The organism is Actinoplanes sp. M2I2 (assembly GCF_023544445.1).
Taxonomy (GTDB): Bacteria; Actinomycetota; Actinomycetes; order Mycobacteriales; family Micromonosporaceae; genus Actinoplanes.
Window position 1 is genome coordinate 1 of record NZ_JALPVJ010000021.1, and the last position, 114,511, is coordinate 114,511.

General features: G+C 71.9%; 101 protein-coding genes and 1 rRNA gene (1 of these 102 cut by a window edge). 42 read left to right on the top strand and 60 right to left on the bottom strand.

Going from position 1 to position 114,511, the window contains the following annotated elements:
* Positions 1–59: ribosomal RNA gene (locus HJC40_RS34735) — 16S ribosomal RNA — on the bottom strand; the annotation flags it as partial.
* 491 nt (positions 60–550) lie between these two features.
* Positions 551–1,807: a tyrosine--tRNA ligase gene (gene tyrS / locus HJC40_RS34740; RefSeq protein WP_250007662.1), complete on the bottom strand. Its 1,257-nt coding sequence runs from the start codon at positions 1,805–1,807 to the stop codon at positions 551–553.
* A gap of 122 nt (positions 1,808–1,929) precedes the next feature.
* Between tyrS and HJC40_RS34745 the strand changes: the two genes are divergently transcribed.
* Complete coding sequence (locus tag HJC40_RS34745; protein WP_250007663.1) at positions 1,930–2,679, top strand: polyphosphate kinase 2 family protein; 750 nt, start codon at positions 1,930–1,932, stop codon at positions 2,677–2,679.
* A 3-nt stretch (positions 2,680–2,682) separates the two neighbouring features.
* On the opposite strand, the gene HJC40_RS34750 is transcribed toward HJC40_RS34745, so the two are convergent.
* The 4 genes from HJC40_RS34750 to HJC40_RS34765 all read right to left on the bottom strand — a co-directional run bounded on the left by HJC40_RS34750 (position 2,683) and on the right by HJC40_RS34765 (position 5,362).
* Entirely contained in the window at positions 2,683–3,336 is a 654-nt protein-coding gene (locus HJC40_RS34750) for a nucleoside monophosphate kinase (RefSeq protein WP_250007664.1), read from the bottom strand.
* Position 3,337: 1 nt separating this feature from the next.
* Complete coding sequence (locus HJC40_RS34755) at positions 3,338–3,937, bottom strand: hypothetical protein (protein ID WP_250007666.1); 600 nt, start codon at positions 3,935–3,937, stop codon at positions 3,338–3,340.
* Positions 3,938–3,989: 52 nt separating this feature from the next.
* Positions 3,990–4,508 carry a type II toxin-antitoxin system PemK/MazF family toxin gene (locus tag HJC40_RS34760; RefSeq protein ID WP_250007667.1) on the bottom strand — a complete coding sequence of 173 codons (519 nt, stop codon included), beginning with the start codon at positions 4,506–4,508 and terminating at the stop codon, positions 3,990–3,992.
* Positions 4,509–4,576: 68 nt separating this feature from the next.
* Positions 4,577–5,362: a CAP domain-containing protein gene (locus HJC40_RS34765; RefSeq protein ID WP_250007808.1), complete on the bottom strand. Its 786-nt coding sequence runs from the start codon at positions 5,360–5,362 to the stop codon at positions 4,577–4,579.
* A gap of 205 nt (positions 5,363–5,567) precedes the next feature.
* Between HJC40_RS34765 and HJC40_RS34770 the strand changes: the two genes are divergently transcribed.
* The 3 genes from HJC40_RS34770 to HJC40_RS34780 are packed head-to-tail and all read left to right on the top strand — an operon-like array spanning position 5,568 to position 7,546.
* A complete protein-coding gene (locus HJC40_RS34770) occupies positions 5,568–6,182 on the top strand; it encodes a DNA-3-methyladenine glycosylase (protein WP_250007668.1) in 615 nt (204 codons plus the stop codon).
* A 20-nt stretch (positions 6,183–6,202) separates the two neighbouring features.
* Complete coding sequence (locus HJC40_RS34775) at positions 6,203–6,949, top strand: dihydrofolate reductase family protein (RefSeq protein WP_250007669.1); 747 nt, start codon at positions 6,203–6,205, stop codon at positions 6,947–6,949.
* A gap of 42 nt (positions 6,950–6,991) precedes the next feature.
* Positions 6,992–7,546 carry a hypothetical protein gene (locus HJC40_RS34780; RefSeq protein WP_250007670.1) on the top strand — a complete coding sequence of 185 codons (555 nt, stop codon included), beginning with the start codon at positions 6,992–6,994 and terminating at the stop codon, positions 7,544–7,546.
* A gap of 104 nt (positions 7,547–7,650) precedes the next feature.
* Here HJC40_RS34780 and HJC40_RS34785 read toward each other — a convergent pair whose 3' ends face one another.
* The gene (locus tag HJC40_RS34785) at positions 7,651–7,953 is read right to left on the bottom strand and encodes a helix-turn-helix domain-containing protein (RefSeq protein WP_250007672.1); all 303 of its coding nucleotides are present in this window, start codon (positions 7,951–7,953) and stop codon (positions 7,651–7,653) included.
* Between the two features lie 65 nt (positions 7,954–8,018).
* Here HJC40_RS34785 and map point away from each other — a divergent pair, with 65 nt between their 5' ends.
* The gene (gene map / locus HJC40_RS34790) at positions 8,019–8,804 is read left to right on the top strand and encodes a type I methionyl aminopeptidase (RefSeq protein ID WP_250007673.1); all 786 of its coding nucleotides are present in this window, start codon (positions 8,019–8,021) and stop codon (positions 8,802–8,804) included.
* Positions 8,805–8,813: 9 nt separating this feature from the next.
* Here the strand turns inward: map and HJC40_RS34795 are convergent, their stop codons facing one another.
* Genes HJC40_RS34795 through HJC40_RS34815 form a run of 5 tightly spaced genes read right to left on the bottom strand, consistent with a single transcriptional unit; the run spans position 8,814 to position 12,515 of the window.
* Entirely contained in the window at positions 8,814–9,566 is a 753-nt protein-coding gene (locus HJC40_RS34795; protein WP_250007674.1) for a hypothetical protein, read from the bottom strand.
* Between the two features lie 10 nt (positions 9,567–9,576).
* Complete coding sequence (locus tag HJC40_RS46375) at positions 9,577–10,374, bottom strand: aminoglycoside adenylyltransferase domain-containing protein (protein WP_250007675.1); 798 nt, start codon at positions 10,372–10,374, stop codon at positions 9,577–9,579.
* A 21-nt stretch (positions 10,375–10,395) separates the two neighbouring features.
* Positions 10,396–11,178 carry a hypothetical protein gene (locus HJC40_RS34805; RefSeq protein WP_250007676.1) on the bottom strand — a complete coding sequence of 261 codons (783 nt, stop codon included), beginning with the start codon at positions 11,176–11,178 and terminating at the stop codon, positions 10,396–10,398.
* Positions 11,175–11,753, bottom strand: coding sequence for an RNA polymerase sigma factor (locus HJC40_RS34810; protein WP_250007677.1), 579 nt, complete (start codon positions 11,751–11,753; stop codon positions 11,175–11,177). Before HJC40_RS34810 ends, HJC40_RS34805 begins: the two co-directional genes overlap by 4 nt.
* Before the next feature lie 48 nt (positions 11,754–11,801).
* A complete protein-coding gene (locus HJC40_RS34815) occupies positions 11,802–12,515 on the bottom strand; it encodes an NAD(P)H-dependent oxidoreductase (RefSeq protein WP_308200982.1) in 714 nt (237 codons plus the stop codon).
* On the opposite strand from HJC40_RS34815, the gene HJC40_RS34820 reads away from it, so the two are divergent.
* Positions 12,514–13,368: a helix-turn-helix domain-containing protein gene (locus HJC40_RS34820; protein WP_250007679.1), complete on the top strand. Its 855-nt coding sequence runs from the start codon at positions 12,514–12,516 to the stop codon at positions 13,366–13,368. The two genes, HJC40_RS34815 and HJC40_RS34820, sit on opposite strands and share 2 nt — an antisense overlap.
* 27 nt (positions 13,369–13,395) lie before the next feature.
* Here the strand turns inward: HJC40_RS34820 and HJC40_RS34825 are convergent, their stop codons facing one another.
* Complete coding sequence (locus tag HJC40_RS34825) at positions 13,396–14,010, bottom strand: GyrI-like domain-containing protein (protein WP_250007680.1); 615 nt, start codon at positions 14,008–14,010, stop codon at positions 13,396–13,398.
* A 255-nt stretch (positions 14,011–14,265) separates the two neighbouring features.
* On the opposite strand from HJC40_RS34825, the gene HJC40_RS34830 reads away from it, so the two are divergent.
* Positions 14,266–15,543 carry a helix-turn-helix domain-containing protein gene (locus HJC40_RS34830; protein ID WP_250007681.1) on the top strand — a complete coding sequence of 426 codons (1,278 nt, stop codon included), beginning with the start codon at positions 14,266–14,268 and terminating at the stop codon, positions 15,541–15,543.
* A 146-nt stretch (positions 15,544–15,689) separates the two neighbouring features.
* Here HJC40_RS34830 and HJC40_RS34835 read toward each other — a convergent pair whose 3' ends face one another.
* Positions 15,690–15,875 carry a hypothetical protein gene (locus tag HJC40_RS34835; protein WP_250007683.1) on the bottom strand — a complete coding sequence of 62 codons (186 nt, stop codon included), beginning with the start codon at positions 15,873–15,875 and terminating at the stop codon, positions 15,690–15,692.
* 290 nt (positions 15,876–16,165) lie between these two features.
* Here HJC40_RS34835 and HJC40_RS34840 point away from each other — a divergent pair, with 290 nt between their 5' ends.
* The 7 genes from HJC40_RS34840 to HJC40_RS34870 all read left to right on the top strand — a co-directional run bounded on the left by HJC40_RS34840 (position 16,166) and on the right by HJC40_RS34870 (position 24,540).
* The gene (locus HJC40_RS34840; RefSeq protein WP_250007684.1) at positions 16,166–16,357 is read left to right on the top strand and encodes a hypothetical protein; all 192 of its coding nucleotides are present in this window, start codon (positions 16,166–16,168) and stop codon (positions 16,355–16,357) included.
* An 86-nt stretch (positions 16,358–16,443) separates the two neighbouring features.
* On the top strand, positions 16,444–19,377 hold the full coding sequence (lanM, locus tag HJC40_RS34845; protein ID WP_250007685.1) for a type 2 lanthipeptide synthetase LanM: 2,934 nt from the start codon (positions 16,444–16,446) through the stop codon (positions 19,375–19,377).
* A complete protein-coding gene (locus HJC40_RS34850; protein ID WP_250007686.1) occupies positions 19,374–21,476 on the top strand; it encodes a peptidase domain-containing ABC transporter in 2,103 nt (700 codons plus the stop codon). Before lanM ends, HJC40_RS34850 begins: the two co-directional genes overlap by 4 nt.
* A gap of 154 nt (positions 21,477–21,630) precedes the next feature.
* Positions 21,631–21,909: a LysR family transcriptional regulator gene (locus HJC40_RS34855; RefSeq protein WP_250007687.1), complete on the top strand. Its 279-nt coding sequence runs from the start codon at positions 21,631–21,633 to the stop codon at positions 21,907–21,909.
* 86 nt (positions 21,910–21,995) lie between these two features.
* Positions 21,996–22,814 (top strand): BTAD domain-containing putative transcriptional regulator, encoded by an 819-nt coding sequence (locus HJC40_RS34860; RefSeq protein WP_250007689.1) that lies wholly within the window; start codon positions 21,996–21,998, stop codon positions 22,812–22,814.
* A gap of 35 nt (positions 22,815–22,849) precedes the next feature.
* A complete protein-coding gene (locus tag HJC40_RS34865; RefSeq protein ID WP_250007690.1) occupies positions 22,850–23,770 on the top strand; it encodes an ABC transporter ATP-binding protein in 921 nt (306 codons plus the stop codon).
* A 2-nt stretch (positions 23,771–23,772) separates the two neighbouring features.
* On the top strand, positions 23,773–24,540 hold the full coding sequence (locus tag HJC40_RS34870; RefSeq protein WP_250007691.1) for an ABC transporter permease subunit: 768 nt from the start codon (positions 23,773–23,775) through the stop codon (positions 24,538–24,540).
* Positions 24,541–24,610: 70 nt separating this feature from the next.
* On the opposite strand, the gene HJC40_RS34875 is transcribed toward HJC40_RS34870, so the two are convergent.
* The 10 genes from HJC40_RS34875 to HJC40_RS34920 all read right to left on the bottom strand — a co-directional run bounded on the left by HJC40_RS34875 (position 24,611) and on the right by HJC40_RS34920 (position 37,352).
* On the bottom strand, positions 24,611–25,498 hold the full coding sequence (locus HJC40_RS34875; RefSeq protein WP_250007693.1) for an LLM class flavin-dependent oxidoreductase: 888 nt from the start codon (positions 25,496–25,498) through the stop codon (positions 24,611–24,613).
* Entirely contained in the window at positions 25,498–25,656 is a 159-nt protein-coding gene (locus tag HJC40_RS34880; RefSeq protein ID WP_250007694.1) for a hypothetical protein, read from the bottom strand. Before HJC40_RS34880 ends, HJC40_RS34875 begins: the two co-directional genes overlap by 1 nt.
* A 59-nt stretch (positions 25,657–25,715) precedes the next feature.
* A complete protein-coding gene (locus HJC40_RS34885; protein ID WP_250007695.1) occupies positions 25,716–28,448 on the bottom strand; it encodes a DUF4135 domain-containing protein in 2,733 nt (910 codons plus the stop codon).
* Positions 28,445–30,586, bottom strand: coding sequence for a peptidase domain-containing ABC transporter (locus HJC40_RS34890; protein ID WP_250007696.1), 2,142 nt, complete (start codon positions 30,584–30,586; stop codon positions 28,445–28,447). The genes HJC40_RS34885 and HJC40_RS34890 overlap by 4 nt, the downstream gene beginning before the upstream one ends.
* A 1-nt stretch (position 30,587) precedes the next feature.
* Positions 30,588–33,551 (bottom strand): type 2 lanthipeptide synthetase LanM family protein, encoded by a 2,964-nt coding sequence (locus HJC40_RS34895; protein WP_250007697.1) that lies wholly within the window; start codon positions 33,549–33,551, stop codon positions 30,588–30,590.
* Positions 33,552–33,721: 170 nt separating this feature from the next.
* On the bottom strand, positions 33,722–33,889 hold the full coding sequence (locus HJC40_RS34900) for a class II lanthipeptide, LchA2/BrtA2 family (protein ID WP_250007698.1): 168 nt from the start codon (positions 33,887–33,889) through the stop codon (positions 33,722–33,724).
* A gap of 35 nt (positions 33,890–33,924) precedes the next feature.
* Complete coding sequence (locus HJC40_RS34905; RefSeq protein ID WP_250007699.1) at positions 33,925–34,089, bottom strand: plantaricin C family lantibiotic; 165 nt, start codon at positions 34,087–34,089, stop codon at positions 33,925–33,927.
* Positions 34,090–34,291: 202 nt separating this feature from the next.
* Positions 34,292–35,272 (bottom strand): permease prefix domain 1-containing protein, encoded by a 981-nt coding sequence (locus HJC40_RS34910; protein ID WP_250007700.1) that lies wholly within the window; start codon positions 35,270–35,272, stop codon positions 34,292–34,294.
* Positions 35,269–35,628 (bottom strand): PadR family transcriptional regulator, encoded by a 360-nt coding sequence (locus tag HJC40_RS34915; protein WP_250007701.1) that lies wholly within the window; start codon positions 35,626–35,628, stop codon positions 35,269–35,271. Before HJC40_RS34915 ends, HJC40_RS34910 begins: the two co-directional genes overlap by 4 nt.
* A gap of 266 nt (positions 35,629–35,894) precedes the next feature.
* On the bottom strand, positions 35,895–37,352 hold the full coding sequence (locus HJC40_RS34920) for an MDR family MFS transporter (RefSeq protein WP_250007702.1): 1,458 nt from the start codon (positions 37,350–37,352) through the stop codon (positions 35,895–35,897).
* 132 nt (positions 37,353–37,484) lie between these two features.
* On the opposite strand from HJC40_RS34920, the gene HJC40_RS34925 reads away from it, so the two are divergent.
* Entirely contained in the window at positions 37,485–39,497 is a 2,013-nt protein-coding gene (locus tag HJC40_RS34925) for an ATP-binding protein (RefSeq protein WP_250007703.1), read from the top strand.
* A 36-nt stretch (positions 39,498–39,533) separates the two neighbouring features.
* On the opposite strand, the gene HJC40_RS34930 is transcribed toward HJC40_RS34925, so the two are convergent.
* The 6 genes from HJC40_RS34930 to HJC40_RS34955 form a co-directional block, all read right to left on the bottom strand.
* Positions 39,534–41,036 carry an MFS transporter gene (locus HJC40_RS34930; protein ID WP_250007704.1) on the bottom strand — a complete coding sequence of 501 codons (1,503 nt, stop codon included), beginning with the start codon at positions 41,034–41,036 and terminating at the stop codon, positions 39,534–39,536.
* A gap of 73 nt (positions 41,037–41,109) precedes the next feature.
* Positions 41,110–41,712, bottom strand: coding sequence for a TetR/AcrR family transcriptional regulator (locus tag HJC40_RS34935; RefSeq protein WP_250007705.1), 603 nt, complete (start codon positions 41,710–41,712; stop codon positions 41,110–41,112).
* 263 nt (positions 41,713–41,975) lie between these two features.
* Positions 41,976–43,568 carry an alkaline phosphatase gene (locus HJC40_RS34940; RefSeq protein ID WP_250007810.1) on the bottom strand — a complete coding sequence of 531 codons (1,593 nt, stop codon included), beginning with the start codon at positions 43,566–43,568 and terminating at the stop codon, positions 41,976–41,978.
* Between the two features lie 91 nt (positions 43,569–43,659).
* A complete protein-coding gene (locus HJC40_RS34945; protein ID WP_250007706.1) occupies positions 43,660–44,073 on the bottom strand; it encodes a CBS domain-containing protein in 414 nt (137 codons plus the stop codon).
* 48 nt (positions 44,074–44,121) lie between these two features.
* A complete protein-coding gene (locus HJC40_RS34950; protein ID WP_250007707.1) occupies positions 44,122–44,955 on the bottom strand; it encodes an NAD(P)H-hydrate dehydratase in 834 nt (277 codons plus the stop codon).
* On the bottom strand, positions 44,939–45,655 hold the full coding sequence (locus tag HJC40_RS34955) for a histidine phosphatase family protein (protein ID WP_250007708.1): 717 nt from the start codon (positions 45,653–45,655) through the stop codon (positions 44,939–44,941). Before HJC40_RS34955 ends, HJC40_RS34950 begins: the two co-directional genes overlap by 17 nt.
* Before the next feature lie 122 nt (positions 45,656–45,777).
* On the opposite strand from HJC40_RS34955, the gene HJC40_RS34960 reads away from it, so the two are divergent.
* Positions 45,778–48,171, top strand: coding sequence for an EAL domain-containing protein (locus HJC40_RS34960; protein WP_250007710.1), 2,394 nt, complete (start codon positions 45,778–45,780; stop codon positions 48,169–48,171).
* Here HJC40_RS34960 and pulA read toward each other — a convergent pair.
* The 5 genes from pulA to HJC40_RS34985 are packed head-to-tail and all read right to left on the bottom strand — an operon-like array spanning position 48,165 to position 59,036.
* A complete protein-coding gene (gene pulA, locus HJC40_RS34965; protein WP_250007711.1) occupies positions 48,165–53,561 on the bottom strand; it encodes a pullulanase-type alpha-1,6-glucosidase in 5,397 nt (1,798 codons plus the stop codon). The two genes, HJC40_RS34960 and pulA, sit on opposite strands and share 7 nt — an antisense overlap.
* A gap of 11 nt (positions 53,562–53,572) precedes the next feature.
* Positions 53,573–55,357 (bottom strand): glycoside hydrolase family 13 protein, encoded by a 1,785-nt coding sequence (locus HJC40_RS34970; RefSeq protein WP_250007712.1) that lies wholly within the window; start codon positions 55,355–55,357, stop codon positions 53,573–53,575.
* Positions 55,354–56,199, bottom strand: coding sequence for a sugar ABC transporter permease (locus tag HJC40_RS34975; protein WP_250007713.1), 846 nt, complete (start codon positions 56,197–56,199; stop codon positions 55,354–55,356). The genes HJC40_RS34970 and HJC40_RS34975 overlap by 4 nt, the downstream gene beginning before the upstream one ends.
* Positions 56,196–57,794: an ABC transporter permease subunit gene (locus tag HJC40_RS34980; protein WP_250007714.1), complete on the bottom strand. Its 1,599-nt coding sequence runs from the start codon at positions 57,792–57,794 to the stop codon at positions 56,196–56,198. The genes HJC40_RS34975 and HJC40_RS34980 overlap by 4 nt, the downstream gene beginning before the upstream one ends.
* Positions 57,795–59,036 (bottom strand): maltose ABC transporter substrate-binding protein, encoded by a 1,242-nt coding sequence (locus HJC40_RS34985; RefSeq protein WP_250007715.1) that lies wholly within the window; start codon positions 59,034–59,036, stop codon positions 57,795–57,797. It lies immediately after the preceding gene.
* Positions 59,037–59,264: 228 nt separating this feature from the next.
* Between HJC40_RS34985 and HJC40_RS34990 the strand changes: the two genes are divergently transcribed.
* Positions 59,265–60,314 (top strand): LacI family DNA-binding transcriptional regulator, encoded by a 1,050-nt coding sequence (locus tag HJC40_RS34990; RefSeq protein ID WP_250007717.1) that lies wholly within the window; start codon positions 59,265–59,267, stop codon positions 60,312–60,314.
* Between the two features lie 498 nt (positions 60,315–60,812).
* Here the strand turns inward: HJC40_RS34990 and HJC40_RS34995 are convergent, their stop codons facing one another.
* Positions 60,813–61,787 carry an NADP-dependent oxidoreductase gene (locus HJC40_RS34995; protein WP_250007718.1) on the bottom strand — a complete coding sequence of 325 codons (975 nt, stop codon included), beginning with the start codon at positions 61,785–61,787 and terminating at the stop codon, positions 60,813–60,815.
* 86 nt (positions 61,788–61,873) lie between these two features.
* Between HJC40_RS34995 and HJC40_RS35000 the strand changes: the two genes are divergently transcribed.
* A complete protein-coding gene (locus HJC40_RS35000) occupies positions 61,874–62,473 on the top strand; it encodes a TetR/AcrR family transcriptional regulator (RefSeq protein WP_250007719.1) in 600 nt (199 codons plus the stop codon).
* A gap of 136 nt (positions 62,474–62,609) precedes the next feature.
* On the opposite strand, the gene HJC40_RS35005 is transcribed toward HJC40_RS35000, so the two are convergent.
* The 3 genes from HJC40_RS35005 to HJC40_RS35015 form a co-directional block, all read right to left on the bottom strand.
* Complete coding sequence (locus HJC40_RS35005; RefSeq protein WP_250007720.1) at positions 62,610–63,872, bottom strand: Nramp family divalent metal transporter; 1,263 nt, start codon at positions 63,870–63,872, stop codon at positions 62,610–62,612.
* 107 nt (positions 63,873–63,979) lie between these two features.
* Entirely contained in the window at positions 63,980–64,927 is a 948-nt protein-coding gene (locus tag HJC40_RS35010; RefSeq protein ID WP_250007721.1) for a ferritin-like domain-containing protein, read from the bottom strand.
* Between the two features lie 299 nt (positions 64,928–65,226).
* Complete coding sequence (locus HJC40_RS35015; RefSeq protein WP_250007722.1) at positions 65,227–66,237, bottom strand: GNAT family N-acetyltransferase; 1,011 nt, start codon at positions 66,235–66,237, stop codon at positions 65,227–65,229.
* A 181-nt stretch (positions 66,238–66,418) separates the two neighbouring features.
* On the opposite strand from HJC40_RS35015, the gene HJC40_RS35020 reads away from it, so the two are divergent.
* The 10 genes from HJC40_RS35020 to HJC40_RS35065 are packed head-to-tail and all read left to right on the top strand — an operon-like array spanning position 66,419 to position 77,996.
* The gene (locus HJC40_RS35020; protein WP_250007723.1) at positions 66,419–67,189 is read left to right on the top strand and encodes a polysaccharide deacetylase family protein; all 771 of its coding nucleotides are present in this window, start codon (positions 66,419–66,421) and stop codon (positions 67,187–67,189) included.
* On the top strand, positions 67,182–68,324 hold the full coding sequence (locus tag HJC40_RS35025; RefSeq protein WP_250007724.1) for an aminotransferase class I/II-fold pyridoxal phosphate-dependent enzyme: 1,143 nt from the start codon (positions 67,182–67,184) through the stop codon (positions 68,322–68,324). The genes HJC40_RS35020 and HJC40_RS35025 overlap by 8 nt, the downstream gene beginning before the upstream one ends.
* A gap of 7 nt (positions 68,325–68,331) precedes the next feature.
* Positions 68,332–69,546 carry a glycosyltransferase family 4 protein gene (locus HJC40_RS35030; protein ID WP_250007726.1) on the top strand — a complete coding sequence of 405 codons (1,215 nt, stop codon included), beginning with the start codon at positions 68,332–68,334 and terminating at the stop codon, positions 69,544–69,546.
* A 17-nt stretch (positions 69,547–69,563) separates the two neighbouring features.
* Positions 69,564–71,126 (top strand): polysaccharide biosynthesis tyrosine autokinase, encoded by a 1,563-nt coding sequence (locus tag HJC40_RS35035; protein ID WP_250007727.1) that lies wholly within the window; start codon positions 69,564–69,566, stop codon positions 71,124–71,126.
* On the top strand, positions 71,119–72,405 hold the full coding sequence (locus HJC40_RS35040; RefSeq protein WP_250007728.1) for a lipopolysaccharide biosynthesis protein: 1,287 nt from the start codon (positions 71,119–71,121) through the stop codon (positions 72,403–72,405). The genes HJC40_RS35035 and HJC40_RS35040 overlap by 8 nt, the downstream gene beginning before the upstream one ends.
* Positions 72,402–73,607, top strand: a complete 1,206-nt coding sequence (locus HJC40_RS35045) for an O-antigen ligase (RefSeq protein WP_250007729.1) — start codon at positions 72,402–72,404, stop codon at positions 73,605–73,607. The genes HJC40_RS35040 and HJC40_RS35045 overlap by 4 nt, the downstream gene beginning before the upstream one ends.
* Entirely contained in the window at positions 73,604–74,728 is a 1,125-nt protein-coding gene (locus tag HJC40_RS35050) for a hypothetical protein (protein WP_250007730.1), read from the top strand. The genes HJC40_RS35045 and HJC40_RS35050 overlap by 4 nt, the downstream gene beginning before the upstream one ends.
* A 10-nt stretch (positions 74,729–74,738) precedes the next feature.
* The gene (locus HJC40_RS35055; protein ID WP_250007731.1) at positions 74,739–75,752 is read left to right on the top strand and encodes a GNAT family N-acetyltransferase; all 1,014 of its coding nucleotides are present in this window, start codon (positions 74,739–74,741) and stop codon (positions 75,750–75,752) included.
* Between the two features lie 10 nt (positions 75,753–75,762).
* The gene (locus HJC40_RS35060; protein WP_250007732.1) at positions 75,763–76,989 is read left to right on the top strand and encodes an FAD-dependent monooxygenase; all 1,227 of its coding nucleotides are present in this window, start codon (positions 75,763–75,765) and stop codon (positions 76,987–76,989) included.
* A gap of 2 nt (positions 76,990–76,991) precedes the next feature.
* A complete protein-coding gene (locus HJC40_RS35065) occupies positions 76,992–77,996 on the top strand; it encodes a GNAT family N-acetyltransferase (protein WP_250007733.1) in 1,005 nt (334 codons plus the stop codon).
* Positions 77,997–78,139: 143 nt separating this feature from the next.
* Here the strand turns inward: HJC40_RS35065 and HJC40_RS35070 are convergent, their stop codons facing one another.
* Genes HJC40_RS35070 through HJC40_RS35090 form a run of 5 tightly spaced genes read right to left on the bottom strand, consistent with a single transcriptional unit; the run spans position 78,140 to position 83,688 of the window.
* Positions 78,140–78,712: a GNAT family N-acetyltransferase gene (locus HJC40_RS35070; protein WP_250007734.1), complete on the bottom strand. Its 573-nt coding sequence runs from the start codon at positions 78,710–78,712 to the stop codon at positions 78,140–78,142.
* A gap of 32 nt (positions 78,713–78,744) precedes the next feature.
* Positions 78,745–79,797 (bottom strand): hypothetical protein, encoded by a 1,053-nt coding sequence (locus tag HJC40_RS35075; protein ID WP_250007735.1) that lies wholly within the window; start codon positions 79,795–79,797, stop codon positions 78,745–78,747.
* Positions 79,787–80,506 carry a sugar transferase gene (locus tag HJC40_RS35080; RefSeq protein WP_250007812.1) on the bottom strand — a complete coding sequence of 240 codons (720 nt, stop codon included), beginning with the start codon at positions 80,504–80,506 and terminating at the stop codon, positions 79,787–79,789. Before HJC40_RS35080 ends, HJC40_RS35075 begins: the two co-directional genes overlap by 11 nt.
* Positions 80,506–81,762 (bottom strand): nucleotide sugar dehydrogenase, encoded by a 1,257-nt coding sequence (locus HJC40_RS35085; protein ID WP_250007736.1) that lies wholly within the window; start codon positions 81,760–81,762, stop codon positions 80,506–80,508. Before HJC40_RS35085 ends, HJC40_RS35080 begins: the two co-directional genes overlap by 1 nt.
* Before the next feature lie 9 nt (positions 81,763–81,771).
* Positions 81,772–83,688 (bottom strand): nucleoside-diphosphate sugar epimerase/dehydratase, encoded by a 1,917-nt coding sequence (locus HJC40_RS35090; RefSeq protein WP_250007737.1) that lies wholly within the window; start codon positions 83,686–83,688, stop codon positions 81,772–81,774.
* 340 nt (positions 83,689–84,028) lie between these two features.
* Between HJC40_RS35090 and HJC40_RS35095 the strand changes: the two genes are divergently transcribed.
* Complete coding sequence (locus tag HJC40_RS35095) at positions 84,029–85,108, top strand: glycosyltransferase (protein ID WP_250007738.1); 1,080 nt, start codon at positions 84,029–84,031, stop codon at positions 85,106–85,108.
* On the opposite strand, the gene HJC40_RS35100 is transcribed toward HJC40_RS35095, so the two are convergent.
* Positions 85,081–85,644: a VanZ family protein gene (locus tag HJC40_RS35100; protein WP_250007739.1), complete on the bottom strand. Its 564-nt coding sequence runs from the start codon at positions 85,642–85,644 to the stop codon at positions 85,081–85,083. The genes HJC40_RS35095 and HJC40_RS35100 overlap by 28 nt on opposite strands.
* 19 nt (positions 85,645–85,663) lie before the next feature.
* Positions 85,664–86,269 carry a response regulator transcription factor gene (locus HJC40_RS35105; RefSeq protein ID WP_250007740.1) on the bottom strand — a complete coding sequence of 202 codons (606 nt, stop codon included), beginning with the start codon at positions 86,267–86,269 and terminating at the stop codon, positions 85,664–85,666.
* 380 nt (positions 86,270–86,649) lie between these two features.
* Here HJC40_RS35105 and HJC40_RS35110 point away from each other — a divergent pair, with 380 nt between their 5' ends.
* The 7 genes from HJC40_RS35110 to HJC40_RS46380 all read left to right on the top strand — a co-directional run bounded on the left by HJC40_RS35110 (position 86,650) and on the right by HJC40_RS46380 (position 93,588).
* Entirely contained in the window at positions 86,650–87,159 is a 510-nt protein-coding gene (locus HJC40_RS35110) for a SigE family RNA polymerase sigma factor (protein ID WP_250007741.1), read from the top strand.
* On the top strand, positions 87,156–88,547 hold the full coding sequence (locus HJC40_RS35115; protein ID WP_250007742.1) for a hypothetical protein: 1,392 nt from the start codon (positions 87,156–87,158) through the stop codon (positions 88,545–88,547). Before HJC40_RS35110 ends, HJC40_RS35115 begins: the two co-directional genes overlap by 4 nt.
* A 172-nt stretch (positions 88,548–88,719) precedes the next feature.
* Positions 88,720–89,418, top strand: a complete 699-nt coding sequence (locus HJC40_RS35120) for a hypothetical protein (RefSeq protein ID WP_250007744.1) — start codon at positions 88,720–88,722, stop codon at positions 89,416–89,418.
* A 42-nt stretch (positions 89,419–89,460) separates the two neighbouring features.
* Positions 89,461–90,423 carry a nucleoside hydrolase gene (locus HJC40_RS35125; RefSeq protein ID WP_250007745.1) on the top strand — a complete coding sequence of 321 codons (963 nt, stop codon included), beginning with the start codon at positions 89,461–89,463 and terminating at the stop codon, positions 90,421–90,423.
* 69 nt (positions 90,424–90,492) lie between these two features.
* Positions 90,493–91,779 (top strand): sugar ABC transporter substrate-binding protein, encoded by a 1,287-nt coding sequence (locus HJC40_RS35130; RefSeq protein WP_250007746.1) that lies wholly within the window; start codon positions 90,493–90,495, stop codon positions 91,777–91,779.
* A 6-nt stretch (positions 91,780–91,785) separates the two neighbouring features.
* Positions 91,786–92,688, top strand: coding sequence for a carbohydrate ABC transporter permease (locus tag HJC40_RS35135; protein WP_250007747.1), 903 nt, complete (start codon positions 91,786–91,788; stop codon positions 92,686–92,688).
* Complete coding sequence (locus tag HJC40_RS46380) at positions 92,689–93,588, top strand: carbohydrate ABC transporter permease (protein ID WP_250007748.1); 900 nt, start codon at positions 92,689–92,691, stop codon at positions 93,586–93,588.
* A gap of 669 nt (positions 93,589–94,257) precedes the next feature.
* On the opposite strand, the gene HJC40_RS35145 is transcribed toward HJC40_RS46380, so the two are convergent.
* A complete protein-coding gene (locus HJC40_RS35145; protein ID WP_308200983.1) occupies positions 94,258–95,184 on the bottom strand; it encodes an inositol monophosphatase in 927 nt (308 codons plus the stop codon).
* 30 nt (positions 95,185–95,214) lie between these two features.
* Here HJC40_RS35145 and HJC40_RS35150 point away from each other — a divergent pair, with 30 nt between their 5' ends.
* The gene (locus tag HJC40_RS35150) at positions 95,215–95,739 is read left to right on the top strand and encodes a hypothetical protein (RefSeq protein ID WP_250007751.1); all 525 of its coding nucleotides are present in this window, start codon (positions 95,215–95,217) and stop codon (positions 95,737–95,739) included.
* Positions 95,740–95,761: 22 nt separating this feature from the next.
* On the opposite strand, the gene HJC40_RS35155 is transcribed toward HJC40_RS35150, so the two are convergent.
* From HJC40_RS35155 to HJC40_RS35165, 3 genes are all read right to left on the bottom strand, one after another.
* Positions 95,762–97,135 (bottom strand): hypothetical protein, encoded by a 1,374-nt coding sequence (locus HJC40_RS35155; protein WP_250007752.1) that lies wholly within the window; start codon positions 97,133–97,135, stop codon positions 95,762–95,764.
* 27 nt (positions 97,136–97,162) lie between these two features.
* On the bottom strand, positions 97,163–98,632 hold the full coding sequence (locus HJC40_RS35160) for a mannitol dehydrogenase family protein (RefSeq protein ID WP_250007753.1): 1,470 nt from the start codon (positions 98,630–98,632) through the stop codon (positions 97,163–97,165).
* 204 nt (positions 98,633–98,836) lie between these two features.
* On the bottom strand, positions 98,837–99,991 hold the full coding sequence (locus HJC40_RS35165) for a sigma-70 family RNA polymerase sigma factor (protein WP_250007754.1): 1,155 nt from the start codon (positions 99,989–99,991) through the stop codon (positions 98,837–98,839).
* A 178-nt stretch (positions 99,992–100,169) separates the two neighbouring features.
* Between HJC40_RS35165 and HJC40_RS35170 the strand changes: the two genes are divergently transcribed.
* Positions 100,170–100,763: a GAF domain-containing protein gene (locus tag HJC40_RS35170; protein ID WP_250007755.1), complete on the top strand. Its 594-nt coding sequence runs from the start codon at positions 100,170–100,172 to the stop codon at positions 100,761–100,763.
* Positions 100,764–100,773: 10 nt separating this feature from the next.
* Positions 100,774–101,487, top strand: coding sequence for a GAF and ANTAR domain-containing protein (locus HJC40_RS35175; RefSeq protein ID WP_250007756.1), 714 nt, complete (start codon positions 100,774–100,776; stop codon positions 101,485–101,487).
* Between the two features lie 12 nt (positions 101,488–101,499).
* On the opposite strand, the gene HJC40_RS35180 is transcribed toward HJC40_RS35175, so the two are convergent.
* The 9 genes from HJC40_RS35180 to argC are packed head-to-tail and all read right to left on the bottom strand — an operon-like array spanning position 101,500 to position 110,651.
* Positions 101,500–102,246, bottom strand: coding sequence for an HAD family phosphatase (locus tag HJC40_RS35180; RefSeq protein WP_250007757.1), 747 nt, complete (start codon positions 102,244–102,246; stop codon positions 101,500–101,502).
* Positions 102,247–102,286: 40 nt separating this feature from the next.
* Positions 102,287–103,708: an argininosuccinate lyase gene (gene argH / locus HJC40_RS35185; protein ID WP_250007758.1), complete on the bottom strand. Its 1,422-nt coding sequence runs from the start codon at positions 103,706–103,708 to the stop codon at positions 102,287–102,289.
* A gap of 33 nt (positions 103,709–103,741) precedes the next feature.
* Positions 103,742–104,944 (bottom strand): argininosuccinate synthase, encoded by a 1,203-nt coding sequence (locus tag HJC40_RS35190; RefSeq protein ID WP_250007759.1) that lies wholly within the window; start codon positions 104,942–104,944, stop codon positions 103,742–103,744.
* Between the two features lie 12 nt (positions 104,945–104,956).
* A complete protein-coding gene (locus HJC40_RS35195; protein ID WP_250007760.1) occupies positions 104,957–105,466 on the bottom strand; it encodes an arginine repressor in 510 nt (169 codons plus the stop codon).
* Positions 105,463–106,467, bottom strand: a complete 1,005-nt coding sequence (argF, locus tag HJC40_RS35200) for an ornithine carbamoyltransferase (protein ID WP_250007761.1) — start codon at positions 106,465–106,467, stop codon at positions 105,463–105,465. Before argF ends, HJC40_RS35195 begins: the two co-directional genes overlap by 4 nt.
* Positions 106,464–107,618: an acetylornithine transaminase gene (locus HJC40_RS35205; RefSeq protein ID WP_250007762.1), complete on the bottom strand. Its 1,155-nt coding sequence runs from the start codon at positions 107,616–107,618 to the stop codon at positions 106,464–106,466. Before HJC40_RS35205 ends, argF begins: the two co-directional genes overlap by 4 nt.
* Positions 107,615–108,484 carry an acetylglutamate kinase gene (gene argB, locus HJC40_RS35210; protein ID WP_250007763.1) on the bottom strand — a complete coding sequence of 290 codons (870 nt, stop codon included), beginning with the start codon at positions 108,482–108,484 and terminating at the stop codon, positions 107,615–107,617. Before argB ends, HJC40_RS35205 begins: the two co-directional genes overlap by 4 nt.
* The gene (argJ, locus tag HJC40_RS35215; RefSeq protein ID WP_250007764.1) at positions 108,481–109,653 is read right to left on the bottom strand and encodes a bifunctional glutamate N-acetyltransferase/amino-acid acetyltransferase ArgJ; all 1,173 of its coding nucleotides are present in this window, start codon (positions 109,651–109,653) and stop codon (positions 108,481–108,483) included. The genes argB and argJ overlap by 4 nt, the downstream gene beginning before the upstream one ends.
* A complete protein-coding gene (argC, locus tag HJC40_RS35220) occupies positions 109,650–110,651 on the bottom strand; it encodes an N-acetyl-gamma-glutamyl-phosphate reductase (RefSeq protein ID WP_250007765.1) in 1,002 nt (333 codons plus the stop codon). Before argC ends, argJ begins: the two co-directional genes overlap by 4 nt.
* 136 nt (positions 110,652–110,787) lie before the next feature.
* Between argC and HJC40_RS35225 the strand changes: the two genes are divergently transcribed.
* From HJC40_RS35225 to HJC40_RS35235, 3 genes are all read left to right on the top strand, one after another.
* Positions 110,788–111,483, top strand: coding sequence for a Crp/Fnr family transcriptional regulator (locus tag HJC40_RS35225; protein WP_250007766.1), 696 nt, complete (start codon positions 110,788–110,790; stop codon positions 111,481–111,483).
* A gap of 33 nt (positions 111,484–111,516) precedes the next feature.
* Positions 111,517–111,750, top strand: a complete 234-nt coding sequence (locus tag HJC40_RS35230) for a hypothetical protein (protein WP_250007767.1) — start codon at positions 111,517–111,519, stop codon at positions 111,748–111,750.
* Positions 111,751–111,864: 114 nt separating this feature from the next.
* Positions 111,865–114,117 carry a glycoside hydrolase family 3 N-terminal domain-containing protein gene (locus HJC40_RS35235; RefSeq protein WP_250007768.1) on the top strand — a complete coding sequence of 751 codons (2,253 nt, stop codon included), beginning with the start codon at positions 111,865–111,867 and terminating at the stop codon, positions 114,115–114,117.
* Here the strand turns inward: HJC40_RS35235 and HJC40_RS35240 are convergent.
* Positions 114,107–114,511, bottom strand: partial view of a GNAT family N-acetyltransferase gene (locus HJC40_RS35240; RefSeq protein WP_250007769.1) — the 3' portion only. Its footprint extends 312 nt past the window's final position; only the last 405 of its 717 coding nucleotides appear in the window; its start codon lies beyond the right edge, outside the window — the gene reads right to left on this strand; its stop codon occupies positions 114,107–114,109. The genes HJC40_RS35235 and HJC40_RS35240 overlap by 11 nt on opposite strands.

The following is a 114,511-nucleotide window of genomic DNA, read 5'->3' on the forward strand; positions in this document are numbered from 1 at the left end:
TGCATGTGTTAAGCACGCCGCCAGCGTTCGTCCTGAGCCAGGATCAAACTCTCCAACAAAATCTTTGGAAAAGCGTCCCGGCAACAAAATAATGTTGCCAAAGGAATCTCCCACCTAACCTGCACCAACCCTCCCGAAGGAGAAGAAAGTGACAAGCCGGCCGGGGTTCAAACTAATTGGCACTGGCTTATCAAGCACCCTGTTGAGTTCTCAAAGAACAACCACACCCGGCTAACCGCTCCGGGGCACTCGTTTTACTTTACTCTCGCTTTACCGCTTCGTCAAACCCCGGAAATCTCCGAGAAATGCGATCCGGATCAACTCGAGCCCGCAGAAATCTACACCAGCTATTGCTGAAGTATTTCACTTGGGGTTCCTCCAGGACGGCCGCGCCGGGCCCCTGCCGGGTCCCGCTCGCTCGCCCGTCTCCCTGGCGGCTCGGTAAACATTACAGGGCCGGGCCATGGACGCCAAATCGGCCCCCTGCGAACCAGGTCACAGGAGGCCGAGGGGTCGGAAGCCTCAGGTCGCGACTGCGCCACCCGAGGGGCTACTGGGCGTAGTCCACGCCGGCGAAGGTCCGCTTTCCGCGGCGGAGGACCAGGAACCGGCCGTGCAGGAGGGTGTCGGGGGTGGGCGCGGCTTCGCCGTCGGTGATGCGGACGTTGTTCACGTAGGCGCCCCCCTCGGTGATGGTGCGCCTTGCCTCGTTGGCGCTCGCCACCAGACCCGACTCCTTGAGCAGGGTGCTGTAGTTGGGCATCTCCCCCCGTACGGAGAGAAGCCCGGCCTCGCCCAGGGCCGCGCGCAGCGTCTCGGGCGAGAGCTCGTCGAGCGAGCCCCGGCCGAAGAGGGCCTGGCTGGCCATGATGGCCTGCTGGGCCTCGCTCTCGCCGTGCACCAGGGCGGTGATCTCCTCGGCCAGGGCGCGCTGGGCCAGCCGGGCCTGGGGGCGGTCGGCGGTCGCCTTCTCCAGTTCTTCGAGCTCCTCGCGGCTCTTGAAGCTGAAGAACCGCAGGTAGTTGTTGACGTCGCGGTCGTCCGCGTTGATCCAGAACTGGTAGAACGCGTACGGCGAGGTCATCTCGGGGTCGAGCCAGACCGCGCCGCCCTCGCTCTTGCCGAACTTGGTGCCGTCGGCCTTGAGCACCAGCGGGGTGGTGAAGGCGTGCACGGGGCCGGCCCCCCGGCGACGCACGAAGTCGACGCCGGCGGTGATGTTGCCCCACTGGTCGGAGCCCCCGAACTGCAGCGCGCAGCCGTGCCGCTCGTGCAGCTGGTAGAAGTCGTTGGCCTGGAGCAACTGGTAGCTGAACTCGGTGAAGCTGATGCCGCTCTCGAGGCGGTTGCGTACCACGTCGCGGGCCAGCATCTTGTTGACCGGGAAGTGCTTGCCGACGTCGCGCAGGAACTCGATGACCGAGGTCGGGCCGGTCCAGTCGAGGTTGTTGACCAGGGTGGCCGCGTTGTCGCCGTCGTAGGTGACGAACGGGGCCAGCTGGGCCCGGATGCGTTCCACCCAGCCCTGGACGACCTCGGGCGCGTTGAGGCTGCGCTCGCTGGACTCGCGCGGGTCGCCGATCTGGCCGGTGGCGCCGCCGACGAGCAGCAGGGGGCGGTGCCCGGCGCGCTGGAGCCGGCCGGCGGTGATGACCTGCATGAGATGACCGACGTGCAGCGACGCGGCGGTGGGGTCGAAGCCCACATAGAACGTGATCGGGTCGCCGGTGAGCGCTGCGGCCAGCGCGGCCGGGTCGGTCGAGTCCTGGATCAGTCCACGCCATGTCAGGTCGTCTACGAGAGTCACCCGCCGATTGTCCCGCACCCCCCGGCTGGGACGACACCGGGTTTGGGCGCCATACCCGCCGCCACCCCCGGCGCCGCGCACCCGGAGCTGCGGAACGAGGGCGACGGGACCATGCTGTACGGATGAGTCGCCTGGGTAGCGGTGAACCGCCGATCGACATCTCGAAGAAGAAGGCCATGGCCCGGCTCGAGGAGGCCCAGCAACGCCTGTTGCGGTTGCGGCTGATCCTCGGGGGCCAGATCGGTGAGAAGACGATCGGCCCGCCGCTGTGCTGCGTCTTCGAGGGCTGGGACGCCTCCGGCAAGGGCGGCGCGATCAAGCGGCTGGTCGCCCCGCTCGACCCGCGGTTCGTCCGGGTCTCCCAGTTCGCCGCGCCGACGTACGACGAGAAGCGCCACCACTTCCTGTGGCGCTTCTGGCCCAAGTTGCCCGGCTGGGGCGGGATGGCGGTGTTCGACCGTTCCTGGTACGGGCGGGTCCTGGTCGAGCGGGTCGAGGGTTTCGCGACCAAGGAGCAGTGGTCGCGGGCCTACAACGAGATCGTGGAGTTCGAACGGACGCTCGTCCACGAGGGCATGATCATGGTCAAGTTCTGGATGCACGTCTCCCCGGAGGAGCAGCTGCGCCGGTTCGAGGACCGGTCGGGCGACCCGCTGCGGCAGTGGAAGCTCACCGATGAGGACTGGCGCAACCGCGAGAAGCGACCGGCGTACGAGGCCGCGATCGAGGAGATGCTCGAGCGCACCGACCCGACGTGGGCGCAGTGGCACGTCATCCCGGCCAACGACAAGCACTACGCCCGTTTCGCCGTGGTCGAGGCGGTCTGCGACGCCGTGGAGGCCGAGCTGACCAAACGCGGTCTGTCCTTCTAGCCGCTAGCCGGCCGGTTTGTAGGGCGGCAGGCCGAGCGTGTCACGGATGGACTGCTGCACCTCGTCGGCCGACGGACGGGCGTCGATGTTGTGGACGACCTCTTTGCGACCGAAGATGTCGAGCACCGGGCGAGTCTTCTCGTAGTAGTCGCGCAGCCGGGCGTCAAGCGCCTCGGGGGTGTCGTCGGCCCGGGTGATCAGCTCGTGGCCGCAGATGTCGCAGCGGCCCTCGACCTCGGGCCGGTCGGCGATGAGGTTGTAGTCCATGCCGCAGTTGGGACAGAGCCGTCGGCTGAGCACCCGGCGGCGTACCTCGTCGTCGGACAGCTCGAGGTGGATCACGGCGTCGATGTCGTAGCTCTCCATGAAGAACTCGGCCTGCCGGCCGTTGCGCGGGAACCCGTCGATGACGAAGCCGAAGTTCCAGTCGTGCCGGTCGAGGCGCTCGCGGACCACCGACTCGACCAGGTCGTCGCCGACCAGCTCGCCGGCGGTCATCGTGCGGCGTACCTGGGCGCCCAGCTTGGTGTGGTTCTGCACGTTCCACCGGAAGATGTCGCCGACGGAGATGTGCACCAAGTCGAGGTCGGCGCAGAGCAGCTCGCTCTGGGTGCCCTTGCCGCTGCCCTGCACTCCCATGATGACGAACTTGCGCATGTCAGCTCTCTCCGTCGGCCGCGCCGATGCGCAGCGGTCCCGGCGCGGCGCGCCCGGTCAGCGTGGTGGGGTCGATGCTCCAGGCGTGGGCCACGGCGAGCACATCCTTCTCGCCCACCAGGACGGTGGTCTCCTCGTCGAGGACGCCGGGCAGGCCGGCGTCGCGTTCGGCCGGGTCGGGCTCGCCGTGCCAGGACGTGACTTCGCCGGTCTGTCCCACATACCCGAAAGTACGGATCAACTCACCGGCGGCGGCCCGCTGCCAGCGGTGCAGCTCGGTGACCCGGTGGGTGGCGAAGAACTGCACCTCGGTGCCGAGCACCTCGGACAGCGCGACGACGTCGACCGAGGTGTCGGGCCGCAGGAGCCACCGGCCGGTGGCCAGCACCCACAGCTCGTCGCGGGCGCCGGTCAGCGGCGGGGTGACCGCCACCCGGTCGTCCGTGAGGTGGGCCAGGTCGATGCCGTCGCGCCACGGCACCGTGCCGAGGTCGCGCAGGCCGAGGGCGGCGATCACGGACTCCGGGCTCCCCTGGGCCCCGTGACGGACGGCGAGCCAGGCTTGCTTGCCGCCGAATCCGACCATTACGTCCTTATCCATGCCGTCAACGCTATCCGGTCAGCGCGGGCGGCTGTCCAGCGAAGCGCGGCCCTCAGCGCCAGCCGTACTCCTGGCGTAGCCGAGCGGCGACCTCGTCGAAGCGGGAGCGGTCGAGGATGGCGCCCTCACGCCGGATGCCGTCGTGGTCGACCTCGATCACCCGGTCGAGGCGGAGCCAGCTGGGGCGGTCGTCCTTGTCCCACGGGCCGGCGCCGAGCGCGAGCCAGTTGTGCTCGCCGTCACGCCGGTCCTTCGACGACAGCATGAGCCCCAGGACCGTACGCCCGGAGCGCCCGACCACCAGGACCGGCCGGTCCTTGCCCTGGGCCGGGTCGTCCTCGTAGGGCACCCAGGTCCACACGATCTCGCCCGGGTCGGCGTCGCCGTCGAGATCGGGCGAATACTCGATGTGGCGGCCGCGCTCGTGGGTCGGCACATGCCGTGGCTGAGGCCGGCCCGGCGGCGGGCTCTGCCGGGGACGGGGCGCGGGCGCCGGGGCCGGTGAGGGACCGCGGGAGGGGGCGATGCGCTCCGCCACCCGGCGCAGGAAGGACTTGAGAATCTTGACCACGGGAGCACTCTAGGCTGCCGGTACGACACCGGACATCGACGCCTGGCTGCCCCGGCCGGCGCGACGGCTCAGCTGACGAAGTCCTGGGTCATCCAGGTGACGCCCTTGCTGTCGCGCACGATGCTCAGGCCGATCCGCTTGAAGCCGGGGTTGAGCAGGTTCTTGCGGTGGCCGTCGTTCGGCGGGACCTCGGCCAGCATGCTGTCGGTGAGGCCGTTGGCCGCCTTGACCTTGGCCGCGTCGCTGGCGCCGCTCGATCCGTAGCCGATGTTCTCGCCGGCACCCGACCACTTCACGCCCTGGGCGCTAAACCGGTCGCCCAGGCCGCTCTCGCCCGGGCACTGATGCGAGAGGCCGCAGCCGTCGATCATGAGCTGGGTGTGGACGGCGGCCGCCTTCGACAGCTGGGTGTCCAGGCTCAGGGTGCCCAGGCCTTCGGCCTTGCGGGCGGCGTTGATGCGCGCGAGCACCTGCTCGGCGACCGAGCCGCTGGTCTGCGGGGCGGTCGTCGACGGCTTCTTCGTCCTGGTCCGGGTGGCCGTCGGCTTGGGTGTCGACTTCTTCGTCGTCGGCTTCGCGCTCGGCGCCTTCGAGCTCGGCGGGGTCGTCGTCGGGGCGGCCGAGCTGGGCGTGGCCGACGGGGACGAGGAGGGGGACGGCGCCAGCGTGGGCGGAGCCGACTCGGTGACGCCGGGGTCCTCGGTGAGGGGCTGGTCGGCCCCGGTGTTCACGGCGGAGGTCGTCGTCTCCGCCTCGGCGTCCTTGGTGAGCCCGGCGACGGTGAATCCGGCCCCGATCACCACGGCGGTGGCGCCGGCCACCATCGTGTAGCGGAAACGGGCGGCAGCGGACATCGACACGGGAGAGCTCACCTCGGGGATAAGGGGGGACGGCGCGGCCCCACTATGCGCCGCCTACCGGGCCTGCTCTGCGCGGCTAATCAGTCCTTAAGGTTGGGCACACCGAGATCTAAAGATCAAAACCTACCGACGGCCGCCACGGGGTCACGGGGTCACGGGCTCGGGACGGCTCGGGCGGCCGGTGTGCTTGGCTGGTCCGGTGAACGAGAACTGGCTGGATCTGCCGGCGAGCGAGGTCGACGAGGCCGCCCGGCGCCTGCTGGGGTGGCACCTCACCGCCAACGACGTCACGGTGCGGCTGACCGAGGTCGAGGCGTACAGCGGGCTCGGCGAGGACCCCGCGTCGCACGCGCATCGCGGCCGGACGGGCCGGAACGCGGTCATGTTCGGTCCGGCCGGCTTTCTGTACGTCTATCAGATCTACGGCATGCACTTCTGCGCCAACATCGTCTGCGGCGAGGAGGGGCGCGCCGCGGCGGTGCTGCTGCGCGCCGGCGAGGTCGTCGAGGGCCTGCCGTACGCCCGGGAGCGGCGGCCGGCGTCGCGCGGGGACACGGACCTGGCCGCCGGGCCGGCGAAGCTCATGCAGGTGCTGGCGCTCGACCGGGGCGCCAACGGCACGTCCGTCGTCGACGGCACCGGCCCGCTGACGGTGTCCCCCGGCTCGGGCCCGAAGGTCGCGGTGGCGGCCGGGCCCCGGGTGGGGGTCACGGCGGCGCACGATGTGGCCTGGCGGTTCTGGATCGAGGGGGATCCGACGGTCAGCGCCTATCGGCGGCACACCCCCCGGTCCCGGGCCCCGAAAGTGTCGTAGGGCGCTGCTACCAAGGAGGCATGGAGAAGCCTCGCGTGGTCGTGTCGGTGACGACGTCCGTCGACGGGCGGGTCGCCCTGCATCGTGACCGTCCGCTGATGACCACCGAGGACGGCAAGGTGTGGGAGACGCTGCGGCCGCCCAGCGCCCAGGCCGTCGAGGAGGCGCGCGACGCGCTGCTGGAGCGGCTGCACTCCCCCACCGTGCGGCTGGAGGGCAGCGGGTCGATGGTGCCGCCCTCCACCGGACCGCTCACCGGTCTGCCGCCGGCCTCGGCCGACGAGGTGTACGAGGACTTCGTGGCCGTGGACGCGACGCGGTGGTTCGCGGTCGTCGACGGCCGGGGCCGGGTGCGGTGGACGATGAAGGAGGCCGGCGGTCAGCACCTGCTCGTGCTGGCCTCGCGGTCGACCCCGGCCGCCTATCTGGCTCATCTGCGCCGGGAAAGGATCAGCTATCTGGTGGCCGGCACGCAGCGGGTCGACCTGGGGGCGGCACTGGGGCGGATGCGGTCGCTGCTCGGCGTCTCCTGCGTGGTGTCGACGGGCGGGGGCGGGCTCAACGGCGCGCTGCTGCGGGCCGGGCTGGTCGACGAGATCCAGCTGATCGTGCTGCCGGCGGCGATCGGGGGCCTGGGGACGCCCGGTCTGTTCGACGGTCCGGCGCCGGCCGACGGCGAGCTCCCGACCCGGCTGCGGCTGCTGTCCTCGCACACCGAGGCCGACGGCACGCTCTGGCTGCGATACGAGGTGGTGCGCTCTGGCTGAAACAGCCCCGGCCGGGCGGCCGGGCCGCTAGCGTCCGGACTGATGATTCCGCAGCGATGGTTGATCGTTTGCAGCGCCCTGTGCTCGGCCGGCCTGCTCTGGTCGGGCGTGCTCGTCGCCGGCCTGATGGCCGGGGTGAGCCTGGTGCCGACCGCGTGGGCGGTCGGGGTGGCCGCGGCGCTGACCGTGCCCGGGACGATCGTCGGGGTGCTGGGCAACCGCTGGTACTACCGGACCACGCGGCCGCGCAGCCGGTGGAGCCTGACGTCGTGGGTGCCGCCGCACGTGCCGCACTGGGCCGGCATGCTGGCCGGGGTGCTGTTCTTCGCCTTCTGGCTGGCCGTGGTGGTGGCCTTCGCCGGCCTGGACGGCGACCGCGAGCTTCGCAACGGTCAGTACGTGCTGATCGACGACGACCGCACCACGGTCGTGACCGAGTCGGACTACTCCCACCAGGGTGACCTGGAGCAGCAGATCTCGCTGGGGGTCCTGGGCGCGCTGGCCGTGGGCGGCACGTTCATGACCGGCGCCGTGCTGACCCACCACGCGGCCCCGCAGCCCACCGAGACGCAGTCCGCGGGCCGGCCGCTGGCCTGACGGCCGCCCGCGGCCGGGGTGTGAGGCCGGCGGCCGGGCTGTGAGGCCGGCGGCCGGGCTGCGAGGCCAGGCTCCGGGGTGTGGGTGTCCGCCTCCGGGGAATGCTAGGAAGCGAGCCGCTCTCGGGCGAGATGTCCGGAGCCGGCCGGCTCGACGCCGAGGTCGGGCTGGTTGATCTCGGCCCACACCTCGTCGAGGGAGAGGCCGAGGACGTCGGCGATCGCCGCGATGGTGGGGAAGGCCGGGGTCGCCACCCGGCCCGACTCGATCTTGCGGAGGGTCTCCGGGGAGACGCGGGCGTCGAGGGCGGTCACGAGCATGGAGCGTTCCCCGCGGGCGCGACGCAACAGGGCGCCGAGGCGCTGTCCGCGCTCGACCTCCGCGGGTGTGAGCGGCAACCTGACCATGACCCGATTCTAGTACCGGGATAATATGGCCGGGATAGTTATTGTTAGCGCGAGGAAGGCGCCTCATGATCGAGATTCTCGAACCCTCCGACCTGCCCCGGGCGAGGGTGACGGGCGCCCTGGTCGCCGAGATTCTGCAGACCCTGAAGAGTCGCAGCACGGTCGGCACCAACCTGCTGGAGATCGACCGGTGGGCCCAGGAAATGATCATCGGGGCCGGGGCGCAGTCCTGCTACGTCGATTACGCGCCGTCCTTCGGTCGCGGGCCGTTCGGGCACTACATCTGCACCTCGGTCAACGACGCGGTGCTCCACGGCCTGCCGCACGACTACACGCTGGCCGACGGCGACCTGCTGTCCCTCGACCTGGCCGTGCTGAAGGGCGGCATCGCCGCCGACTCGGCCATCAGCTTCGTCGTCGGCGACTCGCGCCCCGCCGAGAGCGTCGCGCTGATCGACGCGACCGAACGCGCGTTGAAGGCCGGCATCGCGGCGGCCCGGCCGGGCGCCCGCATCGGCGACCTCTCGTACGCCATCGGCTCGGTCCTCACCGCGGCCGGTTACTCGGTCAGCACCGAGTTCGGCGGTCACGGCATCGGCTCGACGATGCACCAGGACCCGCACGTCTCGAACACCGGACGACCCGGCCGCGGCTACAAGCTGCGCCCCGGGCTGCTGCTGGCGCTGGAGCCGTGGATCATGGCCGACACCGCCGAGCTCCGCACCGACGCCGACGGCTGGACGCTGCGCAGCGTGACCGGCGGCCGGACGGCGCACAGCGAGCACACCATCGCCATCACCGACGACGGCGCCGAGATCATGACCCTGCCGAAGGCGCACGTCGCCGGCTGACGAAGGGCGTCAGCGCCGCAGGCCGTCCTCGATGGCCCAGCGCAGGAAGTCGGACGTCTCCCGGCCGCGCTCGGTCGGGTCGTCGTAGCCGGCCGGCTCGTCCGGGCGCTCGCGGATGCGCAGGGCGTCGAGGCCGAGCCGGCGCCAGCGCGGGTCCAGCTCGGCGACGACGTAGCGACCGGCGCCGCTCTTGGAGGTCAGCTCGTCCCTGGCCAGCAGGTGGTGCAGGCGGGCGACGCCCAGCACCACCCAGAGCACGGCCGGCTCGTCCGCGCCGAGCTCGGTGAGATCGCCCTGCTCGACCTGGTGGAGGATCGACCGCCAGTACGTGTCGAGGTTGTTCCGGGTGAAAGCGCGCAGCTCGGCCTTGTCGGTGTGGACGGGTGGCAGCTCGCCGCGGATCACGACGGCCCGTTCGGCGAGCTCGTGCCAGGTGACCGGGTTGATGTCGATCGTGCCCGCGGGATCGAACCGGCTCCGGAAATACACGGGTCGCGGGCCGACGGCCGACGCCGGGCCGGCCAGGTCATCGGGCGAGCAGTGGAAGCCGTCGAACACGACCTCGGGATGCCGGGCCGTGGTCTCCTCGTGGGCCTCGGCCAGGGCGGCGTGGCCGGGCGGCTCGGCCCACACGCCGACGAAATCCACGTCGCTGCCGGCGAAGAACTCCCCCCAGCAGAGCGAACCGTGCAGGAACAGCCCGGTGAGGGCGCCGGGCTGCCGGGCGTCGATCTCGGTCAGGAACGTACGGGCGACATCCACGCCGGGCAGGCTAGCGACCACGGTCCACTCGCGCGGTCCGGCCGGCCTCGGACCGCAGCAGGTCGGCGCTGGTCGCGGCCACGAAGCTGCGCACCTCGTCGCCCCGGCCCGGGTCGGTGTCGTCGCCGCCCCCGTACCACCAGTCGCGGGCCCACCCGATGAGCCCGGACCACTCGGGCCGGCCCCGGACGGTCCGGTCGGCGGCCCGGCGCTTGGACAACTGGCTGCCGTATCGCAGGTGCTGCACGGCCCGGCACATGGTCAGCACCGAGTAGGACTGCGCCCCCGGCGTCGTCATTTGCTCGACCCAGGTCGGCCAGTCGCGAACGTGGTCGACCAGAGCGGACCGCACGAGCTCGGCGTCGAAGGGCGGCAGGAGCTCAGCGGCCGGCGGCCCCAGCAGGCAGCGGCCGCTGTCTCGGACGGTCGACCAGGTGACGATCCGGTGCCGGGTGACCGGCAGCAGATGCAACGGTTCGCCGGGACTGATCCGGGCGAGCAGCCGCTGACCGGGGGCGAATTCGGCGGCCGCCGCACCGGTCGCGTCGATCGAGATGTACTCCACCTCGATCCGCCCGGCCCATCCCGGGTGCCGGTCGTCGAGCCCGGCGTGCAGCCCGGCGAGCACCGGAAGCAGCCGGTGGTCAGGATCGGCGGTCAGCACGGCCAGCACGTCGAGATCGCTGCGCTCCGGCGCGAAGTCCCCGGCCACCAGGGACCCATGCACGTACAGGCCGGCGAGTACCCCGGTGAGGGCGGAGCGCCAGGCATCGCGAAGGTCGGCGAGAACCGTGTCGGGTGATTCCACCGCCACATTGACGCGCGATGGTCAACCGATGACAAGCCGATTCTCGTACGGGTCGACGGTCTTCACGCCCGAGGCGGTACGCACCCGCAGCTCACAACCGGCCGGGCTGCCGCGGTCGCTGGGCCACCACACGCCCCACACGCCGTCGCGCAGGCTGGCGGTGATCCGCAGTCCGTTCGCCAGCACCAGGTCGACGCCGGTCACGGCCGGGCCGCTCAAGCCGTACAGCTGCAAGGCCTGAAGCTCGGGACCACCCGGTGGCGGGGGCTCCAGTGAGCCGCCGAGCACGAGCACCGCGCCGTCCCGCGGCTTGGCGAACGGCTTATCGTGGACGGTCGTCCACATGGAGTTGAGACCGTCGCCCGAGTCTGGTTTGACGCCGGACAGCGCGATCAGCGGGTCGGTGGGCGTGCCGCTGCCGAGCGAGACGTCCACGCAGTACGTGAAACCGCCGCGCCGGTCGACCAGCACCTCCCGTTTCGCGGCGGCCTCGGGGCGGGCCGGGACACCCTGGACGCCCACGCCGGCGACCCCGAGGTCGCTGCACTTCGACGCCCACCGGTCGATGTCGTCCCCGGGCGCGGTCAGCGGGGGCGCGGCCTGCGGGACGGCGGTCCACGGGGCGTCGCGGGGCGCGGGGTCGGGGCGGACGACCAGCACGGCGGCACCGGTGGCGACGACCGCCGCGGTCACCGCGATCAGCGTCTTGCGCCGGGCCGGTGGACCCGGCCGGGCCTGCGCCACCAGGACGCGCCGGAGGTCGGCGTGGCGTTGCGGATCAAGCCGGCTGCGCAGCTCGGTCATGGCGTCTCCAGTCGCTGTGCGGACAGGGCGCCGGCCGTCGCCTCGAGCCGGGAACGGGCCCGGGACAGCCGGGATCGGACCGTGCCGACGGGTACGCCCAGCGCCACCGCGGCCTCGGCGTAGCTCAGGCCCTGCCAGACGCAGAGCACCAGGACGTCGCGGTCGGACGGCCGGAGCCGTCCGAGGGCGGTGGCGATGCGCGCGAGCTCCCGCTCGTCGTCGAGCCGGTCGGCGACCGCGTCGGCGTGGTCGGGGGCGGCCGGCGCGGGTGGCAGCCGGTCGAGCGCCCGGCGGTGCCGCAGCGCGGTGCGCCACCGGTTCTGCAGGGCGCGGCGGGCGATTCCGTACAGCCAGGGCAGGGCGTTGCCGTCGATCAGCTCCACGTCGTCGCGCCGGCGCCAGGCCTCCAGGAACACGATGGAGACCAGATCGTCGGCGGCGTCGGCCGAGCCCGACCGGCGCGCGCAGAAGGCCCGGACCGCCTCGGCGTGCCGGTCGAACAGCACCCCGAAGCACTCGGGCTCCCCCGCCCGGGCCCGCCGCCAAAGCTCACCGTCGTCCGCCGTGTCGCTCACACCCTCCCTATGACCGCAGCGCCGGCCGGGTTCCACCCGCGAAGGACATCACGAACCGCCGGGGTACGGCTCGGCGGCGCGGGCGGTCCGCAGGGCTCGCGCCCACCAGGCGAGTTGTTCCAGCAGGGTCTTGGCGTAGCCGGTCGCATCGGCGTCCAGCGGGGCGCCGTCCTGCCAGGCGGCGAAGTAGTTGGGGAAGGCCAGTCCGTCGCGGATGGTCACAGCATGCAGCTCGGTGAGCACGTTCTCCAGATGGAGGACCGCGTGCCGGCCGCCGGCCGCGCCGCCGTAGCTGACGAAGGCCACCGGTTTGGCCGTCCACTGGGTGAAGTGCCAGTCGATGAGGGCCTTCAGCGACGCCGGATAGCTGTGGTTGTACTCCGGCGTGACGATGACGAAAGCGTCGGCCCGGGCCAGCTTCCGGGTGATGTCCCGCAGCCCGGCCGGACGGGGGTAGTCGTCACCGGCGAACTTCGGCGGGGCGGCCGGCAGGGCCAGCGGCAGGTCCACCTCGGCCGGGTCGACGACGTCGAGGTCGAAACCGCCGTGGGCCCGGACCTGATCGGCCAGCCAGGCGGCGACGACCGGGCCGAACCGGCCCTCGCGGACACTGCCGACGATGACTGCGAGTCTGCTGTTGTCGCTCATGCCGTAGACCCTCGGCCGTTGCCGGCTCATCGGCCAGACCGGGCGCAGGCTGCCCCCGACAGGGCCACCCTGGGCGCCGCCGGTCGCCGGTTCCGAGCCGTACGCTCGCCTCATGGCCACACCGCTGGGGAGCTTCGTCCGGGCCAAGCGCGACAGCATCCGGCCCGAGCAGGTCGGTCTGCCGGCCGACCGGCGACGCCGCGCTCCCGGACTGCGACGGTCGGAGCTGGCCGGGCGGGCCGGGATCAGCGTCGAGTACCTCACCCGGATCGAGCAGGGCAGCGACCGCAACCCGTCGCCCTCGATCGTCAACGCCCTGGCCGACGCGCTCCACCTCGATGCGGCCGAGCGCAACCACCTGGGCTATCTCGCCAAGATCAGTGGTGGCGCGTGCGCGGGGCGCACCCGGCCGGCGCCGCCCGACCGCACGGTCCGCCCGGCCGTCCGCCGCATGCTCGACCTGCTGGAGCCGGGGGTGGCCTTCGTCGGCAACCGGCTCGGTGATGTGCTCGCGCATACCTCCGGGTTCGCCGCGGTGATGGAGGGCACCGGGCTGCTCGAGGCCGAGGAGCCCAACCTGACCCGGTACGTCTTCACCCATCCGGGGGCCCGGGCGACGTTCGTGGACTGGGACCAGATCGCCGACGAGCAGGTCTTCAACCTCTGGCTGGGGCCCTCGACCGAGAGCTTCGAGTGGTTCACCGCCGACTTCGCGGCTGTGGCCGGCGCCGAGTTCACCCAGCGGCTGCACCAGCACCTTCCGCCGGCCCGGCGGCCGCTGCGGATGACGCATCCCCAGGCCGGTCCGTTGCGGTGGGACCGGGAGATCCTCGAGCTGCCGGCCGCGGACGCGCAGCAAGTCATCGTTCTCCTGCCGGCCGACGAGGCAACCGCCGCGGCCGCCGGCCACCTGGCCGCCGGCCACCTGGGCGAGCGCCCGCGGCACGCCGCCCTCCGGGCGGTCTGAGTCGGCCGGTCAGGCCGGGGCTGCCGGTCAGGCCGGGGTGACCGGTTGCCGCAGGATCGTGCGGCGCTTCTCCGGCGGCACCTTCCGGGCGTCGCTGAGGTAGATCTCGTGGTGCCGGCCGGTCATCGCCAGCCCGTGAGCCGGAAGGAACTCGTCGTGCAGGCGGGCCAGCGGGCCGGCCTCGTCGTCGTAGGAGCCGACGTGCAGCGTCTGCACGCAGCGCCCCTCGGCGAGGGACTCCAGCCGGACCTCGGGCAGCCGCCGGGGCGCGTTCGCGGCGGCGACCTGCTCGACCGCCTCGGCCAGCATCGCCGAGTCGATCCAGTCGGGCGTCATGATCAGCAGGGTCCAGTCCCACCGGGACTTGTCGCGGGCCGTGGTGAACGCGGCCGGGTCGTCGGCCCACCAGAGGCCTTCCAGCGGCATGACGACGTAGTCGAGACCCAGGTCTCGCTTGCTGGCGAACTTCAGTTTGTAGGCCAGCGGATAGAGGGCCTCGGTGGCTGCGGCGAAGTCGGCCCCGGTGTTGGGATCGCCGTGCCCGTCGATCATCAGATAGCGCAGTTCAGGCACGTCCACGATCTCGAACCGGCCCTTCGGCGCGCGATAGGCGCCGATCTCCTTGAAGTCCGCCTTCTCCACGTGGCACCTTCCCGGACGTGTTCCGGACGTGCGCCCCGATCGGGTGCCGGCCGGGACGCGGACGGATGCCACCTGACCTCGGCCGATCTGCGCGCGTCATCACATTGAAAGACCCGCGATTACTACAGTAATGTAGAGATGCTCGCAGTCGGCCCGTCCAGCCCGCAAATTCTTGAAACCGGCCGTGCGCGCGCCTGCATTACTGCCGTAATCTAACTGATCAACGAGCTACCGGGGGTCACGGAAGGATGGGACTTGACCGCGCAGATCTCCCAACCCGAGTTCGGGGCCAGGCTCCGTAAGCTTCGCACCGAGCTCCGGCTGTCCCAGCGTGACCTGGCATCCGGCGCGGTCAACCAGTCCTACATCTCCCTGCTCGAGTCGGGCGCCCGCGTGCCCACCCTCGACGTCATCGCCCACCTGGCCAAGATGCTGGACGTGCCGCTGCGCACCCTGGCCGGTGACATCGACCTCGGTTCGCTCGACGGGTCGCCGGACGGCCCGCCGCCGCCCTCGCGCGACGCCCTGGTCCGCGAGCTGCTCGCGGCCAGCGCCATCGACCAGGGCGACCTCGAGCAGGCCGAGCAGCAGGTGCGCGCGATGTACGACGCGGCGGTGGCCGCCGATGCCCCGACCGCCGTGCTCAGCCACGGGCTGGCCCTCGATCGCATCCTCGAGCTGCGCGCCGACCGGCCGGGCCGGCACGATCTGCTCAGCCGGCTGCTTCCGGTGGCCGAGGCGGCGGGCGTGCCCGAGGCCCACGTACGGGTGCTGGTGTCGCTCAGCGCGGCCGCCCGCGACGTCGGCCGGCTCGACGAGGCGCACAACCACATCGAGCGGGCCCAGCGCGAGATCGAGCGGACCGCGTTCCGCAACGGCAGCGAGCACATCAAGTTGCTGGCCGTGCACATCTCCGTGCTCAGCGACGGCGGCGGCGGCCCCGAGATCGTCCGGCTGGTGAAGACCATGCTGGCGATGGCCGAGCGGCTGGGCAACCCGGCGATCACCGGACGGGCGCAGTGGGCGGCGAGCATGGCGCTGGTCGGGGTGGGCGAGACCGACTCCGCGCTGCGCCTGCTCAACGGGGCCCGGCAGATGCTGGCCAACCCGAGCACCTCCCTGCGCGACTGGTCGCGGTTCTCCGCCTCGGCGGTGTCGACGCTGCTCGACATCGGGGCGTCCCCGGCCGAGATCGAGCCCTACCTGCTGGGCGTGCGCGCGTCGGTGGCGGCGGAGGGCGGGACCAGCGCCGCCCGGCTGGCCGGCCTCGAGGTGCGCTACGCGGTCGCGGCGGGGGATCCGCAGCGCGCCATCGACCTGGCTGCCGCGGTCGACCGCGATGCGGTGACCGGCCTCGACGGCGTCCGGTTCCGGCACGCGCTGGCCACCGCGCTGGCCCGGGCCGGGCGGCGCGACGAGGCGGCGGCGGAGCTGCGCGGCGCCGCCGAGCTGGCCGAGAGCATCTCCGCTTACCGCCGCGCCTCGCAGCTCTGGCGCGAACTCAACGAACTGAGCCGAGAAACGCGGAGCTGAGATTCGCGGAGCACGGACACGCGACAGCACGGACACGCGACAGCCCCGGCCGGGAACGGCCGGGGCTGTCGCGAATCGGGTCGGGTCAGGTCACCGGGCCGAGGTCCGGGTCGGACCGGGCCGGCTGGCCTCGGGGCCGGATAGATTTACCAGGGCCAGGAGGGTGAGGCCGCCGTGGCGTCGGCCACGACGACGACCGACGCGCTCGGAGCGGCCGATGCCGGGGCGGCCGATGCCGGGGCGCTCAGGCCCAGGGCCAGGCCCGTGGTGCCGAGGACGGCAGCGACGGCGAGAACGAGGCGCTTGGTGATGCAGGCTGCATTGTTCGTCATGCCCCATGTCTATCGGCGCCGGCACCCCGCCGGGAACCTCGATTTCAAATCTTCGAGATGACCGGCGACGGGGCACCCCGAAAGGCCGTGCCGGTCTAGGATCGCGCGCCCTGCGCCTCCACATCGGAGGGCGCATGAGCACCACATCGGAGGGCTTGAGCGCTCCACGTCGGCGGAGCACGGCGCACCACATCGGAGAATTCGATACGCCGTTGAGGAGCACCGGCCTCCGCTGATGTCGTGAAGTCGCCGGACGGACGAGCCGCCCGGCCTCACGAGAGGACCCCGAAATGATCGACGACGACAAGTTCTCCGCCGCCGGCGACATCGCCCGCGAGCTGTCCGACCAGCAGATCGACCTGGACGCGGCCCAGGAGGCCGGTGGCCTGTTCACCGTGCCGGGCACCAGCACCATCGGCTTCATCTGCACCATCTCCTGGGAGTGCTCGGTGCCCAAGCGCCTCTGCGGCGTCAACGACTGATCCAGGCCAATCACTGACCGATCGGCTGATCGCGGGGCCCGTGCCGACACGGGCCCCGCGATCCGTTTCTGGAGGCGACCGCAGCCATGCACCTCGACGATGTCCGTCCCCTGTTCCCCGAGATCGCCGAGCCGGCCGACCTGCGGGACTTCCTCACCCACATCTCCGGCCCGCTGGTCGAGCGGGCCGAACCGCCGGCCGACCGCACCGCCGACCTGCTCGCCCTGGGCGCGCTGCCCGGCCCGGCCGACCCCGGCGAGCCGGCCCGGTTCGACGAGTTCGCCCGCGCGTTCAGCCGGACGTACCGGGCCGCCGCCGAGGAGGTGTTCGCCGGCTCGCCGGTGACCGCCCGCCGGGCCGGCTCCCTGGCCGACGACCTGGTCGCCTGGCTCACCGAGCGAGCTCAGGACGCCTCGCTGCGCACGCTGGTGGTGGTGTTCGACCTGCTGAGCCGGGCGGAAACCACCCGGGAGGACGCGCGGCCCGACGACCGGCTCCGGCGGTTCTGCGCGATCTCCGGGCACCCGGAGTTCCGGGCCACCGTGTTCGCCGTCTTCCCCGAGCTGCGGCGCCGGCTCACCGTCCTGGGCGCCAACACTGTCGAGCACGCCCGGCGGATGGTCGCGGCCACCACGCAGGCCGTCGCCGAGGGCCGGCTGCCCGCTTCGGCCACCGGCTCGGAGCGGCCCGAGATCACCGGCATCGGCTACGGGCTGGGCGACACCCACGCCGGCGGGCGGGCGGTGTGCACCCTGACCTTCGACTCGGGCCGGACCGTGGTTCACAAGCCCCGCCCGATGGCGGCCGAGCGGGCGTACGGGGAACTGGTCGCCCGCATCGCCGCGGCGACCGGCTTCGAGCTGCCGGCCCTGGCCGTCTGGGTGGGCGACGGGTGCGGCTGGCAGGAGTACGCCGACCAGGAACCCGGCCGTCCGGGGCCCGCCTACTTCCGGGCGGCCGGCCGGCTGCTCGGCGTCCTGCACCTGCTGCGCGCCGGCGACATGCACTACGAGAACGTTCTGAACCACCGGGGCCTGCCGGTCGTGGTGGACGCCGAGTCGCTGTTCAGCGTCAACCACCGCGCCGGGAACGGACCGCGCTCGGCCGAGATCGAGGCGCTGGCCGACACGGTGTACTCGACCGGTTTCCTGCCGACCCGGATCACCGACCCGGCCACCCCGAGCGTGTCGCTCGACATCGGCTTCCTGGGCTACCAGCCCGGTCAGCCGGCGGTCACCGCCGTGCCGACGCTGGCCGGTCTGGACACCGGCGCGCCCCGCATCGCGATGGCCACCGGGCCGGTGCAGGCCGCGGCCGTCCGGCCGTCGGTCGTGCCCCGCGGCGTGGAGCTGCGCGAGCTGAGCCGCGGCTTCGCCGAGCTCTACGACTGGGTCGTCGCCCACCGCGACCGCGTCCGGGGGTGGCTGCTCGAGCTCTTCGACGACCTGCCGACGCGAGCCGTGCTCGAGGCGACCAGCCAGTACTACAAGCTGTTGCGGACCTCGGCCCATCCCACCTTCCAGCAGTCCACCGAGGTCCGGCGGATCCTGCTGCACCGGGTCGGCCTGGGCCGGCTGCGGCATTTCACCGCGCCGGTGCTGCGGGCCGAGGTGGACGACCTGCTCCAGGGCGACATCCCGCTGTTCACGCTGCGGACCGGCTCGACCTGGGTGCACCACCGCGGCCGGCCGATCGCCGACGTGCTGCGGCGCACTCCGCTGGAGCAGACCGTCGCCGGTCTGGACGCCATGTCACCGGAGGGCCGCGAGCGCAACCTGCGGGTGATCCGGGCCGCGTACGTCGACCTGACCGGGCCGGAGTGCGACGCCCCGGCGTACGTCTGGCGCAGCCGCACAGCGCCGCCGGGAAACGGAACCGATCGGACGCGCGAGGTGGTGGCCGCCATCGCCGGCGAGCTGAGCGCTTCGGTCGTCCCCGGCACCCGCGGTGACCGGCCGGCCTGGATCGGCGCCACCATCCGCGACACCACCCTGGAGCACCCGTGGCGGGTCGACGGCCTGGGCGACGACCTGTACGCCGGGGCCGGCGGCCTCGCGCTGTTCCTGGCGGCCGCCGGCGTGCTGCTCGACGAGGCCGGGCACCGCGACCTGGCTCGCGACGCGCTGCTGCCGCGCGTGCGGGACCTGCTCGACGACCCGGCCCGGCGCCGGAGCCGGGCCGGCGGTGGCATGGCCGGCGGCTACGCGGGACTGGCCTTCACGGCCCTCGAGGTGGGGCGGCTGACCGGCTCGGCCGAGCTGGCCGAGCTGGGCGGCGCGCTCTGGGACCGGCTGCCCGAAGACCTCGATCTGATCACCGACGGCGACTTTCTGCTGGGCTCGGCCGGTCTGCTCGCCGCGGCGCTGACCGCCGGGCGGCCGGCGGTGACCGACGCGGTGGCCCGGCACGCCCTCGCGGCCGTGCACCCGCCCGCCGGCAAGCCCGTCTACACCGGGTTCGCGCACGGCACCAGCGGCCGGATCGCGGCTCTGTCGCGCTGGTCCGCGGCCACCGGCCGCACGCCGGCCGGACTCACCGACCTGCTGCGGGCGCACGATGCGCTTCATGACCGGGCGCTAGGGCATTGGCCGGTCAGCGACCGCACCCCGGAGCGGGCCGCTCGCGGCTGGTGCCACGGCAGCCCGGGCGTGCTGCTCGGGCTGACCGAGCGGCTGGCCGCCGGACTGCCCGGCGACGGGCTCGTGGAGCTGACCGAGACCGTCCGGGTCGACGGCTTCGGGCTCAACCCGTCGCTGTGCCACGGCGACGTCGGCAACCTGCTGATCCTCGGGCAGGCCGCGCGCTGGGATCCCTCCGGCCGGACCGCCGGGCGGGTGGCCGACCGCCGGGCCCAGCTGGCCGGGCAGATCCTCCCCCGGATGCTGCGTGCCCGGGCCGGCAAGACGGTGCTCAACGACGCGCTGTACGTCGGTCTGGCCGGGGTGGGCCTCGGTCTGGTGCTGAGCGCCGGCGAGGTGGACGTGGCCTCGCCGCTGACCTTCCGCCGGGAGGGCCGATGACCCGGCAGCGGGTGGTCGAGCAGCTCGGTCCGACCGAGTGCGGCCTGTGCTGCTGCGCCATGCTGCTGGACGAGGCGGGCGCCGGGGTGCCGATGCACGACCTGCGGTTGCGTTACCGGGTCGGCCGGGACGGGCTGACGGTGGCCGACCTGGCGCGGATCCTGCGGGAGAACGGCGTACGGCCGCGGGTCTGGCGCACGTCCCCGGCCGGGCTGGCCAAGCTCGGCCGACCGGCGATCTGCCATTGGCAGCGCTCGCACTTCGTGGTGGCCGAGCGGTTCGACCGGGCCGAGGTGACCATCCTGGACCCGGGAGGCGGTCGTCGGCGCCTGAGTCACGCGGAGTTCGCCGAGAGCTTCTCGGGTCTGGCGGTCACGGCCGACCCGGCCCCGCGCCGGGTGCGGACGAGGGAGCCCTCCGGTGTCCGGCTGCTGGCCCGCTTCGCCTGGGAGCGACGGCTGCTGCTCACCCTGGTGCTGCTGCTGTCGCTGCTGACCTCGGCGGTGCCGCTGGGCATCACGGCGTTGCTGGAGCCGGTCTTCGGCGGCGAGCCGGCGAACCTGTCGGCGGGGTTGCTGCTGTCCGGCGTCGGTCTGGCCTTCGGGCTGCTCCTGTTCGTCCGGACCGTGGCCGGGATCGTCGCCTCGGTGGCGGTCGGGCGCTCGCTGGCCTCGGCCGTCTTCGACCGCCTGCTGCGGCTGCCGTACGGCTTCGCCGAGAACCGGGGCCCGGGCGATCTGATGTTCACCCTGGAATCGGTGCAGCAGTTGCGCACGCTGTTGTGCAACGACGTCATCACGGCGCTGGTCGGCGCGGTCGTCGGGGTGGTCCTGCTGACCTGGCTGGCCGCCCTCTCGGCCGGGGCCGCGCTGGCCGCCGCGGGGCTGATCGCTGTGCTGGCGGTGGGCACGGTGGCGGCCGGGGGTGCGGTGCGGCGGCTCGCGTACGCCCAGACCCGCGCCCAGGCCGACCTGCAGGCGACCCAGCTCTCGGCGATCTCCGGGCTGGAGCTGATCAAGACGAACGGGATGGAAGCGGCCTACCTGGCCCAGTGGACGCGGCGCAGCGACACCGTCCAGCACCGGTTCGCCCGGCTGCAGACCGTGCAGGGGCTGTTCAACGCGCTCACCGCGGGCGTGATGTTCGTCGGCCCGGTGGTGGTCCTGCAGCAGGCGGTGTCGGGCGGGCCGGCGACCGTGCCGATGATCGTGTCGGTGCAGGCGCTGGCCGGCCTCCTGCTGGGTCAGGTCAACCTGCTGGTCGGCTCGGTGACCCGGCTGGCCCAGGCCGGCTCGCTGCTGGTCCGGATCTCCGACATCCTGCTCCGCCCGGCCGACGACGTGCTGCGCGGCGAGGTGCCCGACCGGCCCGACGGCGCGATCACGGTCGAGGGCGTGTCGTTCGCCTACGGCTCGTTCGGCCGCAAGGTGCTCGACCGGGCCAGCCTGCACGTGCCCGCGGGCGCGAAGGTGGCCGTGGTCGGCCCGTCCGGCTGTGGCAAGTCCACGCTGGCGCGGCTGCTGGTCGGCCTGCACCGCCCGGACGCGGGCCGGATCGTGATCGGCGGGACGGAGCTGGGCCGCTACGACCGGGAGCGGTTCTATCAGGCGGTCGCCTACGTGCCGCAGAACGTGGTGCTGGAGTACGGCACGGTGCGCGACAACATCGCCTGGGGCGCCGGCGAGCCCGACGAGCAGCGGGTGCACGAGGCGGCCCGCCGGGTCGGCCTGCACGACGAGATCCTCGCGCTGCCGCTGGGCTACGACACGCCGGTGGCCTCGCTGGGGCAGAACTTCTCGGGCGGCCAGCGACAGCGGATCGCGCTGGCCCGGGCCGCGTTCAAACGGGCCTCGATCGTGGTGCTGGACGAGGCGACCAGCTCGCTGGACAACCTGTCCGAGGCGACGGTGACGGCGTTCTTCGACAGCCTGCCGGCCACCCGGGTGGTGATCGCCCACCGGCTGACCTCGGTGGCCGACGCCGATCTGGTGGTGGTGATGGACGGCGGCACGGTGGTGCAGACCGGCACCCACGACGAGCTCTGCCGGCGGGCCGGCCTGTACCGCGACCTGTACGAACGCTCCGGCATCGCTGCCTAGTCATTCCCTATATCACTGTAGTAATTAGGGCTACGGTACGCTGATTCCTGGGGCTGGACGGAAATCCGCAGGCCGAAAGCCATTGACGACGTTGGAAACGCGAATTACTTTGATGACTACAGTAACGTAAGTGACATGGCAACAACGGAGAGTCATGAACGAGCGGGAACTGCAAGCCTTCGTAGCGGTGGCCCGGCACGGGCGGATGGATCTGGCGGCACGCTCGCTGGGCTACTCGCAGCCGGCCATCAGCTATCAGATCAAGTGCCTGGAACAGGCGCTCAACACCCGGTTGTTCGCGCGGACCTGCGCCGGCGTGACCCTCACCCACGCCGGCGCGGTGATGCTGCCGTCCGCGCAGGCCGTCCTCGTGCTCATGGACGGCATCAAGGGCGCCACCGGCTCAGCCGGCGCCACACCCATCGCGGCCTGACCCGGCCGCCGCCAGCGAACCGCATCTCGCGTTTCCGCCCGACCACCGGCCCGGCGAGCGCGACCGACGAAGGACGGCACGGGGGAATGATCTTCCGAATCCTGGGTCCACTCGAAATCCACGGCGTGATCCGTTCCGGCCCGCCGGTCCGGCGCGCCCTGCTCACGGCCTTTCTGCTGCGCGGCGGGCAGTCCATCGGCATCGGCGAACTGGCCGCGCTGCTGTGGGACAACCCGCCGCTGTCGGCCACCGCCAACATCCGCAGCCATCTCACCGGCCTGCGCCGCGACCTCGACGACGCCACGCCCGGACTGGGCCGCCGGATCACCACCTACCGCGGCGGCCAGGTCAGCTATCGGCTGTCCCTCTCGGCCGACGAATGCGACCTGACCTGCTTCACCCGGATGGTGCGGCACGGCCGCAGCCGGTTGCTGCAGGGCGACGCCGAGCAGGCCGCCACCGTCCTGGAGGAGGCGCTGGCGCTGTGGCGCGGGCCGTTCGGGGGCGACCTGCCCGACACCCGCTGGTTCGCCGCCCACGCGGCCGGGCTCAACAGCGCCCGCTTCCTGGCCTACGAGAGCCTGTTCTCCGCGTGCCTGCTGGCCAACCGCACCGAGATGCTGGCCTACCGGATAGAGACCGCGCTGGCCGAGGCGCCGTACCGGCAACGGCTGTGGGAGCTGCTCGCCGCCGTGCACTGCGTGGAGGGCGACGCGGCCGGGGCGCTCGAGGCGATCAGGCGCTGCCAGGACCTGTTCGCCGACGACCTCGGCCTGGACCTGCCGCCCAACGTCGACGCGATGCGGATGGCCGCCCTGCGATGGGACCCGGCCGAGGCGGTCCGGCTCGTCGCGACCGGCATGCCCCACACCGAACCGGAATCCGCCCTCTCCCGGGCGTCCTAGATGACCGAGATCCCCCGAGACAGTGAAGAGGAACGATGAGCCCATCGGTCGAAGTACGACAGCTCACCAAGAAGTACGGCGGCACCACGGCCGTCGACGGCCTGACCTTCAGCGTCCACCCGGGTCGCGTCACCGGCTTCCTCGGCCCCAACGGCGCCGGGAAGTCGACCACGATGCGGGCCATCGTCGGGCTCGACCGGCCGACCTCCGGCGAGGTGCTGATCGACGGCCGGCGCTACGAGCAGCTCGACCAGCCGCTGTGCCAGGTCGGCGCGCTGCTCGACGCCAAGTCGCTGCACCCCGGGCGCACGGTGCGCGCCCACCTGGCCGGACTGGCCCGCAGCAACCGGATCCCGGCCCGGCGCGTCGACGAGGTGCTGGAACTGGTCGGCCTGACCGCGGTCGCCGGCAAGCGGGCCAAGGGCCTGTCGCTGGGCATGGGCCAGCGCGTCGGGGTGGCCGCGGCCCTGCTGGGCGACCCGCGGGTGCTGCTGCTGGACGAGCCGGTCAACGGCCTGGACCCCGAGGGCATCCTGTGGATCCGGGCGCTGATGAAGGGGCTGGCCGCCGAGGGCCGCACGGTCTTCGTCTCCAGCCACCTGATGAGTGAGATGGCGCTGACCGCCGACCACCTCATCGTGATCGGGCAGGGCCGGCTGCTGGCCGACAGCTCGGTCGAGGAGTTCGTCAACCGCAACTCCCGCTCGTACGTGCTGATCCGCACGCCCGAGCCGGAGAAGCTGCGCGACGTGCTCGCCGCCGGAAACATCGTGGTCGAGCCGGGCGACGGCGGAGCCCTGGAGGCGCTCGGCACCACCCCGGAGGTGATCGGCGCACTGGCCGCCGAGCACCGGATCACGGTGTACGAGATCAGCCCCCGGGTGGCCTCCCTGGAGGAGGCGTTCATGCAATTGACGGCCGACGCGGTGGACTACCGCGCGAAGCAGGAGGTGTGACGATGGCGGACTTCGGTGCGGCCGTGTCGTTCGAGTGGGGCAAGATCCGTACGCTGCGCTCGTCGATCTGGAATCTGGCAATGTTCCTGCTGATCAGCGTCTTCCTGGCGGTGGCCTCGGCCTACTTCCTGGACAGCACGTACGACAAGATGGACGCGGCCGACCGGGCGGCGTTCGACCCGATCGGCACCGGCTTCGGCGGGCTCCGGCTGGGCCTGATCGCCCTGGTGATCTTCGGCGTTCTGATCGTCAGCAGCGAGTACTCCTCCGGCACGATCCGCAGCTCGCTGGCCGCCGTGCCGCGCCGGGGCGTCTTCTACGGCTCCAAGCTGCTGGCCGGCGGGCTGGTCGCGCTGGCCGCCTCGACGGTCGTGGTGCTGGCCAGTTTCGCCGCCACCCAGGTGATGCTCGGTGAGCACAAGGCCTCGCTGGGCGACCCGGGCGCGCTGCGGGCGATCGTCGGCGCGATCATCTACACGACGCTGCTCTGCGTCTTCGCCATGGGCCTGGCCGCGGTCCTGCGCAGCTCGGCGCTGACCATCGGCATCCTGTTCCCGCTGTTCTTCATGGTGTCGACCATCCTCACCAGCATCCCCAAGGTCGGGAAGGTGGCGCAGTTCCTGCCCGACGTGGCCGGGGCGCAGATCCTCTACCGCGAGCCGCAGGGCAGCACCGTGCTCAACGCGTGGACGGGTCTGGCCGTGCTGATCGCCTGGACCCTCGCCGCGGTTGTCGGCGGCTACCTCGCGGTGCGGCGGCGCGACGCCTGACCGTACTGCCGGAACGCCGAAGGGCTCCGCACGCTCACCGCGTGCGGAGCCCTTCCGTCGTTCCCGCGCGTCAGCCGCGCAGCAGGGTGAGCAGGTCCTTGGCGGCGGCCTTGGGACCGTGCAGCGCCGCCGTGCCGCTCAGGTTTAGCACGACCTCGTCCACCCCGGCCAGCCGGTACGCGTCCAGCTGCTCGCGCACCTCGTCCGGGCGGCCGTGGACGACCACGCCGGCCTCGATGACCGCCCGCGCGTCGGCCGCGGCGTCACCGGTCAGCCGCACCCCGGCCCGGCCCAGCATGTCGCGGTAGTGCGGCGCCCGGACGTGGGCCCCGCACGAGGCCTCGGCCAGCGCCGCCGCGTCCCGGCCCGGCCCGGCCACGGCAACCGGCACGATCGCCACCACCCGGGCCGCCCCGGGCACCGAGCGGCGGGCCGCCCGGATCGCCGGGACGAGGGCGCCCGCGAGATAGCCGGCCGAGGCCAGCCAGGTGATCGCCACGTCGGCGATCTCCCCAGCCAGCCCGGCCATGCCCGGGCGCAGCACGCCCAGGCCGAGCTCGACGTCCGACGGGGACCCGGCGAGCAGCCCGCGGACCTCGCCGAGGTAGCCGCGGGCCGCGCCGAGCGGGCTCGGGTAGGGACCACCGAGGACGCCCCGCTGCAGCTCGACCGAGCCCGGGCCGAAGCCGGCCACGACCGGAAGCCCGGTCGACAACGCGGTCGACCGGGCTTCCAGGGCGGCCTGGTGGGGTGAGCGCAGCGGCATCAGCGAGACCCCGAAGCCGCTCGGGACGGCGATGCCCCGACCGGCCAGCCAGGCGATGAGGTGGTGGGCGTCGAGCGTCGTGCCCTGGCCCTGCCAGAGCCGGGCGGCCGCCCCCGACTGCACGAGCTTGCCGAAGACGGCCGCCTGCTCGGGCCGGGTGGGCGCGAAGGGCAGCAGCAGCGAGAGCCGCACTAGCGGGCCCGCCGGAACATGTACAGCGACAGGAGGATGCCGGCGATCATCGCGAAGGCCGCCCCGATGTAGTTCTCCTGGGTGATCGCCACCGCGGCGACGATCACGCCGATCACGATCGGGAAGCTCGCTCCGCCTTTGCTGGAACCGCGTGCCATGGGTTCTTCCTTTCTTCGATGGTGATCCGGGCCGGTCCTCGGAGGGTCCTCCGGGACCGTCAGAGGGGCTGCGGCGCGCCGAGCGCGACCGGGATGACCCGGCCGGCCAGCTCACCGCGGGCCGCGTGCTCGATCAACAGGTCGGTGTCACCGACACCGGACCAGCCGAGCAGGTAGCCGAGCAGCGCGGTGCGGCCCGAGGCGCCGGTGGCGAACCCCTGCCGCCGCGCCGCCGCGACGACCCGCTGCTGATAGTCGGCGGCCAGACCCGCGTACGCCTCGTCGGCGCCCAGGATCCGGCCGGTGGCCAGTAGCGCCTGGACTACCCCGCTGGTGCCGTGGCACACCGACAAATCGACCGGGGTGTGCCGGGGCAGCCGGGTGGCCGCCTCGACCAGCGGAGCCAGCCGATGCAGCGGCCGCCCGGCCGTGGCCAGGATCTCGGCCGCGCTCAGCAGCAGGCCGGCCGACCCGTTGCACCAGCCGGTGACCGGCGGCTGATCGGGGCAGCCGAGCCGCTCGATCAGCCAGTCGGCCGAGGCGTCGGCCGCCGCGTCGTCCCCGCGGGCGCGGCCCAGCCGGGCCAGGGCCCAGCGCAGGCCCAGTTCGCCGTGCGCCACGTCGTACCAGGGCTTGTCCCGCGGGACCGGGAGATGCGCACGGGTCAGCTCGGCCAGCAGGTCGGCGTCGACCCCGGCGTCGAGCCCGGTGCCCAGGCTCAGCATGAGCAGGCCGGCCGGCCCGTTGCCGAGGTCGGTCTCCAGGGCGCCGGCCGCGGCCCGGGCGGCGAACGCGGCCGCGGTCCGCTGCTGCCACTGCTGATCCACCCGATCCGGGCGGACCAGCCGCATCGACGCCGCACCGGTCAGCACGCTCTCGGGCGCCTGCAGCAACGGGTCGGCGTAGTCGGCGAGCAGGGCGTCCAGTCCTCGGTCGGCGGCCCGGTGGGCGGCGGCCAGGCCGGGGTCGAGCGCGGCCGCGTGGCCGAGGAACGTGACGATGCCGCCGGCGTCGTGGAAGGACACGCAGTGGCCCGGCGTCAGCGTCGACGCGCCCCGGTCCGGGCCGACGCCGGCCACCCAGCCCAGTTCGGGGCCGTCCGGGCCGTCGTACGAGATCCCCAGGCGCTCGATGACGCGGGCGATCTCGGGCCACCACCCGCGCGGGCGCGCGTCCGCCAGCACCGGGGCGAACACGCTCGACGCGCACAACTCCCCCGGGCCGGCCAGCTCGCCGAACGACTCCTCGAGCAGGAAGTGGTGGTAGTCGTCGGGCCGGGCCGCGCTCTGGGCCAGACCGCGCCGGGCGAAGTCGAGCGCCGTCCACCGGTGGACCCCGTCCACCCTGGACCGCGTCGTGGCCAGCTCGGCGTGGCCGGCCCGGGCCACGAACAGCGGGACGTTGCCGGCCCGCAGGCTGTCGCGCTCCTGCTCGCCGACCCAGGCCGCGGCCTGCTCGGACAGGTACGGCGGATACTGCCGCAGCAGCCCGAGCAGCCGCTCCGCGTCGTCGTGGTCGCGCAGATAGTCGGGGTGGGTGGCCGCGTCGATGTAGCGGGCGTACACCCGGGTCGAGCGGATCAGGCAGCGCACCGGCATCTGCGGGTACGCGTCGAGCACCTTGCCCGCCGCGTCGTCGCGGATCGCGGCCAGCGCGTCCAGGTAACCGGCCCGGATGTCGGCGAAGTGGGCGGTCGCCGCGAGCGCGCCGTCCCCCAGCCGGGGCAGGTTGTCCCGGTGGCGGTAGGTGACCGGCTCCCAGTGCACCGCGATGTCGTCGTTGTCACCGTCGCGGACCACCGGTCGTTTCATCCGCGAGACCTGCACCCCGTCGACGCCGACGCCCGACATGTTGAGGTCGTTGGCCGAGCCCGGATCGAGCATGGGCACCAGCAGGGTGGAGGCGATGGACAGCTTGAGGTGGTTGATCAGCCGGTGCGGCAGCGTGTCGTCGTCCACCCCGGCGTCCGGGCGGACCACCGTCTCGGTGTCGATCACCGTGGGGTGCTCGCCACCGGCGATGAGGTTCTCGTCGTGCAGGTCGGACGCGCCGATCGAGCCGAGCACCGCGCAGATCGCCCCGAACCGGTAGAAGTAGCGGGCCGGCTGGTCCGCCCCGGTCATCGGGCGGGGTTCGACGTACTCCTGCCAGCCGTACCCGGCGCCGGCCACCGACCGCGGCAGGCAGTCGCGCAGCGAGAAGCGCAGGTACGGGTCGACCGCCGCGTACAGGTCGCGCAGAAAGGCGTCCGAGAGCAGGTCGCGCGGTTTGTACAGCAGGCGCGTCCCGTCGGCCAGCCGCAGGCCGACCACCTTGCGGTTGTCGTTGTGCAGGTCGCCCCCGGTGCCGAACAGGGCCATCACCGGCGCGGACGGGTCCGGGGTGAGGCCGGCCTCGTGCAGGGCGGCCCGGTCGGCGGCGAGGGCCGCGAAGACCTCGGCGTAGGGCTCGAGCGACTGTCGTACGGAGGTCTCGAGGCGCTCCCGCAGCACCGGGTACCGCTCGAGCAGCCCGGCGGCCCCGGCCGGCCCGGCCAGCCAGTCGCTGAACCGGCGCAGGGCCGGGGCCTCGACAGTCGGCCGGAAGCGGTGAAACTCGCCGATCAGGACGCGGAAGGACTGCTGCTCGACACGGCCGGCGACGTCCGACCACACCTGGTCGAGCACCGCCTCGACGTGCTCGGGGGCGGCGACCCCGGTGACCGCGGCCCGCAGCCGGCCGGTGACGGCTTCGCGCGGGACGACGTGCCGGTAGAACGGGAGGAAGGCCTCGATGGACACGGACGGGTTCATGCGTGCTCCTCGGTCTTCTCGGAGTAGAGCTCGGCGTACGTGTCACCGCGGTCGAGCAGTTCCTCGTGGGTGCCGTGCTCGACCACCCGGCCGCCGGCGAGCACGTAGATGTGGTCGGCCGACCGGACGGTGGCGAGCCGGTGGGCGATGACCACCTGGGTCGCGCCGAGCTCCTCGATGATCCGGGTGACCCGGCGCTCGTTGAGGTTGTCCAGCGACGCGGTGGCCTCGTCCATGACCAGGATTCGGGGCTGTTGCAGCAGGGCCCGCACGATGGCCAGGCGCTGCCGCTGACCGCCGGAGAAGTTGGCGCCCATCTCGGAGACGAGGGTCTTGAGCCCCATCGGCAGGTCGTCCAGGAAGTCCAGGATGCCGACGCTGTCGCAGTACTCACGGACCTGGTCGATCGAGATGTCGCGGCCCATCGTCAGGTTCTCCAGGATGGTGCGGTTGTGCAGGTGCACCTCCTGGGGGATGTAGCCGATCAGCCGGCGCAGCGCGTCGCGGTCGTACTCGGCCAGGTCGGCCCCGCCGAAGCGCACCGAGCCGGCGGTGGGCTCGTACAGACCGCAGATGATGCGGCCCAGCGTGCTCTTGCCCGAGCCGGACGGGCCCACCAGCGCCACCTTCGCCCCGGCCGGGATGTCCAGCGAGACGTTGCGGACGACCAGGTCGCTGTGGCTGGTGAAGCGGAAGCTGACGTCGCGCAGGGAGATGGCGGTCGACGGCACCTCGGTCCGGGTGCCACCCCGTCCCTCCGGTGGCGCGGCGGTGATGTCGCCCAGCCGGGCCACGTAACGCGAGGCCTCGCTGAACTCGGTGTAGGTGCTGAACACCGAGGTGGCCAGCGCGAAGTAGGTGGCCGAGACGGCTTGCACGCCGACTGCCGCGCCGAGCGAGATCTGCCCGTGGGTCACCAGGTACAGCCCCGAGAGCAGGATCAGCAGCGGCCCGAACATCTGGGTGGCCGAGGTGACCCCGGCGATGCGGCCCTGCTGCAGCCGCATCCGGGTCTTCATCGCCTCCAGCGAGTCGTGGTACGTCCGGCTCCAGCTCTCGACGAACCGGTCCGCGTACCCGCCCATCTTGATGGTGGGAATCGACACGATCGCGTCGAGCTGCGTCGACTGGCTCTTGGAAAGGTTGGCGATCTCGGCGTCCACCGCTTCCAGCACCCGGACCCGGGTCCGGGCCAGATAGAGCCCGTTGAGCAGCAGGAGCCCGAACGAGATCGCGCCCAGCCGCCATTCGGTGATGAACAGATAGGTGGTGACGCCCAGCAGTGTGCCCACGTCCAGGGCGCCCTGGGCGACCCGGGAGGACAGCAGGTCCCGGATCGTGTTCACGCTGTTGAGCCGGAAGAGCAGCTCGCCCGGCTGGCGGGTGGTGAAGAACCTGTACGGCAACGCCAGCAACCGGGTGAAGGTCTGCGTCATCAGGTGCCGGCCGAGCAGCGTGACCAGCGAGGACAGCACCGCGACGCGGATGATGTGGAGCACCAGGTAACCGGTCGCCACGGCGAGCACCAGCGCGACCACCACCCCCAGGTCGTCCAGGCCGGCGAACCGCGAGGAACGGTCCACCGCCCACTGGGTGAGCAGCGGAATGCCCAGCACGGCGCCGTAGCCGGTGAGCGAGAGCAGCGCCACCAGCCCCATCTTGGACCGCGCGCCCTCGGCGAGCAGCGGCACCTTGCGCCATTCGGCGAACGGCCGCGCCCGCATCGGGCGGAACTCCGGCCCGGGCTCAGCCGCGATGACGATGTTGCTGAACCCGGCGGCCAGCTCGGCCGCGGAGATCCGGCGCCGGCCGACCGCGGGGTCCATCACCACGGCGGTACGCCCGTCGAATTTCTCCAGGACCAGGAAATGGTAGTCCTCCCAGTAGAGGATCACCGGCTCGGTGAACTTGGCCAGCACGTCGACGTTCCTGACCCGGTACGGCTTGACGGTCAGGCCGCGGGCCGAGAGGAACTGGGCCAGCTGCTGCGCGGACAGGCCGTCGCGGCCGGCGTCCATCTCCGTACGGGCGGTGGCGATCTCCTCGGCGTAGCCGAAGTACCGCAGCAGCGCGACGCAGGAGCAGAGGCCGCACTCGGTCTGGGTCACCTGGGTGACCGTGGGAACTCGTCGGCGCATGTCAGCGTCCCTCCGCGCCCAGGTCGACCACGGAGGTGCGGGCGTCCGGGTCGAGCCGGTTGGTCAGGTGCAGCACGATGCCGGCCGAGCCGACCAGCAGGCTGTTGGTGTGGGCGTACCGGCTGCGCGGGTCGTCGATCTTGCGGAGCAGCACCTCCGGGCGCAACCACCGGTCCTCGACGGCGGCCAGCGCCGGGTCGTCCGGTCCGGCCAGCGCGCTCACCACGTCGTGGTTGCCCAGGTCGCCGTGGCACCAGGTCAGGTTGCGGCCGAAGCCCTCCCGCAGGGTGTTGGCCACCGCCAGCTCGCGCCGGCGGGCCGCCTCCCCGTCGCCGGTGGCCCGGGCGTACGCGTCGAGGGCCAGGGCGATGCCGGCCGCGCCGTGGCACCAGCCGGTGGAGAAGGTGCCGGGCGTGGCCACGTTGGAGAACCAGTTGCTCTCCCGCGCGTCGTAGAACGTGCCGAGCCGGTCGGCCAGCGCGCTCATCGCGGTGGCGACGGCCGGTCGGTCGGCGTCCGGGAGCGCCGGGTACACCCGGCTCAGCGCGTGCAGCACCCCGCTGACCCCGTGGGCGAAACCGGACTGGGCGAACAGCGACCGGTTCGCGTCCTCGTCGGCCAGGCCGTCCACCAGCAGCGTGGTCAGCTCGGCGGTGAGCGCGCCGGCGTGCGGGCCACCCACCGCGCCCACGGCGGACAGCACTCCGGACAGGCCACCGATCACATCGGACGGCGGCCGGACGGCCGAGTCCCGGATCAGCCCGGCCAGCAGCGGCAGGGTGTCCTGGGCGGCCCGGCGCCAGCCCGGCTCGTCGAGCAGCCGGCCGGCCGCCGACAGCGCGAAGAGGATTCCGGCCAGGCCGGTGTAGCCGCCGTAGCCGGCCTGCGCGACGCTGCGGGCCTCGTACCGCCGGCCGGACAGGATGTCGGCGGTCGTCGAGAAGATCTGCGCCGACAGGTCGCGGTAGCTCTGCTCGCCGAGCAGCCGTCCGGCGGCCGCGAGCGCGAGCGCGGGCCCGGTGCGACCGGTGTAGAGCTCGTAGCCGAGCACGCCGGGCGGCCAGGGGCGGCTGGCCTCGGCCGAGGCGAGCGGGCCGATCCAGGTGCGGGGCAGATGCGCGAACTTGTCGGGCAGCGAGGTCGCCACGAGCCGGTCGGCGAGTTCGGTGACCAGCTCCAGCATGCCGTCCCGGGTGCGGCCGCCGGACCGGCCGGCCGGGGCCGCGGGGGCGGACGCCGGGGTCAGGTGGTTGTCCGGGAAGCGGGAGGCGAACGCCGAATGGATCAGCCGCAGTTGCTCGCCGAGCTCGAACTCGCTCAGCCGGGCCGCCTTGGCCAGCGCGAGATCGAGCGGGCTGGCGGCGAAGTGGGCGCCGGTCGGGTTCCCGTCGCCGTCGAGCAGGTCCGTGCCGGTGCCCGCGACGGTGAAGTACGGGATGTCGCGCTCGGCGAGCTGCCGCAACTCCGAGCGCACGATCGAGCGGTCGGAGGTCTTGCTGGCGATCGCGATCCGCTTGAGCAGCGCCACGTACGGCTCGGGGCCCTCCAGCGATCTCGGGCCGGCGGTCATCCGCAACGTCTGGACGTACAGGGCGGTGGGGTTGTGCACGTACCGCACCTGGATCCCGGCGACGGCCTTGCGCAGCAGCGCCGACCAGGCGTCCGGATCGTCCATCACGGCCCGGAACACCCGCGTGAAGCCGTCGGCCATGCACCGGCCCAACGTCAGCGTCTCGTCCTCGGTCAGCGCCCGCACCACCGTGGTGCGCTCGGCCGCCGCGGCCGCCCGGAAGACCAGCCGCACCTCGTCGGTGAACGGCTGGTCGAACTGCATCGCCTTGAACGGTGAGTCGCCCTGGCCGCTGTCGCCGAGAAAGCCCAGGTCGACGTGGCCCGAGCCGGGGTTCTTGCCGGCCAGCACGAGCGGCAGGATGCCGATGCCGTAAACCGACTGGCTGATGGTGGTGTACGCGTTGCCGGGCGCCTCGGGCGTCGGTCCGACATGTACCCGTTCCGGGTGCAGGATCGTCTCGAGGTCGATCGGCACCGGTCCGCGCCGGGTCGGCAGGATGTTCTCGAAGTGCATGTCCCGCGCGTTGAGCAGGTAGAACACGGCCGCCAGCTCACCGCTGGCCCGCATGAAGGCCTCGGACCGGCCGGCCACGTCCTGGGTGGGCACGAACTCGACGTATCCGTAGCCGGGCCGCTCGAGCACCGCGGCGGTCGCCAGGTCGGTGCGGATCCGGCTGTTCAGCTCACGGGCGATGGTCACGTACGCGGCCTCGCAGGACACGTCGCGCGGCTTGTAGACCAGGCGGGCGCCGGACTCGAAGACCAGCACCCCGACGCTGCGCCCGTGGTGGTGGGTGTCGCCCTCGGCCCGTCCCAGGGAGGCGAGCCGGTCGTCCGGGTGGATGCCGAACGCCTCCGCGATCGCCGCGCGGTCGGCGGCCAGGCGGGCGGTCAGCTCGGCGAACGCGGCCCGCTCGTTGCGCACGACGATGCGGACCAGGTCGGGCAGCACCGGGAAGGACAGCCCGGAGACCGCCTCGAAGGACGTGGCCACCGACCGCTCGACGAAGTCCCGGTACCGGTCCTGCGGGGTGGTCCCGGCGAGCCGGCCGTGCTTGCGCGCGTGGTTGACGGCGGCCACCAGCGCCCGGGTGGTCAGGTCGCGGATCCGGGCCTCGGCGCGGCCCAGCAGCTCGCCGAGGATCGCCTGCGGGTCGGCCGGGCGCGCGGCGGCCCCTGCGACGGGGTCCGGGTCGGCGACGGCCGCCGCGAGGCTGCGGACGACGCGCTGGAACGGGTACTGCTCCGGCGCCGCGATCCAATCGCGGACGTGGGCCGGGCGGCTCGCCCGCAGCACCTCGGCGACCTCGTCGTCGAATGCGGCCAGCGGGGTGATCGTCTCGGCGATCTCGGTGCTGTCGAACTCGGGATAGTATTTCGCTGCGGACGTCACTTCACTGCCACTTCCGTTCCGGTCGCGTCAATAAACAGGCACGCTTTTATAAACAGGCACGGCTCTACAAACAGGTACGGCTTCGATAAATGGGCACGGCGAAGCGGGATGGGAATCCGAGGGTTCGACTCCCATCCCGCTTCCGTCGCACTATCCGATCGCTACGGCGATCAGCATTCCTTCGTGCACTTGGTCGTCGGGCAGATGGCCGCGGTGGCCAGCGTCACCGTGGCGCAGACCCACGCCGTACCGCCGTAGGTGTCGGCCTCGCCGAGCTCGATCAGCTCGGCCTCGTCGTGGCGGGCGAGCAGGTCCTGCTCGACAATCTCGTTCTTCAACTCAGTTCTCCTTGATGGATCGGAAAGGAAGCAGCTCAGCTGCAGTTGGGCTGGCACTCGACGGTCAGGGTGCACCATCCGCCCTTGTTGCCCAGGGCGTTGGAAAGGGAGAAGGTGTTGGTGGTGCAGGCGCCGTAGGCCACACCTTCGAAGTCCTGCTCCTCGATCTCCTCGAGCAGGTCGATGTCACCGTCGTACATGGTTACTCCTCGTTTTCCCCGGAACCGTTCGGTGCTTCGATCGGCTCTCTGGTAAAAGCTTCGCGCCCGGCCATTGCGATTCGGCATTCACCGATCACGCGGTCCGGCACACGATGGGCATACGTCCCGCACAGCCGGAACCGGCCCTCGGACACGCGAAGGCGCCCCCCGGAGAACCGGAGGGCGCCGCTGGCGATGCTCGTCAGATCAGGGTGTAGCTCCGGCCCGAGCCGGGGACCTCGGCCGGCACACCCTTGCGGGCCTGCTCGACCTTGCGGGTGATGTCGAAGATGTCCCACAGCGCGCTCAGGACCACCGCGACGATGACGGCCGTCGAGACCCAGCCCCGCACGTCGGCGCCGGCGTCGGCGAAGCCCCCGAACTCCGGGTTGAAGAACGTGTCGGTGGCCAGCAGGGAGACCAGGAGGGCGGCTGTGGCCACGGCCAGCAGGGCGTTCACGACCGCGACCGGGCGGGTCCACCGGCCGAGGCGATAGACCCAGACGGCCCAGACACCCTTGAGGGCGATCAGGACGATCAGCGCCGGCCACCAGAAGGACCAGTTCGCCGGGTCGAGCACGGGCTCGTCGGTGAACGTGAACTGCTGCAGCACCAGCGCGGCGATCAGCAGCACGGGCCAGAGCAGGTTGGCGATCAGCTCGACGCGGGAGCGCACCCCGGTCTCGTACCGGGGCAGGCGGGCCAGGGTCCACGGGACGTTCAGGTCGTCCTTGCCGGCCCCGGTGCGCTCGACGATCCAGAAGGCCAGCGTGGTCCAGAAGGCCAGGTGGACGCCGACGGTGAGCAGGGTGCTGATCGCCGCGCCGATGACGCTGCCCACCGTGACGTCGTCGGCGAACAGCCGGATGACGGCGACGACGATCACGACGACGGGCAGGACCATGGTGAACAGCAGCTTCAGCGAGCGGCGCCACACCCCGTACAGCTCGGGGCCGATCAGGAAGTTCTGTCTGCCCGCGTAGCTGTCGGCCAGGCGGTCGGGGTCACCCAGCTCGGTCAGCGCGCGCTCGATGGCGGCCTCGCGGGACTCGCCGGCCTCGACCCGGGCGTCGACCGCGTCGTCGATGGAGGCGCGCAACTCACGGTCGATGTCGGCGCGCTGCTGCTCGGGCACGCGGCGCAGGGCGGTGAAGACGTAACGGTCGACCAGGCTGGCGGTCATTTCTCGCTCCGGGGGGTCGTGACGGTGTCGGTGGACAGGTCGCTCATGGCCCCGTCGAGGCGGCTCCACTCGATGCGCAGGGCGTCGGCGACCGCGTTGCCCTGCTCGGTGGTGGTGTAGAACTTGCGCGGCCGGGCCTCGTCGGTGTTCCACGCGCTGGTCAGCAGGCCCTGCGCCTCGAGGCGGCGCAGCAGGGGGTAGAGCGTGTTGGCCTCGACCTCGAAGCCGGCCTCGCTCAACGTCTCGAGCAGGGAGTAGCCGTAGCCCGGCGTGCGCAGCACGGTCAGGCTGGCGACGACCACCGTGCCGCGCCGCAGCTCCTGCAGGTGGCTGGATAGTGTCGCGTCCGTTGTCATGTCCAACACCATACTGTGTCTCACACACTATGGCAACGCACTACACCAAAGTGTCGACACGACCATTGTCCGAGAGCCGCCGCTGCACGGGCCGATACAGCAGCGTGATGCCGCGCGGGACAGCGGGAGCCGAGGCTGCCCGCGTCCACACAACGGCATCATCGACGCGGAACAGCGAGCCGCGCGTCAGAGACGCGGAATGCCGCCAGGACCGCTTGCCGCCTGGCGCGGACCGGCCGTCAGCCCCGGTCCGCAGCCGGGAAAGGTCAGTTCGACTCAGCCGGAGCAGCCTTGGGCTTTTCGGTCGGGGCGGGCGACTCCGGCTCGGCCATGGCGTTGTCGGCCGATCGGGGCAGCAGGGCGGCCAGCGCCACCATCACCACCGCGACCAGCACCATGCCGATGAAGATGCGGTGCACGGCCGTGGTCAGCCGGGCCGGGTCGACCTCGTCGCCGCCGATGATGGCGTTGGCGATCGCGCCGAAGACCGCCACGCCCAGCGCGCTGCCGAGCGACCGCAGGAAGATGTTGTTCGCCGTGACGACGCCACGCTCCGACCAGCCGACGCTGGACTGCGCGGCGATCAGCGTCGGCGCGGCCGTCAGGCCCATGCCGAGGCCGATGAACAGGCAGAAGCCGCCCACTGCCCAGACCGACGAATCGCGGCCGAGCAGGAGCAGCAGCGCACAGCCGATGACCACCAGCGTGGTGCCGATCAGCGCGCACACCCGGAAGCCGACCCGCAAATAGATCTTGCCGGCCTGGCTCGCCGAGATCGGCCAGCCCAGGGTGAGCGCGGCCAGCGCGAAGCCGGCGACCAGCGGGCCGTACCCGAGCACGTCTTGGACATAGAGCGGCACGTACGAGCTCAGGCCGAGCAGGATCGCGCCGACCCCGATGGCGAGCGCACCGCTGGTCACGAGCAGCCGCCGCTGGAACACCCACAGCGGCAGCACGGGGTCGGGGGCGTTGCGCTCGACGAATCCGAAGACCACGAGCAGGGCCAGCCCGCCCCCGAGGACGAGCAGGCTGATCGGCGAGGCCCACGCCCAGGCCTGACCGCCCTCGAGCACGCCCAGGATGACCAGGGTGAGACCGGCGGTCAGCAGCGCTGCCCCGCGATAGTCGATGGCCGGCCGGTGACGCTGAGCCCGCTCGTGGAACTTGGTGAAGATCATGCCGCCGGCCAGCAGGCAGAGCGGGATGTTGACCAGGAAGATCCAGCGCCAGTCGGCCCACTCGCTGAACACGCCGCCCAGCGTCGGCCCGATCACCGACGAGACGCCCCAGACGCTGGCCACGTACCCCTGGACCTTGGCCCGCTCGCGCACGTTGTAGAGGTCGCCGATGATCGTGATGGTGGTCGGCGCGATCGCCCCGGCGCCGAGCCCCTGCACGACCCGGAAGATGATCAGCGAGAGCATGCTCCAGGCGACGCCGCACAGCACCGAGCCGAGCAGGAACAGCCCGATGCCCCAGAGGATGACCGGTTTGCGGCCGAACAGGTCGTTCAGCTTGCCGTAGATCGGCACCGAGACGGCCTGGGCGAGCAGATAGACCGAGAACAGCCACGGGAACTCCGTGAAACCGCCGATGTCCTTGACGATCGAGGGGACGGCGGTGGCGATGATGGTCGCGTCGATCGCGATCAGCGAGGTCGACAGCATCACCGCGATGAGGACGGGCCCGCGCTCGGACCGCAGTCCGACATTGTTCTCCGGCACCCTGTTCGTCTACTCCTGTCACCCGCCCCACGCACGACGAGGCTGGTCGGAAGAGTCTGATGTCACCCCTAGGCGGCGAATGATCGGCTGAACCGGCGCGGGCGGCAACACGACCGTCCTAGCCTGGCAGCCGTGGCGTGTGTGGTCGTGGCCGAGGACAATCTTGACCATCAGCGGGTGATCGCTGAGGTCATCCGCCGGCTCGGGCACGAGGTGGTGGTGACCGGGGACGGGCGGTCGGCGCTCAGGGCGATCGCCGAGCACCGACCCGCGCTGGTCGTCGCCGACGTCGACATGCCGCACCTCAACGGGCTCGAGCTGTGCCACGCCATCCGGCACGACCCCGAGATCGCCGGCACGCCGGTGGTGCTGATCACCGCGTACCTGCTGCCGGGTGACCCGCGGCTGGGCGCGACCGGCGCGCTCGCGGTGATCGGCAAGCCGTTCGGGGTGCCCGAGCTGACCGAGTCGCTGCGCGGATATCTGGGCACCGCTCAGCCACCCCCGGCCTGCGAGCCGATCAGCCCGCTGACCGATTCGACCGGGAACGCGGCTCTGTTCGACGCGCTGCTGGACTCGCTCGATGCCGGGGTCGCCGCGTGCGACGCCTCGGGGCGCATCGTGCTGGCCAACCGGAAGATGCAGGAGTTCCTCGGCTCCGGGGTCGACGACGTGCCGATCGCCGACGTCACCCGCAAGTTCGCCCTGCTGCACGCCGACGGAACCCCTCTGCGCACGCACGAGCTGGCGCTGTCCCGGGCGCTGGCCGGCGAGCAGGTGGAGCAGGCCGAACTGCTCGCGCACGACGACGCCGGGCGGCCGCGGTGGTTCGCCGTCAACGCCCGGCCGGTCCGCGACGAGGCCGGCGAGGTGACCGGGGCCGTGGCCGCCATCCACGACGTGACCGGGCAGCACCGCAACCGGCAGTACCAGCACTGCGAGAACGAGGTGCTGAAGGTCATCGCCGACCACCCGCACGCCGCCGACGCGACCGACCGGATCCTCTCGGCCATCGGCGTCACGCTCGGCTGGCCGTACCTGCGGTTGTGGCTGGTCGACGAGGTGACCGACCTGCTGCGCCCGGCCGGCGTCTACACCGCCCCGCAGGAACGCCCGCTGCCGGTGCCGGTGAGCATGGCCCGCGGCGACGGGCTGGCGGGGTCGTGCTGGCAGCGGGCCGACGTCATCTGGGTGCCCGACCTGGACGCGGCCGACTCGCCGGTGCTGCCGGGCATCGTCGACGGCAGCGACTTCCGGGCGGCCGGCGCCGTCCCCGTCCGCAGCGGTGACCGGGTGGTCGGCGTGCTGACCTTCTTCTCGTACGAGAGGCAGGAGCCCGACCCCGCCCTCGGTGTGCTGATGACCGGACTGACCAGCCTGATCGGCGCCTTCCTGGAACAGCGCCGCAGCGAGGTGCTGGCCCTGCACCTGGCCGCGGCCACCGACGAGTACATCGCGCTGGTCGGCCACGAGCTGCGGACGCCGCTGACCTCGATCGGCGCGTACGTGGATCTGATCGCCGAGTCGAACGACGACGTCACCCTCGGCGAGGTGCGCGAGCTGCTCGAGGTGGTGCAGCGCAACAACTCACGCCTGCGCGACCTGGTCGAGAAGCTGCTCGACCTGGCCGCCCTGGAGTCCGGGCACGCCCGGCTGAGCGTCCAGCCGGTCGACCTGACCGAGGTGGTGACCGCCGCGATCGGCGCCGTCTCCCCCGGGGCGGCCGCCCGCGAGATCACCGTGCGGGCCACGCTGCCCGACCGGCTGACCGTCCCCGGCGACCCGGAACGCCTGCGCCAGGTCGCCGACGCCCTGCTCAGCAATGCGATCAAGTTCAGCCGGCCCGACTCGACGGTGTCGGTGACGCTCTCCGACGAGCACGGCGAGGCCGCCGTCCTGACCGTCGCCGACAACGGGTACGGGGTGGGTTCGGCGGAGCAGCCACGGCTGTTCCGCCGCCTCTACCGCGGCGGGAACGCCCGCCACACCGGGATTCCCGGCGCGGGCCTGGGCCTGGCGCTGTGCCGGGTCGTCGTGGAGCGCCACCACGGCAGCATCACCCTGGCCTCGCACGACTCCACCGGCACGACGGTCACCGTCCGGCTGCCCCGCGAGACCCCGGACACGGCCGCGGCGGCCCGGTAGGAACCGGACCGCCGCGATCGTGACGTGCGCGGGTTGTCAGACCGCAGCCGGGACTCCCGGGTTGGCGGCGACCTCGTCGCGATCGGCCCGGACCAGGACGACCGCGATCACGGCGGCGAGGGCGATCAGGCCCGCGCTCACCCAGAAGGCCACCGTGTAGCTGTGCACGGTCGCCATCGCCTGCAGGGCCGGCAGCTGGTCGGGGTTGGTCACTTCGGCCCGGTGGTCGACGATGTAGGCGGCCACGGCCGAGGTGAAGATGGTGTTCAGCAGGGCGGTGCCCAGCGAGCCGCCGATCTGCTGAGTGGTGTTGATCAGGGCGCTGGCCACGCCGGCGTCGTGGTCGGCCACGCCGTACAGGGCGGTGTTGGACATCGGGCCGAACGTGATGCCCAGGCCGAGGCTCAGGACCAGCTCGGCCGGGAAGACGTGGCTCCAGAAGCCGGTGTCCACGCCGATCCGGGTGAGCATGGCCAGGCCGACGGCCCCCAGCACCAGGCCGCCGAACATCAGGACACGCGGGCCGAGGCGGGTCTGCAGCTGGGCCGACACCCCGGCGCCGGCGATGATGCCGAAGGTGAACGGCAGGAAGGCCACGCCGCTCATCAGGGCCGAGTAGCCCAGGGTCAGCTGCATGTAGAAGGTCAGGAACAGGAACATGCCGAACAGGCCGGCGCCGATCAGCAGCGAGGCCAGGAAGGCGCCGCCGCGGTTGCGGTCGAGGAGGACCCGCATGGGCAGCAGCGGGTGCTTGCTGCGGAGCTCGATCACGACGAACGACACCAGCAGGAGGACGGCGGCGATCAGCCAGGCGATCGTGACCGGGGAGCTCCAGCCGTCGTCGCTGGCCTTGGTGAAGCCGTAGACCAGGGCGACCAGACCGACCGTGGAGGTGAAGGCGCCGGGCAGGTCGTAGCGCGTGTTGCCCTCGGCGCGGCTCTCGCCCACGAAGCGGACGGCGGCCAGCGCGGCGGCGATCGCGATGGGGGCGCTGACCAGCAGCGTCCAGCGCCAGGAGGCGTACTCGGTCAGGACGCCACCCAGGAGCAGGCCGACCGCACCGCCACCACCGGCGATGGCCCCGTACACCCCGAAGGCCCTCGCCCGTTCCTTGGGCTCGGTGAAGGTGACCGTGAGCAGCGACAGCGCGGCGGGCGCCATGAGCGCACCGAAGGCGCCCTGCAGGGCACGGGCCGCGAAGAGCGTCTCCGCGTTGGTGGCGAGGCCACCGAGCCCGGAGGCGACCGCGAAGCCGAGCAGGCCGATGATGAACGCCCGCTTGCGGCCGGTGAAGTCGGCGATCCGGCCGCCGAGCAGCAGCAGGCCGCCGAACGCGAGGGTGTAGGCCGTGATCATCCACTGCCGGTTGGCGTCGCTGATGTCCAGCGCGGTCTGCGCGGTCGGCAGGGCGATGTTGACGATCGTGGCGTCGAGCACGATGAGCAGCTGGGAGACCGCGATGACGGCCAGAGCCAGCCAGCGGTTTCGCGGTTTAAGCGATATATCCGGCGGCGTGGAGGCGTCGGTGGAGATGGACATGGAGAGTCCCCCTTGGAGGCATGCGGAGATCCACCCACGTCAGTGACGGGGGTGCTGGTGCGCGGTACGGGAGTTACGAGCGGATGAGCAACGGCAGGACGATGTCGTCCACGAGGTGGTCGAGGAAGGCCTCGTCGAGCGGCTCGCCCAGGGCGAACCGCCGCATGAAGACCAGGGCCGGGACGATCTCGTCGATCAGCCGGACGTCGTAACCGGGGCGGAGCTCGCCTCGAGCCTCGGCCCGCGCGCAGATGGTCTCCGCGAGCGGGATCTTGGACTCGCGCATCTGACGCAGCTGCGTCGCGAGCTCCTCGTCGGTGTGCAGGGCCATGAACAGGCCGGCGAGAAGCGGCCCCTCCTCGCTGCTGATCATGGTGGCTATGTCGCAGAACCAGGCGAGCAGGTCGCCGCGGAGCGTGCCGGTGTCCGGCAGGGGCTTGTCGACGGCCTTGCACGCGCGGACGGCGTCGGTGACCAGCTCGGCCTTGGTGGGCCAGTGCCGATAGAGGGTCGCCTTGCTCGCCTGCGCCCGGGCGGCCACCGCGTCCACCCGGAGTCCCTGGTATCCCGTCTCGCCGAGCAACTCGTAGGCCGCGCGCAGGATCGCCTGCTCACGGTCGCCGTCGAGCCGGCGGGAGCGCGCGGCCGGCGAGGCGGATCGCGCCTGCTCAGCCATGGTGGTCCCCCGTCATCAACGCTCTGCGAAACGAAACTGTTTCGTACACTACGCCTCCTGGTCTGCTCCCGCGATCTCCACGACCAAGTGTGACGCAGCGAACGGCGCCGCCCCAGGGGGAGACGGCGCCGTGTTCAGCCGGAGGTCAACGCTTCGATCCAGTAGGACATCGCACGGACGCCCGAGGGCAGGAGGCCGAGGTCGGGACGCAGCCGCGGGGGCGGCCGGCGCCACCACGGCGGCGGCCGGCAGCACCGGAGTGGTCAGGCGTTTCCTGACGGGGCGGACTCCTTGCGGATCTTGGAGGAACCCCGGCCCACGGACCAGCCCTGCACCCACCGGGCCGAGGTGTCGCGTTTCGTGCGGTCGGCCAGGTGATACCAGTCCATCCGGCAGCGGGTGGTGGTCACCTCGAGCACGCCGAAGCCGTGGCCGTCGGTCTCCACCCACTTGACGTGCGGGTTGGTGGCCCGGATGAGCGAGGCGGCCAGCACGCTCAGCGGGCCGCCCGGGCTGGTGCCGAGGAAGTCGTTGATGTTGTCGCTGGTCACCGAGGGCACGACGAACTCGGCCGCGGCGGGAGTGGCCGGGCCGGTGTCGCGGGTGGTCAGTTCGCTGGCCCAGCTGGTGTGGATGTCGCCCGTCAGGAACACGACGTCCCGGGTCCGGTGGGCGCGCAGCGTGTCGACCAGCCGTTCGCGGTCGGCGTTGTAGCCGTCCCACTGGTCGGCGTTGAGGACCAGGCCATTGCTCGGGACGCCGATCAGCTCGCCCAGCGGGCCCAGCAGCCAGGCCGGCAGGGCCCCGACGTCCAGGCGCGAGATCATCACCGGGTTGCCGACCAGCTTCCACGCGGCCGTCGACGTGGTCAGGCCGTCCAGCAGCCAGCTCATCTGGGCGGCGCCGGTGATCGTGCGGTCCTCGTCGTCGGCCCCGGCCCCGCTCGTCTGCACGGACCGGTACGTGCGCAGGTCGAGCATGGACAGTTCGAGCAGCGTGCCGTAGCGCAGCCGGCGGTAGATGTGACCGTCCTCGGCGAGCCGCACGGGCATCCACTCGGCGTACGCCTGACGGGCCGCGGCCACCCGGGCGGCGAAGTCACCCTCGGCCCCGGGGGTGTGGTTCTCCGCTCCCCCGCTCCACATGTCGTTGGCGACCTCGTGGTCGTCCCAGGTGATGATCCATGGCACCGAGGCGTGCAGCGCCTGCAGGTCGGGGTCGGTCTTGTACTGCGCGTGCCGGGTGCGGTAGTCGGCCAGCGTGAGCGTCTCGCCGGCCGGCTTGGTGGCCCGCACGACCGTGCCGCCGGCGTCGAACTCGCCCGAGCCGTACTCGTAGAGGTAGTCGCCGAGGTGCACGACCAGGTTGAGGTCGCCCCGCGCGGCCAGGTGGCGGTAGGCCGCGAAATAGCCCGCCTCCCAGTTGGCGCAGCTCACGACGCCCATCCGGAGGCGGGTGATGGCGTCGGAGGCGGCGGGGGCGGTCATCGTGCGCCCGGTCGGCGACCACGTGCCCCCGAGACCGAAGCGGTACCAGTACGTCGTTCCGGCCGCGAGACCGTCGACGTCGGCCTTCACGGTGTAGTCGCGTTCGGGACCGGTGAGCACGGCGCCGGAGCGGATCACCGCGGAGAACGACGCGTCGGCGGCGATCTGCCACTGGACGGTGGCGGCCGGGCCGGGTGACTCGACGGTCACCCGGGTCCACAGCAGGATGCCGCCGGGGGTCGGGTCACCGGAGGCGACGCCGTGCTGGAAGACGGTGGTGGCGGCCGCGGCCGGGCTGGAGACGGCGGCTCCGGCCACACCCGCGCCCGCGAGAAGCAGGAGCGACCGGCGGTCGATCCCACTGGACAAGGCAGTCATGCCCCTCGGTGTATCAGGGGCACGACTGCCTCGGTCAGGGGCTGCGCCGGATGTTCGGCTGCCCTTCACCCATCGGTAGCGGTCACTCGCTGATCGCGTCGATCAGGTCACCGACCGGACGGTCGGGCAGGGCGCGGGCCACGTCGGCGACCGCGACGATGCCGACCAGCTGGTGGCCGTCGATCACCGGGAGGCGGCGGACCTTGTGCTCGGACATGGTGCGCAGGATCTCGGTCGTGTCGTCGTCGGCGCCGATCGTCACGGGCTTGCCCTGGGCCAGCTCGCCGGCGGTCACCGAGGACGGGTCGCGGCCCTGGGCGAGAGCCTTCACCACGATGTCGCGGTCGGTCAGCATGCCCTTGAGCCGGTTGTCCTCGCCGCAGATGGGCAGGGAGCCGACGCCCAGGTCGGACATCTTGCGGGCGGCGTCGGCCAGGGTCTCCTTCTCGCCCACACAGGTGGCATCCGGGGTCATGATCTCGCGTGCGGTGGTCATGCGGATCGTTCCTTTCCGTGTCGGGGGATGCCTCAAGGCGTACCCCGCTCAGACCGTCGCAATCGTGCGGGCGACCTCGTCGACCAGTTCGCGGGCGAGGAAGCCGGTGCGGCCGTGCCACGCGGTCAGCCGCTGGCCGCTCACCGCGTGCACGTAGGCGCCCCAGCAGGCCGCCTGGGCCGGGTCGGCCCCGCGGGCCAGCAGCCCGGCGACGATCCCGGCGCGGGCGTCGCCGCTGCCGGACGTGCCCAGGCCGGCGTCGCCGCTCTCCTCGACCCAGGCGCGGCCGTCGGGCGTGGCGATGTGGCCGTAGAGCGAGACCACCGCGCCGTAGCGCTCGGCGAGCTCGGCCGCGGCGGCGGCCAGGTCGTCGCCCGGGTCACGGCCGAGCAGGTGCTGCGCCTCGACCACGTTGGGGGTCAGCACGGCCCGCCGCTGCCGCAACAGGCCCGCGTCCTTGCTGAGCGCGCCCAGGGCGTACGCGTCGAGCACCACCCCGGTGTCCGGGCCGGCCGCCCCGAGCACGTCGCGCATCAGCTCGGTCGTGTGGCCGATGTCGTCGAGGCCGGGCCCGAGCGCGATCACGTCGGCGCCCTCGGCGAGCGACCGCAGCTGGTCGGCCTGACCCAGACCGACCACCTTGGCCTCCGGCACCGCGATGCTCAGCTGCACCGCCGTCTCCTCGGCCACGGCCAGCTGCAACCGGCCGGCGCCGGCCCGCAGCGCGGCCTCGCCGGCCAGCAGCACCGCGCCCGGGGTGAACCGCGAACCGCCCACGACTAGAACGGTGCCGCGGGCCTCCTTGCTGCCCTCGGGGTCGGGCAGCGGCCAGTCGCGCAGCACCCGCAGGGTGAGAACCCGTTCTTCAGGCCGGCTTGTCATCGACGTCCTCCTGCTTGGTCGGCCGGGCACCCTCGGCGTGCAGGTGGTCCACGGAGTTGAACAGCTCGGGCCGCAAGCGCCCGTCCTCGTTCCGCCACGTACTGATCGAGCAGTTGGCCACGGACGTCCGGTGGGCGACCTCCATCAGCTCGGCCTCGCTCAGGCCCTCGGCGAGGTAGCGCACCAGCAGCACGACCGCCTCGTGCCCGACCAGCACCACCCGGCCGCCCGGGTGGTCCTCGCGCAGCTCCCGCAGCAGCGCGCGCAACCTCAGCAGCACGTCGGCCCAGGACTCGCCGCCCGGCGGGCGGTAGTAGAACTTGCCGTGCCGGGCCCGGCGGGCCGCCTCGCCGGGCAGCCGCTGCTGCACCCCGTAGGCCGTCAGCAGGTCGAGCACTCCCAGCTCACGGTCGCGAAGGCGCTCGTCGACGACCATCGGGACGTCCAGCCCGGCCAGCGCGAGCTCGGCGGTCTGCCGGGTGCGCAGGTAGGGCGACACGACGACGATCTCGGGAGAGGCGTCGGCCAGAAAGGCGCCGACCGCCTCGGCCTGCTCCCGGCCGAGGTCGGACAGCGGCACGTCGGCATCCCGCTCGGGGATGTCGATCTCCTCGACCCCGGCCGTCTCGGCGTCCTGGGCGGTGACGTTCCCGGTGCTCTGGCCGTGCCGGATGACGGCCAGCCACTGCAGCTCTTCCATGCCGGGGCGTTTACCCCGGTGGCGGCGGGCAGAACCGCGCTGTGGCACCGAGACCCTGCGCCACCGAGACCCTGCGGCACCGAGACCCTCACGCCGTCGCTCCGCGCGCCGATCAGGAGAGGGTGAACGTACGGCAGACGCTGCTGGGCGGCTTCCTGACGGTGGCAGCCATGGTCGCGGTGACCGGCGGGGTGGTGCTGCACGCCGACGCCGAGACCACGAGCAAGGCGGCGATCACCGAAGCCGAGCAGGTGGCTCGTGGCATCGCCAAGGACGTCGCCTTCGGCCTGGCCGTGGACACCCCGGGCGAGACGCCGCCGGCGCTGATCGACCAGCCGATCGCGCTCGCCTCGTACCTGAAGCGGCTGCACGAGCTGCAGGAGCGCGACGTCGTGGTGGTTGACGCGCAGCAGCGGATCCTGGCCGACGCCATCCCGGCCAACGTCGGCACGGTGTTCGACCACGACACCGGCAACGAGGTCGGCCGCACCATCGCCGACGGGCGCCCGCGGGTCTTCGTCGAGACCAGCGCCGACTATCCGGACGGCATCCGGCAGGTCGTCGTGCCGGTGGTCGACGGCAGCGCCGTCACGCTGGGCGCGGTGATCCTCGAATACACCCCGCTGTACGAGCAGATGAAGGAGGCCACCGGGCACGCCGAGATCATCATCATCGTCGCCGGCGTGGTCTGCATCCTGTTCGTGCTGGTGCTCGGCGTGGTGACGGCCGAGTCGATCACCCGGCGGATCCGGGCGCTGACCCGGGCGGTCGAGAACATCCGCGACGGCGACTACTCCCAGCGGGTGGCGCCGGGCCGGCGCGACGAGATCTCCCGGCTCGGTGACGCCTTCAACGACATGGCGGTCCGGCTCGACCGCTCGGCCCGCGAGATCCTGGCCAAGGAGTACACCGACCGCATCCTGGCCAACGCCGGGGAGGGCATCTGCGGGGTCGACGCGCGGGGGCGGATCACGTTCGCCAACGACGCGGCCGGCCGGATCACCGGGCTCGGCGTGGCCGGGCTGCTCGAACTGGAGGCGAGCACGCTGCTGCCGGACGCCCACGAGCGGGCCGAGGTGACCCTGCAGCGGCCGGACGGCAGCTCGGTCCGGGTGGCGTACACGGTCAGCCCGATCGCCAAGGAGGACCGCCGGATCGGCGCGGTGGTGGTGCTGCGCGACGTCAGCCGCCAGCGCGCCCTCGAGTACGACCTGCGCCACCAGGCCCTGCACGACGCGCTGACCGGTCTGCCCAACCGCAAGCTGCTGCTCGACCGGCTCGAGCATGCCATGACCCGCTCGCACGCGACCGGCGAGGAGGCGGCGCTGCTCTACCTCGACCTGGACGGGTTCAAGAAGGTCAACGACAGCCTGGGCCACAACGCCGGCGACCTGCTGTTGCGCACCGCGGCCGAGCGGCTGACCGCGGCCCTGCGCCCGGTCGACACGGTCGCCCGGCTGGGCGGCGACGAGTTCGCCGTCCTGCTCGAGAACGCCGGCGCGGCCCAGGCCGAGCAGCTGGCCCAGAGCTGTGTCGACACGCTGGCCGAGCCGTTCCTGCTGCACGGCCGCGAAGCAGTCGTCAGTGTCAGCGTCGGCGTGGTGCCCGGCGCGCATCACTACACCGATGCCGACGAGGTGCTGCGCAACGCCGACGTCGCCATGTACGCCGCCAAGGGCCGCGGCAAGGCCTGCTACCAGGTCTTCGAGACGCGGATGCACGAGCAGCTGCTGGACCGGCTGGACAGCGAGTCACGGCTGCGCGACGCGGTGCACCAGGGCCAGCTCCGGATAAACCTGCAGCCGGTGGTCGAGGTGGCGACCCGGCGGACCCTCGGCGTCGAGGCGCTGGTGCGCTGGGCCGACCCGGAGCGCGGCCTGCAGCAGCCCGGGGCCTTCATCCCGCTGGCCGAGGAGACCGGCCTGATCACCGAGATCGACCGGTGGATGCTCAACGAGGCCTGCCGGGTGGTGCGGCAGTGGCAGGAGACGTCCCCCGCGACGGCGCCCGAGTGGGTGAGCGTCAACCTGTCCGCGGCCAACCTCGAGGTGCCCGACCTGACCGACCGGGTGGCGTACGCGCTGGCCAGCACCGGTTTGCCACCGGCCTGTCTGGTGCTCGAGCTCACCGAGACGGTGCTCATGCGCGACCTCGCGGTGACCGCGGGGCGGCTGGAGGAGCTACGCGAGCTGGGCGTGCGGATCGCGATCGACGACTTCGGCACCGGGTACTCGTCGCTGGGCTACCTGCGCGACATCCCGGTCGACGTGCTCAAGGTCGACCGGTCGTTCATCACCGGGCTGGCCGGCAACCAGCGGCAGCAGGAACTGGTCAGCGCGGTGCTGCAGCTCGGGCACACCCTCGGCCTCAAGGTGGTGGCCGAGGGCGTCGAAACCGACGAGCAGCTCGACCTGCTGGCCGCCATGAACTGCCGGTACGCCCAGGGTTATCGCCTGGGCGTGCCGGAGCCGGCCGCGGACCTGATCGCCCGATCCGCGGCCGTGCCGGTTCACTGACGCTCGACGAACACCGCCGCGGTGCGGGCCGGCACCGAGAAGGCGCCGGTTCCCTTCTCGTACGAGGCCGAGCGCACCACCGGGTCGGCGGAGCCGCGCTGCACGGGGTGCAGCGTGACCGCCTTGCCGGCCAGCGCCGGGACGGTCTGGGTGGTGGCCGCCGAGGTGCCGTTGAGGACCACCGTCACCGATCTCCAGGTGCGGTCGATCCCCCGTCCGTCCAGAGTCATCGTGACGACCCCCGGGGTCTCGGCCGCTCCGGAGAGCGGGAACGACAGTCTCTTCTGCACCTCGGCGGCGGTCGGCAGGCCGAAGACCGGCGACGAACCGCGGATCTTCAGCAGTTCCCGGTAGCGGGCGTCGGCCAGGGCCACCGCGTCGCACGAGGGCACCAGGGCCGGATCGGCCAGCAACGGCCGGGCGTAGGCCCACTTGTCCTCGTTGTCGGCGGCCGGCGGCAAGCCGCGACCGAAGCCGTTGCCCTTCGCGCAGTCCCAGACGATCTCGTTGAACCAGTCACCGGAGTTGAACGAGTTGCGATCCAGCGACTTGGACCGCAGCCGCTCGCTGCCGGTCGCGACGAAGCCGGCGCCCTGCCCCAGGGCCGTGGTGGCCAGGGCGACCGACTGGGCGCGGGCCCGGTCCACCGCCGAGGTGCCCGGCGGCAGTTTGAAGGCCATCGCGTCGTACAGGATCTCGTTGTCGTGGGCGTCGACGTAGGTGATGGCCTCGCCCGGCGCGGCTGTGTAGCCGGCCGGCGAGCCGTTGTAGTCCACCTGATCGCCCGTGACGGTCGCGCCGGCCGAGTTCACGAAGCGGTACGACCTGAGGTTGCCGCTGAGCCCGACCTTGATCAGATCCTGGTAGTGCAGCAGCCGGGCCTTCTGCTCGGCGGCCGTGCCGTTGACCGGGTCGCCGTTGGGCGCGCTCAGCAGCCCGGTGCCGAAGCCCTGCACCCGGGGGTTCTCGTCGAACGGCCCGCCACCGCGCACGGCGTCGCGCAGCCGGTCGTTGAAGGTGGCGATCCCGGTGCCGGCCATGTTCGCCTGGGTGGCCTGTTCGAACCGGGCGTCCCCGGCCACCTCACCGAAGTCCCACCCCTCCCCGTACAGGTTGATGCTCCGGCCGTCGACCCCGTCGCGCGCGGGCGTGAGGCGGTCGAGCGCCGCCCGTACGGCCAGGATGTTGGCCTTGGGGTGGTGACCCATCAGGTCGAAGCGGAAACCGTCCACCTTGTAGGCCCTGGCCCAGGTGACGATCGAGTCGACGACCAGCTTGCCCATCATCGCGTTCTCGGTGGCCGTGTTGGCGCAGCAGGTCGAGTTCGCGACCGTCCCGTCGGCGAGCAGCCGCTGGTAGTAGCCGGGCACGATCTGGTCGAGCACCGAGTGGGGGTCGGCGCCGGCGGCCGACGTGTGGTTGTAGACGACGTCCATCACCACGCGCAGCCCGGCCTTGTTCACCCCGGCCACCATCTGCCGGAACTCCCTGGTGCGCTGATCCGGGTCGACCGCGTAGCCACCCTCGGGCACCGTGTAGTGCAGCGGGTCGTAGCCCCAGTTGTAGCCGTCGGTCGCGGCCACCTGGGCGATGCACTTCTGCTGTTCCTCGCTGTCCGGCGGCAGCGCGGCCAGGTCGCACGGCGGCTGCTTCTGGTCGGCGCGCTTCTCGGGAATGGTCGCGAAGTCGAACACCGGCAACAGGTGCAGGTGCGTGGTCCCGGCGTCGGCCAGCGCCTCGAGGTGCTTCATCCCGGCGCCCTGGCCCGTGAACGCCAGGTAGGTGCCGCGCTGGGCGGCCGGGACGGTCGGGTCGGCGATCGAGAAGTCCCGCACCGACAGCTCGGAGACCTGGATCTTCGCCGCGGGCACGGCGGGCGGTTTGCGCAGCGCGGACCAGCCTCCCGGCGCGAGCGCCGGATCGGCCAGGTCGACGAGCCGGCTGCGCTTCGAGTCGGTCGAGAGGCCCAGGGCGTACGGGTCGGTGACCGCGGCCGTGACGACGCGGCCGACCGCCGGCTGCCACGCCGTGACCCGGTACTGGTAGTCCTTGCCCTTCCATGACGCCGGGCCCCGGACCGACCAGACGCCGGTGCGGTCGTCGCGAGCCATCGCCACGGTCCGCGGATCCGATCCGGGCGTGTCGAACAGTTGCAGATCGACCTTCTGAGCCGTGGGCGCCCACACCGACAGCGCCGTGCCGACCGGTCCCAGCCGGGCGCCGGCCGCATCCGCGGCGTAGAGGTCGTCGAGCACCCCCGCCGTCTGCACTCCCGTCGCGGCCAGGAGCCGGCCCTCGGCGTCCCGCTCGGTCACCACGACCTGGCCGCGCAGGATCTGCTTGGCCTCGACGCCGCGCGGAAGCCGGAACGCGTCGTCCTGCCACAGGTGCGGGAAGCGGGTGCGCTGCGGTTCGGTCAGCCCGTCGCGCCGGGCCGTCAGTGGCACGGTCCGGTACGAGCCGGTCAGCTCACCGTCCGCGACGCCGATGCCACCCGGGGCGTACACCAGGTCGTACACCTTGCCGTCGGTGTCGCCCCCGGGTCGCCAGGCGACCGTGCTGCGGTCGATCCAGACGGCCGACGACTTGGTCAGGTCGGTCACGCCCCCCGAGCCGGCCCGCCGGACCACCGGCGCCAGGCGCGGCGAGGTCCCGCCGAGCAGCCAGATCTCGCGGCCGCCCTCGGCGAACGTGAGGCGCTGGTCGTCCGGCAGATCCTTGGTGTCTCCGTTGTGGATGATGTAGTTCAGGGCGGTCGCCCCGGCGGCCAGCGGCACCTCGAAGACGGCGCCGAAGGAGTCGGTCCGGACGGGCCGCAGCGGCGCGGCCCAGTCGGTCGGGGTGGCGGCGCCGTCCCAGACGTGCAGGCCCCAGCCGGAGTAGTCGCCGTCGGCCCGCCGGTAGTGGATGACCGCCCTGGTCGGATCCTGCGACACCGCGGGCGGCGTCGTCGTGATCGTGGTGTCGCCCTGTCTGAGCCAGATCTCGCCGTTCTTGGAGGGGTCGAAGAAACGATCGGCGCCGACGTCCTTGACCCCGTCCTTGCCGACGACGAGGAAGCCCACGTTCCGGGCGTTCGGGGCCAGCTTCACGTACGCGAACCGGCCGTACGCGTCCTCGCCGGCGAACGGCTGCCCGGCCGGGAACGTCGTGGTCATCGACGGGTCGACGTCGCCGAACACGTAGAGCCCGTAGTCGTCGTACCCGCCGGCCGGCCGCTGGTAGTGCACCACGGCGTAGTCCGGGCTGGTCGTCGTGACCGGGGTGCCCACCCGGACGGTCGTGGTCGTCGAGGCCAGCCGGCCCCGGCTGTCCCGCACGACCGCCTTGTACCGCACGGTCGTGCCACCGGCCAGGCCGGTCAGGTCGTGGTAGGCCGAGGAGGACCCCGACCCGACCAGCTGCCACGGGCCGTCGCCGACCTGGGCCGCGAAGGTGACGGTGGCGAGCGGGTCGCCCGTGGTTCCGGCGACCAGATGGGTGCGGGCCGGCACGAGGCTGCCGGCGGCCGGGGACGTCAGCGTGATCGTCGGCCGCGCCGCCGGGGCCGGCAACGCCTTGCCGGCCTTGAGCGCGACGGCGGACAGCGGCGGCACGGTGATGGTGAGCTTGCCGTCCCCGCCGGCCGCAGCGGTGGTGGAGCCGCCGTAGATGCCGCGGAAGGTCACCGACGGCGACCAGGTGTCGAGGGTGACGGTCTGCGCGGTGGTGGCGCTGTTGGTGGCCACCACGTACTCGACCCGCTGGGCCCGGTCGAACCGGGACGCCGCGAAGACCCCGGGACCGTCGGCCGCGTGCCGGGTGACCTGCACACCGCCGCGCAGGGCCGGGTGTCCCTTACGGAGGGCGCCCAGCTCGGCGATCGTGCGGTAGAGCGGGTGCGCGGTGTTGTAGTTGTCGACCGCGTGCGTGCGGTCGGTGCCGATCAGATCGTCGTCGAGGTAGTCGGCCGTCTTCGAGGCGAACAGATCCTGGCGGGCATCCTTGTCGCCGCCCGGCCCGGTGAAGCCCTGCTCGTCGCCGGAATAGACGACCGGCTGGCCCCGGGTGAGGAACATCAGCTCGTGGGCCAGTTGACCACGTCGCAGCTGGGCGGCCTCGTCGCCGCCGGCCGCCGCGATGAACGAGCCGATCCGGCCCATGTCGTGGTTGCCCAGGAACGTCGGCAGCCGGCCGGCCCCGGTGTCCCGGGCGGTGTAGAGGTCGTCCTTGGCGTACAGGTCGCCCAGCGCCTTGGCCGAGCCGCCGTTCACGAAGCCCTTCGCCGCCTCCTGGAACGAGAAGTCCAGCGTGGCCGGCAGGCCGCCCTGGCGCACGTAGGTGGACTGGACCTCCTGGTCGGCGCTGTAGACCTCGCCGAACATGAAGAAGCCGGGCTTGCCGGCGCGGGACGCGGCCTTGTCGATGCCCGCGCTGAACTGCGGCCAGAAGTCGAGGTTGACGTGCTTGACGGTGTCGAGACGGTAGCCGTCGATCCCGGCGGCGCCGATCCAGTACGCGTAGATGTCGGTGAGGCCGCGCACGACCTCGGGCCGCTCGGTCCACAGGTCGTCGAGGCCGAAGAAGTCGCCGTACTCGCTGTTCTCACCGGCGAAGGTGGAGTCGCCCCGGTTGTGGTACATCGTCGGGTCGTTCAGCCAGGCCGGCTTCTTGACCGTCCGGTCGGCCGGGGACGGGAAGACCGGCGTGTACGGGAACGAGGCCGTCGACACGCGGGGGAAGCCGTTCTCCCCGTCGGCGTAGTTGCGGTCCTCGAACGGGCGGCCCTCGGAGTCCTCGTACGGGGAGGTCGCCTTGTCGATGTAATCGTATTTCTCCTCGGCGTACCGGATCACGTCGGCCGTGTGGTTGGCGATGATGTCCAGGTAGACCTTGAGGCCGCGCTGGTGGGCCAGCCGGACCAGCTTCTTCAGCTCGTCGTTGGTGCCGAAGTGCGGGTCGACCTGGGTGAAGTCGGTGATCCAGTAGCCGTGGTAGCCGGCCGAGATGTCGGCGCCGCTGCCCTGCACGGGCCGGTTCTTGAAGACCGGGGCCAGCCAGATCGCGGTGGTGCCGAGACCCTCGATGTAGTCCAGCTTGTCGATCACGCCGGCCAGGTCGCCGCCGTGATAGAAGCCCTTGTCGGCCGGGTCGAGGCCGGTGGCGAGCCGGTCGCCGCTCAGCCCGCCCTTGTCGTTGGCGCGGTTGCCGTTGGCGAACCGGTCGGGCAGCACGAAATAGAACTGCTCGTTGCCGGCCGGCTCGTCGGTGCCCCACTGGGCCAGAACCGCGTCGCTGGGGGCGGCCGGAGCAGCGGGAGCGGCCGCCTCGGCGCGGGCGGGAACGGATATCAGGAACGGAAGAGTCAGTGCTACGGCGGCGGCCAGGAGCCGCCGGCTTCCAGAGACCACAATGTCCCTTTCTAGGGGAGGGCCCAGACCAGCACGGCCGGCCCGGATTCATCGATGACGGTGGAACCATCGGATTCAATGTGCAGCGGCGGCGCGCCGCCGTAAAGGCTCTCGAGGGTCGTGTCGGGGGGCAGACCGGTCAGCCTCAGCGGTTCGCCGGCCGCCCGGCGGGCCAGCACGAGCACGCTCTGGTCGGCGCACTCCCGCAGGAACACCAGGCTGTCGCCGTCGGCGTGGACCCAGCGCAGTCCGCCCCGGGTGAGCGCCGGCGAACTCCTCCGAAGCGCGATCAGCGCCCGGTAGGAGGACAGCGTCGCGGTGTCCCAGGTCTCCGGGCGGTTCCACGGCATCGGGGCGCGGGCCGACTCGTTGCCGCCGCCGGTCAGGCCGAGCTCGTCGCCGGCGAAGACCATCGGCGTGCCCGGCAGCGTGAACAGCAACCCGGCGGCGACCTGCTGACGCGCCGCGTCGCCGACGACGGTGCGGATGCGGGCCGTGTCGTGCGAGCCGAGCAACTGCCAGGAGGCCGACCAGGACCGCCAGGACATCTGTGCCGCGAACGCCGACATGGTCGCCACCAGGGCGTCCGCCCCGAGCCGAGGCAGGTCCTCGGGCCGGCCGAGGAAGCCGTCGAACGGCACGGTGTCGGCCCGCAGCCAGCACCACACCGGGCGGGTGAAGCCGGCGTAGTTCATCGTGCCGTGCCAGCCGCCCCGGTCCAGGTCGCCGGTCGCGTCGTGGCCGTGCTCGGCGATCAGCAGCCCGTCCGGGCGGGTCTCTCCGACCGCTCGGCACAGCAGGGCGGCGACCTCGTGGTTCCAGTCGTCGGCGCCGAAGCGGGCGGTCATGTTGGCCACGTCGATCCGCCAGCCGGACAGACCGTAGGGCTCGGCCAGCCACCGCCGGGCGATCCCGCGGAACTCGCGCCGCAGCTCCGGGCTCGACCAGTTCAGCTTGGGCAGCGACGGCACGTCGAGCCAGGAGACGTGGCCGCCGTCCGGCTTGGCGTAGTAGAAGTCGGGCCGGGAGGCGAACCACGGGTGGGCGTCGCCGGTGTGGTTGGTGGTCAGATCGCCGATCAGCCGGATCCCCCGTTCCCGGGCCGCCGACGACAGGCGTTCCAGGGCGCGGTCGCCGCCGAGCAACGGGTCGACCCGGTCGAAACCGGCCGCGTCGTACCGGTGGTTGGATCGGGCCGGGAAGAACGGGGTCAGATACACGGTGTCGGCGCCGAGCGCGGTCACGTGATCCAGCCGCCGGGCGACGCCGTCCAGGTCGCCGCCGTAGACGACCCGGGTCGCGTCGGGGCCGGGCACGACCGGCTCGTCCCACGACGACGCGCGGACCGCCCACTCCGGGGTCTCGCGCAGATCGGCCGCGGGCGATCGGGCGTACCGGTCGGGGAAGATCTGGTAGACGACGGCGTCGCGGGCCCAGGCCGGGGCGGGCGGGTAGGCCACCAGCCGGAAGTCTGTGCTGTCGGGCACGTCGTAGGCGGTCAGCCCGAACGCGGTCAGCCAGCGCACCCCGGAGGTCGTGCCGAGCAGGAACCGGTAGCGGGTGACCGGGTTGTGCGCCGGCAGCTCGGCCCGCCACCAGGTGTCCCCGCCGGGCGACCGCCGGTCGACGACGGCCGAGGTGAAGACCGGCTCGCCGTCGCGCACCCAGCGCATGTGCACGCGCGACACCCCGGTGCCGCGAGGCACCCGGACGAAGACGCCGACCGTGTCGCCCAGCTCCGGCGCCGGGTCGCTGACGTAGAGCTCGCTGCCGTCGTGGTGCGGTCGCCGGATCATCCCTTCACCGCCCCGGCCGTGAGCCCGTCGGTGATGTATCGCTGCAACAGCTGGAAGACCAGCACCGTGGGGATCGCGGTGAGCAACGTGCCCGCGCAGAACATGCCGAAGTTGGCGTTCCGCTCCCCCGCCACCAACCCGTACAACCCGACCGGCAACGTCTTGGACCCGGCGTCGGTCAGGAACACGTTGGCGATGAGGAACTCGTTGATCGTGCCGATGAACGCGAGCAGCGCGGTGACCGCCAGGATCGGCGCGACCAGCGGCAGCAGGATGCGGAAGAAGACCTGGGCGTGCGTGGCGCCGTCCACAGTGGCCGACTCGTCCAGCTCCCGCGGCAGCGTGTCGAAGAAGCCCTTCATCAGCCAGGTGTTCACGCCGAGCGCCCCGCCGAGATACAGCAGGATGAGACCCCACGACGTGTTGAACCCGATCGCCGGCCACAGGTCGGTGACCGCCGAGAAGATCAGGAAGATCGCCACGATCGCCAGGAACTGCGGGAACATCTGGATCAGCAGGACCGACAGCAGACCCACCCGGCGGCCGCGGAAACGCCGGCGGCTGAACGCGTAGGCGGCCAGGGCCGAGATGAAGACCGAGGCGATGGACGACACCGACGCGATGATCGCCGAGTTGAGGAACCACCGGCCGAACGCGGTGTCGGAGAACAGCCGGGTGAAGTTGCCGAACGAGGCGCCGGTGGGCACGAGCTCGCTGGACGACAGGGTGCCGAGCGGGTTGAACGCCGCGGACACGACGAAGACGATCGGCACCAGCGCGAACGCCAGCACCAGCACACCGACCAGATGCCGCCACCCGACCTGCTGAATCCAGCGCGTCATGAGTGAACCTCCTCGAGGTGCCGCGTGCGGCGAAAGCTGACCGCGGACACCACGGCCACGATCAGGAAGATGAAGATGGAGATGGCGGCCGCGTAGCCGTACTGCGCGCCGCCCCCGCCGAACGCGATCCGGTAGGTGTAGGTGATGAGCAGGTCGGTGGCGCCGTTGGCCGGGTTGTCGGCCGGGAACGGCGCGCCCTCGGTGGTCAGGTAGATCGCGTTGAAGTTGTTGAAGTTGAACGCGAACGACGAGATCAGCAGCGGGGTGAGCGCGACCATCAACAGCGGCAGGGTGATCCGCCGGAACCCGCCCCAGGCGCTCGCGCCGTCGATGCGCGAAGCCTCCGAGAGCTCGCGCGGGATGGCCTGCAACGCGCCCGTGGCGACCAGGAACATGTACGGGTAGCCGAGCCACAGCTGCACCAGGATCACCGCGAGCCGGGCCGACGCGCTGCCGCCGAACCAGTCCACATCGGAGCCGAACAGACCGTTGATCAGCCCGAAGTCGGTGTTGAACATGTCCCGCCAGACCAGCAGCATCGCGAACGACGGCATCGCGTACGGCAGCACGAGCAGGACCCGATAGGTGAGGCGGCCCCGGACGCGGGGCGAGTGCAGCGCCATCGCGAGCAGCAGACCCAGCACGAAGGTGCCGCCGGTCGAGGCGACGGCGAAGGCGACGTTCCAGACCAGCGTACGAAAGAAGGGCCCCGCGATCGCCGAGTCGGTCAGCACCCGGGTGAAGTTGCCGAACCCCACGCCGACCTTCCAGCCCTGGGCCAGCCGGTCACCGTCCGCGCCCACGAAGGCGCCCACGTTCTCGTCGGCCGTCCACGTCCGGCCGGTCGCCGTGTCCCGGATGCAGTCGCAGCCCTCGTCATAGGCCCGGCCGGCCCGTCCCTCGTACGCCCGGGAGAGCCCGGACGAGCGGATCGCGCCGGCGGCCGTGGGCACGGCCAGCGCGGTGATCTCGGCGCTGCGCAGACTGGCCTGACCGGCGGTGAGCACCGTGTAGCCGTCGGCCGCGGTGACCCGGCCGGTGCTGCCCACGGTGACGTCCCCGGGCGGCACGGCCGCGAGTCCGTCCGCGTCGCCGGCCGAGACCTGACGGGTGACCGGGTCGGTGACGAGGAAGACCAGCGGGCCGGAGGCCGGGTCGCCGGTGGTCGCGACCGTCAGCGCGTACTGCCGGGACCCGGGCACCTGGGTGACCGAGGCGGTCTGGATGGCCACGACGGCCTCCTGCTTGCTGCCCCGGTGGCCGTCGCCGAAATTGGTGAAGGCCGTGCTCGCGGTGTAGAGCACCGGGAAGACCTGGAACAGCAGCAGCAGGACGGTTCCCGGCGCCAGGTACTTCAACGGGATGTGCCGGGGCGTCAGATAGAGGTAGAGCAGCCCGGCCGTGGTGGCCAGCAGGATCGCCAGGCCGGTCCACATCTCGTTCTCGATGAGGGGAAAGGCGGCCCAGACCGCGATGGCCACGGTGAGGCCGAGCAGCACGATCTTGACCGTCCGGCCCGCAAGCCCACCGCCCGGATCGCCGGCGGGGGCCGGGCGGACCGGCGCGACCGGCCCGCCGAGCTTGGTCGCCGTCATCTACTTGATCGCGGCCGAGATCGTCTTGCCGGCAGCGGCGATCGTCCTGGCCGGGTCGGCGCCACCGACGACCGCGGCCTCGGCCTTGCCGAACGGGTCCCAGATCGCCGCCATCTCGGGCACGGCCGGCAGCGGCTGCCCGTCCTGGCCCGCGGCGACGAACTTCTCGAGGTCGGCGTCCTGGCCCTTCACCTGGTCGAACGCGGCGGTCAGGGCCGGCGGCCGCGGCTCGGCGGCGTAGAGCGCGACGGCCAGTTCCGGCGTGGTCACGTAGTTGGTGACGAACTCCTGGGCCAGCGCCTTGTTCTTGCCCTTGGACGCCACATAGAACGTCTGGACGCCGAGGAACGGGCGGGCCGGTTGTCCACCCTGGAATCCGGGAACCGGGCTGATGTCGTACTTGATGCCGGCCTTCTTGACATCGGCGACCGCCCACGGGCCGCTGACCAGGTAGGCACACTTCTTCGCGGTGAAGGTGGCAATCGAGTTCTCCGGGGTGATCGAACGCTTCAGCGCGCCGGAGCCCTTCTCGCCGAGCTGGGCGATCTTCCGGAACGCCGCGATCGACTCCGGCTTGCCGACGCCGAGGTCCTTGGGGTCGTAGTCGCCGTTCGCGGTGGTGCCGAACAGGTAGCCGCCGGCGCTCGAATAGAGCGGGTAGAGGTGGTAGGCGTCGCCGTTCTGCCCGACCTGCAGGCACAGGCTCTCGGGGATCTTCCGCTTCTTCGCGTCGTCGACCAGGGCCTCGATGGTCGCGGGGGCCTGCGGGGCCAGGTCGGTGTTGCGGATGAGGGCGAGATTCTCCATCGCGTACGGCACCCCGTACGTCTGGCCGTTGAAGGTGACCGCCTTGAGCGCGTTGGGGTTGAGACCGGCCGACTGCTCGGCGGACAACTGCACGGGGTCGACCGCGCCGTTCTGCACGAGGTTGCCGATCCAGTCGTGCGCGCCGACCATGACGTCGGGACCGCTGCCCTGCTGCGATGCGGTGACGAAGGTGGTCTGCTGGTCCTTGCTGATGGCCTGGACCTTGACGGTGACGCCGTTCTCGCTGCCGAACTTCTCGGCGAACGGCTTGAGCGCGGCCGAACGCTTGTCGTCGGCCCAGATCACCAGCTCACCGGCTGCGGGGGGACGAGCGCTGGGGTCGGTGCCGGGGCTGTCGTCGTCGTTCCCGCTGCCGCAACCGGCGAGGGCGAGGGCACAGGTCAGGGTGGCGGCAAGGGTGGCGCCGATGCGCATGTGCATCTCCTGTCGTCTTCTTTCAGCAAATGCAAGGCTCGAGGGGTGAGCTTGCTGGTGTGGTGAGTTCGCGATTTCATAGCTGGACGCCGATAGGCGCAGCGTGCGGCGGGATCCCGGGAGATCGGCCGATGTCGTTGGCGTTGCCGGGACGTTAGCAAGTCTTTGCAATCAATGGAAGAGCTTGCAGGAACTCGCCGGCAACACGGCACCACTAGAGTTGGCGTCATGCGTGCACGGATGGCCGACATCGCCCGTCAGGCCCAGGTCAGTGAGGCGACGGTCTCGCGTGTCATCAACGACCGCCCCGGCGTCTCCCAGGAGACCCGCCAGGCGGTGCTCACGGCGCTCGACGTGCTGGGCTACGAACGGCCCGAGCGGTTGCGCAAGCGCAGCGCCGGCCTGGTCGGGCTGGTCGTGCCCGAGCTCGAGAACCCGATCTTCCCGGCCTTCGCCCAGGTCATCGAGTCCACGCTCGCGCAACAGGGATACACGCCGGTGCTGTGCACCCAGTCGCCGGGCGGGGTGACCGAGGACGAGTACGTGGAGATGCTGCTCGACCGCCAGGTGTCCGGCATCGTGTTCGTATCGGGGCTGTCCGCCGACACGACCGCCGACCATGCCCGCTACCAGCGGCTCCTCGACCGGCCGCTGCCGATCGTCCTGATGAACGGGTACGCCGAGGGCATCGAGGCGCCGTTCGTGTCCTGCGACGAACGGCTGGCCGGCGACCTGGCGGTCACCCACCTCGTGGCGCTGGGGCACCGGCGCATCGGCATGATCTCGGGGCCGAACAGGTTCATCGGTACGCAGCGCAAACTGGCCGGTTACCGGCAGGCGATCAAGCGGGAGCTGGGCATCGCGGAGTCGGCGCTGGACGACTACGTCTCGCTGACGTTGTTCGGGGTGGAGGGCGGCGAAGTGGCGGCCGATCGTCTGCTGGCGATGGGGGCGACGGGGCTGGTGTGCGGGTCGGACCTCATGGCGCTGGGGGCGATCCGGGCTGCGCGGCGGCGGGGGTTGTCGGTGCCGGGGGACGTCTCGGTCATCGGGTTCGACGACTCGCCGTTGATCGCGTTCACGGATCCGCCGTTGACCACCCTGCGGCAGCCGGTCACGGCCATGGCGGTGGCGGCTGTCCGGTCGTTGATGGACGAGATCAACGGGCATGGGGCGCCGCACTCGGAATATCTGTTCCGGCCGGAGTTGGTGGTGCGTGATTCGACTGCCAAGGCGCCGGCTCGGCAGGATCGGGCGGTTCCTGCTCCTGCTGCTTGACTCTGTTTGCAAGTTCTTTCAGGGCTTGTGGGCCGGCCTGCTTGCTCGCTTGCTTGCGGTGGACGGGTGGGGCCGGGGGTGCCCAAGCTCGTCCTTAAACCTTCTCTATGGACGTGCTCGGGCACCCCCGGCCCCACCCTTGCGCGGCTGACTGTGGCGGGTTCGTCGTGGTCGCTGGGGGCTGGGTGAGTCGTCGGGCCGGTGGTCACCTGACGGCTTGGTGGGCCGGCTGCCGCGCTGTGGTTGATGGACGGCGTATTGGTCTGGCGGGCGGGCCTGGGTGGTGGGTTGCGGGAGCAGGACCGTGCCGGTTGCGGTCAGCACGTTGCGCTGGGCGATTGGTTCCGGTCAGCACGTTGCGCTGGGCGATGGGTTGCGGTCAGCACGTTGCGCTGGGCGATGGGTTCCGGTCAGCACGTTGCGCTGGGCGGTGGGTTTTGGTCGGCCGGGAGTGCGGGAACGACGAGATGTGGCCGCTGGGAAGCGGTGCTGCCTCTCTCACATCGTGACGACGATCTTGCCGACCTTGCCCCTCTGGGCGTACGCCGTGGCGGCCTGAACTCCCTGGTCGAAGGGGAAGCGGTGAGCGATGGTGGCCCTCAGCAGACCTTTCTCCGCGGCCTCGGCGACGTCGCGCATGCCGCCGGCGACGCCGTCCGGGTCCAGCAGGAACTGGACGTCCACGTCGTCGCGGCCGACCTGCTCGGGGGTGGGGCCGGGGAAGATGATGGTGATCAGACGGCCGCCGGCGCGCAGGCTGCGGGCGGCGGTGGCCAGCCGGTCGACCGGCAGCGTCAGGTCGAGGAGCACGTCGACGCCGGACGGGTAATCGGCCTGGTCATGGCTGATGATCCGGTCGGCTCCCAGCTCGCGCAGCGCGTCACCGGCGGCGGCGTTGCCCGCGGTCGCGGTGATCATGGCGCCGGCGGCGGCCAGCAGGGGGACGACCTGGGTGCCTACCCCGCCGGTGGCCCCCACGACCAGCACGGATTCCCCGGCCGTGACCCGGGCGGCGGCCATGATGCTCAGCGCGGTCAGGCCCGTGATGCCCAGCGCGGCGGCCTGCTCGGCCGGCACGGCGGCGGGACGGTGGGCCAGCAGTGGCGTGTCGGCCTCGACGACCGCGTACTCGGCCAGCGCGCCGGTGCTCAGCGACGGCCGGAGGTGGTCGGCGACCACCCAGCTCAGCTGCCGCGGCAGGGCTTGCCCGAACACCTCGTCCCCGACCTCGTACGCCGTCACGCCCGCGCCGACCTCGGTCACGGTCCCGGCGAAGTCGTTGCCCAGCACGTACGGGAAGGTGAGCTCGACGATCGCCCGGTAGTCGCCGGCGGCCACGCGCAGGTCGGTGGGGTTGAGCGACGATGCGGCAATCCGTACCAGCATCTGCCCCGGGCCGGGGCGCGGCACGTCCAGCTCGATGAGTGACAAGTTCTCGGGTGGGCCGTAGGCGGTAGCCGCGAGTGCCTTCATGATGGTTCTCCGATCAAACGGACCGAGCGGTCACTTTGACCTTAGGCATAAACGGACCGCGCGGTCAACTTGCTAGACTCGACGACGTGACCTCACCTCCCCGGACCCTGCGCGCCGATGCCGTTCGCAACCGGGCGATCCTGCTGGAGGCCGCGGAGAAGGAGTTCGCCGAACGCGGGCCGGGAGCTTCGGTCGCCGACATCGCCCGCCGCGCCGGCGTGGGCAAGGGCACGGTGTTCCGCCACTTCGCGTCCAAGGACGAACTGATCGCGGCGATCGTTCACATGCACATCAGCGTCCTCGACGCCACCGGCCGACGGCTCCTCACGACTGCGGATCCCGGCGCGGCGCTGTACGAGTTCCTCACCGCGGCGGCCGCCCAGCGCGAACAGCAGGACGTGTCGTTTCTCCTCACCGCGGACGACGCGAGCGCCGAGGTGGTCGCCCTGCGCGAACAGCTCTACGCGACCATCGGCGCTCTGGTCGACCGAGCGCGGGAAGCAGGCGCCATCCGGCCCGACGTCACGACGACCGACGTCGTCCTCCTGATGTGCGCCCCGAATCACGTAGTCAGCTTCGTCAAAGATCCGCCGCCCGACCTGTGGCGCCGCTACCTCGCCCTGATCTTCGACGGGCTCCGCCCCGAAGGCGCCCACCCGCTGGGCCCGCCACCGGCGCCCCTCTGACCTGCCCAGCGGGTTCTGCCACCTCCACAGCCCCTGCCCGGCGTCGAAGTCTGGCCGCGGTCGGCGGGGACGACCCGGCGCCGGTGAAAGGAGATCGCACCGCTCCGGCAGCTCAGAACAGATCCCTGCTGTGGTGTCAGAGGAACTGCTGGCCCAGGAGCAGCAGGTTCAGTCCGCTCAGGACGGCCACCACGGCGGACATGCAGACGATGGTGAAGCGACTGTTGACGTGTTCGCCCATCAGGCTGCGGCGACTGGTCAGGATCAGCAGGGCCACCAGCGCGAAGGGGATGCCGAAGGAGAGGACCACCTGGCTCAGCACCAGCGCCTGGGTGGGGTCCACGCCGGAGCAGAGCAGGGCCACCGCGGGGGCCATGGTGATCAGGCGGCGCAGGGTGAGGGGCACCCGGGCGCGCAGGAAGCCGTCCATGATCATCTGGCCGGCCGCGGTGCCGACGCTGGAGGAGGCGATCCCGGAGGCCAGCAGGGCCGCCGCGAAGGCCAGGGCGGCGCCGCCGCCGACCATCCGGTCCAGGCCCACGTGGACCTCGTCGAGGGTGACCGCGGCGCCGTCGCCGGTGTGGAACAGCTTGGCCGCGATGGCCAGCATGCTCAGGTTGACCAGGCCGGCCAGGCTCATGGCGATGGCGATGTCGGCGCGCTCGAGGCGAAGCAGCCGGCGCTTCTCGTCGGGCGTGCTGCCGGCGGCGCGGCCGCACATCAGGCCGGAATGCAGGTAGATCGCGTGGGGCATGACGGTGGCGCCGATGATGCCGACCGCGAACAGCAGCGTCTGGTCGCCGCCGATCGAGGGCACCAGGCCGCCGAGGCTGCCGGAGGCCGAGGGCGGGACGCGCAGCCCCAGGTAGAGGAAGCCGGCGCAGATCAGGAACAACAGCGAGCCGATGGCCAGCTCGAACGGGCGGTAGCCGCGGCGTTGCAGCACGAGCAGCGCGAAGGCGAGCACCGCGGTGACCGCGGCGGCCAGCGGCATCGGCATGCCGAACAACAGGTAGAGCCCGATCGCGGCCCCGACGAACTCGGCCAGGTCGGTGGCCATGGCGACGACTTCGGCCTGACCCCACATCACCCAGGATCGCGGGCCGGGGAACGTGTCCCGGAAGACCTGCGGCAGGCTGCGGCCGGTGGCCACGCCCAGCTTGGCCGACATGAACTGGATGGGCATCGCCACCAGGTTGGCCAGCACCACGACCCAGATCAGCCGGTAGCCGGTGCTGGCCCCGCCGGCGAAGTTGGTGGCGAAGTTGCCCGGGTCGACGTAGGCGATGGCCGCGACGAACGCCGGGCCGAGAGCCGTGGCCGCGCGGATCCGGGCCGGTCCCATGCCGGGGCGGCCGAGCGGGGGTAGGGCGTAGGTGATCGGCGGCGTCTGGGCCATCCGGGGTGTCTCCTTCTCGCATGTGCCCTGGCGCCCGGGTCCGCCGTCGTGGCGGACCCGTCGTCCACTGTGTTCGTCAGGAGTTGTTTCTTCAGAAACTGGTTTCGTCAGGAGCTGGTGTTGAGGGGGCCGTTGACGCCCTTGGGGTAGAAGCCGCCCTTGGTGACCTTGTTGGGGTTGAGGTAGACGATGTTGAGGACCCGGTCGTAGGAACGGCTGAACGCGATGCCGTTCTTGTCGGTCGGGTTGATGTTGGCGCTGCGGTCGCGGACGATGCCCTGGTCCTCGTCGCCGTAGCCGTCGAGCATGTTGCGGGCGCCGGAGAGCTTGGCGACGTGAGCGCCCAGGTCCTTCTCGAAGAGCGAGGAGCGGATGGTCGCGGCGTGGTAGGCCTCGACCGAGAGGATGCCCGCGGCCGCCTCGAGGTAGGTCTTGTTGGTGATCAGCGGTGCCGCGCCCTTGTAGGCCGTCACGCCGACGTCCTCGAACAGGAACGCCGCGAGCAGGAAGTTGTTCTCGTTGGCGTACGGGTCGAAGACGTCCTTGGCCCCGATCAGCTTGGCCGCCCGCGCCGCGTACGTGAAGCTCTCGCGAATGTTGATGGCCGGCCGGGAGACCGCCGCGGAGCCGAGCGCGCCGCGCAGGAACTTGACGTGGGCCAGCTCGTCGCCGGCGATCTCGGCCGCGTACTGCCGGATGCGGGGAGTCTTGAACGGCACCTTCTTGCCGCCGACGACTCCGCCCCGAAGGCCGGTTCCGGTGGTCATGCTGTCGGCCAGGCCGCGGCCGTGCACGGCGTACTGGTAGAACTCGGCCTCGAGATATTCGAGGTTGAGCGCGAAGTTCAGGACGGCGCCGTCGCTGGGCCCGGCGTCGTCGTCGGCCTGCGCCGCCGCCGAGCCGAGAACGTCGGCCTGGGCCGCAGCCGAGCCGAGGGCGCCGGCCCCGACGATGCCGAGCCCGAGCGCGCCGGCGCTCTGCAGGAAGCGGCGCCGGTCCTCGGTGTTCTCCGAGCTACGGCTGATCATCTGCCCGACGAGCTTCTTTCCGAACACGAGTTGCTCCTCAGTGCTGGTTCTGTCGCCCACGGTCGTCCGGGCGTGAAGGGGTGTGCGCCGGCGGGGCTGCCGCCTCATCAGGGCACGGCTCCGCCACGAGATGGCCCCGATGGACCGGCGAAGGGGTGACCCGAAGTGTCGAGGCGGAACGTCCCGTACCGCTGGAAGTGCCGCACCGGTGAGAACTGACTCCGATCGCTCAGCGGCGCCGTTCGCGCACTCACCGAACGTACGAGGACACCGGATCGCTGTCAGCCGGTCAGCGATATTCCCGGCGATGCATCGAAGTCCCGGGCTCAGCCCCGGGCGCCGGTGAGGCGGGCGACGGCGCGCTGCTTGAGGGCGAAGCCCTGCTGGGCGGCGTCTCGCAGATTGGCCACCAGGGGCGAACGGGAACGGCGGGCCCACGGGACGGGAACCTCGGTCGTGCCGTATTTCGCTTTGTAGGCGTTACCGCCCACGAAGTCGAACTCGGTGACGCCGCGCGCCTTGGCCCAGCGCATCGCGTGCCAGATCAGGGCCTCGTTCGGACGCAGGTGCTGGTGCTCCCGATAGCTGGCTCCGCCCCAGAAATACATGGTGCGGTGATACCAGGGCAGGATCGCCGTGGCGATGCACCGGCCCTCCGGGTCGCGGGCCCGCAGCAGCAACAACTGGCCGGACGGTCCAACGTGGCGAATGAGCGAACGGACCCGCTCGATCGAATAGGTGGGGACCAGATTCTGCTTGGCGAAAACGTCGCGTAACTGCTCGTAGAAATCGGCGGCGAATGTCGGATCGGCGACAACCTCCTCGATGGTCACGCCGCTCTTGGTGGCCTTGCGGATATTGCGCCGGCACGCGCTCGCCATCGCGCCGAACAACGCGTCCTCGCCGGGACTCAGATCGATCACCGCGGTCGGCGCGTCGGACCAGCGCAGGCCCAGACCGCCGAGATCGCCCGCGGTCAGAAAGCGGTCGCGGATCTCCAGATGGGCGCAGCCCAGGTCGTCGAAGGCGAACGGCAGGAGGGCCTCCAGCGCGGCTCGCCGGGGCACCGCCGGATCCAGGGTGAAGCCCCCGTACGAGGTGGTCCAGCCGGCCATCGGGCTGCCGAGAATGCGCAGGCCGAAGCGCTTGGTGACCAGACCGGTGAAGTGCCCGACGGTGGTCGTGCCGTCGGTGACTCGGGCCAGCACCGGCTCGGCCCGCTGCGCCTCGGCGACGAAGCGCGACCACGGCTCGGTGTGGAAGATCAGCCGGTCGTCGTAGCCGGCGCGCTCGGCCCAGACCTCGGGCGCCGGTGTCACCCGGTGCAGTCGCAGCATGCGTCCCCCTCCGCGGGGCCGGGCCCCCGAAAAGGCGATGATGCGCCGCCGCCGACGCATTCCGCAAGGGCCGAAAAATTGACGTGAAGAAGTTTCACATACCCTATGACAATTGCTACTGACGCCAACCGGCCGGCATTTGCGAGGGTCGTTCCACCGACCGCGAACCGGAGGGTTGCCCATGCCGTCCCCGACTCTGATCAGGAAGCGCCTGAACGAGCTCGAGCTGCGCAGCAAACTCCGCGCCCGGCCTCGGGTGCAGGGCCGCGTCCTGGCGCCGGCGGGAGCGTTCCGGCGGCTGCCGCGGACTGCGGGACTGTATTTCCCCTTCTACCACGACGTGCTCCCCGAGTACGCCGGCGACCTGCGCCGTCACCTGCTGACCTTCCGCCGGCACGGGTCGCTGGTCTCGTGGGACGACGCGCTGGCCGTCCTGGCCGGCGAGCGGCCCCTGCACGGCCCGGTCTTCTGCCTCTCGTTCGACGACGGGCACGCGAGCTGGCGGGACGTCGTCGTGCCGCTGCTGCGCGAGCTCGGCGTCCCGGCGATGTTCTTCCTCACCACCGGCCTCGTCGGCCGCCCCGGCAACCTCACCTGGGACGACTGCCGGGCGATCGCCGCGGCCGGCTTCGACGTCGGCTCGCACACCGTGACCCACCGGCGGCTGGCCGACCAGGACGACGGCGACGCGGCGCGCGAGCTGATCGACTCCAAGCGGGAGATCGAGGATGAGCTCGGCCGCGAGGTGCGGGACTTCGCCGCGCCGTACGGGCACCCGGCCGTGGATTACGGCGAGCGCGACCTCGAGATCGCGCGGAGCGCGGGATACCGCAGCTTCGCGAGCACCCTGCGCCCGGCGATGCACCCCGGCGACAGCCCGCTGGCCATCAACCGGCAGGGCCTGCACCCGGCCTGGCCGCTCTGGGCAGTGAGGACCCGAGTCCATGACTGAGACCCGCATCTGGCTGTCCCCACCGGACGTCGGCGAGCTCGAACGCAAACTGCTGCTGGAGGCGTTCGACTCCAACTGGGTCGCCCCGGTGGGCCCCGACCTCGACGCGTTCGAGCAGCAGGTCGCCGAGATCGTGGGAGTCCGGTACGCGGTCGCGCTGAGCAGCGGTACGGCGGCTCTGCACCTGGCCCTGGTCGCGGCCGGCGTCCGGCGGGGCGACACCGTCCTGGTCCCGTCGTTCACCTTCGCCGCCACGGCCAACGCGGTGATGTATCTGGGCGCCCGCCCGGTCTTCCTCGACAGCACCACCGAGAGCTGGAACGTCGACCCGGCCCTGGTCGCCGAGGAGCTGAAGAGGCGGTGCGCCAAGGGCCGGCCGCCGCGGGCGGTGATCGCCGTGGACATGTACGGCCAGTGCGCCGACTACGAGCCGCTGGTGGACGCGTGCGACCGGTACGGCGTCGCGCTGATCGAGGACGCGGCCGAGGCGCTCGGCGCGACCTATCGGGGCCGCCCGGCCGGGTCGTTCGGCCTGGCCGGTGTCCTCTCGTTCAACGGCAACAAGATCATGACGACCGGCGGGGGCGGCATGCTCGTCACCGACGACGAGCGGGTGGCCACCCGGACCCGTCATCTCGCCACCCAGGCCCGCGAGCCCTTCCCGCACTACGAGCACCGCTCGGTCGGCTACAACTACCGGCTCAGCAACCTGCTCGCCGCGGTCGGGCGGGGCCAGCTCCAGCGGCTCGGCTCGATGATCGCCGCGCGCCAGGAGACGGGCCGGCACTACCGGGAGGCGCTGGGCGATCTGCCCGGTGTCAGCTTCATGCCGGCGGCCTCCTACGGCGTGGCCAACGGGTGGCTCACCTGCCTGCTCATCGACGCCGAGCGGTTCGGCGCGAGCCGCGACCGGATCCTCGAACGGCTGGCCGCCCAGGACATCGAGGCCCGGCCGACCTGGAAGCCGATGCACCTGCAGCCGGTCTTCCGCGACTGCGTGATGCGCGGCGGCGAGGTCAGCACCGACCTGTTCCACCGCGGCCTGTGCCTGCCCAGCGGTTCCGCGCTCACCGAGCACGACCGGGACCGCGTCGTGGCCGCCGTGCGCGCGGTGGCCGCCGAGGAAAGCAGGTAGCCGGGCCATGCACATCGTCTACATCCACCAGTACTACTGCAACCCGGGCATGGCCGGCGGCATCCGCTCGTACGAGCAGGCCCGCCGGCTGGTCGCCCGCGGTCACACGGTCGACGTCATCACCACCGACATCACCGGCGAGCACGACCGGCCGGGCTGGCGGCTGACCGAGGACGACGGCGTCCGGGTGCACTGGTATTCGGTGCCCTACAACAACTCCATGTCGTACGCGCGCCGCATCCGGGCCTTCGCCCAGTTCATGGTCGTGGCCACGGCCAAGGCCGCGTCCGTGAAGGCCGACCTCGTCTTCGCCACCAGCACGCCGCTGACCGTCGCCGTGCCGGGTGTCCTGGCGTCGAAGCTGCGCCGGGCGCCGTTCGTCTTCGAGGTGCGCGACCTGTGGCCCGAGGTGCCGATCGAGATGGGCGCGCTGCGCAACCCGCTGCTGCGCGGCGCGGCCGGGATGCTGGCGAACTTCGCCTACCGCCACGCGGACGAGGTGATCGCCCTCTCCCCCGGCATGGCCGCGGGCGTCGTCGCCCGGCGCCCGTCGACCCCGACCACGGTCATCCCCAACGCCGCCGACCTGGCCCTGTTCGAGGTCACGCCCGCGGAGGTGGCCGCCTTCCGGAGCCGGCACGAGTGGCTGGGCGACCGGCCGCTGATCGTCTACACCGGAGCGCTGGGCGCCGTGAACGGCGTCGACTATCTGGTCCGCGCGGCGAAGCGGATGCGCGAGCTCGACCCCGAGATCCGCGTGCTCATCGTCGGGCACGGCAAGGAGTGGGAGCCGACCAAGCGGCTCGCGGCCGAGCTCGGGCTGCTGGACGACACCGTCCGCATGTGGGAGAAGGTGCCGAAGGCCGAGCTGCCGGTGATCCTCGGCGCGGCGACGATGTCGACCAGCTTCGTCCGGCCGCTGCGCGCGCTGTGGGACAACTCGGCCAACAAGTTCTTCGACGCGCTCGCCGCCGGCCGCCCGATCGCCGTCAACTACGGCGGCTGGCAGGCCGATCTGCTCGACCGGACCGGCGCCGGGCTGGTGCTCGACCCGGTCGACGCCGACGACGCCGGCCAGCAGTTCGTCAAGTACTGCCGCGACGAGTCCTGGCTGGCCCAGGCTCGCGCCGCCGCCCACCGGCTGGCCGTCGAGCAGTTCTCCCGCGACCTGCTCTTCGACCGTTTCGCCCAGGTCCTGGACCGGGCCGCCGACCGCCACTGAAGCCGGGAGTTGAGAGCGTGGAACTGCGCGAGTACGTGCGGGCGTGCCGCCGCCGCTGGGTCTGGATCGTCGTGCCGATCCTGCTGGCCATGGGGGTGGCGGCCGGGTTGTCGCTCACCCGGGAACCGGCGTACCGGTCGTCGATGATCCTGTTCGTGACCACCGGATCGGGGGACCCGGACGCCAAGGCGAGCCGCCTCAACTCGTACATCACCCTGCTGACCGGACCTCGGGTGGCGCAGAGCGTGGCCACCAAGCTGGGCGCGCCCGCCTCGGCCGACCAGGTCCGCCAGAGCCTGTCGGCCGAGGTCCAGGCGGGCACCGACCTGCTGGTCGTCACGGCCACCGACCCCTCGGCCGAGCGCAGCCGCACGATGGTCACCAGCGCCACCTCGGCCCTGGTGGCGCTGGCCAAGAAGCTCGACCCGCCGGTCGCGGCCGACGACGGGCCGCCGCCGCAGATCACCGTCGCGCAGGAGTCGGTGACCACCCAGGAGCCGGGCACCCTGGTGCGCGACGTGGGTTTCTCGGCCGTGCTCGGACTCCTGCTGGGTGGCGTCGCGGTCGCGGTGCGCGAGGCGACCCGCAAGACCGTCGCCGAGGAGGACGACCTGCGCCGGCTGGGCATCGGCACGGTCGGCGTCATCTCGCTGACCGGGCGCTGGGCCCGGTCGGGGCAGGCCGACTCGGCCATCGCCGAGGGATTCCGGCGGCTGCGCAGCCTGCTGCCCGAGGTGTCGGCCCTGCGCAGCGGGAACGCCCGGGGCACGGCGCTGATGCTGACCGCGGCCAACCCCAAGGAGGGCACCACCGCGGTCGCCTGCGGCCTGGCGATCGCCATGGCCGAGACCGGCGCGCGGGTGCTTCTGGTCGACGCGAACCTGCGCTCGCCCGGCGTGGGCCGCTACCTCGCGATGGACGGCGGGCCGGGCCTGACCGACGTGCTGGCCGGGCGGGCCGAGATCGGTGACGTGCTCCGCGACCCGCTCGGCGGACGCCTCACCGTGCTGCCGCCGGGCGACCGGCGGCCCGACCCGGGTGAGGTCCTGGCCTCCCCCCGGCTCGCGGCGACCGTCCGCGAGCTGACCACCCGCTTCGACGTCGTGCTGGTCGACGCCCCGCCGCTGCACGGCGTGGCCGACGCGGCCGTGCTGGGCAAGGTCACCGACGGCACGCTGCTGGTGGTGCGGGCCAACCGCACCCGCACGGTGGACGTGCAGCGCTCGACCGACCTGCTCGAGCGGATCGGCGCCCGGCTCGTCGGGGCCGTCCTCAACGCCCTGCCGCGCCGGCTGCCGACCGAGGCGGCGCCCGCGCGACCCGTCCCGGCGCCGCTCGACACCGACGGTCTGGTCACCACGCTGCTCGGCGGGAGCTCCGAGCCCGCATCGCCGGCCAACCCGGTCGGCGGCAAGGCGACCGTCACCCGGACCACCCGTTCGGTCGTCCGGCAGCGGCCGCCGGTGGACTCGGACGAGGCCGCCACCACGCAGAAGATCGCCTTCGTGCCGGTCGACGGCATCACGACCCAGAAGATCCCGATCAACGGCAGCGGCGTCGTGGAGGGCACGGATGAGTGAGCTCCGGACGGAGCGTCCCGCGGTGGAGGTCGCCCCACCACCGCGGCCCGGCGCGACCGTCTGGGTCCGCGACCGGCTGCGCGAGCCGTTCGTCCAGCTCTTCGCCTCACAGCTGCTGACCGGCGGGGTGGCCTTCGTCGCGAACATCCTCATGGTCCGGGCCCTGGCGCCCGCGCACCGCGGCGAGGTCGCGCTGATGCTCCAGGTCGTCTATCTGGCCACCCAGTTCCTGTTGCTGGGCACCGAGCGCAGCTTCGTGGCCGGCTATCACGAGATCGCCCCCGGCGCGGCCGTCCGGGCGTACGCGAAGCTGTTGATCATCCCGTGCACGGCCGGGGTCGTGCTGGCCGTCGGGTTCGAGATCGTCGCGCCCGAGCGGTTCAACCCGGGCCTGCTGGTGGTCGGGCTGATCGTCCTCTACACCCTGGTCGAGGCGGCCGGGCTGGCCACCCGGGCGATCGCGATCGCGGCTGGCCGGGTCGGCGACTTCCTGGTCTCCCGGGTCGTCGAGGCGCTGCTGCTGCTCGGCCTGCTGGTCGTGCTCTACCTGGCCGGCACGACGACGCCGGCGCTGTGGATCATCGCCTACCTCGTCGCCGGCCTGGTGCCCACCGCCCTCTACATCGTCCGGTGGCTGCGCGGGCCCGCCCCGGACGGCCCCGGACTGCCCGACCGCAACCGCCTCGTCCGCAAGGAGGGGCTGGCGCTCTTCCCCGCGGCCATCTCGAACATGGCCATGCTGCGCTCGGACCGCCTCGCGCTGCCGGCGCTGGCCTCGACCTCCGCGCTCGGGCTCTACGCCGCCGTGGCCACGATGACCGAGCTGCTGGCCTGGCCGATCCGGGCGTACGCCGACTCGCGTCTGGGCCGGTGGCGCAAGGCCCACCAGGACGGTGGCCTGGCCGCTCGCCCGATCCTGCTGGCCGTCGCCCTCTACTGCCTCGTGGTCGCGCCGATCGCCGCCGGCGGGCTCTACCTGCTCATCGTCCCGGTCTTCGGTGAGGACTACGCGGCGGCCCGCGCGGTGATCGTGCCGCTGGTCGCCGCGGCCGGTCTCTACGCGATCTCCCGCGTGACCCTCGGCCTGCTCATCGCCAAGGGCCGCGGCAGCCTGGTGTCGGCGGCCGAGATCACCGGCTTCGTCGTCAGCTTCGTCGCGTACCTCTCGCTTATCCCGCCGTTCGGCATCCTCGGCGCGGCCTACGGATCGCTGATCGGCTACGGCTCCTGCCTGCTGTTCGCGCTCGTCGCCCATCGGCTCACCGGTGACCGGCGATGAGCTGGCTGCCGGCCCCCCGGGTCTTCCTGGCCCCCGGGCTGATCCTGATCCTGGTGGCCATCGGCGGGCGGTTCACCCTCGACCGGGCCGGCTACACCGATCTGGCCTGGGTCGACCTGCGGGTGGCGGGCCTGCTCGTCGCGCTGGCCGTGCTGCTCGTCGACATCTCCCGGCGCCCCCGCCCGCTGGTGACGCAGGACCGGCGGGAGGGCTGGCTGGTCGCCACCCTGCTGTTCTTCCTCTTCCAGATCGCCTCGGGCCTGTGGGCGCCGGCCGCCTCCCGGGTCGGACCGCAGACGCTCGACCTGGTGCTGATGGGCGCCCTGGTCCTCATCTTCTACCTGTACGCGGTGGGCGACCCGGAAACGGTCGTCCGCACGGCGTTCCTGCTGTTCTACCTGGCCGCGATCGTCTTCGCGCTGGCCGCGCTGTTCATCAACGGGCCCGGTGAGCAGGGCCGGTACTCGGCCTTCGGCGGCGGCCCCAACGTGTTCGTCCGCATCGAGATCCTGGGCATCATCAGCGCGGTGGCGCTGGCCCTGTTCCACCGCCGCCTGCTGCCGCTGCTCGCCACCCCGCTGTTCGGTCTGGCCGCCGTGCTGTCCGGCTCGCGCGCCGGGCTGCTGGCCGGCGCGGCCGTGGGCGCGGTGGCGCTTTTCAAGATCCGGCGCCGGCTGCACCCGGGGGCGATCGCCGGCGCGTTCGCTTTCGTGGCCGTCGCGGTGGCCACGATCGCCGCGTTCGCGCCGCCCGCGTTCACCAGCCTGTTCCAGGAACGATTCGTCGAACAGACCGTGCAGGAGCGCTATCTCTCCGACCGCACCGACATCTGGGCGGCGGCGTGGCGGCTCGCGCTCGAGCACCCGATCGCCGGCGCCGGGCTGGACGGCTTCTACGGGTACATCGGCATCAACCAGTTCGTCGAGTACCCGCACAACTACGTGCTCGGGGTGGCCGCCGAGGGCGGTCTGATCGGCATCGGCCTGCTGACCGCCGCGGTGCTGCTGTGGACCACGACCGTGCGCGGGGGCGGCCTCCGCCCGCAGCTGACCGGCCTGGCCGTCGCGGCCGCGGTCTTCGTCGGGCTGAGCAGCCTGTTCTCCGGCGACTACTACGACTCCCGGCTCGCCTGGCTGTTCGCGGCGCTGGCCGCGGCCGCGGCGGCGGTCCCCGCCCGTGTTCCCGAGGAGGTACCGGCATGACCGCCCCCATCAGCCGCCGGGCGTTGCTGCTGGCCGCGCTCGGCTCGCTCGCCGCCTGCACGCCTGGAGAAGAGGAGACGCCCACCGCGTTGATGCCCCTGCCGGCCGCGCCCGAGGCCTCGGTCAAGGCGGCCGAGCTCAAGCCGGTCAGCCACTGGGCCGGCGTGTTCCTGCGCGGCTGGGACTACCAGGCCGAGGTGGGGCTGCCGCTGAGCCGCTCGGGTGACAGCTGGGACCACTACGAGCTCTCCTACACGGTGGACGCCTGCGTGGCGATGTTCCGGGCCACCGGCGAACGGCGTTATCTCGACCGGGCGTTGCAGTTCGTCGAGAACGTGACCGCTTCGGCCACCTCGAAGCGCGGCGGCTACCTGGGGTGGACGTCGGCCAACGAGGACGGCGACGAAGTTCCGCTCTACGAGAGCTACTTCTGGCGGTACGGCACGGCGCTGCTCGTGGCCATGCGGGAGAACGCTTCCGTGTACGGCGATGCCCGCTACCGCGCCCGCTACGACCGCCTGCTCGCCTTCGCCGAGAGGAACGTCTTCGACAAGTGGCACGCGCGCGGGCCCGAGGACACGATCTATCGGGAGCGCACCCACATGGCGTCACACTGGGCGCTCATCGCGCTCCAGCTCGGGCGGCTCACCGCCGACCCGGGTCGCAAGCAACGCTGCCGGACGGTCGTCACCGACGTCGACCAGCACGTGCCCGGGCACAGCGGCGGGTTGCGCCAGCAGCTGCGCCGCAACGAGGCCGAGCCCACCGCCTACTTCTGGAGCGACGTGTGGGGTTCGGCCGAGCGGCCGGGCCAGGACGTCAGCCACGCCAACGGCGTCCTGGCGTACGTCGTCGAGGCCCGCGACCGGGGCACCACCTGGACGCCGGCCGACCTGGCGGCGTTCTCCCGCCTGCTGACCCGCGTCATCTGGCCGGGCGGCACCACCTACCGGGCCTATGTGGACGGCAGCGGCTCCGACAACGGGTGGTTCTCCGACGGGTTCGTCAAGCTCGGCCGCTCCGACCCGGGCGTCCAGCAACGGCTGGAGGGCCACCAGGTCGTCAACGACCAGTTCGCCGCCAACATGGCGCTCAACGCCCGGATCCTGGGCTCCCGTTAGGAGAAACAGCATGACCGCAGCGCTCGTGGGACCGGCGGCCCGGGAATGGAAGGAGGCCCTGCACCGTACCCGGCACGACACCTACCACCTGCCCGGTTACGTCACGCTCGACGCGGCGCTCTCCTCCGGCACGGCAGCCGCGTTCTGGTATTCCGACGGCGACCGGCACCTGCTGCTGCCGCTGATCCTGCGCGACATCCCGGGCACCGGCCTGCGCGACGGCCTGTCCCCGTACGGATATCCGGGCCCGGTCAGCGACGCGATGCCCGGCGACAGCGACTTCTGGGAGCGGGCCTGCGTGGCGATGCTCGAGACACTGCGGGACGCGGGCGTCGTGACCGCCTTCGTCCGCATGCACCCGCTGCTGCCCGCGCCGCTGCCGCTGCTCAGCCGCTTCGGCACGATGGTGCACCACGGCGAGACCGTCTCGATGGACCTCACGGTCAGCCTCGACGAGATGTGGAAGCAGACCCGCAGCGACCACCGCAACCACATCAACCGCGCCCGCCGGGCCGGCACCGAGGTGGTCTTCGACGACTGGGACCGGCTCGGCGACTGGGTCGAGGTCTACCACGACAACATGCGCCGGGTCGGGGCCACCGGCTACTACTTCTTCACCCGCGAGCACCTGGCCGCCCTGCACGACACGATGGGTGACCGGATGCACCTGGCCGTCGCGCTCGAGGACGGCGAGGTGGTCGGCGGCAACACGTTCTTCGAGCACGACGGCATCGCCACCGGCTACGTCTCGTCGACCCGGCGGGCGCCCAAGAGGTACGCCGACGAGCTGCTCTACGACGAGGTCCGGCGCTGGTGCAAGGCGCGCGGCGACACCGTCTTCCACCTCGGCGGGGGCAAGGGCGGCCAGGAGGACTCGCTGTTCTCGTACAAGGCCGGGTTCTCGCCGCGGCGGCACCCGTTCCACACCTGGCGCGTCGTGACCGACCGGATGGCGTACGACGATCTGGTCTCCGCCGCCGGCCGGGACACCGACGAGTCCGGCACCTTCCCGCCCTACCGTTAGGAGCACCGCCATGCGGATCACCTGTGTCGGCGGCGGCCCCGCCGGCCTGTACTTCGCCGTGCTGGCCAAGCTGGCCGACCCGGCCAACGAGGTCACCGTGATCGAACGCAACCCGCGCGGGGTCACGTACGGCTGGGGCGTCGTCTTCTGGGACGACCTGCTCGACGATCTGTTCGCCTACGACCCGGTCAGCGCGCGGCAGATCTGGGACGCGGCCCGCCAGTGGGACGAGTACGAGGTGCGGGCCACCGGCAAGGAGGTCACCCACCTGCCGGGGTACGGCTTCAGCCTGGGCCGGCACCGGCTGCTGTCGATCCTGGAGGCGCGGGCGCTCTCGCTCGGCGTCGACGTCCGGTGGTCGTCGCCGGTCACCGACTTCTCGGACGCCGACCTGGTCGTCGCGGCCGACGGCGCCGGCAGCAGCCTGCGCTCGCTCGACGCGTCGCACTTCGGCACCGAGGTCGCCCTGGGCGGCAACAAGTACATCTGGCTGGGCACCTCGCACGTCTTCCGCACCTTCACGTTCGGCTTCGAGCACACCCACGCCGGCTGGATCTGGTTCCACGCCTACCCGTTCGACTCGACCACGAGCACGTTCATCGTCGAGTGCACCCCTGCGACCTGGGCTGCGCTCGAGCTCGACCGGCTGGACGCCGCGGCCGGTTGCGCCCGCCTCGAAACGATCTTCGCCGCCCACCTGGACGGGCAGCGACTGGTCGACCACCGGGCGGACTCCGGCGGCACCGGGTGGATGAACTTCCGCCGGGTCACCAACCAGCGCTGGGACAACGGCAACGTGGTGCTGATGGGCGACGCCGCGCACACCACCCACTTCGCCATCGGCTCGGGCACCAAGCTGGCGATACAGGACGCGATGGCGCTGGCCGACGCCGTGGCCGAGGACGGACCGCTGGCCCCGGCCCTGGAACGGTACGAGCATCGCCGCCGCGCCGCCCTGGCCCCGCTGCAACGGGCCGCCCTGGCCAGCAGCGAATGGTTCGAGCGGATGCCCGACCACGCCGCGTTGCCGTCGATCCGGTTCTCCTACGCGCTGTCCGACCGCCGGGGCGAATATCCACTATGGCGTTATCTGCTCCACCGGGCTACCCAGCAGGCGGTCCCCCGGGCCATGCTTCGGTGGGCCCTGAGCGCACGACGACGGACCAGGGCACGCCGCCGCCCCGGCGTGGCCTCGGCGCCGTCCGCCCGGGCGGCGCCCCTACCCACGGGAGGTTGACCATGGCCGATGCTGCACTGCTGTCACCCGAGGACCCGGTTTGGAAGGAGGCACTCGGCCGGGTCCGGCACGACATCTACCACGCCCCCGAGTACGTACGGCTCGACGCCGGCCTGACCGGTGGCACGCCGGTGGCTTTCCGATACGCCGAGGCGGGACGCGTCCTGCTGGTCCCCCTGCTGCTGAGGCCGGTTCCCGACACCGACCTGCAGGACGCGACCTCCCCGTACGGTTATCCGGGCCCGGTGGGCAGCGACGACGCCGCCTTCTGGTCGCGCGCGGCCGGCGCGATGACCGAGATGCTGTGCACCCAGGGCGTGGTCACCGTCTTCGCCCGCCTGCACCCGCTGCTCCCGCACTTCCCGACCGCGCTGCAATCGGCCGGGACGCTGGTGACCCACGGCGAGACGGTGTCGATCGACCTCACGCTGAGCGCGGACGAGATCTGGTCGCAGACCCACCGGAGCCACCGCAACCAGATCAACAAGGCCACCCGCGCGGGCGTCGAGATCGTCTTCGACGACTGGGCGCTGCTCGACGCCTGGGTCGAGACCTACCACGCGACCATGCGCCGGGTGGGGGCGACCGATTTCTACTTCTTCGGCGCCGACTACTTCGCCGAGTTGCGCACCGCCCTGCGCGACCACGCCCACCTCGCGGTCGCCGTCCTGGACGGCCGGGTTCTCGGGGGCAACCTCTTCTTCGCGTACGGCGGGATGATGCACACCCACCTGCAGTCCACCGCCGACGCCCCGATCCACCACGCCGACAAGCTGCTCTACCACGCGGTGCGCACCTGGGGCCGCGAGCAGGGCAACACGGTCTACCACCTCGGCGGCGGCGTCGGGGGCGCAGCTGATTCGCTGTTCCGCTACAAGTCCCAGTTCGCCGCCGGCCGCCAGCCGTTCCACACGTGGCGGGTCATCGCCGACGCGCGGGCTTTCGAGAAGCTCGCGGGCACCCCCACCCCGGAATCACTGACCGGCCGTTTCCCGCCCTACCGCTGATCCCGGTAGCGCTCGCCGGCTCCACCCCCGAGCCGGCGGGCGTTACAGTGCGGCGCATGGCGGGACTCGACCGCCGCCACCACGACGCCGCACACCTGCGCGGTCTCCTGTCCGGCTTCGGCCTGCTGGCGGAACGTCCGGCGTCAGGTCGTGGCGGGGCGGCGCTCGAACTCGTCGCGCAGCATCCCCATGAGGACCTCGTCGTGGAAAGCCGACCGGTGGTACGCGGCGGCGCGGCGGCGGCCCTCCTCGACGAAGCCGACCTTCTCGTAGACGTGCACGGCCCGGCTGTTGAAGGCCCACACCTGCAGCTCGACCTTGTTGACGGCGAGCTCGTCGAAGGCGTACCGCAGGGCCACGTCGAGCGTGTCGGTGCCGTAGCCGCGGCCGGCGTGCGGGAGGCCGATGATGATGGCCAGCGTGGCAATCCGGGTCCGCGGCTTGATGCCCCACATCGTGACGTGCCCGACCAGCTCGCCGTCGTGGGTCTCGATGCTGAAGCCGGCGCCGCTGTCGTCCTTGTTGGCGCTCCAGGCACGGAACATCTCGGTGAGAGCGGCCTCGGGCCCGGGCAGCACCCGGTGCTGCTGCAGCACCATGGTTTCGGGGTCGTTCCACCACTGCACCAGCTGCGGCAGGTCGTCGTCGCGCAGCGCGCGCAGACGCACCAGCCGGCCCCGCAACAGCGACGTGGCATACCCGTCCAGGTCGGACATCGTGAGCTCCCTCCACGTGGTCGCCCCGATCCTCACACACGGGCTCCGAAGGCCGACAGGACGCCCGCCATCCGGCTGATCTCGGCCGGTCCGCAGCGGTGGTCGACCGGCAGGGTCAGGATGCGTTCGGCCCGGTCGGCCGCCTCGTCGTCGCCGCTGGAGAAGCCGTGCCGGTCCTGCCGCCAGTGCACCGGGGCGAAGATGCCGTGGCGGGCCAGGTGGGCCAGCAGCTCGTCGCGGGACACCTGGTCGGCGCAGAACAGCTGAACCCGGAACGGCGCCGCGCCGGCGGGTCCGCGGGCGCCGGCGGAAACCCCGGGCAGCAGCGACTCCAGGGCTCGGACGTTGCCGGTGGCGGCCGCGCGCAGGCCGGCGATGTCGAGCAGCGGCAGCACGGCCGAGGTGAAGGCGCCGGGCGGGGCGTCGCTGCCCAGCAGGGCCTGTTCGCCCCGCTGTTGCAGGGTCCGGAACGTGTCCTTGGCGACCGGCCGGCCGTCGAGCCAGGCGGCCTTGAGCAGCATGGCGGTCAGCTTGAGGTCGCTGCCCTCGTTGCCCGGCCCGGCCGGGGCGGGCACGTCGAGGCCGCGCGGCGACCAGAGCACGGCGCCGTCGGGCACCGGCAGGGTCTTGCGGAGCGACGCCACGGCGTACGGGGCCGTGCTGCTCCGGGCCCACGGGCTGAAAGGGTCGTGGGAATGGTCCTCGAGGACGGTCACGTCCGGGTGCGCGTCGATCCAGCCGCGCCAGCCGGCGCCGTCCTCGCGGCCGAACAGGTTCTGGGCCAGCACGACGTCGCCGGGGCCGGCGTGCACCGTCTCCCAGCGAGGGCCGTCGCCGGGCAGGTGCTGGTACCAGGCCAGGGGCATGTCCTGGCTGAGCGCCTCGGCCACCCCCATGCAGAAGAACGACGGGACGTGCAGGCGACCGGGCCGGGCCAGCCGGCGCAGCAGCGCGCTCATCGCCCCGCAACCGGTCGCGTAGAGCTGATGCCCGGCGGGAAGCAGCGGCGGCGTGGCCTCCTTGCTGAGCAGAACGGCCGGGTCCCAGTGGAACTCGGAGCCGATCTCGCCGACCTCAGGCGGCACGGCTCGTGTTCCGCGCCGGCTCGCCCTCACGCTGCGCCGGGACGACGCCTTCGCGTTGCGCGGGAAGGTCGAGGTGGACGGCGTCCTCGCGGGCGCGGTCGATGTTGAGGGTGTCGACGTGGACGGGTGGCTCGCCGCGGCGCAGGTCGGCGACGGTACGCCAGAGGATGCGCAGGTCGAGCGTGGGTGACCAGTTGTCGACGTACCACCGGTCGAGGATGAAACGCTGCGGCCAGTCGATGTCGTCGCGCCCGTTGACCTGCGCCCAGCCGGTGATGCCGGGCTTCACCTCGAGCCGGCGGGCGTCGATCGGCGAGTAGTGGGCCACCTGGGGCAGCACGTCGGGCCGGGGGCCGACGAGCAACATCCGGCCGGTCAGCACGTTGAGCAGCTGGGGCAGCTCGTCGAGCGAGGTGCGCCGCAGGAAGCGGCCGCACGCGGTGATCCGCGGGTCGTTCTCGACCAGGCCGAACGGGTCGTCGATGCCGAGCGCGGCGCTTTGGGCCACCGAGCCGTGCACCATCGAGCGGAACTTCAACATCCGGAACGGCCGTCCGCGCAGCCCGGCCCGCTCCTGCACGAACAGGATGCCGGGACCGTCGGCGATCCGGATCCACAGCGCGACCGCGACCAGGACCGGGGACAGCAGGAGGAGGGCGACGGCGGCGATCAGGCGGTTGGCGAGATCCCAGAGCGGGCGTACGAGCATCACAGCGACTCCACGGTGGGTCCGGTCAGGCGGTGACGGGTGTCCAGCACGTACGGGGCGTTCGCGGCGACCAGGTCGAGGTCGAAGGCGTCGTGGTCGGCCAGCAGCACGACGGCGTCGGCCGCGGCGAGTTCCTCGGCGGTCAGCGACACCCGGGTCACCCGCCGGTCGATCTGCGCGTCCTCGACCACGTGGGGGTCGGCCGCGCGTACCTCGGCGCCCATGTCGAGCAGCAGCGACGCCACCCGCCGGGCCGGCGACTCGCGTGCGTCGCCGCTGTTCTTCTTGTAGGCCAGGCCGAGCAGCAGCACCGTCGAGCCGTTGACCGGTTTGCGGCGCTCGTTGAGCGCGGACACGAGCCGCCGGATGACGTAGTCGGGCATGTGGTTGTTGATGTCGTTGGCCAGCTCGACGAACCGGAAGCTCTGCCCGAGCGTGCGCTGCACCCGCCAGGACAGGTACGACGGGTCGATCGGCAGGCAGTGGCCCCCGACGCCGGGGCCGGGCACGAAGCGCAGGTAGCCGAACGGCTTGGAGGATGCGGCGTCGATCGCCTCCCAGACGTCGATGCCCAGGTCGTGCGCGAAGACCGCCAGCTCGTTGACGAGCGCGATGTTGACGTGCCGGAACGTGTTCTCCAGCAGCTTGGCCAGCTCGGCCACCTTGCAGTCGGAGACCGGCACTGTCCGGTCGACGACCGAGCTGTAGAACGCGTCGATGTGCTTCAGCGAGACCGCGTTGATGCCGGAGACCACCTTGGGCGTGGTCGCCAGCGAGAACTCGCGGTTGCCGGGGTCGATGCGCTCGGGGCTGTAGCCCAGGTGGAAGTCGGCGCCGGCGATGAGCCCGGAGCCGTCCTCGAGCAGCGGGGCCACCAGGTCGGTCGTCGTGCCCGGATAGGTGGTCGACTCGAGCGCCACGGTCGCGCCCGGCCGCAGATAGCGGGCCAGCGTGCGGGCCGACTCCTCGATGTACTTCAGGTCGGGGGCGCCCTCGCGCAGCGGGGTGGGCACGGCGATGACCGCGATGTCGAAGCCCGCACACGAGCGCGGGTCGGCCGAGGGCTGGAACGTGCCGGCGTCGAGCAGCTCGCGCAGTTCGGCCGAGGACACGTCGTCCACGTAGGACTCACCGGCGGCGAGCCGTTTGATCCGATCGCCGTCGACGTCGAAGCCGACGACGCTGTGGCCGACCTGGGCGGCGCGGACGGCCAGCGGCAGCCCCACGTATCCCTGACCGACGATGACGACCCGCATGAGGGCTCCCTAGCTGGCTCGGAGGTGAGGGCGGCGCTGCTTCAGGACGGCGGGCGCCCGGGCGACCGACAGGGCGGGGCTCAGGGCCAGCCAGTGCAGGACGGCGATGAGATCGGCCCGCGGGGAGGCCGGGTCGAGCAGCGAGAGCACGGCCCCGTCCAGGGGCGGCACCGGCACCTGCGAGATCAACGGGTGGCTCGGGCGGCTGTCGGGCTCGTCGGCCCCGAACAGGCTCTCGTGCATCTTCTCGCCCGGCCGCAGTCCGGTGTAGACGATGGGAATGGGCCGCTCGGCGGCGTCGGCGAGGCGGCGGGCCACGTCGGCGATGCGTACCGGCTCGCCCATGTCGAGCACCAGCACCTCGCCCGCACTGTCCAGCGCGCCGGCCTGCACGACCAGCCGGACCGCCTCCTGGACGGTCATGAAGTAGCGCGAGACCTCGGGATGGGTCACGGTGATCGGTCCGCCCGCCTCGACCTGTGCGGCGAACGCGGTGAGGACCGAGCCGCGGCTGCCGAGCACGTTGCCGAACCGGACGCTGCAGAAGGTGCCGTCGCCGGCCTGGTCGGCCGCGGCGGTGAGCCGCTCGGTGATCCGCTTGGAGTAGCCGAGCACGCTGCCGGGATCGGCGGCCTTGTCTGTCGAGATGTTGACCAGCCGCTCGACGCCGTGCCGCAGCGCGGTCTGCAGGATCTGGTAGGTGCCGATGATGTTGGTCTTGAGTGCCTCGGACGGGTGCATCTCGAGCAGTGGCAGGTGCTTGAGCGCGGCCGCGTGGAACACCACCTGCGGGCGATGCTCGGCGAAGACCTCGTCGAGGCGCTGCTGGTCGCGGATGTCGGCGACGACCAGGTTGCGGTCGTCGAGCAGGCCGCGGCCGTCCATCGAGAGCTGGACGGCGTGCAGACCCGACTCGTCGCGGTCGAGCATCACCAGGGCGGCCGGCGAGAAGCGCATGACCTGCCGGCACAGCTCCGAGCCGATCGAGCCGCCGGCCCCGGTGACCAGCACCCGGCGGCCGGCCAGGTAACCGGCGATCGCCGCCAGGTCGATGCCGATCTCCCGGCGGCCGAGCAGGTCGGCGTGGGTGACCGGGCGGATGTCGCCGACGCTGACCGTGCGGCCGAACAGCTCGACGACCGGCGGGACGACCTTGACCTCGACGCCGGCCGGCCCGGCGAGCTCGGTCAGCTCCCGCACCAGCTCGGCGCCGGCGCTGGGGATGGCGATGAGCACGACGTCGGCCTCGTAGCGGTCGACCACCTGGGCCAGCGCGTGCCGGGTGCCGGCGACGGGCACGCCCATGATCTGCAGGGTCCGCTTGGCCGGGTCGTCGTCGAGCAGGGCGACCGGCACGTACGGGCTGCCGGGGTCGCGCAGCATGGCCCGGACGACCTGGGTCGCACCCTCGCCGGCGCCCATCACGACCACGCGTCCGCCCTGCGCGGGTGAGGGCCGCAGCCGCTGGTCGCGCGCCAGCCGTACGGCATAGCGCACCCCGGCCGCGAGGACCAGGGCGATGAGGCCGGACGCGATGATGGCCGACCGCGGCACCAGCCGGCCGAGCAGGGTGTCGAGCACGAAGAGCACCGGTGTGGTGATCGCCGCCGTCTTGGCCAGCGCCAGGATCTCTTCGAAGCAGCCGTACGCCCACCGTCCGGTGTAGAGCCCGAGGCGCAACCCGGCCGCGGTGTGGACGACCGCGCCGATGGCCGAGAGGATCAGCAGCCCGGTGAGGTCTGCGGCGGCGATGTCGCCGTCGTGGCGCAGCACCGTGGCGATGGCCAGGGCGGCGGCGAGGGCGAGCGCGTCGACGCCGGCCCGGGCCGCGCGGCCGAAGAGAACCGTTCCCGTCCACCGGGCGCCCGGCCATCGGCTCCCCGGGTCGTCGGTTCTCCCGGGGGGCGCCGCATTCCTCAGCAGCATGCTTTTCCTCCTTGTGCGCAACGCCCGGGATCACCGGCAGAAATGTCCTTCACCAGGCAAGGAAAAGGCGTCTCAGGAAGAGAGGAATATGATCCGAAGCGCTTTCGCCGCCTGCGGATCGAGCGTGCCAGGAGCCCTGAGTCGAATACAGTGGCAATTGTCATGCGACGTGTGAGGATTTTTCACGTTAGGCATGACATCGGCTCTGAGCTGGTCAATCCCTCCGGCGGCGATATGAGACCTGCTCAGCTTCTTCATGACATCTGCGACTGTCCGGCGATGGTTGAAGTCTGCGAACGTCCCTTTCAGAGCGCACAATCAGATTACCGACAATGACACGGTGAAAGTGGGCAGAATGGCGCGGGTGCTGCACGTCATCAGCGCCCGGGCCGGCGACGGCGCCGAACACCAGCTGCGGCTTCTGATCCGCCACCTGCCGCAGCAGAGCGAAGTCGTCACGCTGTCCCCGCCCGGGCCCGTCCTGGACGCGCTGCGGGCCGACGGCACGGCGGTGCACGAGCTCGTCAGCTCGCGCGATCTCGACCTCGGCACGATCCTCGGGCTGCGCCGGCTGGCCCGCCGGGGCGGCTTCGACGTGGTGCACTGCCACCTGTTCCGGGCCGGCGTGCAGGGCCGGCCGGCCGCCTGGCTGGCCGGCATCGCGCGGGTGGTGGCCACCGAGTATCACGTCGAGGCGGGCGCCCGGGCGATCTACCGGGCCGCCGAGCGCCTCGGCCAGGTCACCGTCGCGGTGTCCCCGGCAGTCGCCGAGCGCCTGCGCCGGTGGGGGGTGCCGCCCGAGCGCGTGGTCGTGATCCCGAAGGGCATCGACCCTCAGGAGTTCCGCTTCGATGCCGGGCTGCGTGCGGCCGCGCGGGCCCGGCTGCGCATCCCACCCGGCACCCCGGTGATCGGCGGCCTCGGCCGGCTGGAACCGCGCCAGCGGTTCGACGTGCTGATCCGCGCGGTCGGCGAGGTGCCCGGCGCGGTCCTGGTGCTGGTCGGAGACGGCTCGTCACGGCACGCCCTGGAACGGCTGGCGGCCATCGAGGGTGTCGCCGACCGGGTGCGGTTCACCGGTCCGGTGCGGCACGCCCGCGAGATGCTCTGCGCCATGGACGTCTTCGCGTCACCCGGCCGCGAGACCTTCGGGCTGGCCGTGCTCGAGGCGATCGCGGCCGGGCTGCCCGCCCTCTACGCCGCCTGCCCGCCGCTGGACGGCACGCGGGTCGACGGCACGCGGCGGCTCACCGCCCACGACCCCGAGTCGCTGCCCCGCGGGCTGCGGGCCGAGGTGCTCTGCGTGGCCGAGCGCTCCGGTGGCCGGCTGGCGGCCCGGTCGGCCGGCGACCGGTACGACGCCGAGCGGGTCGCCGCCGAGGTCGGTGAGCTCTACGAACGGGCGGCCGGCTCGGCCTGACGACGTTCCAGGAGCTCGCGGACGGCCGGGACCGTCAGCAACCGCCGCAGGGCGAGCCAGCCCAGCCAGGCGCCGAGCGTGTTGGCGATCAGGTCGTTCGTGTCGGCCCAGCGGTTGCCGTGCAGGAAGACCAGGATCAGCAGCTGCGTCGTCTCGATGCCGAGGCTGAGCAGGAAACCGGTCAGCACGACCCGGCCGCGGTCCCGCAGGCCGAAGACGACCCGCAGCGCGGCGGCCAGGGGCAGCGTCATGGCGACGTTCAGCACGAAGTCGTCGGGCCGCATCGTCACGAACGGGATCAGCAGGATGCGGTAGAGCTCGGGCTCACCGGCCCCCGGGCCCCAGAACAGCCGCAGCGGCAGCATGGTCGCGCCCAGCACAGCCACCGCGTACCAGCCGGCCAGCGACACCGCGACGAACCGGGACCGGGTCAGCTCACCGCGGCGACGCAGCACGAGCGCCGCGACGATCATCAATGCGATCCCCAGCGGGATCATGACCGGCAGGGCGGGAACCTCGAGACGACCGATGGGCACCGGACCAACAGTACGTGCGTCAGCGCAGCCAGCCGTCCTTGCGCGCGATGCGGATGGCGTCGAGCCGGTTGCGCGCGCCGGTCTTGGAGATGACCGCCGAGAGGTAGTTGCGCACCGTGCCGCCGGAGAGGAACAGCCGCTTGGCGATCTCCTTGACCGGCTCGCCCTCGGCCGCCAGCCCCAGCACCTCGAGCTCGCGCGTGCTCAGCCCTTTGTCGGCGAGCAGCGAGGCCGTCTGCAGCCGGGCCGACACCACCCGTTCGCCGCCCGCGAGCCGGCGGACCGAATCGGCCAGCAGCGCCGCCGACGTGTCCTTGGGCAGGAAGCTGAGCAGACCGGACCGGTGCCGCGGCGGCAGCATGCCCCGCTTGCTGGGGTCGCAGAGCAGCAGCATCGCGCACGACGGATTGGCCGAGCGGACGGCGCTGGCGACCGGCAGCACCTGGCTCACCATGTACTCCGTGTCGATGACGATCACACCGGGCCACATCTCGGCGGCGACCTGGGGCAGGTCGAGGCCGAAGGGCAGGGTGCCGATGAAATGCATGTCAGGGTTGGACTCGAGCAGAGCACGGACCGGGACGCCGAAATATCCCTCGTCCCTGGCCACCGCGACTCGGATCACCACATCACCTCACCGATGGACGCCAGCACCCGTGCCCGGATCATGGATCCGGCAGGCACCCCGGAAAGCTCTTACCTGTGTACTCCTGCGTGTCTATTCGGCGCACCGAGACCGGTGGATGGGTCGCGAGCGCGAAGAATTTCCGACCGGCCTGGTCATGACGGCTTTGAGCCACCGGACCAACCCGCCCCGGTGCCTCCTCACCGTAACGTCTGCGTCACAGAACGGACACCGCACTAGCCGATCAAATGACCCAACTACACCGGTTCTCCTGAGCGGCGGCCTCGGCACGACCACCGAACCGTCGCTAATCGCCCGTTTCACCGTCTCCAGAGGACACCGACTCAACCTTTGCGGTACGGAAAGGCGTTGAGCGCAGCATGTCATCACATTCACCGGCGGACGACGGCTTCCGCGCCTTCGTCGAGCAGCACTGGGGGCCGCTGGTGCGGGTCGCCTATCTGCTGACCGGCGACCGCGGGCACGCCGAGGATCTGGTCCAGGCCGCTCTGGAGAAGACCCATCGCAAGTGGGGCCGCGTCGCGCAGATGGAGGCGCCGGTGGCCTACGTGCGCAAGGCGATGGTCAACACCGCGACGTCGTGGCGCCGCCGCCACCGCGTCCGCGAGGTGCCGCTGCTGGTCACCGACTCCCCCGTGGCCGACCCGTACGGCCCGGTCGACCAGCGGCAGCAGGTGGTCGCCGCGCTGCGCGAGCTGCCGCCGCGGATGCGGGCGGTGCTGGTGCTGCGCTACTTCGCCGACCTGGGCGAGGCCGAGGTGGCCGACCTGCTGGGCTGCTCGGTCGGCACGGTCAAGAGCCAGGCCTCGCGCGGGCTCGACCGGCTCCGTGCGCATCTCCACCCCGTACCGGAAAGGACGCAAGCATGACCGGGACCGAAGCGATGCTGAAGAACGCGCTCGCGGCCGAGGCCGAACTGCTCGACGTGGCCGAGGACCCGTGGACCGGCTTCGAGCGGCGCGAGCGCACCCACAAGCGCAACCGGCGCGCGGGACTCGCCGCGGTCGCCGCCCTCCTGGCCGCGGCCGGCGGTGTCCAGGCCGGTGTCGTGCCGCTGCCCGGCTGGGCGCCCGCCGTCCAGGTGGCCGGCTTCGGCGCCGTCCTCGGGGACGACCCGATCCGCGGGTCGCTGGCCGGGGACAAAACCTTCCTCGAAGGACTGCGGCGGGAGATCAAGGACATTCAGGACCCCGGCGAGACCTGGCGGATCACCGATCGCCGGAAAATCAAGTTCGTGTACGCGGCCGACGTCGGCCGGAGCCGTCTCGCGCTCGCGCTCGTGCCGTTGCGCTACGGCTTCCTGGAGGACCGCGCGCTGGTCTGGTACGAGGGAGAGGCCGGCGCCGCCCCGGCCGAGATGGTCGAGAGCGGTCGCGTCGACGGCGGCGAGCCGGTCGTCACCTCCCTGCTGGCCCGGTCGGACGGTCCGGGCCGGCTGGTCGTGGTCGCACCGACCGGATCGTCGGTGGCGGTGAGTCAGGGATTCCGCTACACGCCCGAGGGCCGCGTCGAGCACAACCCGGCGCAGGCGCAGCCGGCCGGCACCGGGCTGGCCGAGCTGACGCTGCCTCCGTCGCCGATCCCGCCCGAGGTCACGGTCACCGTCACGTCCGGTCCGGACACCCTCTACCAGGGCGGCGCCGGCGGCGGATGGGGCAGTTCGTCCGACTCCAACCCGCAGGACGTCAGCGAGGCGACCGTCGAGAAGGCGCTCGGCGACCGCGACTTCGACCGGGCCGCCCTGCGCAGCTGGGTGAACCAGTCGATCCGGGACGCCCGGCTGGTCGCGGCGGGTACGGCGGTCACCGTGCGCTGGACCGGGACGGTCAGCGGGCAACCGGCGGCGCTGATCACCCTCCAGCCCGAGGGAGGCGGCGTGCTGGCCTACGCGCTGCACGGCGGGGCCGACTCGTACCGGCAGGACCTGCGGTTGCTGCTGCCCGCGAAGGGCGCGGCCCAGCGGCCGATCGCGTGGCGGATGCGAGCCGACGGCGCGGAGGATCGGACCGACCAGGTGATCGTCACCGCGCCGGCCGGCACGCGGAAGCTGACTCTGCAGGTCGGCGGGGCGGCGCCCGTACCGGTCACGCTCGACGCGACCGGCGGTGGCGTCACCGCCGTGCCGCCCTTCGCCGAGGCGCGCGTCACGGCGTACGGAAAGAACGGCTCTGTCCTGGGCACCACCCCGGTGCCGCCGTTCGAGACCGACATGGGCGGCCTGCCCGGCGACACCATCAAGACCCGGGTGGTCGGCTGAGCTGCCCGTTCACGGCCATCGGGAGCCGCCGGGCATGAATCCCGGAAACATGGGGTACGCGGCGGCTCCCCGATCGATCGCGGCACCTTGAGCCCGTGCCGCCAGCCGGTGAGGAGGCCGGACCATCTGCCCGCTGACCTGGAATGTCGACTCCGGAGAGAGGTGCACGAACGTGGCCGTCCTGGGCCGGCCGGACGCGACCTCGATGACCCTCCTGCAGGCGGTGTTCGACCGGCACGCCGCCCTGGAGCTCGACTGGCGTCTCGTCGATCTGACCGATCTGGGCCCGGCCGACCAGGCCTTCCTGGCCGGATCGGCCCTGGCCGCCGAGCGCAACGGCATGGCCTCCGGCTCGGTCATGATGCTCGGCGCCGCGATGCCGGAAGCCGCCCTCGCCGGCCGTTCCGGCAGCCGGGGCCGGCTCAGCCGCCGGTACGCCCGGACGGTCGACGCGCTCGCCGTGGGACCGCTGCGATCGCCCTCGTTCACCGAGCAGGTCCTGCCGCTCACCGGTGGCGCCCGGCAGTGCCGCGACCTGATCACCCAGGCGTGTCTGGCCTGGAGCGTGCCCCACCTGCTGGGCGACGCCACGCTGCTGGCCAGCGAGCTGATCAGCTACGCCACCGAGCACACCTCGTCGCTGATGACGATGACCACCATGCTGGACGGCGACTCGCTCTATCTCTGGGTGCGCGGCGCCGCCCAGACGCGACGACCGCCGCCCGACCGGCTGGCGTTGTTCGTCGTGCACAGCCTGGCCGATCATTGGGGCATACTGCCGGACAACGGCGACACGCTGCTCTGGGCGGCGCTGCCGATCGTGCCGGCCTTCCGGGCGGCGGTGGGCCGCGCCGGTCGGGAACGCCTCTGAAGATCGGTTGTTTCCCCGGCGATCGCCGGGGAAAGCCGCAGGATGTCAGTCCGCCGGATCATCCTGGACACGGACGTCGCCATGGGCGCGCCCGGGTCGGACATCGACGACGGCTTCGCCATGGCCCTGGCCGTGGACCTGAAGGACCAGTCGCTGGAACTGGTCACGACGGTCAACGGCAACATCGACGTCGACACGTCCACCGTGCTCGCGTTGCACCTGCTCGACCGCCTGGGCAAGCCGGACATCCCGGTGGTGTGCGGCGCCCGTACGCCGCTGGTGCGCCCGCTGCACGCCCACCCCGCCCGCGACCGCGTGGCCGACGTCCGCGAGCACCTCTCGGGGCGTAAGCCGACCCCGGGCCGCGCGGCCACCGCGATCATCGACCACGTCCTGGCCAATCCCGGTGAGATCTCGATCGTGGCGATCGGCCCGCTGACCAACGTGGCGGTCGCCCTGGCGCTGGAACCGGCCCTGGCGACGGCGGTCAAGGAGATCGTCATCATGGGCGGCGCGTTCCTGCGCACCACGAGCGTGCTGGCCATGCCGGGCGAGTTCAACATCTGGGTCGACCCCGAGGCCGCCGCCATCGTGCTCAACAGCGGCGCGCCGCTGCGGTTCATCGGGCTCGACGTGACTCTCCAGGTGGAGCTGAACCGGGCCGACGCCGATCGGCTGATGGCCACCGGCCGCCCCTTCGCCTCGTACGCCGGCGAGTGCGCGCACGCCTGGATCGACTACCTGCGCGAGGCCTACCCCGGCCGGGACTTCTGCACCGCACCGATGCACGACGCGCTCGCCGTGGCTGTCGTCAGCCGGCCGAACCTGGTGACCTGGCGCCCGGCCCGGGTCGAGGTCGAGGTGACCAGCGACCTGACCCGTGGCGTCACCGTCGCCGATCTGCTCGCGTCACGCGACCCACCGCAGGCCAACTGCATGGTCGCCACCGAAGTGGACAGTGTCGCCTTCATCGAGTTCTTCCTCAACCACATCTATTCGCTCTGACCCGCGCACACCCCTCTCACCCGCACGCCCCTCTCACCCACACGCCGGACGGCGTGGAAGGGAACCACCATGTTCTGGACCAGGGCGCTCGCCCTCACCGGCGCGGCGACACTCGTCCTCGCGGCGGCCGGCTGCGGCGACGACGGGAACTCAGGCGGCGAGTCGGGCGGGACCACCACGCTGACGTTCGTCAACGCGCAGGACCCGGGCACGTTCGACAAGGTGATCGCCGCCTTCGAGAAGGCCAACCCGACGATCAAGATCAAGCAGCAGGTCGTCCCGTTCGACGACCTCAACTCGACGGTCCAGTCCCGGCTGGGCGCCAAGGACAGCGACATCGACCTGTACGACGTCGACGAGCCCCGGCTGGCCGCCTTCGCCTCCCGCGGCTTCCTCGAGCCCCTGGACGACCTGCGCGGCCAGGCCGAGGGCCAGATCGACCCCAACGCCCTGAAGATCACGACCTTCGACGGCAAGCAGTACGCCATGCCCCGGTGGACCTCGACCCAGTTGCTCTACTACAACAAGGACCTGCTCACCAAGGCCCGCGTCACCGCGCCGGCCGCCGACCCGAAGACCTCGGTCACCTGGGAGCAGGTGACCGCCGACGGCAAGAAGGCCCAGGAGGCCGGGGCCAAGTACGGGCTGATCTTCGACCAGGTGGACCGGTACTACCAGCTGCAGCCGCTGGCCGAGTCGCTCGGCGGCGGCCCCGGCCTCACCGGCGACGGCCTGCTCCAGCCGGACGTCACCAACGCGGGCTGGACCCGGGCCTTCACGTGGTATCACGACATCTTCCAGAGCGGGGTGGCCCCGCGCGGCATCAACCCCGAGCAGACGCCCGGCCTGTTCGCCACCGGCGGCACCGCCTTCTTCGCCGGTGGACCGTGGAACGCCGCCGCGTTCGACAAGGAGGGCGCCGACTACGGCGTCGCGCCGTTCCCCAAGTTCGCCCAGGGCAAGCCGGCCACCTCGACCGACTCGTGGTCGACCGGGATCAGCCCGTTCTCCGACAGCAAGGACGCGGCCCGCAAGTTCCTCAGCTACATGACCATCGACCCGGCCGGCGCCACCGCCACGACCAGCAACAACATCCCGGTCCAGAAGGAAGCCTTCCAGACGTACCTCAAGAACCTGGGCGCCAAGGGCGAGCGCTACCAGCAGATCGCCGACATCATCGAGTACTCGGTGGCCACCACCGCGGTGTCCCGGCCGATCACCACCGGCTTCGTCGACTTCGAGTCGGTGATGAACAAGGCGTTCGCCGACATCCGCAACGGCACCGACGCGACGACCCGGCTGACCCAGGCCGGTCAGGAGCTCGACCGCGACCTCGCCAAGTACCGCAACAAGTAGGCCGCGGTGACCACCACGGCACCCAGCCGCCGGCGGCAGCACAGCCGGCGGTTCGGCGACCTCGGCGTCGCCTTGACGTTCCTGCTGCCGGCCGTCCTGGCCGCCGTGCTGCTGCGGCTGTGGCCCACCGTCCGGGCGGTGTGGGACAGCCTGCGCAGCACGGCCCTCGGCGTGGAGCCGACCCACTGGGTCGGGTTCGACCAGTACAGCGCGCTCCTGCGGGACCCGGCCTTCCTCAACTCGCTGAAGATCACCCTGCTGTTCGGGATCATCGTGAACCCGCTGCAGATCGCGGTGGCGCTCGCGCTGGCCGTCCTCTTCAACGAGCGGATCCGCGGCGCCGGGCTGATGCGGACCCTGGTGTTCCTGCCCGTGGCCATCCCGCAGAGCGTGTCGGCCGTGATCTGGGCCGTGGCGTTCCGCCCGGACGGGCCGCTCAACGGCTTCCTGACCCGGCTGGGCATCGCGCCGCAGGGATTCCTCACCTCGCCGGACCAGGCGCTCGCCTCGATCATCGTGGTCGTCTCGTGGATCGGGGTGGGCTACTGGATGATGTTCCTGATCGCCGGCCTCAAGGAGATCGATCCCACCCTGTACGAGGCGGCCGCGCTGGACGGCGCCGGCCGGTGGGCCCGCTTCCGCGGGGTGACGCTCCCGCAGCTGCGCCGGCAGCTCGCCTTCGTGCTGGTGGCCGACACCATCTCGAACCTGCTGGTCTTCGCGCCCGTGCAGATCCTCACCGGCGGCGGCCCGAACGGCCGGACCAACCTGATCATGAACGATGTGTTCGAACGCGCCTACGTGCGGGCGGACGCGGGCGCGGCGGCGGCCGGCACCGTCGTGGTCGCGTTGATCGCGCTGGCCATCGTGCTCGTGCAGTTCCGGTTGCTGTCGAGAGGAAGTGACTGAGTGTCCACCCAGACCCAGCAGCGGCCACCCACCGGCGCCCGGCCCGAGCCCGAGCCGGCCCGGCCCCGCAGCCGCAGGCAGCGTCCCCGGATCGGCCTGATCGTGCTGGGCACGGTGATCGCGGTGCTGTTCGTCCTGCCGCTGTGGTGGGCCGCGGTGAGCGCGCTGCGGCCACAACGGGAGACGTTCTCGACGCTGTCGCCGGTGAGCCTCTGGACCCTGCTGCCCCGCGGGCTCACCGTCGGCAACTTCGGCCGGCTGTTCGACGCCGAGTTCGGCCGCGCGCTGCTCAACTCGACCATCGTCACGGTGGCCACGCTCGTGATCGGGCTGGCCATCTGCGCGACCGCGGCGTTCGCCCTGGCCGTCCTGAAGTTCCCGGGCCGCGGCGTCATCTTCGCGGTCATGGTGATCTCGTTCCTCATCCCGTTCGACGCGATCGCCATCCCGCTGATGTCCATCTTCCGCGACGCGCACCTGGAGAACACGTACCTGGCCCTGGTCCTGCCCGGGGTAGGGAACGGCCTCGCGGTCTTCCTGCTGCGCGGCTTCTTCCTAGGCGTGCCGATCGACCTGGCCGAGGCCGCCCGCGTCGAGGGCCTGGGCTGGTGGGGCGTCTTCTGGCGGATCTACCTGCCCCTGTCCCGGCCGGCGCTGATCGGCGCCGGGCTGATCCTGTTCGTCTTCCAGTGGCAGGCCTACCTGTGGCCCTTGCTGATCGCGCCCGATCCCGAGATGACGGTCGCGCCGGTGGCCATCGCCCAGTTCGCGGGCCAGCAGGGCGTCGACTTCGGGGCGATCTTCGCCGGGGCTGTGCTCACCGCCCTCGTGCCGTTGCTGATCCTGCTGTTCTTCCAGCGCTACTTCACCCAGTCGGTGTCATCGTCCGGCCTCAAGTAGTCATCCGCGAACCCGATAGGTCCTCCTCAGCCCGGGGGGGTGTTGTGGGGCTGAGCGCCGGGTCACGGTCATGGCTTGCCGGAATCCCCGGCGCTGTGGCGCGGGAGGTGTTCAGCTTGCCGGAATCCCGGCGCTGTGGCGCGGGAGGTCTTCAGCTTGCCGGAATCCCGGCGCTGTGGCGCGGGAGGTGTTCAGCTTGCTGGAGTCCCGTGGGCGGGGCTGCGGAAGTCGCCCGGCCCACGGGAATCCGGCGCGGTGCCGCAGGATCCGCTCGGCTCACCGCAGTCGCAGCGTGGCGCTGCAGAAGTCGCCCGGCCCACGGGAATCCCCGCGCTGTGCCGCAGGAACCGCTCGGCTCACCGCAATCGCAGCGTGGCGCTGCAGAAGTCGCCCGGCCCACGGGAATCCCCGCGCTGTGCCGCAGGAACCGCTCGGCTCACCGCAATCCCAGCGTGGCGCTGCAGAAGTCGCCTGGTTTGCAGTAAACCCGGCGCTGTGGCGCAGGAGTCGCTTGGCTTGCCCGGAATCCCGTCGCGGCGCTGCACGAGTCGCTCGGCTTGCCGGAATCACGGCACGGAGCTGCACGAGTCGTCAGTAGTGGCCGATAACGCGAACGCGCGTCTCGCGAAGACGTCATGCTGCGGACCGAGCAGCACGCGCGGGGATGGCTCAACCAGTGACGGAGTAAGCAGTTGCGAGCAGGGCGCGCAGCGGCTCGAAGAGCTCTTCACAGGTGGCAAGGACGTCGCCGCTGCCCGGCCAGGTTCCGTCGGGCGAACGTCCACTGAGGTCACCGACGACTCCCCCGGCCTCCTGCACCAGCAGGACGCCGGCCGCGAAGTCCCAGGGCTGCAGGCCCGGCAGCCAGGCGGCATCGGCACGTCCCGTGGCCACCTGGGCCAGGGCGGCCGCCGCGCTTCCGCTGCGGCGCAGATCCCGGACCCGTGGCGTGAGCGCGGCGACCATGTCACCCGCCCTCGGGCGCTGATCGGGACGGCCCAGGTTGACCTCGATCAGGGCTCGCGACAGCTCGCCCTGCGCGAGCAACCCGGCTCGCGTGCCCCCGTCGTGCGTGCCGCCGCCGGCCCGGGCTTCGGTGATCCGGTGCAGCATCGGCTCGACCACGACACCGGCCAGCAACCGGCTGCCGTCGGACGCGTAGGCGGCCACGCTGACCGACCAGTCCGACCGGCCGTAGAGATAGCTGGTCGTCCCGTCGATCGGGTCGACCAGCCACCGCACGCCCGACCGGCCGGTGACAGAGCCGTGCTCCTCCCCCAGCACCCCGTCGTCCGGGCGCAGCCGCCGCAGCACGTCGCAGATCGCCCGCTCGGTGTCCCGGTCGGCCTGGCTCACCAGGTCGGCCGGCCCGGCCTTCTCCTCGATCCGCAGACTGCTCGCCCGCAGACCCCAGTCGAGGGCGACGCGGGCACCGGCCTGAGCGGCCCGCCGCGCGATGCTCAACAGCTCATCGAGGTCGAGGACGGCAATCGGAGACCCGCCAATGCGAGAGCCGACGTTCCGATCGCCAACCGCAGACGCGCCGGCCACAGAACCGCCATCCCCGCGACCACCATCCCCGCGAGCACCATCCACGCGAGCGCTGTCAACACGAGCACCGTCAACATGAGCGTCGTCAACATAAGCGCGGTCAACACGAGCACCGTCAACACGAGAGCCGTCAACATCAACGTGATCGACAGCAGCAACATCAAGACGAACGCCATCGTCGGCGGCAACGCCTTCCGTAGCACCAACGTCAACGCAAGCACTGGTCACGGGGGCGCCACCAAAGACGGCCCTATGCCCACGCAGGGCGTCAGGGGCAGGTTCTGTCACCGGCGCACCATCCGAAGAAGCGCCATCACGGGAAGCGCCGTCCACAGGAATGCCCTCCACAGGAACGCCGTCGGCGGCAGCGTCTTCCACAGCAGCGCCATCCACACGAACGCCGTCGGCGACTGCTTCATCCACAGCAGCGCTGTGCACAGGAAGGTCATTCACAGCAGCGCTATCCACAGGAACGCCATTCGCAGTAGCGCTATCCACAGGAACGCCATTCACAGCGGCGTCATTCACGGGAACGCCATTCACAGCGGCGTCATTCACGGGAACGCCATCCACAGCGGCGTCATACACCAAAGCGCCTGACGACTGGCGGTCGTTGCTGGGGTCAGCCACGTGCGGGCCCGTTTCCGGTCAGGGTGGCCCATGTCTCGTGCCCCAGAGCTGCCCGCGCGAGGGGTACCAGGGCGGCGGCGACGCGGGAGCGGAGCCGGTCGCCGAGGGCGCCCATCGTGTTCAGCGACCCGCCGACGCACCTCAGATAGGCACCGGCGATCACCAGCCACGGCAGGGCCCCAACTACCGCCGCGTCGGTCTGGAGCCCGAGGAGGCCGACCAGGACGACAGCACCGGCCACCACCACGCCGGGTCGGAAGCGGGGCGCCACAAGGACGACCAGCGCACCCAGACCGCCGACCAGCGCGACGAACACTCCCTCCTGTGTGGAGGCCGGGCCGACAAGCAGTCGCCCGGTGAGCGCGGCGCCCGCACCGGCGATGACAGCGGCCAGGTTCCACGGGGCGGTGAGCGCCGTGCGGCCCCGCAGGGCGGCCCAGCCGGTGACCGGGCCGTCAGCCAGGCCGTGAGTCAGGCCGTCAGCCGGGCGGTCAGCCAGGCCGTCAGCCGGGCGGTGACCCAGGTGCCGCGGGTCCACGCGGTCGGGCACCCAGCGCACCAGGGCCAGCAGGTGTTCTCGCGCGTGACCGGCCTCGCAGGCCCAGCTCAGGCGGCCGTCACGGAGGCGGGCGAACGCCGTCGACTCGATCGCCCAGCGGCTTGTCACGAAGGCCATCCCGTACGCCCAGAGCGTCACCCCGGCCGCCACCGCGAGCGCCGGAGTGCGGGGGAGATCCACCACCAGCGCCAAGCCGGTCAGCCCCCGGACCACGTAGCCGGCTCCTACGACGAACCAGAGCGCGACGATCACCGGCCGCACCGGCGCCGGCACCTGGCCCGAGCGACCGGTGGCGGCCGAGCGCAGTCCCTCGTACGCGATGGCGACCCCGACGACGCCGAGCACCATCCCCACGATGAACGGGCCCAGGTGCAGGCCCGGCAGCAGCAGCGGCAGGGCCGCGGCCACCAGCAGTCGCAGCGCCGCGACGGCCGTGCTGGCGGCGATGTGCGGGCGGGCCCGGTCGAGGGGGCCGGGCAGGCGCCCGCGATCGGCCTCGGCCGGGTGCCGCTGGTCGGCGGCGAAACCGCGGATGTCGTTCCACTGGTAGCGGGCCGGGTAGATCAGCAGTTCCAGCGCCGCCAGGACGACGACCGCCCGGAGCACCGTCGTCGGGCTCACCCCGCCCGCGGCCAGCGCGGCCAGACCGAACGTCAGCGGCATCAGCGACGCCTTGAACAGGTCCTTCGGGCGGGGCATGAGGAGATAGCCGAGCAGGGTCCGGCGCGGCGCGCGCGCCGGGGCGGCGGGCGCGACGACCCGGACCCGTGCGGAGTCCAGGGTGGACTGCAGGGAGAAGGTTGTCATGGCGACGCCTTCCCCGCACGACTTTCGTCAAACGGCGGGTTCGGCCGGCAGCTTTTCGGCCAGGTAGTCGCAGACGGTGGCGGCCGGCCCGTACATCTCCAGGTCGTGCAGGGCGCACTCGATCGCCGTGACCAGGCCGGCATCCTCGCTCAGTGAGCCGAACAGATCGCGCTCGGCCAGCAGCGGGCGCGGGTCGTTGCCTCCGGTCCGGGCCAGCTCGCGCAGTTCACCGGCCAGGCGGTCGCGCACCTCGATCGGCGAGCCGTTGAGGTCGTACCCGCGCAGGTAGCAGAACCAGGCGGCCACGGCCAGGGCGAGCAGGGTCGCGGGCCGGCCCTGCCGGCGGGCCTCGGCCAGGCTGGGCAGCAGGTAGGCGGGCATCTTGGTGGACCCGCGCCCGCACAGCCGGGCGAGCTGGTCGCTGATCGCCGGGTTGGCGAAACGGCGCAGCAGGCTTTGCTGGTATGCGTTCAGATCGATGCCGGGCACCGCGGGCAGCAGCGGCGCGATCTCCTCGCCCAGCAGCACGGCCAGGTAGTCGGCGACGACCGGGTTGGCCATCGCCTCGCTGGTGGTGCGATAGTCGCCGGTCAGGCAGCCGAGATAGCCCAGGGCACTGTGCCCGGCGTTGAGCAGACGGGTCTTCATCAACTTGTACGGCGTCACGTCGGCCACGAACTGGACGCCGGCACGCTCCAGGGGCGGTCGTCCGTACGGGAAGTCGTCCTCGATCACCCACTGCCGGAACGGCTCGGTGATCACCGGTGACCGGTCGTGGACGCCGAATCGCGTGGCCACCAGGTCGCGGGCGGCGTCGTCGGTGGCCGGCGTGATCCGGTCGACCATCGAGGCGGGAAACGTGACGTGCGCGTCGATCCAGGCGGCCAGGCGCCGGTCGCGGACGGTCGCGAGGTCCAGGACCATGTCCCGCGCGGCCGCGCCGTTGTCGGCGAGGTTGTCGCACGACAGCACGGTGAAACCGGGCAGCCCGGCCCGGCGGCGGCGGTCAAGGGCCTCGACCAGAAAACGGGCCGCGGGCGGCGGGTCCTCGACCGGACGGGCCGCGGGCGGCGAGTCCGGGGCCCGGCGATAGCCGTCGCCGGTGATCGTCAGCGTGACCAGCCGGACCCGCCGATCGGCCAGGATGCGGAGCACCGCCTCGGGATCGTCCGGGGCGAACAGGTAATCAACCATGGACCCGACCACGCGCGCGGTGTCGCCGGCGCCGTCCCGTTCCACCACGGTGAACAGGTGATCCTGCGGGCTCAGGGCGTCCCGCATGGTGGTCGAGCGCAGGCCGACGCCGACCTCGCCCCAGTCGCAGTCGCCCTGCCGGGCCAGGTCGTCCAGATAGACCGCCTGGTGGGCACGGTGGAATCCGCCGACCCCCAGATGGACCACGGAGGGAATGAGCGCGGCCCGCCGGTAGGTGGGCACATCGAGCCGGTCGCGGAGCGACGCCAGCGTACGGTCGGTGAGCGCAACAGGAGTGGTCACGGCGAGACCCTTCGACTTTCGCGCACGGCGGCGCCGCCCGGTGGTGACCGGGTCGCAGTTACGGGTTCGCCGTCGGCGCGGGGCAGATGGAAGGCAGTCCGGTCGGACTGCGCCGCGATCGGACCGGAGGACGGCCCGTGGTGCGGTGGACTCGCTTGCCCACGGAACGGCGCCGGAAACAACGGATTCCGGCGCCGCTCCCGGTCAGTTCAGCCCGGGCCGCCGGGCGGGCGGCGCCTCCTCGGCCCGGAGCAGCGCCCCCAGGCCGGTGATGGCGGCGATGCGCCGGACGAACGGTTGCACGCCCACGGCGGTGACTTCGATCCGGCGGATCCGGGCGGCCTCGTGCACCGCCAGCAGCGCCGCCACGCCGGCCGCGGCCAGCAACGGCACCGCGGCCAGGTCGATCTCCAGCCGCGAGCCGGCCGGTGCGCGGCGGACCAGGCGGAGCAGCGCCTCGCGCAGGAGCCCGGCATTGTCGCGGTCGACCTCGCCGGCCACCACGACACGCAGGCCGGTCGGCTGCCGCCGCACGGCGACGACGGGATTGGTCTCGGCGGTGTCGGTGCTCTCCCCGTGCCAGGCCGGTGTGTCCTCGGTCAGCATGGCGGTCCGCAGCCACTCGAGCGTGCGGTTGAGCAGACGGGACACATGCATCTGGGAAATGCCCAGGTCGTTGGCGATCTCCAGCTGGGTGCGGTTGCCGTAAAAACGTTCCAATAGAATGCGACGTTCCCGGGTCGGCAGCTGATCGAGCAATCGGCGCAGGGTGAGCTGCTCGGGCACCAGTTCCAGGGCGCCGTCGGCCCCGCCCAGCAGGTCGCTCAGCTCCCCACCGGAGTCACCCACCGGCAGGCTCAGCGAGACCGGCCGATAGCCCGCCCGTGACCGGCGCGCCTCGGCGACCTCCTGCTCGGTGATCCCGCATCGGACCGCCACCTCGCGGTCGGAGGGCGGCCGGTTGAGCTCGGTGGTCAGGGCCTCGTCGGCCTGCCCGACGACCCGGGACAGGTCCTGCAGCCGGCGGGGCACCTGCAGGCCCCAGCTGTGATCGCGGAAGTACCGCTTGAGCTCGCCGACGATCGTGGTCACCGCGTACGCAGTGAAGGAGCCCCGCTCAGGGTCGTAGCGGTCGATCGCCTTGATCAGTCCGAGCCGCGCGACCTGCTCGAGGTCGTCGGAGGGCTCGCGGCCGTGGCGGTAGCGGCCGGCCAGGCGCCCCGCGAAGGGCAGCATCCGGCGGATCGTTTCCTCGCGTAAGCGCTGGGTCTGGGCCGGTGGAAGTCCGGCACGGTCGCGGGCGTACTGCTCGGCTACCACATCGAGATCCTCGAAGACCTCGGCGGTGCGTCCCGGCATCGTTCGGCCAATGTGGTCCATGGGCATGCGTCACCTCCGTGACGACAACTCCGCGGACACAGGGCGGATCGGTCAGTTCCCGACCAGTCTAACCACGCTCGCGGGACAGTTGCCGTTTCAACCACGCGAATGAGGGCATCCGCGCCGCCTGAAACGCCCGAGCGGAAGGGGGAGCCGCGTGCCGGTCGACCAGGAAGCCCTGGCTTCGAGGCTGCAGAGCCTGCTCAGAACCGTCGATCTGCCGGTCGGCACCGAAAGCCCGTCGCTGGTCGACCATCTCAACCGGGTGATCGAGGCCGCCCAGGACGTTCTCAGCATCGACGGTGTCGGGCTGATCCTGCTCGACGAGCACAACAGCGTGCGCGTGGCCGGCGTCTCGGACGCCGCCGGGGCCGCCCTCGAGCGGTGCCAGCAGCAACTGGGCCAGGGGCCGGCGATCGACTGCATGCGCAACGACACCGTCGTGCGGGTCACCGACCTCGCCGAGGCGCCGGACTACGCCGCCCTCTGGCAATCGATCCAGGCCGCAGCCGAACACACCGATGACCGCACGCCGCGCGTTCCCTCGGCGCGAGCCGTCCTGTCGGTGCCGGTGCGCGTCGCCGGAAACGTCGTCGGCACGCTCAACGCCCTACGCTCCCGGCCGCATGACTGGACTCCCGAGGAAGTCACGGCCGTGGAGGCGTACGCCGGCCTCATGGGTGTCCTGCTCAGGCTGGGATCCGGGCTCGACAGCGCCGTACGGACCCCCCCGCCACCCGAGAACAAGTAGGGGATTGCTGATGGCCTCCATCAACCAGGAATCACTGACCCGCAGCCTGCGGCGTCTCCGCTCCGCCAGCCACCAGGACATCAGCAGCGCCGTGCACGAGGCGGTGCGCGCCTGCGTCGCCCTGTTCCAGGTCAGCGGCAGCGGCTTGATGATCGCCGACGAGATGAACAATCTACGCTACATCGCCGCGAGCGACGGCCCGAGTCGCATCCTGGAAACAGCGCAGAGCGAGGCCGGCACCGGCCCCTGCGTCGAGGCTTTCGTGTCCAACGACATCGTGGCTTCCGACGATCTGCGTACGGAGACCCGGTGGCCGGCCGTCACGCCGGCGCTGACCGAGCACGGTGTCGTCTCCGTCCTCGGCTCCCCGCTCCGGCTCGGCGGCGTGCCCGTCGGCACCCTGGACGTCTACCTGGACAAGCCGCACCAGTGGCACGAGTCGGAACGGGCGGCGCTGTCCCGGTACGGCGAGGTGATCGAGTCGACACTGAGCACCGCCCTGGCCGCGCACCAGGCCGGCGAGCTGGCCGATCAGCTGCAGTACGCCCTGGACTACCGGATCGTCATCGAGCGCGCCGTCGGCTTCCTGATGGCCCGGCACGCCCTGGACGCCGTGACCGCCTTCGACGCGCTGCGCCGTCAGGCCCGCGACCAGCGGCGCAAGGTCGCCGAGGTGGCCCAGGAACTGCTCACCTCCGGGGACCTGGACCTCCGCCGGCGGTGACCCGTCGGCCGGTCAGCCCGGCAGCGCCGCCGTCAGTTCCTCCCACGACGCGATCACGAGTGCCACGCCGGCCTCCACCAGCGCATCGCGGCGGATCTCGCGCTCGGCCGGCGGCACGAAGACGAGGTTGCCGACGGTCGGGATGCCGGCGGCGACGGCCGACTGCGCCCCCGGCAGAGAGTCCTCCACCGCGACGGCCTCCCCGGCCGGCACGCCCAGCTGCTCCAGGGCGTAGCGGTACACCGCCGGGTCGGGCTTGCTGGTGGGCCGGGGCAGCGAGTCCTCGGCGCTGAACCGCACGTTCGCGGGGAGCAGCTCGTCCAGCCCGGTGGCCCGGAAACACTCGTCGAGCCGGGCCAGCGCGCTCGAGCTGACCGCGGCCAGCCGGTACCGCGCGGCCAGCCGGCGCAGCGGCCCGAGGACGGCGGGGTCGGGCCGCAGCACCCGGCCCAGGTACTCGGTGACGATCTTGCGCTCCTCGGCGACCCAGTCCTCGAGCATCGCCGCGGTCAGCGCCGGCCCGTCGAGCTCGACGCCGTGCGCGGCGGCCAGGTCGGCCGCGGTGGTGCGGAAGTTCTTGCCGGTCGTCGTGAGCCGCAGCTCCTCGGCGGTGTAGGCCCGGTCGATGCCGAGCGAGGCCAGGAAGCGGTTGGTCACCTCGGCCGAGGCGACGAACGCGGGCTCCTCGGAGGGGAACAGGTTGCCGTCGGCGTCCAGCAGCAGGACGCGCACATCCCCGGCACGGGGTAGTCCGATCACGAGCTCGGCCTACCCACTGCGCCGGGGACTACACAACGGATCAGCGCGGGACGACCTTTTCGACCGCCCACTGGCGCCAGGTGTCGAGGCGGTGCTGCACCTGGGCGAGTTGCTCGGCCACCGGGCCGGGTCCGGTGGACCCGGGGGTGGTGCGGCCGGCCAGGGCCGACTCGACCGACAGGACCTGGCGCACCGACGGGTCGAGGTGCTCGCTCACCGTCTTCAGATCGTCGTCGGTCAGGTCTTCGAGCTCGCACTCGCGCACCGAGCACAACGCCACCAGCTTGCCGGTGATCTCGTGCGCCTCGCGGAACGGGACGTTCTTGCGGACCAGCCAGTCGGCGACCTCGGTGGCCAGCGAGAAGCCCACCGGCGCGGTGGCCGCGAGCCGGTCGACCCGTACGGTCATGGTCGAGATCATGCCGGCCAGCGCGGGCAGCAGCAGCTCGAGCGTCTCGATCGCGTCGAAGACCGGCTCCTTGTCCTCCTGCATGTCGCGGTCGTAGGTCAGCGGCAGGCCCTTGAGCATGGTCAGCACCGTGACCAGGCCGCCGATCAGCCGCCCGCTCTTGCCCCGGGCGAGCTCGGCGATGTCGGCGTTCTTCTTCTGCGGCATGATCGACGACCCGGTGGCGAACGCGTCGTCCAGCTCGACCCAGCCGAACTCGGTCGTCGTCCAGAGCACCACCTCCTCGCCCAGGCGGGACAGGTGCACGCCGATCAGCGCGGTGATGAAGAGGAACTCGGCCACGAAGTCGCGGTCGGCCACGGCGTCCATCGAGTTCGGCGCGGGCGAGGTGAAGCCCAGCTCCTTGGCGACGGCAGCCGGGTCGAGCGGCAGGGACGACCCGGCCAGCGCGCCGCTGCCCAGCGGCGAGACGGCCGTACGCACGTCCCAGTCCCGCATCCGGTCGAGGTCGCGCAGCAGCGGCTGCACGTGGGCGAGCAGCCAGTGCCCGAACGACACCGGCTGCGCGTGCTGCAGGTGGGTCATGCCGGGCGCGGGGGTGTCCACGTTGCGGGCGGCCTGCTCGGTCAGCGCGTCGGCCAGCTCGACCAGCGCGACGGCCACCCCACGGGCGTGGTCGCGCAGGTAGAGCCGCAGGTCGGTGGCGACCTGGTCGTTGCGGGACCGGCCGGCGCGCAGCTTGCCGCCGAGCGTGCCGAGCCGTTCCAGCAGGCCCCGCTCGAGCGCGGTGTGCACGTCCTCGTCGTCTATGGTCGGCCGGAACTCGCCGGACGCGCAGGCCGCCTCGAGGTCGTCGAGCGCGGCCAGCATCTGACCCAGCTCGTCCGGGTCGAGCAGCCCGGCCGCCGCGAGCACCCGGGCGTGCGCCCGCGAGCCGGCGATGTCGTACGGGGCCAGACGCCAGTCGAACTGGACGCTCACCGACAGGCGGGCCAGGGCGTCGGCGGGGCCACCGGCGAACCGGCCACCCCACAGCGAGGTCTTCTCAGTCATTACGTCCTTTCGCGTTGCTCGGCGATGCGGGCCTCAGTCTGTCAGCCGCGCATCACGGGCCGACGCCATGCGGGACGGCAGCCCCCAGAGCTGGACGAAGCCCTTGGCCAGCGACTGGTCGAACGTGTCACCGGTGTCGTAGGTGGCCATGCCGAAGTCGTACAGGCTGGCCTCCGAGCGCCGGCCGGTGACCGTGGCCCGGCCGCCGTGCAGCGTGAGGCGCACCTCGCCCGAGACGTGCTTCTGGCTGTCGTCGATGAACGCGTCGAGCGCCTGCTTGAGCGGCGAGAACCAGAGGCCGTCGTAGATCAGCTCGCCCCAGCGCTGGTCGACCGACCGCTTGAACCGGGCCAGGTCGCGCTCGACGGTGACGTTCTCGAGCTCCTGGTGGGCCGCGATCAGGGCGATCGCGCCCGGGGCCTCGTACACCTCGCGGCTCTTGATGCCGACCAGGCGGTCCTCGACCATGTCGAGGCGCCCGACGCCCTGCGCGCCGGCCCGCCGGTTGAGCTCGGTGATGGCCTGGAACGGCGTCACGGTCTCGCCGTCGATGGCCACCGGGTTGCCCCGGTCGAACGTGATGACGACCTCGTCGGGGTCGCGGGCGACCGCCGGGTCCTGCGTGTACGAGTAGATGTCCTCGATCGGCGCGTTCCAGATGTCCTCGAGGAACCCGGTCTCGACGGCGCGGCCCCACAGGTTCTGGTCGATCGAGTACGGCGACTTGTGCGAGACGTCGATCGGCAGGCCCTTCTCCTCGGCCAGCGCGATCGCCTTGTCGCGGGTCCACGCGAAGTCACGGGCCGGCGCGATCACCTTGAGGCCGGGCGCCAGCGCGCCGATGCCGACCTCGAATCGCACCTGGTCATTGCCCTTGCCGGTGCAGCCGTGCGAGACCACCGTGCCGCCGTAGCGCTTGGCCGCCTCGACCAGGTGGCGCACGATCAGCGGGCGGCTGAGCGCCGAGACCAGCGGGTAGCGGTCCATGTAGAGCGCGTTGGCGCGCAGCGCGGGCAGGCAGAAGTCGGCGGCGAACTCCTCGCGGGCGTCGACCACGACACTCTCGGCGGCCCCGCAGTCGAGCGCCCGCTGCCGGATGAGCTCCATGTCCTCGCCGCCCTGGCCGACGTCGAGCGCGACCGCGATGACCTCGCCGCCGATCTGGTCGGCCAGGTACGGGATGGCGACGGAGGTGTCGAGGCCTCCGGAATAGGCAAGAACGACCCGCTCGGTCACGGGGTGCTCCTCTCAGAAATGTCGGTATTCCGCGGTGGGTTTCTCGGTGTTGTGGCCGGCCCATTCGGCGAGCTTCGCCGCGAGGGCCTTGCCACCGGTCGCGTCGCGGGCCACGACGAGGATCGTGTCGTCGCCGGCGATGGTGCCGACGACGTCGGTCAGGCCGGCCCGGTCGAGCGCGCTGGCCAGGAAGTGCGCGGCGCCCGGCGGGGTGCGCAGGACGGCGATGTTGCCGCTCGAGTCGACGCCGGTGAGCAGCTCGCGCAGCAGCCGCAGCAGCCGGGCCGGGCCCTGCTCGGTGGTCTCGCGCAGCGGGCGCTTGCCGTCCTCGGGGATCAGGTAGGAGCCGCTCACCTTGACGGCGCCCAGTTCCTCGAGGTCGCGCGACAGCGTGGCCTGGGTGACCTGCACACCCTCGCCGGCCAGCAGATCGGCCAGTTCGGTCTGCGAGCGGATCGACTTGTCACGGATCAGTTCAACGATCCGGGCGTGCCGACCGGCCCTGGTCACCGGCCCGGTCATCGTCCGTCCACCCGGTCCCGGTCGATCCGGTCGACGCCGGCCCGCGTCACGTCGGGCCGGTCCTGGCGGTCCGGGTTGTCGCCGGCCGTGAGCAGCCAGGCGAGCAGCGCCTTCTGGGCGTGCAGGCGGTTCTCGGCCTGGTCGAAGACCGCGCTCTGGGCGCCGTCCATGACCTCGTCGGTGATCTCCTCGCCACGGTGGGCCGGCAGGCAGTGCAGCACGATCGCGTCCCGCGACGCGGCCCCCAGCAGCTTCTCGTTGACCTGATAGGGCCAGAACGGGGTACGCCGGTCGCGCCCGTCCTCCTCCTGACCCATCGACGTCCACGTGTCGGTGGCCAGCACGTCGACGCCGTCGGCGGCCTCGAACGGGTCGCGCAGCACCTCGACCGAGCCCCCCGTCCAGGCGGCGATCTCGGCGGCGCGCGACACCACGACCGGCGCCGGGTCGAACCCGGACGGGCCGGCCACCCGTACGTGCATGCCGGCGGTCACCCCGGCCAGCAGGTAGGAGTGCGCCATGTTGTTGGCCGCGTCGCCGACGTAGGCGAGCTTGCGGCCCCGGGTCGAGCCCAGCCGCTCCCGGATGGTGAGCAGGTCGGCCAGCAGCTGGCACGGGTGGAAGCCGTCGGTGAGCGCGTTGATCACCGGCACGCTGACCCCGGAGGCCAGCTCGGTGAGACGCTCGTCCCCCGTCGTCCGGAAGACCATGGCGGCCACGTAGCGGGACACCACCCGGCCGGCGTCGCTGAGCGACTCGCCCCGGCCGAAGTGGGTGGCGTGCGTGTCCACGATCATCGGCTGGCCGCCCAGCTCGGCGATGCCCGCCTCGAACGACAGCCGGGTGCGCAGGCTGACCTTGTCGAAGAACACGGCCACCGCGCGCGGCCCGCGGAGCGGCTGGTAGGCGAAACGGTCGGCCTTCATCTCGGCCGCCAGCTCGAGCACCGCGCTCTGCTCGTCGGGCGAGAGGTCGTCGTCGCGCAGGAAGTGCCGGGTCACCGCACACCGTCCAGGGCGGCGATGAGCGCGTCGGCCTGCTCGGAGCTCACGATCAGCGGCGGGGCGAGCCGCAGGACGTCGGGCTGGGGGGCGTTCACGAGGAAGCCGGCCTCCTTGAGAGCGGCGGCGATCCGGGCCGCCTCGGGCGCGTTGAGCACCACCCCGAGCAGCAGGCCGGCGCCCCGGACGTTGGTGACCAGCGGGTGATCGAGCCCTTCGATGCCGCGGCGCAGCTGCTCGCCGACGCGCTTGACGTGGTCGAGCAGGCCCTCGCCGGCGATCGTGCGGATCACCGCCAGCCCGGCGGCACAGGCGATCGGGTTGCCGCCGAAGGTCGTGCCGTGCGATCCGGGGGTGAACAGCTCAGCGGCCGGCCCGAAGGCCACGCAGGCGCCGATCGGCAGCCCGCCGCCGAGGCCCTTGGCCAGCGTGATGATGTCGGGCTCGACACCCTCGCTCTGGTGGTGGAACCAGTGCCCGGTGCGGCCGATGCCGGTCTGCACCTCGTCGAGCACCAGCAGGGCACCCGCCGCCGTACAGATCTCGCGGGCCCCGGCCAGGTAGCCCGCCGGCGGCACGACGACGCCGTTCTCGCCCTGGATCGGCTCGAGGATGACCATCGCGGTCCGGTCGGTCACCGCGGCGGCGAGGGCATCGAGATCGCCGAAGTCGACGAACTCCACCGAGCCGGGCAGGGGCCGGAACGGGTCGGCCTTGGCCGGCTGGCCGGTCAGGGCCAGCGCCCCCATGGTCCGGCCGTGGAAGGCGCCGTGGGTGGAGACGACGTGGCTGCGCCCGGTCAGCCGGGAGAGCTTGAAGGCGGCCTCGTTGGCCTCGGCGCCCGAGTTGGTGAAGACCACGCGGCCGGCCCGGCCGGCCAGCGCGAGCAGCAGTTCGGCCAGCGCGACCGGCGGCTCGGCGACGTAGAAGTTGGACACGTGACCCAGCTGCTGGACCTGCTGGGTGACGGCGGCGACCACGGCGGGGTGGGCGTGGCCGAGCGCGTTGACCGCGATGCCGCCGAGGAAGTCGACGTACTGCTTGCCGTCCTCGTCGGTGAGCACCGCGCCCTCACCGCGGACCAGGGCGGCCTGCGGTGTGCCGTAGTTGTTCATGCCCGCGTGCGACCACCGCTCGATCAGCGAGCTCATGACGGGACCACCATCGTTCCGATTCCTTCCGGGGTGAAGACTTCGAGCAGCGTCGAGTGGGCGACCCGGCCGTCGATGACGTGGGCCGCGGGCACGCCGCCGCGCACCGCGCGCAGGCACGCCTCCATCTTGGGCGCCATCCCCGACTCGAGCCGCGGCAGCAGCTTGGCCAGCGCGTCGGCGTCGATCTGGGTGACCAGCGACGACGTGTCGGGCCAGTCGGTGTACAGGCCGGGGACGTCGGTGAGCACGACGAGCTTGTGGGCGCCGAGCGCCTCGGCCAGCGCGGCCGCGGCGGTGTCGGCGTTCACGTTGTGCACAACGCCGTCGGCGTCGGGCGCGACACTGGCGATCACCGGGATGCGGCCCGCGGCGATGAGGTCGTCGACGGCCGACGTGTCGACGCGGTCGACGTCCCCCACGAGCCCGATGTCCACCATTTCGCCGTCGACCAGAGCCCCCCGGCGTACGGCGGTGAACAGGTGGGCGTCCTCGCCGGAGAGCCCGACGGCGAGCGGGCCGTGGCGGTTGATCAGCCCGACCAGCTCCCGGCCGACCTGGCCGGTGAGGACCATGCGCACGACGTCCATCGCCTCGGGCGTGGTGACCCGCAGCCCGCCGCGGAACTCGCTCTCGATGCCGAAGCGGTCGAGCATGCGGCTGATCTGCGGGCCGCCGCCGTGCACGACCACCGGACGGATCCCGGCGTAGCGCAAGAAGGCCATGTCGGCCGCGAACGCCTGCTGGAGCTCCGGCTTGATCATGGCGTTGCCGCCGTACTTGACCACGATGGTCGACCCGTGGAAGCGCTCCAGCCAGGGCAGCGCCTCGATCAGGACCTCGGCCTTCTCGACGGGGCTGCTCATGAGGAGTAGGCCGAGTTCTCGTGGACGTAGGCGTGCGACAGATCGGTCGTCCAGATCGTCGCGTCCATCTCGCCCTCGCGCAGGTTCACCGTGATCGTCACGTTCCGGCCGCTCAGGTCGACCTTGGAGCGGTCCTCGGCGGCCGACCCGCCCTTGCAGATCCACACGCCGTTGATCGCCACGTCGACCCGGTCGGGCTCGAAGCGCGCCGACGTCGTGCCGACCGCGGCCAGGATGCGTCCCCAGTTGGGGTCGTTGCCGAACAGCGCCGTCTTGACCAGGTTGTTGCGGGCGACCGTGCGGCCCACCTCGACCGCGTCGGCCTCGCTCGCCGCGCCCTTCACCTCGATGGCGATGTGCTTGGTCGCGCCCTCGGCGTCGGCGATCAGCTGCTGCGCCAGGTCGTGGCAGACCTCGGTGACCGCGGCGGCCAGCTCCCCGGGCGTGGGCTGCACGTCGGAGGCGCCGCTGGCCAGCAACAGCACCGTGTCGTTGGTGGACATGCAGCCGTCGGCGTCGATCCGGTCGAAGGTCACCCGGGTCGCCTCGCGCAGCGCCGCGTCGAGCACCTCGTTGCCGGCGCTCGCGTCGGTCGTGATGACCACCAGCATCGTGGCCAGCCCCGGGGCCAGCATGCCGGCGCCCTTGGCGATGCCGCCGATCGACCAGCCGTCCCGCTGGACGACCGCGTTCTTGGCCACGGTGTCGGTGGTCATGATCGCCTCGGCCGCCGCGCCGCCGCCGTCGCCCCGCAGAGCCTTGGCGGCGGCCGCCACACCGGGCAGCAGCTTGCCCATCGGGAGCAGCTCGCCGATCAGCCCGGTCGAGCAGACGGCCACGTCGCCGGCGCCGATCAGCTGCGGCTTCGGGCCGCCGCGGAGCACGGTCGCGGTGTGCTCGGCGGTGGCGTGCGTGTCGCGGAAACCCTGCGTGCCGGTGCAGGCGTTGGCGCCGCCCGAGTTGAGCACGACGGCGCGGACCACGCCGCCCTTGAGCACCTGCTGGCTCCACAGCACGGGCGCCGCCTTGACGCGGTTACCGGTGAAGACGCCGGCGGCGGTGAAGTCGGGGCCGTCGTTGACGACCAGGGCGACGTCAGGACTGCCGGAGGCCTTGAGGCCCGCGGCGACGCCGGAGGCCCGGAAACCCTTGGGGGTGGTGACGGTCACGGTGCGACTCCGAACACGGACAGGCCCATCGTCTCGGGCAGACCGGACATGAGGTTGGCGCACTGCACGGCCTGGCCGGCGGCGCCCTTGCCGAGGTTGTCGAGAGCGCTGACCACCACGATGCGGCCCGAGTCGACATCGACGGTGGCCTGCAGGTGGCAGGAGTTGGATCCGGCGGTCGCGGCCGTGCGCGGCCACGTGCCCTCGGGCAGCACGTGCACGAAGGGCTCGTGGGCATAGGCCTCGGCGAGCACGTCGCGCGGATTGCCCTCGCGGGCGAAACGCGCTGTGACGGTGGCCAGGAGGCCGCGGGGCATGGGTGCTAGCACCGGGGTCATCGAGAGCGACGTCGCGCCGGTCGCCTGCTTGATCTCGGGGACGTGCTGGTGGGCGCCCACCTTGTACGGCGAGAGATCGCCCATGACCTCGCTGGCCAGCAGGTTCACCTTCGCGCTGCGGCCGGCGCCCGAGGTGCCCGACGAGGCGACCACGACCACGTCGGCCGGGTCGGCCAGGCCGGAGGCGATCAGCGGCGCCAGCGCGAGGGTGATGGTGGCCGCATAACAACCCGTGTTGGCCACCCGGCTTGCCCGGGCGATCAGCTCGCGCCGGCCGGGCAACTCGGGCAGCCCGTAGGTCCACGTGCCGGCGTGCGCGCCGCCGTAGTAGCGCTCCCAGACGGCCGCGTTCTCGAGCCGGAAGTCGGCCCCCAGATCGACGATTTTGACCGACTCGGGCAACTGGGCCGCGACCGCCGCCGACTGCCCGTGCGGCAGAGCGAGAAACACCAGGTCGGCGTCGCTGAGACTCGCCGCGTCGGTCGCGCTGAGCGTCAGGTCGAGACCGGCCAGCTGCGGGTGTACGGCGGTGACGTGCGCGCCGGCCTGCGAGTGCGCCGTGGCGGCGACGAGGTCGAACTCGGGGTGACCGGCGAGCAGGCGCAGCAACTCGCCTCCCGCATATCCACTTGCTCCCGCGACCGCGACTCGGATTCCCATACCAACCTCCGCATGACTATGCAGGAGACCGTATCAACGTTTACGTAGTCGGGGCAACACAGTTCACTCCCGAGTCGCTGGTCACACCGTGACGTCCGCGCTGGCGCGGACACCCGGCCTGCGGTGTCCTCGGAGGATGAGCACGATCGAGACGTGGCCGCGCGGTTCACTGCTGGCCGCGCTCACCGAGCCGACCGTCCGGGCCCTGCTGCGGCTGGGGCCGGAACAATCCATGCCCGCGGGCGGCGTCCTCATGCGCGAGGGCAGCGACGAGTCGCACGTGGCGGTCATCCGGCGCGGCCTGGCCAAGGTGTCGGCCGGTCGCTCGCTGATCTCGATCCGGTCGGCCGGCGACCTGGTCGGCGAGATGGCCGCCCTGGACGGCTCGCCCCGCTCGGCCACGATCACGATGGCCGCGCCCGGCAGCGTCGTGCTCATCCCGGGCCGCAAGTTCACGCCGTTCCTGACCCGGCACCCGGACGCCGCGCTCGCCCTGGCGGCCATGGTGGCCACCCGGCTGCGCCGGTCCAACCGGCGGCAGGCCGACTTCACCGTCTATCCGATCCGCGTCCGGGTGGCCCGGATCCTGGCCGAGCTGACCGAGCAGCACGGCCACCCGCTCGGCCACGGCGCTCTCGAGCTCGGCGTCCGCCTGACCCAGCCCGAGCTGGCGGCCCTGTGCGGCGCCGCCGAGGGCTCGATCCACAAGGCGCTGCGGGAGCTTCGTGACGCACACCTCGTGAGCACCCGGTACGGCCGCATCACCGTCTGGGACCTGCGGCGCCTGCGCGACGCCGCCCAGGCCGGGCGAGACGCCGGCCACGAGGCCTGAGCGGCGAGGACCCGGTGGTGGTAAGACTGGCGCATGGCTGACAAGACGATCATCGCTCTGCGCGAGACCGCCGAGGCGTACGCCGAGGCTGTCCGCACCACCCAACGGTTCTTCGACCGGCTCGAGGACACCACCGACCCCTCCGTGCTGGTCGAGTACGCCAACCTGGTCGAGCGCGAGAAGGCGGCCTCCGAGGCCCGTCTGGACGCGCTCGAGGCGGCCGGCATCGAGGTGCCGAGCATCGATGAAAGTGATCCGGACAACTAAGTGAACAGTTCCGGAACCAGGCCGGGGTCCCGTAACCGGTTCCGGACTGGAAGACTTCGGGTCGTTCGTGTTTCGATGACCGTGCCACCGCGGTCTTGACGACCGGAGGCGCGCGTGCCTGCTGACGTCCCATACCGGGATGCATCCCTGCCCGTCGACCAGCGTGTCGACGACCTGCTGGGGCGGATGACCCTGCCCGAGAAGGTGGGCCAGATGATGCAGCTGGACGCCCGGGGCGACGTGAAGGAGATCGTCAGCGAGATGCTGGCGGGATCGATCCTGCACACCTCCCCGGCCCGGATGCTCGAGGCGATCGACCTGGTCGCCAAGACCCGGCTGCAGATTCCCCTGCTCACCGCCGAGGACTGCATCCACGGCCACTCGTTCTGGCCCGGCGCGACCATCTTCCCGACCCAGCTCGGCATGGCGGCGACCTGGGACCCCGGCCTGATCGAACGGGTCGCCCGGGTCACCGCCGTCGAGGTGGCCGCCACCGGCATCCACTGGACCTTCTCCCCCGTCCTGTGCATCACGCGCGACCTGCGCTGGGGCCGGGTCGACGAGACGTTCGGCGAGGACCCGTTCCTCATCGGCGAGCTCGGCTCCGCGATGATCCGCGGCTACCAGGGCGGCGGCCTCGACGACCCGACCGCGATCCTGGCCACGGCCAAGCACTTCGCGGGCTACTCCGAGACCCAGGGCGGCCGCGACGCCAGCGAGGCCGACATCAGCCCGCGCAAGCTGCGCTCCTGGTTCCTGCCGCCGTTCGAGCGGGTGGCCAAGGAGGGCTGCCGGGTCTTCATGCTCGGCTACCAGTCCATGGACGGCGTGCCCATCACCGCCAACAAGTGGCTGCTCAACGACGTGCTGAAAGAGGAGTGGGGCTTCGCCGGCACCCTGGTCACCGACTGGGACAACGTCGGCCGCATGGTCTGGGAGCAGAAGGTCTGCGCCGACTACGCCGAGGCCGCCGCGGTCGCCGTCAAGGCCGGCAACGACCTGGTCATGGTCACCCCGGGCTTCTTCGAGGGCGCCCAGGAGGCCGTCGAGCGCGGCCTGCTGGCCGAGGAGGAGATCGACGCGGCCGTCCGGCGCATCCTGCGGCTCAAGTTCGAGCTGGGCCTGTTCGAGAACCCGCGCGCGCCCTCCGAGGAGCGGCAGCGCGAGGTGATCGGCGCCGCCGAGCACGCCGAGCTGAACCTCGAGGTGGCCCGCCGCTCGCTGGTGCTGCTCAAGAACGACGGCGTGCTGCCCGTCGAGCCGACCGGCAAGTTCCGCCGGATCGCGGTCGTCGGCCCCAACAGCGACAGCGTCTCGGCCCAGCTCGGCGACTGGGCCGGCGACTCCGGCCAGGTCGACTGGATGCCCGACGGCCACCCGCGCGAGCTCACCGAGACGGTGCTCGACGGTTTCCGCGCGGTCGCCCCGTCCACCTGGGTGATCGAGCACGCCCGCGGCGCCGAGATCGAACGGCTGGTGCCCGACCCCGAGGGCGCCACCTACCCGGACGGCCAGCCCCGGCCGCCGATCTCGGTGGGGGCCCCGATCGACCACCACCTGATCGACATGGCCCGCGACAAGGCCGTCCGCGCCGACTATGCGGTGGTCGTGGTGGGCGACACGGTCAACCTGACCGGCGAGCACAAGTCGACCGCCACGCTCGAGCTGCAGGGCGGTCAGATCGCGCTGCTCGACGCGGTCGCCGCGACCAAGACCCCGATGATCGTCGTGCTGATCAACTCGAAGCCCTCGGTCCTGCCCCCGTCGGCCCTGGGCGCGGCCGCGATCATCCAGGCGTTCAACCCGGGCATGCGGGGCGGCCGGGCGATCGCCGAGCTGATCCTCGGTCACATCGAGCCGAGCGGGCGGCTGCCGCTGTCGGTGGCCCGCCACGTCGGCCAGCAGCCGGTCTACTACAACACCATCCGCGGCCAGCACGGCAGCCGCTACGCCGACCTCACGCAGGACCCGCTCTTCGTGTTCGGCGAGGGACTGACCTACACCACCCTGACGTACGGGGACCTGGCCGTCAGCACGCCGTCGGTGCCGTCGGACGGCATCGTGCGCGCGACCGTCACGCTCACCAACAGCGGCGAGCGGCCGGCTCTGGAGACCGTGCAGGCGTACATCAGCGACCTGGTCACCTCGGTCACCTGGGCCGGGCGCGAGCTGAAGGCGTACAAGCAGGTTTCGGTGCCGCCGGGCGAGACCGTGACGGTCGAGCTGGAACTGCCCGCGTCGGCCTGCTCGCTGGTCACCGCCGATGGCCGGCGCGTCGTCGAGCCGGGCGACTTCGAGCTGCTGGTCGGGCCCAGCTCCCGCGAGCGTGACCTGCTGCGGGCGCCGTTCCGGATCGTCAGCGAGTGACCGGGTGAGCGGCCGCTAAGGGCCGCAGACCAAAACCGAGTTTCCGGTACGTGGCCACGGCCGCGACATTCCAGTGGTCGGCGAGCAGCGCCACCCGGTCCCGGCCGGGCAGCAGCTCGCCGGTGACGAAGGCGCAGAGCGTCGCCGCCCGCCCCCGGCCCCGCTGGTCGGCGCGGGTGGCGACGCCGGCCAGCAGGCCGACCCGCCGGCTCGACCAGGCGTCGGCGGCCACCGCGACCAGCTCGCCGTTCCCGTCGCGCTGCCCGGCCCACCGGGTGACGCCGGGCAGGCCGGGACGCGCGTAGGAGCCGGGAAAGTGGGCGTCGAGCAGGGCCGTGACCTCGGGCCAGGCGTCGCCGGGCAACCACTCGCCGGCGCCGGGCGTCGCGGGCGC

Excerpts from the sequence above, each read along its gene's own strand:
- HJC40_RS34745 (WP_250007663.1), top strand. The coding sequence starts at position 1,930 with ATGAGTCGCCTGGGTAGCGGTGAACCGCCGATCGACATCTCGAAGAAG.
- HJC40_RS34750 (WP_250007664.1), bottom strand. The coding sequence starts at position 3,336 with ATGCGCAAGTTCGTCATCATGGGAGTGCAGGGCAGCGGCAAGGGCACC.
- HJC40_RS34755 (WP_250007666.1), bottom strand. The coding sequence starts at position 3,937 with ATGGATAAGGACGTAATGGTCGGATTCGGCGGCAAGCAAGCCTGGCTC.
- HJC40_RS34765 (WP_250007808.1), bottom strand. The coding sequence starts at position 5,362 with ATGTCCGCTGCCGCCCGTTTCCGCTACACGATGGTGGCCGGCGCCACC.
- HJC40_RS34775 (WP_250007669.1), top strand. The coding sequence starts at position 6,203 with ATGGAGAAGCCTCGCGTGGTCGTGTCGGTGACGACGTCCGTCGACGGG.
- HJC40_RS34780 (WP_250007670.1), top strand. The coding sequence starts at position 6,992 with ATGATTCCGCAGCGATGGTTGATCGTTTGCAGCGCCCTGTGCTCGGCC.
- HJC40_RS34785 (WP_250007672.1), bottom strand. The coding sequence starts at position 7,953 with ATGGTCAGGTTGCCGCTCACACCCGCGGAGGTCGAGCGCGGACAGCGC.
- map (WP_250007673.1), top strand. The coding sequence starts at position 8,019 with ATGATCGAGATTCTCGAACCCTCCGACCTGCCCCGGGCGAGGGTGACG.
- HJC40_RS34805 (WP_250007676.1), bottom strand. The coding sequence starts at position 11,178 with ATGACCGAGCTGCGCAGCCGGCTTGATCCGCAACGCCACGCCGACCTC.
- HJC40_RS34820 (WP_250007679.1), top strand. The coding sequence starts at position 12,514 with ATGGCCACACCGCTGGGGAGCTTCGTCCGGGCCAAGCGCGACAGCATC.
- HJC40_RS34815 (WP_308200982.1), bottom strand. The coding sequence starts at position 12,515 with ATGAGGCGAGCGTACGGCTCGGAACCGGCGACCGGCGGCGCCCAGGGT.
- HJC40_RS34835 (WP_250007683.1), bottom strand. The coding sequence starts at position 15,875 with ATGACGAACAATGCAGCCTGCATCACCAAGCGCCTCGTTCTCGCCGTC.
- HJC40_RS34840 (WP_250007684.1), top strand. The coding sequence starts at position 16,166 with ATGATCGACGACGACAAGTTCTCCGCCGCCGGCGACATCGCCCGCGAG.
- lanM (WP_250007685.1), top strand. The coding sequence starts at position 16,444 with ATGCACCTCGACGATGTCCGTCCCCTGTTCCCCGAGATCGCCGAGCCG.
- HJC40_RS34850 (WP_250007686.1), top strand. The coding sequence starts at position 19,374 with ATGACCCGGCAGCGGGTGGTCGAGCAGCTCGGTCCGACCGAGTGCGGC.
- HJC40_RS34855 (WP_250007687.1), top strand. The coding sequence starts at position 21,631 with ATGAACGAGCGGGAACTGCAAGCCTTCGTAGCGGTGGCCCGGCACGGG.
- HJC40_RS34860 (WP_250007689.1), top strand. The coding sequence starts at position 21,996 with ATGATCTTCCGAATCCTGGGTCCACTCGAAATCCACGGCGTGATCCGT.
- HJC40_RS34865 (WP_250007690.1), top strand. The coding sequence starts at position 22,850 with ATGAGCCCATCGGTCGAAGTACGACAGCTCACCAAGAAGTACGGCGGC.
- HJC40_RS34870 (WP_250007691.1), top strand. The coding sequence starts at position 23,773 with ATGGCGGACTTCGGTGCGGCCGTGTCGTTCGAGTGGGGCAAGATCCGT.
- HJC40_RS34880 (WP_250007694.1), bottom strand. The coding sequence starts at position 25,656 with ATGGCACGCGGTTCCAGCAAAGGCGGAGCGAGCTTCCCGATCGTGATC.
- HJC40_RS34885 (WP_250007695.1), bottom strand. The coding sequence starts at position 28,448 with ATGAACCCGTCCGTGTCCATCGAGGCCTTCCTCCCGTTCTACCGGCAC.
- HJC40_RS34890 (WP_250007696.1), bottom strand. The coding sequence starts at position 30,586 with ATGCGCCGACGAGTTCCCACGGTCACCCAGGTGACCCAGACCGAGTGC.
- HJC40_RS34905 (WP_250007699.1), bottom strand. The coding sequence starts at position 34,089 with ATGTACGACGGTGACATCGACCTGCTCGAGGAGATCGAGGAGCAGGAC.
- HJC40_RS34910 (WP_250007700.1), bottom strand. The coding sequence starts at position 35,272 with ATGACCGCCAGCCTGGTCGACCGTTACGTCTTCACCGCCCTGCGCCGC.
- HJC40_RS34915 (WP_250007701.1), bottom strand. The coding sequence starts at position 35,628 with ATGACAACGGACGCGACACTATCCAGCCACCTGCAGGAGCTGCGGCGC.
- HJC40_RS34930 (WP_250007704.1), bottom strand. The coding sequence starts at position 41,036 with ATGTCCATCTCCACCGACGCCTCCACGCCGCCGGATATATCGCTTAAA.
- HJC40_RS34935 (WP_250007705.1), bottom strand. The coding sequence starts at position 41,712 with ATGGCTGAGCAGGCGCGATCCGCCTCGCCGGCCGCGCGCTCCCGCCGG.
- HJC40_RS34945 (WP_250007706.1), bottom strand. The coding sequence starts at position 44,073 with ATGACCACCGCACGCGAGATCATGACCCCGGATGCCACCTGTGTGGGC.
- HJC40_RS34950 (WP_250007707.1), bottom strand. The coding sequence starts at position 44,955 with ATGACAAGCCGGCCTGAAGAACGGGTTCTCACCCTGCGGGTGCTGCGC.
- HJC40_RS34955 (WP_250007708.1), bottom strand. The coding sequence starts at position 45,655 with ATGGAAGAGCTGCAGTGGCTGGCCGTCATCCGGCACGGCCAGAGCACC.
- HJC40_RS34970 (WP_250007712.1), bottom strand. The coding sequence starts at position 55,357 with ATGATCCGGCGACCGCACCACGACGGCAGCGAGCTCTACGTCAGCGAC.
- HJC40_RS34975 (WP_250007713.1), bottom strand. The coding sequence starts at position 56,199 with ATGACGCGCTGGATTCAGCAGGTCGGGTGGCGGCATCTGGTCGGTGTG.
- HJC40_RS34980 (WP_250007714.1), bottom strand. The coding sequence starts at position 57,794 with ATGACGGCGACCAAGCTCGGCGGGCCGGTCGCGCCGGTCCGCCCGGCC.
- HJC40_RS34985 (WP_250007715.1), bottom strand. The coding sequence starts at position 59,036 with ATGCGCATCGGCGCCACCCTTGCCGCCACCCTGACCTGTGCCCTCGCC.
- HJC40_RS34990 (WP_250007717.1), top strand. The coding sequence starts at position 59,265 with ATGCGTGCACGGATGGCCGACATCGCCCGTCAGGCCCAGGTCAGTGAG.
- HJC40_RS34995 (WP_250007718.1), bottom strand. The coding sequence starts at position 61,787 with ATGAAGGCACTCGCGGCTACCGCCTACGGCCCACCCGAGAACTTGTCA.
- HJC40_RS35005 (WP_250007720.1), bottom strand. The coding sequence starts at position 63,872 with ATGGCCCAGACGCCGCCGATCACCTACGCCCTACCCCCGCTCGGCCGC.
- HJC40_RS35015 (WP_250007722.1), bottom strand. The coding sequence starts at position 66,237 with ATGCTGCGACTGCACCGGGTGACACCGGCGCCCGAGGTCTGGGCCGAG.
- HJC40_RS35020 (WP_250007723.1), top strand. The coding sequence starts at position 66,419 with ATGCCGTCCCCGACTCTGATCAGGAAGCGCCTGAACGAGCTCGAGCTG.
- HJC40_RS35025 (WP_250007724.1), top strand. The coding sequence starts at position 67,182 with ATGACTGAGACCCGCATCTGGCTGTCCCCACCGGACGTCGGCGAGCTC.
- HJC40_RS35030 (WP_250007726.1), top strand. The coding sequence starts at position 68,332 with ATGCACATCGTCTACATCCACCAGTACTACTGCAACCCGGGCATGGCC.
- HJC40_RS35040 (WP_250007728.1), top strand. The coding sequence starts at position 71,119 with ATGAGTGAGCTCCGGACGGAGCGTCCCGCGGTGGAGGTCGCCCCACCA.
- HJC40_RS35045 (WP_250007729.1), top strand. The coding sequence starts at position 72,402 with ATGAGCTGGCTGCCGGCCCCCCGGGTCTTCCTGGCCCCCGGGCTGATC.
- HJC40_RS35050 (WP_250007730.1), top strand. The coding sequence starts at position 73,604 with ATGACCGCCCCCATCAGCCGCCGGGCGTTGCTGCTGGCCGCGCTCGGC.
- HJC40_RS35055 (WP_250007731.1), top strand. The coding sequence starts at position 74,739 with ATGACCGCAGCGCTCGTGGGACCGGCGGCCCGGGAATGGAAGGAGGCC.
- HJC40_RS35060 (WP_250007732.1), top strand. The coding sequence starts at position 75,763 with ATGCGGATCACCTGTGTCGGCGGCGGCCCCGCCGGCCTGTACTTCGCC.
- HJC40_RS35065 (WP_250007733.1), top strand. The coding sequence starts at position 76,992 with ATGGCCGATGCTGCACTGCTGTCACCCGAGGACCCGGTTTGGAAGGAG.
- HJC40_RS35070 (WP_250007734.1), bottom strand. The coding sequence starts at position 78,712 with ATGTCCGACCTGGACGGGTATGCCACGTCGCTGTTGCGGGGCCGGCTG.
- HJC40_RS35080 (WP_250007812.1), bottom strand. The coding sequence starts at position 80,506 with ATGCTCGTACGCCCGCTCTGGGATCTCGCCAACCGCCTGATCGCCGCC.
- HJC40_RS35085 (WP_250007736.1), bottom strand. The coding sequence starts at position 81,762 with ATGCGGGTCGTCATCGTCGGTCAGGGATACGTGGGGCTGCCGCTGGCC.
- HJC40_RS35090 (WP_250007737.1), bottom strand. The coding sequence starts at position 83,688 with ATGCTGCTGAGGAATGCGGCGCCCCCCGGGAGAACCGACGACCCGGGG.
- HJC40_RS35110 (WP_250007741.1), top strand. The coding sequence starts at position 86,650 with ATGTCATCACATTCACCGGCGGACGACGGCTTCCGCGCCTTCGTCGAG.
- HJC40_RS35115 (WP_250007742.1), top strand. The coding sequence starts at position 87,156 with ATGACCGGGACCGAAGCGATGCTGAAGAACGCGCTCGCGGCCGAGGCC.
- HJC40_RS35125 (WP_250007745.1), top strand. The coding sequence starts at position 89,461 with ATGTCAGTCCGCCGGATCATCCTGGACACGGACGTCGCCATGGGCGCG.
- HJC40_RS35130 (WP_250007746.1), top strand. The coding sequence starts at position 90,493 with ATGTTCTGGACCAGGGCGCTCGCCCTCACCGGCGCGGCGACACTCGTC.
- HJC40_RS35150 (WP_250007751.1), top strand. The coding sequence starts at position 95,215 with ATGAGCGTCGTCAACATAAGCGCGGTCAACACGAGCACCGTCAACACG.
- HJC40_RS35155 (WP_250007752.1), bottom strand. The coding sequence starts at position 97,135 with ATGACAACCTTCTCCCTGCAGTCCACCCTGGACTCCGCACGGGTCCGG.
- HJC40_RS35165 (WP_250007754.1), bottom strand. The coding sequence starts at position 99,991 with ATGCCGGGACGCACCGCCGAGGTCTTCGAGGATCTCGATGTGGTAGCC.
- HJC40_RS35175 (WP_250007756.1), top strand. The coding sequence starts at position 100,774 with ATGGCCTCCATCAACCAGGAATCACTGACCCGCAGCCTGCGGCGTCTC.
- argH (WP_250007758.1), bottom strand. The coding sequence starts at position 103,708 with ATGACTGAGAAGACCTCGCTGTGGGGTGGCCGGTTCGCCGGTGGCCCC.
- HJC40_RS35195 (WP_250007760.1), bottom strand. The coding sequence starts at position 105,466 with ATGACCGGGCCGGTGACCAGGGCCGGTCGGCACGCCCGGATCGTTGAA.
- HJC40_RS35205 (WP_250007762.1), bottom strand. The coding sequence starts at position 107,618 with ATGAGCTCGCTGATCGAGCGGTGGTCGCACGCGGGCATGAACAACTAC.
- argB (WP_250007763.1), bottom strand. The coding sequence starts at position 108,484 with ATGAGCAGCCCCGTCGAGAAGGCCGAGGTCCTGATCGAGGCGCTGCCC.
- argC (WP_250007765.1), bottom strand. The coding sequence starts at position 110,651 with ATGGGAATCCGAGTCGCGGTCGCGGGAGCAAGTGGATATGCGGGAGGC.
- HJC40_RS35225 (WP_250007766.1), top strand. The coding sequence starts at position 110,788 with ATGAGCACGATCGAGACGTGGCCGCGCGGTTCACTGCTGGCCGCGCTC.
- HJC40_RS35230 (WP_250007767.1), top strand. The coding sequence starts at position 111,517 with ATGGCTGACAAGACGATCATCGCTCTGCGCGAGACCGCCGAGGCGTAC.